The sequence below is a fragment of the Arthrobacter sp. 01N444 genome, from assembly GCF_056399305.1.
Genome location: NZ_JBFTRB010000009.1, coordinates 1 through 112,487 on the forward strand (window position 1 = coordinate 1; position 112,487 = coordinate 112,487).

At 67.0% G+C, this 112,487-nt stretch carries 102 protein-coding genes and 2 pseudogenes (1 of these 104 running past the window's edge); 54 read left to right on the forward strand and 50 right to left on the reverse strand.

What is annotated here, in order from left to right:
• The 7 genes and pseudogenes from AC1DKN_RS11925 to AC1DKN_RS11955 form a co-directional block, all read right to left on the reverse strand.
• A pseudogene (locus tag AC1DKN_RS11925) lies at window positions 1–140 on the reverse strand (bifunctional D-altronate/D-mannonate dehydratase); the annotation flags it as partial.
• 89 nt (window positions 141–229) lie between these two features.
• The gene (locus tag AC1DKN_RS11930) at window positions 230–1,261 is read right to left on the reverse strand and encodes a sugar kinase (protein WP_476871357.1); all 1,032 of its coding nucleotides are present in this window, start codon (window positions 1,259–1,261) and stop codon (window positions 230–232) included.
• Entirely contained in the window at window positions 1,261–1,932 is a 672-nt protein-coding gene (locus AC1DKN_RS11935; RefSeq protein WP_476851730.1) for a bifunctional 4-hydroxy-2-oxoglutarate aldolase/2-dehydro-3-deoxy-phosphogluconate aldolase, read from the reverse strand. Before AC1DKN_RS11935 ends, AC1DKN_RS11930 begins: the two co-directional genes overlap by 1 nt.
• 77 nt (window positions 1,933–2,009) lie before the next feature.
• The gene (gene dgoD / locus AC1DKN_RS11940) at window positions 2,010–3,158 is read right to left on the reverse strand and encodes a galactonate dehydratase (RefSeq protein WP_056430100.1); all 1,149 of its coding nucleotides are present in this window, start codon (window positions 3,156–3,158) and stop codon (window positions 2,010–2,012) included.
• A 7-nt stretch (window positions 3,159–3,165) separates the two neighbouring features.
• A complete protein-coding gene (locus AC1DKN_RS11945) occupies window positions 3,166–4,068 on the reverse strand; it encodes a carbohydrate ABC transporter permease (RefSeq protein WP_476871358.1) in 903 nt (300 codons plus the stop codon).
• Window positions 4,065–5,033, reverse strand: coding sequence for a carbohydrate ABC transporter permease (locus tag AC1DKN_RS11950; RefSeq protein WP_476871359.1), 969 nt, complete (start codon window positions 5,031–5,033; stop codon window positions 4,065–4,067). Before AC1DKN_RS11950 ends, AC1DKN_RS11945 begins: the two co-directional genes overlap by 4 nt.
• Before the next feature lie 133 nt (window positions 5,034–5,166).
• On the reverse strand, window positions 5,167–6,462 hold the full coding sequence (locus AC1DKN_RS11955) for an ABC transporter substrate-binding protein (RefSeq protein WP_223913573.1): 1,296 nt from the start codon (window positions 6,460–6,462) through the stop codon (window positions 5,167–5,169).
• Window positions 6,463–6,602: 140 nt separating this feature from the next.
• Between AC1DKN_RS11955 and AC1DKN_RS11960 the strand changes: the two genes are divergently transcribed.
• Complete coding sequence (locus AC1DKN_RS11960; protein WP_476871360.1) at window positions 6,603–7,367, forward strand: FadR/GntR family transcriptional regulator; 765 nt, start codon at window positions 6,603–6,605, stop codon at window positions 7,365–7,367.
• A gap of 84 nt (window positions 7,368–7,451) precedes the next feature.
• Here the strand turns inward: AC1DKN_RS11960 and AC1DKN_RS11965 are convergent, their stop codons facing one another.
• Window positions 7,452–8,483 (reverse strand): aldo/keto reductase, encoded by a 1,032-nt coding sequence (locus AC1DKN_RS11965; RefSeq protein ID WP_476871361.1) that lies wholly within the window; start codon window positions 8,481–8,483, stop codon window positions 7,452–7,454.
• Between the two features lie 19 nt (window positions 8,484–8,502).
• Window positions 8,503–9,375, reverse strand: a complete 873-nt coding sequence (locus AC1DKN_RS11970; protein WP_476871362.1) for an NAD-dependent epimerase/dehydratase family protein — start codon at window positions 9,373–9,375, stop codon at window positions 8,503–8,505.
• Window positions 9,376–9,549: 174 nt separating this feature from the next.
• Here AC1DKN_RS11970 and AC1DKN_RS11975 point away from each other — a divergent pair, with 174 nt between their 5' ends.
• On the forward strand, window positions 9,550–10,020 hold the full coding sequence (locus AC1DKN_RS11975) for a universal stress protein (RefSeq protein ID WP_223913569.1): 471 nt from the start codon (window positions 9,550–9,552) through the stop codon (window positions 10,018–10,020).
• Between the two features lie 10 nt (window positions 10,021–10,030).
• Window positions 10,031–10,717, forward strand: coding sequence for an SRPBCC family protein (locus AC1DKN_RS11980; RefSeq protein WP_476851736.1), 687 nt, complete (start codon window positions 10,031–10,033; stop codon window positions 10,715–10,717).
• A 63-nt stretch (window positions 10,718–10,780) separates the two neighbouring features.
• Here AC1DKN_RS11980 and AC1DKN_RS11985 read toward each other — a convergent pair whose 3' ends face one another.
• On the reverse strand, window positions 10,781–12,145 hold the full coding sequence (locus AC1DKN_RS11985; RefSeq protein WP_476857980.1) for a phosphoribosyltransferase family protein: 1,365 nt from the start codon (window positions 12,143–12,145) through the stop codon (window positions 10,781–10,783).
• 118 nt (window positions 12,146–12,263) lie between these two features.
• Complete coding sequence (gene mgtA, locus AC1DKN_RS11990) at window positions 12,264–14,999, reverse strand: magnesium-translocating P-type ATPase (protein ID WP_476871363.1); 2,736 nt, start codon at window positions 14,997–14,999, stop codon at window positions 12,264–12,266.
• A 243-nt stretch (window positions 15,000–15,242) separates the two neighbouring features.
• Between mgtA and AC1DKN_RS11995 the strand changes: the two genes are divergently transcribed.
• On the forward strand, window positions 15,243–15,977 hold the full coding sequence (locus AC1DKN_RS11995) for a GAF and ANTAR domain-containing protein (RefSeq protein WP_476851739.1): 735 nt from the start codon (window positions 15,243–15,245) through the stop codon (window positions 15,975–15,977).
• 25 nt (window positions 15,978–16,002) lie between these two features.
• Here AC1DKN_RS11995 and AC1DKN_RS12000 read toward each other — a convergent pair whose 3' ends face one another.
• The 4 genes from AC1DKN_RS12000 to AC1DKN_RS12015 form a co-directional block, all read right to left on the reverse strand.
• Window positions 16,003–16,797 carry an alpha/beta fold hydrolase gene (locus AC1DKN_RS12000; RefSeq protein ID WP_476871364.1) on the reverse strand — a complete coding sequence of 265 codons (795 nt, stop codon included), beginning with the start codon at window positions 16,795–16,797 and terminating at the stop codon, window positions 16,003–16,005.
• Window positions 16,798–16,967: 170 nt separating this feature from the next.
• On the reverse strand, window positions 16,968–17,177 hold the full coding sequence (locus AC1DKN_RS12005; RefSeq protein ID WP_028276113.1) for a hypothetical protein: 210 nt from the start codon (window positions 17,175–17,177) through the stop codon (window positions 16,968–16,970).
• A 95-nt stretch (window positions 17,178–17,272) separates the two neighbouring features.
• Window positions 17,273–17,686 carry a VOC family protein gene (locus tag AC1DKN_RS12010; protein ID WP_476871365.1) on the reverse strand — a complete coding sequence of 138 codons (414 nt, stop codon included), beginning with the start codon at window positions 17,684–17,686 and terminating at the stop codon, window positions 17,273–17,275.
• A gap of 205 nt (window positions 17,687–17,891) precedes the next feature.
• Window positions 17,892–18,458, reverse strand: a complete 567-nt coding sequence (locus AC1DKN_RS12015; protein ID WP_476871366.1) for a type 1 glutamine amidotransferase domain-containing protein — start codon at window positions 18,456–18,458, stop codon at window positions 17,892–17,894.
• A gap of 175 nt (window positions 18,459–18,633) precedes the next feature.
• Here AC1DKN_RS12015 and AC1DKN_RS12020 point away from each other — a divergent pair, with 175 nt between their 5' ends.
• From AC1DKN_RS12020 to AC1DKN_RS12030, 3 genes are all read left to right on the forward strand, one after another.
• The gene (locus tag AC1DKN_RS12020; protein ID WP_476871367.1) at window positions 18,634–20,505 is read left to right on the forward strand and encodes a Na+/H+ antiporter; all 1,872 of its coding nucleotides are present in this window, start codon (window positions 18,634–18,636) and stop codon (window positions 20,503–20,505) included.
• A gap of 149 nt (window positions 20,506–20,654) precedes the next feature.
• On the forward strand, window positions 20,655–20,900 hold the full coding sequence (locus AC1DKN_RS12025) for a DUF2630 family protein (protein ID WP_223913561.1): 246 nt from the start codon (window positions 20,655–20,657) through the stop codon (window positions 20,898–20,900).
• Between the two features lie 37 nt (window positions 20,901–20,937).
• Entirely contained in the window at window positions 20,938–21,942 is a 1,005-nt protein-coding gene (locus AC1DKN_RS12030; RefSeq protein WP_476871368.1) for a CapA family protein, read from the forward strand.
• A gap of 33 nt (window positions 21,943–21,975) precedes the next feature.
• Here AC1DKN_RS12030 and AC1DKN_RS12035 read toward each other — a convergent pair whose 3' ends face one another.
• Window positions 21,976–23,052, reverse strand: a complete 1,077-nt coding sequence (locus AC1DKN_RS12035; RefSeq protein WP_476871369.1) for an LLM class flavin-dependent oxidoreductase — start codon at window positions 23,050–23,052, stop codon at window positions 21,976–21,978.
• A 255-nt stretch (window positions 23,053–23,307) separates the two neighbouring features.
• Here AC1DKN_RS12035 and AC1DKN_RS12040 point away from each other — a divergent pair, with 255 nt between their 5' ends.
• Both AC1DKN_RS12040 and AC1DKN_RS12045 read left to right on the forward strand, forming a co-directional pair.
• The gene (locus tag AC1DKN_RS12040; protein WP_476871370.1) at window positions 23,308–24,675 is read left to right on the forward strand and encodes an ammonium transporter; all 1,368 of its coding nucleotides are present in this window, start codon (window positions 23,308–23,310) and stop codon (window positions 24,673–24,675) included.
• A 119-nt stretch (window positions 24,676–24,794) separates the two neighbouring features.
• Window positions 24,795–26,240: a S8 family peptidase gene (locus tag AC1DKN_RS12045; protein ID WP_476871371.1), complete on the forward strand. Its 1,446-nt coding sequence runs from the start codon at window positions 24,795–24,797 to the stop codon at window positions 26,238–26,240.
• 101 nt (window positions 26,241–26,341) lie between these two features.
• Here AC1DKN_RS12045 and AC1DKN_RS12050 read toward each other — a convergent pair whose 3' ends face one another.
• Together AC1DKN_RS12050 and AC1DKN_RS12055 are read right to left on the reverse strand one after the other, a co-directional pair.
• Complete coding sequence (locus tag AC1DKN_RS12050; RefSeq protein WP_476851746.1) at window positions 26,342–27,022, reverse strand: response regulator; 681 nt, start codon at window positions 27,020–27,022, stop codon at window positions 26,342–26,344.
• Window positions 27,015–28,355 carry a sensor histidine kinase gene (locus AC1DKN_RS12055; protein WP_476871372.1) on the reverse strand — a complete coding sequence of 447 codons (1,341 nt, stop codon included), beginning with the start codon at window positions 28,353–28,355 and terminating at the stop codon, window positions 27,015–27,017. Before AC1DKN_RS12055 ends, AC1DKN_RS12050 begins: the two co-directional genes overlap by 8 nt.
• A gap of 122 nt (window positions 28,356–28,477) precedes the next feature.
• Between AC1DKN_RS12055 and AC1DKN_RS12060 the strand changes: the two genes are divergently transcribed.
• From AC1DKN_RS12060 to AC1DKN_RS12070, 3 genes are all read left to right on the forward strand, one after another.
• Window positions 28,478–29,839, forward strand: coding sequence for an LssY C-terminal domain-containing protein (locus AC1DKN_RS12060; RefSeq protein ID WP_476871373.1), 1,362 nt, complete (start codon window positions 28,478–28,480; stop codon window positions 29,837–29,839).
• A gap of 97 nt (window positions 29,840–29,936) precedes the next feature.
• Window positions 29,937–30,086 carry a hypothetical protein gene (locus AC1DKN_RS12065; protein WP_164468554.1) on the forward strand — a complete coding sequence of 50 codons (150 nt, stop codon included), beginning with the start codon at window positions 29,937–29,939 and terminating at the stop codon, window positions 30,084–30,086.
• A gap of 188 nt (window positions 30,087–30,274) precedes the next feature.
• Window positions 30,275–30,916, forward strand: coding sequence for an NADPH-dependent F420 reductase (locus tag AC1DKN_RS12070; protein WP_476871374.1), 642 nt, complete (start codon window positions 30,275–30,277; stop codon window positions 30,914–30,916).
• Window positions 30,917–31,179: 263 nt separating this feature from the next.
• Here the strand turns inward: AC1DKN_RS12070 and AC1DKN_RS12075 are convergent, their stop codons facing one another.
• The 3 genes from AC1DKN_RS12075 to AC1DKN_RS12085 form a co-directional block, all read right to left on the reverse strand.
• Window positions 31,180–31,941 (reverse strand): DUF4386 family protein, encoded by a 762-nt coding sequence (locus AC1DKN_RS12075; RefSeq protein WP_476871375.1) that lies wholly within the window; start codon window positions 31,939–31,941, stop codon window positions 31,180–31,182.
• 161 nt (window positions 31,942–32,102) lie between these two features.
• Window positions 32,103–33,014 carry an SDR family oxidoreductase gene (locus AC1DKN_RS12080; protein WP_476859912.1) on the reverse strand — a complete coding sequence of 304 codons (912 nt, stop codon included), beginning with the start codon at window positions 33,012–33,014 and terminating at the stop codon, window positions 32,103–32,105.
• 97 nt (window positions 33,015–33,111) lie between these two features.
• Window positions 33,112–33,732 (reverse strand): DnaJ family domain-containing protein, encoded by a 621-nt coding sequence (locus AC1DKN_RS12085; RefSeq protein ID WP_476871376.1) that lies wholly within the window; start codon window positions 33,730–33,732, stop codon window positions 33,112–33,114.
• 245 nt (window positions 33,733–33,977) lie between these two features.
• Here AC1DKN_RS12085 and AC1DKN_RS12090 point away from each other — a divergent pair, with 245 nt between their 5' ends.
• Together AC1DKN_RS12090 and AC1DKN_RS12095 are read left to right on the forward strand one after the other, a co-directional pair.
• Window positions 33,978–34,211 carry a hypothetical protein gene (locus tag AC1DKN_RS12090; protein ID WP_028276090.1) on the forward strand — a complete coding sequence of 78 codons (234 nt, stop codon included), beginning with the start codon at window positions 33,978–33,980 and terminating at the stop codon, window positions 34,209–34,211.
• Window positions 34,212–34,342: 131 nt separating this feature from the next.
• On the forward strand, window positions 34,343–36,382 hold the full coding sequence (locus tag AC1DKN_RS12095; RefSeq protein WP_476871377.1) for a glycosyltransferase family 2 protein: 2,040 nt from the start codon (window positions 34,343–34,345) through the stop codon (window positions 36,380–36,382).
• A 27-nt stretch (window positions 36,383–36,409) separates the two neighbouring features.
• Here AC1DKN_RS12095 and AC1DKN_RS12100 read toward each other — a convergent pair whose 3' ends face one another.
• A complete protein-coding gene (locus AC1DKN_RS12100) occupies window positions 36,410–37,330 on the reverse strand; it encodes an MBL fold metallo-hydrolase (protein ID WP_476871378.1) in 921 nt (306 codons plus the stop codon).
• Window positions 37,331–37,658: 328 nt separating this feature from the next.
• On the opposite strand from AC1DKN_RS12100, the gene AC1DKN_RS12105 reads away from it, so the two are divergent.
• The 4 genes from AC1DKN_RS12105 to AC1DKN_RS12120 all read left to right on the forward strand — a co-directional run bounded on the left by AC1DKN_RS12105 (window position 37,659) and on the right by AC1DKN_RS12120 (window position 43,808).
• Window positions 37,659–39,257: a PucR family transcriptional regulator gene (locus AC1DKN_RS12105; RefSeq protein ID WP_476871379.1), complete on the forward strand. Its 1,599-nt coding sequence runs from the start codon at window positions 37,659–37,661 to the stop codon at window positions 39,255–39,257.
• The gene (locus tag AC1DKN_RS12110; RefSeq protein ID WP_476871380.1) at window positions 39,254–40,198 is read left to right on the forward strand and encodes a glutaminase; all 945 of its coding nucleotides are present in this window, start codon (window positions 39,254–39,256) and stop codon (window positions 40,196–40,198) included. The genes AC1DKN_RS12105 and AC1DKN_RS12110 overlap by 4 nt, the downstream gene beginning before the upstream one ends.
• 74 nt (window positions 40,199–40,272) lie before the next feature.
• The gene (locus AC1DKN_RS12115) at window positions 40,273–41,787 is read left to right on the forward strand and encodes an amino acid permease (RefSeq protein WP_476851757.1); all 1,515 of its coding nucleotides are present in this window, start codon (window positions 40,273–40,275) and stop codon (window positions 41,785–41,787) included.
• A gap of 293 nt (window positions 41,788–42,080) precedes the next feature.
• Window positions 42,081–43,808, forward strand: a complete 1,728-nt coding sequence (locus AC1DKN_RS12120) for a thiamine pyrophosphate-dependent enzyme (RefSeq protein ID WP_476871381.1) — start codon at window positions 42,081–42,083, stop codon at window positions 43,806–43,808.
• A gap of 125 nt (window positions 43,809–43,933) precedes the next feature.
• Here AC1DKN_RS12120 and AC1DKN_RS12125 read toward each other — a convergent pair whose 3' ends face one another.
• Both AC1DKN_RS12125 and AC1DKN_RS12130 read right to left on the reverse strand, forming a co-directional pair.
• The gene (locus AC1DKN_RS12125; RefSeq protein WP_476871382.1) at window positions 43,934–44,473 is read right to left on the reverse strand and encodes a DinB family protein; all 540 of its coding nucleotides are present in this window, start codon (window positions 44,471–44,473) and stop codon (window positions 43,934–43,936) included.
• Window positions 44,470–45,288: a DUF2306 domain-containing protein gene (locus tag AC1DKN_RS12130; protein ID WP_476871383.1), complete on the reverse strand. Its 819-nt coding sequence runs from the start codon at window positions 45,286–45,288 to the stop codon at window positions 44,470–44,472. The genes AC1DKN_RS12125 and AC1DKN_RS12130 overlap by 4 nt, the downstream gene beginning before the upstream one ends.
• 146 nt (window positions 45,289–45,434) lie before the next feature.
• On the opposite strand from AC1DKN_RS12130, the gene AC1DKN_RS12135 reads away from it, so the two are divergent.
• Complete coding sequence (locus tag AC1DKN_RS12135; protein WP_476871384.1) at window positions 45,435–46,187, forward strand: TetR/AcrR family transcriptional regulator; 753 nt, start codon at window positions 45,435–45,437, stop codon at window positions 46,185–46,187.
• 7 nt (window positions 46,188–46,194) lie between these two features.
• Here AC1DKN_RS12135 and AC1DKN_RS12140 read toward each other — a convergent pair whose 3' ends face one another.
• From AC1DKN_RS12140 to AC1DKN_RS12150, 3 genes are all read right to left on the reverse strand, one after another.
• On the reverse strand, window positions 46,195–46,983 hold the full coding sequence (locus AC1DKN_RS12140; protein ID WP_476871385.1) for an alpha/beta fold hydrolase: 789 nt from the start codon (window positions 46,981–46,983) through the stop codon (window positions 46,195–46,197).
• Between the two features lie 89 nt (window positions 46,984–47,072).
• Window positions 47,073–47,570: an SRPBCC family protein gene (locus AC1DKN_RS12145; protein ID WP_230009669.1), complete on the reverse strand. Its 498-nt coding sequence runs from the start codon at window positions 47,568–47,570 to the stop codon at window positions 47,073–47,075.
• An 18-nt stretch (window positions 47,571–47,588) separates the two neighbouring features.
• Window positions 47,589–48,008: an ArsR/SmtB family transcription factor gene (locus tag AC1DKN_RS12150; RefSeq protein ID WP_476871386.1), complete on the reverse strand. Its 420-nt coding sequence runs from the start codon at window positions 48,006–48,008 to the stop codon at window positions 47,589–47,591.
• A 123-nt stretch (window positions 48,009–48,131) separates the two neighbouring features.
• Between AC1DKN_RS12150 and AC1DKN_RS12155 the strand changes: the two genes are divergently transcribed.
• The 6 genes from AC1DKN_RS12155 (at window position 48,132) to AC1DKN_RS12180 (ending at window position 54,940) form a co-directional block, all read left to right on the forward strand.
• Complete coding sequence (locus tag AC1DKN_RS12155) at window positions 48,132–49,145, forward strand: medium chain dehydrogenase/reductase family protein (RefSeq protein WP_476858123.1); 1,014 nt, start codon at window positions 48,132–48,134, stop codon at window positions 49,143–49,145.
• A gap of 114 nt (window positions 49,146–49,259) precedes the next feature.
• On the forward strand, window positions 49,260–49,832 hold the full coding sequence (locus tag AC1DKN_RS12160; RefSeq protein WP_476871387.1) for an MOSC domain-containing protein: 573 nt from the start codon (window positions 49,260–49,262) through the stop codon (window positions 49,830–49,832).
• A 151-nt stretch (window positions 49,833–49,983) separates the two neighbouring features.
• Window positions 49,984–50,916 (forward strand): LysR family transcriptional regulator, encoded by a 933-nt coding sequence (locus AC1DKN_RS12165; protein ID WP_476871388.1) that lies wholly within the window; start codon window positions 49,984–49,986, stop codon window positions 50,914–50,916.
• Between the two features lie 116 nt (window positions 50,917–51,032).
• Window positions 51,033–52,130: a tartrate dehydrogenase gene (locus AC1DKN_RS12170; protein ID WP_230009632.1), complete on the forward strand. Its 1,098-nt coding sequence runs from the start codon at window positions 51,033–51,035 to the stop codon at window positions 52,128–52,130.
• A 184-nt stretch (window positions 52,131–52,314) separates the two neighbouring features.
• The gene (gene dctA, locus AC1DKN_RS12175) at window positions 52,315–53,778 is read left to right on the forward strand and encodes a C4-dicarboxylate transporter DctA (protein WP_476871389.1); all 1,464 of its coding nucleotides are present in this window, start codon (window positions 52,315–52,317) and stop codon (window positions 53,776–53,778) included.
• A 1-nt stretch (window position 53,779) separates the two neighbouring features.
• Window positions 53,780–54,940 carry a glycerate kinase gene (locus tag AC1DKN_RS12180; RefSeq protein WP_476871390.1) on the forward strand — a complete coding sequence of 387 codons (1,161 nt, stop codon included), beginning with the start codon at window positions 53,780–53,782 and terminating at the stop codon, window positions 54,938–54,940.
• 34 nt (window positions 54,941–54,974) lie between these two features.
• Here AC1DKN_RS12180 and AC1DKN_RS12185 read toward each other — a convergent pair whose 3' ends face one another.
• From AC1DKN_RS12185 to AC1DKN_RS12205, 5 genes are all read right to left on the reverse strand, one after another.
• A complete protein-coding gene (locus tag AC1DKN_RS12185; protein WP_476871391.1) occupies window positions 54,975–55,421 on the reverse strand; it encodes an SRPBCC domain-containing protein in 447 nt (148 codons plus the stop codon).
• 85 nt (window positions 55,422–55,506) lie between these two features.
• Entirely contained in the window at window positions 55,507–56,556 is a 1,050-nt protein-coding gene (locus tag AC1DKN_RS12190; protein ID WP_476871392.1) for a sulfate/molybdate ABC transporter ATP-binding protein, read from the reverse strand.
• Entirely contained in the window at window positions 56,553–57,374 is an 822-nt protein-coding gene (locus AC1DKN_RS12195) for an ABC transporter permease (protein ID WP_476871393.1), read from the reverse strand. Before AC1DKN_RS12195 ends, AC1DKN_RS12190 begins: the two co-directional genes overlap by 4 nt.
• A gap of 5 nt (window positions 57,375–57,379) precedes the next feature.
• Entirely contained in the window at window positions 57,380–58,198 is an 819-nt protein-coding gene (modA, locus tag AC1DKN_RS12200) for a molybdate ABC transporter substrate-binding protein (protein ID WP_476871394.1), read from the reverse strand.
• Window positions 58,195–58,605, reverse strand: a complete 411-nt coding sequence (locus AC1DKN_RS12205; protein WP_223913528.1) for a TOBE domain-containing protein — start codon at window positions 58,603–58,605, stop codon at window positions 58,195–58,197. The genes modA and AC1DKN_RS12205 overlap by 4 nt, the downstream gene beginning before the upstream one ends.
• 263 nt (window positions 58,606–58,868) lie before the next feature.
• On the opposite strand from AC1DKN_RS12205, the gene AC1DKN_RS12210 reads away from it, so the two are divergent.
• On the forward strand, window positions 58,869–59,450 hold the full coding sequence (locus AC1DKN_RS12210; RefSeq protein ID WP_476871395.1) for a hypothetical protein: 582 nt from the start codon (window positions 58,869–58,871) through the stop codon (window positions 59,448–59,450).
• Between the two features lie 141 nt (window positions 59,451–59,591).
• Here the strand turns inward: AC1DKN_RS12210 and AC1DKN_RS12215 are convergent, their stop codons facing one another.
• The 5 genes from AC1DKN_RS12215 to AC1DKN_RS12235 form a co-directional block, all read right to left on the reverse strand.
• Window positions 59,592–60,713: an NAD(P)/FAD-dependent oxidoreductase gene (locus AC1DKN_RS12215; protein ID WP_476871396.1), complete on the reverse strand. Its 1,122-nt coding sequence runs from the start codon at window positions 60,711–60,713 to the stop codon at window positions 59,592–59,594.
• Window positions 60,714–60,781: 68 nt separating this feature from the next.
• On the reverse strand, window positions 60,782–61,837 hold the full coding sequence (locus AC1DKN_RS12220) for a Gfo/Idh/MocA family protein (protein ID WP_476871397.1): 1,056 nt from the start codon (window positions 61,835–61,837) through the stop codon (window positions 60,782–60,784).
• Complete coding sequence (locus AC1DKN_RS12225) at window positions 61,837–62,643, reverse strand: amino acid ABC transporter ATP-binding protein (protein ID WP_290370353.1); 807 nt, start codon at window positions 62,641–62,643, stop codon at window positions 61,837–61,839. The genes AC1DKN_RS12220 and AC1DKN_RS12225 overlap by 1 nt, the downstream gene beginning before the upstream one ends.
• On the reverse strand, window positions 62,640–63,428 hold the full coding sequence (locus tag AC1DKN_RS12230; RefSeq protein ID WP_018775513.1) for an amino acid ABC transporter permease: 789 nt from the start codon (window positions 63,426–63,428) through the stop codon (window positions 62,640–62,642). The genes AC1DKN_RS12225 and AC1DKN_RS12230 overlap by 4 nt, the downstream gene beginning before the upstream one ends.
• Before the next feature lie 142 nt (window positions 63,429–63,570).
• Window positions 63,571–64,416, reverse strand: a complete 846-nt coding sequence (locus AC1DKN_RS12235; RefSeq protein WP_223913949.1) for an ABC transporter substrate-binding protein — start codon at window positions 64,414–64,416, stop codon at window positions 63,571–63,573.
• A gap of 205 nt (window positions 64,417–64,621) precedes the next feature.
• Here AC1DKN_RS12235 and AC1DKN_RS12240 point away from each other — a divergent pair, with 205 nt between their 5' ends.
• From AC1DKN_RS12240 to AC1DKN_RS12250, 3 genes are all read left to right on the forward strand, one after another.
• Window positions 64,622–65,704 (forward strand): LacI family DNA-binding transcriptional regulator, encoded by a 1,083-nt coding sequence (locus AC1DKN_RS12240; RefSeq protein WP_476859935.1) that lies wholly within the window; start codon window positions 64,622–64,624, stop codon window positions 65,702–65,704.
• Between the two features lie 206 nt (window positions 65,705–65,910).
• Window positions 65,911–67,206 (forward strand): cation:proton antiporter, encoded by a 1,296-nt coding sequence (locus AC1DKN_RS12245; RefSeq protein WP_230008941.1) that lies wholly within the window; start codon window positions 65,911–65,913, stop codon window positions 67,204–67,206.
• A gap of 365 nt (window positions 67,207–67,571) precedes the next feature.
• Entirely contained in the window at window positions 67,572–67,751 is a 180-nt protein-coding gene (locus tag AC1DKN_RS12250) for a hypothetical protein (protein ID WP_018775517.1), read from the forward strand.
• A gap of 83 nt (window positions 67,752–67,834) precedes the next feature.
• On the opposite strand, the gene AC1DKN_RS12255 is transcribed toward AC1DKN_RS12250, so the two are convergent.
• Complete coding sequence (locus AC1DKN_RS12255; protein WP_476871398.1) at window positions 67,835–68,467, reverse strand: diguanylate cyclase domain-containing protein; 633 nt, start codon at window positions 68,465–68,467, stop codon at window positions 67,835–67,837.
• 387 nt (window positions 68,468–68,854) lie between these two features.
• On the opposite strand from AC1DKN_RS12255, the gene AC1DKN_RS12260 reads away from it, so the two are divergent.
• Both AC1DKN_RS12260 and AC1DKN_RS12265 read left to right on the forward strand, forming a co-directional pair.
• Window positions 68,855–70,114, forward strand: coding sequence for an NYN domain-containing protein (locus AC1DKN_RS12260; RefSeq protein WP_476871399.1), 1,260 nt, complete (start codon window positions 68,855–68,857; stop codon window positions 70,112–70,114).
• Between the two features lie 103 nt (window positions 70,115–70,217).
• Window positions 70,218–70,610 (forward strand): VOC family protein, encoded by a 393-nt coding sequence (locus tag AC1DKN_RS12265; protein ID WP_476871400.1) that lies wholly within the window; start codon window positions 70,218–70,220, stop codon window positions 70,608–70,610.
• A 153-nt stretch (window positions 70,611–70,763) separates the two neighbouring features.
• Here the strand turns inward: AC1DKN_RS12265 and AC1DKN_RS12270 are convergent, their stop codons facing one another.
• Window positions 70,764–71,939 (reverse strand): zinc-dependent alcohol dehydrogenase, encoded by a 1,176-nt coding sequence (locus AC1DKN_RS12270; protein WP_230010888.1) that lies wholly within the window; start codon window positions 71,937–71,939, stop codon window positions 70,764–70,766.
• Between the two features lie 1,055 nt (window positions 71,940–72,994).
• Between AC1DKN_RS12270 and AC1DKN_RS12275 the strand changes: the two genes are divergently transcribed.
• Entirely contained in the window at window positions 72,995–75,205 is a 2,211-nt protein-coding gene (locus tag AC1DKN_RS12275; protein WP_476871401.1) for a hypothetical protein, read from the forward strand.
• A gap of 128 nt (window positions 75,206–75,333) precedes the next feature.
• Entirely contained in the window at window positions 75,334–75,810 is a 477-nt protein-coding gene (locus AC1DKN_RS12280) for a hypothetical protein (protein WP_476871402.1), read from the forward strand.
• Window positions 75,811–75,878: 68 nt separating this feature from the next.
• Here the strand turns inward: AC1DKN_RS12280 and AC1DKN_RS12285 are convergent, their stop codons facing one another.
• The 3 genes from AC1DKN_RS12285 to AC1DKN_RS12295 all read right to left on the reverse strand — a co-directional run bounded on the left by AC1DKN_RS12285 (window position 75,879) and on the right by AC1DKN_RS12295 (window position 78,769).
• Window positions 75,879–76,883, reverse strand: a complete 1,005-nt coding sequence (locus AC1DKN_RS12285; protein ID WP_476871403.1) for a PDR/VanB family oxidoreductase — start codon at window positions 76,881–76,883, stop codon at window positions 75,879–75,881.
• Window positions 76,884–76,918: 35 nt separating this feature from the next.
• Window positions 76,919–78,016: an aromatic ring-hydroxylating oxygenase subunit alpha gene (locus AC1DKN_RS12290; protein ID WP_028277775.1), complete on the reverse strand. Its 1,098-nt coding sequence runs from the start codon at window positions 78,014–78,016 to the stop codon at window positions 76,919–76,921.
• A 171-nt stretch (window positions 78,017–78,187) separates the two neighbouring features.
• Window positions 78,188–78,769: a PadR family transcriptional regulator gene (locus AC1DKN_RS12295; protein ID WP_476849676.1), complete on the reverse strand. Its 582-nt coding sequence runs from the start codon at window positions 78,767–78,769 to the stop codon at window positions 78,188–78,190.
• A 267-nt stretch (window positions 78,770–79,036) separates the two neighbouring features.
• Between AC1DKN_RS12295 and AC1DKN_RS12300 the strand changes: the two genes are divergently transcribed.
• Window positions 79,037–80,380 (forward strand): MFS transporter, encoded by a 1,344-nt coding sequence (locus tag AC1DKN_RS12300; RefSeq protein WP_476871404.1) that lies wholly within the window; start codon window positions 79,037–79,039, stop codon window positions 80,378–80,380.
• Between the two features lie 329 nt (window positions 80,381–80,709).
• Here AC1DKN_RS12300 and AC1DKN_RS12305 read toward each other — a convergent pair whose 3' ends face one another.
• The gene (locus tag AC1DKN_RS12305; protein ID WP_476871405.1) at window positions 80,710–81,192 is read right to left on the reverse strand and encodes a hypothetical protein; all 483 of its coding nucleotides are present in this window, start codon (window positions 81,190–81,192) and stop codon (window positions 80,710–80,712) included.
• A gap of 178 nt (window positions 81,193–81,370) precedes the next feature.
• Window positions 81,371–82,150 carry an SDR family NAD(P)-dependent oxidoreductase gene (locus AC1DKN_RS12310; protein WP_476871406.1) on the reverse strand — a complete coding sequence of 260 codons (780 nt, stop codon included), beginning with the start codon at window positions 82,148–82,150 and terminating at the stop codon, window positions 81,371–81,373.
• An 83-nt stretch (window positions 82,151–82,233) separates the two neighbouring features.
• Here AC1DKN_RS12310 and AC1DKN_RS12315 point away from each other — a divergent pair, with 83 nt between their 5' ends.
• A complete protein-coding gene (locus tag AC1DKN_RS12315; RefSeq protein ID WP_476871407.1) occupies window positions 82,234–82,848 on the forward strand; it encodes a TetR family transcriptional regulator in 615 nt (204 codons plus the stop codon).
• 102 nt (window positions 82,849–82,950) lie between these two features.
• Complete coding sequence (locus AC1DKN_RS12320; protein ID WP_476871408.1) at window positions 82,951–83,619, forward strand: alpha/beta fold hydrolase; 669 nt, start codon at window positions 82,951–82,953, stop codon at window positions 83,617–83,619.
• 16 nt (window positions 83,620–83,635) lie between these two features.
• On the opposite strand, the gene AC1DKN_RS12325 is transcribed toward AC1DKN_RS12320, so the two are convergent.
• Genes AC1DKN_RS12325 through AC1DKN_RS12335 form a run of 3 tightly spaced genes read right to left on the reverse strand, consistent with a single transcriptional unit; the run spans window position 83,636 to window position 87,167 of the window.
• Window positions 83,636–85,390 (reverse strand): cytochrome b/b6 domain-containing protein, encoded by a 1,755-nt coding sequence (locus tag AC1DKN_RS12325; protein ID WP_476871409.1) that lies wholly within the window; start codon window positions 85,388–85,390, stop codon window positions 83,636–83,638.
• 2 nt (window positions 85,391–85,392) lie between these two features.
• Complete coding sequence (locus AC1DKN_RS12330; RefSeq protein WP_476857586.1) at window positions 85,393–86,379, reverse strand: electron transfer flavoprotein subunit alpha/FixB family protein; 987 nt, start codon at window positions 86,377–86,379, stop codon at window positions 85,393–85,395.
• A gap of 11 nt (window positions 86,380–86,390) precedes the next feature.
• Window positions 86,391–87,167: an electron transfer flavoprotein subunit beta/FixA family protein gene (locus tag AC1DKN_RS12335; protein ID WP_476871410.1), complete on the reverse strand. Its 777-nt coding sequence runs from the start codon at window positions 87,165–87,167 to the stop codon at window positions 86,391–86,393.
• 226 nt (window positions 87,168–87,393) lie between these two features.
• On the opposite strand from AC1DKN_RS12335, the gene AC1DKN_RS12340 reads away from it, so the two are divergent.
• The 10 genes from AC1DKN_RS12340 to AC1DKN_RS12385 all read left to right on the forward strand — a co-directional run bounded on the left by AC1DKN_RS12340 (window position 87,394) and on the right by AC1DKN_RS12385 (window position 97,962).
• A complete protein-coding gene (locus AC1DKN_RS12340) occupies window positions 87,394–88,416 on the forward strand; it encodes a LacI family DNA-binding transcriptional regulator (RefSeq protein WP_476857588.1) in 1,023 nt (340 codons plus the stop codon).
• A gap of 143 nt (window positions 88,417–88,559) precedes the next feature.
• A complete protein-coding gene (locus tag AC1DKN_RS12345; RefSeq protein ID WP_476871411.1) occupies window positions 88,560–89,855 on the forward strand; it encodes a sugar ABC transporter substrate-binding protein in 1,296 nt (431 codons plus the stop codon).
• An 83-nt stretch (window positions 89,856–89,938) separates the two neighbouring features.
• Window positions 89,939–90,898: a carbohydrate ABC transporter permease gene (locus AC1DKN_RS12350; RefSeq protein ID WP_476849686.1), complete on the forward strand. Its 960-nt coding sequence runs from the start codon at window positions 89,939–89,941 to the stop codon at window positions 90,896–90,898.
• A 1-nt stretch (window position 90,899) separates the two neighbouring features.
• Window positions 90,900–91,787, forward strand: a complete 888-nt coding sequence (locus AC1DKN_RS12355; RefSeq protein WP_439954127.1) for a carbohydrate ABC transporter permease — start codon at window positions 90,900–90,902, stop codon at window positions 91,785–91,787.
• A gap of 36 nt (window positions 91,788–91,823) precedes the next feature.
• Complete coding sequence (locus AC1DKN_RS12360) at window positions 91,824–93,371, forward strand: glycoside hydrolase family 32 protein (RefSeq protein ID WP_476871412.1); 1,548 nt, start codon at window positions 91,824–91,826, stop codon at window positions 93,369–93,371.
• A gap of 173 nt (window positions 93,372–93,544) precedes the next feature.
• Window positions 93,545–94,552 carry a DUF6454 family protein gene (locus AC1DKN_RS12365; protein WP_476871413.1) on the forward strand — a complete coding sequence of 336 codons (1,008 nt, stop codon included), beginning with the start codon at window positions 93,545–93,547 and terminating at the stop codon, window positions 94,550–94,552.
• An 81-nt stretch (window positions 94,553–94,633) separates the two neighbouring features.
• On the forward strand, window positions 94,634–96,343 hold the full coding sequence (locus AC1DKN_RS12370) for a phospholipase C (RefSeq protein WP_476871414.1): 1,710 nt from the start codon (window positions 94,634–94,636) through the stop codon (window positions 96,341–96,343).
• A 206-nt stretch (window positions 96,344–96,549) separates the two neighbouring features.
• The gene (locus AC1DKN_RS12375; protein WP_476871415.1) at window positions 96,550–96,963 is read left to right on the forward strand and encodes a hypothetical protein; all 414 of its coding nucleotides are present in this window, start codon (window positions 96,550–96,552) and stop codon (window positions 96,961–96,963) included.
• Between the two features lies 1 nt (window position 96,964).
• Window positions 96,965–97,360, forward strand: coding sequence for a PEP-utilizing enzyme (locus tag AC1DKN_RS12380; protein ID WP_476849691.1), 396 nt, complete (start codon window positions 96,965–96,967; stop codon window positions 97,358–97,360).
• Entirely contained in the window at window positions 97,357–97,962 is a 606-nt protein-coding gene (locus AC1DKN_RS12385; RefSeq protein WP_476871416.1) for a hypothetical protein, read from the forward strand. The genes AC1DKN_RS12380 and AC1DKN_RS12385 overlap by 4 nt, the downstream gene beginning before the upstream one ends.
• 40 nt (window positions 97,963–98,002) lie before the next feature.
• On the opposite strand, the gene AC1DKN_RS12390 is transcribed toward AC1DKN_RS12385, so the two are convergent.
• Window positions 98,003–99,460, reverse strand: a complete 1,458-nt coding sequence (locus tag AC1DKN_RS12390) for an MFS transporter (protein ID WP_476871417.1) — start codon at window positions 99,458–99,460, stop codon at window positions 98,003–98,005.
• Between the two features lie 293 nt (window positions 99,461–99,753).
• On the opposite strand from AC1DKN_RS12390, the gene AC1DKN_RS12395 reads away from it, so the two are divergent.
• The 4 genes and pseudogenes from AC1DKN_RS12395 to AC1DKN_RS12410 all read left to right on the forward strand — a co-directional run bounded on the left by AC1DKN_RS12395 (window position 99,754) and on the right by AC1DKN_RS12410 (window position 105,446).
• Window positions 99,754–101,514 (forward strand): zinc ribbon domain-containing protein, encoded by a 1,761-nt coding sequence (locus tag AC1DKN_RS12395; RefSeq protein ID WP_476871418.1) that lies wholly within the window; start codon window positions 99,754–99,756, stop codon window positions 101,512–101,514.
• A 3-nt stretch (window positions 101,515–101,517) separates the two neighbouring features.
• Window positions 101,518–103,170, forward strand: a complete 1,653-nt coding sequence (locus tag AC1DKN_RS12400; protein WP_476871419.1) for a serine/threonine-protein kinase — start codon at window positions 101,518–101,520, stop codon at window positions 103,168–103,170.
• Window positions 103,171–103,181: 11 nt separating this feature from the next.
• Window positions 103,182–103,388: pseudogene (locus AC1DKN_RS12405) on the forward strand (FHA domain-containing protein); the annotation flags it as partial.
• 147 nt (window positions 103,389–103,535) lie between these two features.
• Complete coding sequence (locus AC1DKN_RS12410) at window positions 103,536–105,446, forward strand: ATP-binding cassette domain-containing protein (RefSeq protein ID WP_476871452.1); 1,911 nt, start codon at window positions 103,536–103,538, stop codon at window positions 105,444–105,446.
• A gap of 69 nt (window positions 105,447–105,515) precedes the next feature.
• On the opposite strand, the gene AC1DKN_RS12415 is transcribed toward AC1DKN_RS12410, so the two are convergent.
• Both AC1DKN_RS12415 and AC1DKN_RS12420 read right to left on the reverse strand, forming a co-directional pair.
• Window positions 105,516–107,519: a vWA domain-containing protein gene (locus tag AC1DKN_RS12415; RefSeq protein ID WP_476871420.1), complete on the reverse strand. Its 2,004-nt coding sequence runs from the start codon at window positions 107,517–107,519 to the stop codon at window positions 105,516–105,518.
• Window positions 107,520–107,544: 25 nt separating this feature from the next.
• On the reverse strand, window positions 107,545–108,933 hold the full coding sequence (locus AC1DKN_RS12420; protein WP_476849697.1) for a sigma 54-interacting transcriptional regulator: 1,389 nt from the start codon (window positions 108,931–108,933) through the stop codon (window positions 107,545–107,547).
• Between the two features lie 148 nt (window positions 108,934–109,081).
• Here AC1DKN_RS12420 and AC1DKN_RS12425 point away from each other — a divergent pair, with 148 nt between their 5' ends.
• The 4 genes from AC1DKN_RS12425 to AC1DKN_RS12440 form a co-directional block, all read left to right on the forward strand.
• Window positions 109,082–109,756, forward strand: coding sequence for an MSMEG_4193 family putative phosphomutase (locus tag AC1DKN_RS12425; RefSeq protein WP_476849698.1), 675 nt, complete (start codon window positions 109,082–109,084; stop codon window positions 109,754–109,756).
• 43 nt (window positions 109,757–109,799) lie between these two features.
• Window positions 109,800–110,501 carry an SCO1664 family protein gene (locus AC1DKN_RS12430; RefSeq protein ID WP_476871421.1) on the forward strand — a complete coding sequence of 234 codons (702 nt, stop codon included), beginning with the start codon at window positions 109,800–109,802 and terminating at the stop codon, window positions 110,499–110,501.
• A gap of 151 nt (window positions 110,502–110,652) precedes the next feature.
• Window positions 110,653–112,143: a MocR-like pyridoxine biosynthesis transcription factor PdxR gene (pdxR, locus tag AC1DKN_RS12435; protein ID WP_476857603.1), complete on the forward strand. Its 1,491-nt coding sequence runs from the start codon at window positions 110,653–110,655 to the stop codon at window positions 112,141–112,143.
• A 66-nt stretch (window positions 112,144–112,209) separates the two neighbouring features.
• On the forward strand, window positions 112,210–112,487 hold the 5' end (the start) of the coding sequence (locus AC1DKN_RS12440) for a sugar phosphate isomerase/epimerase family protein (protein ID WP_476857604.1). 853 nt of this gene lie beyond the right edge of the window; 278 of the gene's 1,131 nt are visible here — the first part of the coding sequence; it begins with the start codon at window positions 112,210–112,212; its stop codon lies beyond the right edge, outside the window.

A 112,487-nucleotide genomic window follows, 5' to 3' on the forward strand; every position in this document is an offset into this window, starting at 1 on the left:
AAATAGGCGGCCACGGCGAGCTCGCGCCCGTTCAGGGTCGCGTCCCCGATCCCGGTCACGCCGTCCTCGGTGGTGATCCGCAGGGTCACGAAGTTCCGGGAGGGGCTGGTGACGAACACTTCAGCGGCAATGATTTTCACAACAGGTCCAGGCTTTCTTGGTCGGTGAATGTCGGGCGCGCCGGATAGCCGCCAGTGTGGTTCAGCACGGGTGGTTCAGCACGGGGGGCTTAGCGCTGGGTGGTTCCGCCCGGCGTGGTCGCGAGCAGTGCCAGCTCCGCACGGCCGGGCAGGCCTTCCCAGTCCCCCTCGGTGCTGACGGCGAAGGCTCCCGCCAGGGCGCCGCGCTGCAGGCGGCCGGCGACGTCGGCGCCGTCGAGCAGGGCGGACAGGTAGCCGGCGGTGAAGGCATCCCCGGCGCCCACGGTATCGATGCTGGTCACAGGCACGGCGGGCACTTCCCACCGCCCGTCGGCGGTGTGGACACCGGCGCCGGCGGCGCCGCGCTTGACCACGACTTCGCGGACGCCGCGCTCCAGCAGTTCGGCGGCCATGGCTGTTTCGGCGGTATCTGCATCTGTATCGGCATCGCCGGGGTGCGGTGATCCCTCCGGGCCAGCTCCCACCGGGTCAGCGACCAGCCCGAGCTCATCGTCGGAGGCGATCACGATGCTGGCGTGCCGGGCGAGCGGCGAGAGCGCGGCGCGGGCCTCCTCCCGGGTCCAGAGCTTGCTGCGGTAATTGACGTCGAGGGAGACCTCCATGCCTTCGGCGGCGGCGCGCTCGGCCGCGTACTCCACGGCCTTGCGGGCGTCGGGGCTGAGGGCGGCGGTGATGCCGGTCAGATGCAGGATCCGGGCCCCGGCCGCCAGGGCACGGTCCAGGTCCTCCCGGCCGAGGGTGGACCCGGCGGATCCGGCGCGGTAGTAGAAGGCCCGGGTGACATCCGCGGTGCGCTGTTCAAGGAACATCACCCCGGTGTTCCTTGCCGCGTCAATCCGGTGCCGCAGCCCGATCCCCTCGGCGCGCAGCTGCCGCAGAATGTACTCCCCGTGCGGGTCAGCGCCGACAACCCCGGCCCAGGTGACGCTGTGCCCGAGCCGGGCGACCCCGACGGCCACGTTCGATTCGGCCCCGGCCACGTGCATGCCGAGGCTGCCGCCGGCGGACAACGGGCCGGTGGACCGCAGCGAGACCATGGACTCGCCAAACGTCAGCAGGTCGACGCCCTCCCCAGCCAAAGCCGGGCCGACGGCGGCCATCACCGCAGGCTCTCCGCGCGGGGGCGGCCGAACCCGGCGGCCAGGGTCACGAAACCGCGGGCCCGCTCCCGCATCGGGGCGAGGTCGCCGCCGGAGCCGGCATCGCCGAACAGCGGTCCGCCGAGCCCCACGGCAATGGCGCCGGCTTCCCAGTAGCCCTCGGCTTCATCCAGCCCGACGCCGCCGACGGCGATGAACGGGATCCCGGGGAACGGGTCGCGGAGCGCCTTGAGGTAGCCCGGACCGCCGATGGAAGCGGGGAAGAGCTTGACGGCCGTGGCGCCGCGGTTCATGGCTTCGTGGGCTTCGCTGGGTGTCAGCGCACCGGCGAGCACAGGCAGTGCCAGCCGGGCCGACTCGGCAATCGACTCTGCCAGCGACGGGGTCACCATGAACTGGCCGCCCGCCTCGGCGACGCGGGCAACGTCCCGGGCCGTCAGCACCGTTCCGGCACCGACGAAGCAGCCCGCGGGGGCGGCCGCGCGGACTTCCCGGATGGCTTCAAGGGCCCGCGGCGTGGTGAGCGCTATTTCGACATACCGGAAGCCCTCCTCCATCGCCGCGAGGGCTGCCTTCGCGGCGGCCGCGCCGTCCGTGCCGCGCACAATGGCCACCAGCCGGCTTTCCTGGATCCCGGCCAGCAGCAGTTCGGGCGTCAGGGTGTTCTCCATGTCAGGCTTCTCCTTCGGGGCAAATACGTCAGGGCAAATACGCCGGGGCAACAGGTCCGGTCCCAGCGTTCCGGCGTTCACCACTCGGCGAAGGCGCCGTCGGGGTGCCGCCAGACGGGACCGCGCCAGGCATGCCCGCGCTTGTCCGCGGCCCGGACCACGGCCTCGTCAATCTCGATGCCCAGGCCCGGGCCGGTGAGCCGTTCGATGTGTCCGTCCACGAACTTCAGCGGGGACTTGTCCACCACGTAGTCCAGGACTTCGGCGCCCTGGTTGTAGTGGATGCCGATGCTTTGCTCCTGGATCAGGAAGTTGGGCGTCGCGAAGCCCACCTGCAGGCAGGCGGCGAGCGCCAGCGGGCCCAGCGGGCAGTGCGGGGCGAGCTGGACCTCGTAGATTTCGGCGAGCGAGGCGATTTTGCGGACCTCGGTGATGCCGCCGGCGTGGGAGAGGTCCGGTTGGGCCACGGCGATGCCGGCCTGCAGCGCGGGCAGGAATTCCTGCCGGCTGTAGAGCCGCTCACCGGTGGAGACCGGCGTCGTCGTGGAGGACGTGAACTCGCGCAGCAGGTGCGTGTTTTCCGGGACCACCGGCTCTTCGAGGAAGAAGGGCCGGTACGGTTCCAGCAGCGGCGCCACCCGGCGGGCGTTGGCGAGGCTGAAGCGGCCGTGGAAGTCCACGGCGACGTCGCGGTGGTCGCCGAGGACCTCGCGGGCGGCGGCGACGCGGCGGACGACGCCGTCGAGCTCGGCCACGGAGGCGATGGGGCTCATCCGGCCGCTGGCGTTCATCTTGACCGCCGTCAGCCCGACCTCCAGCTGCGCGCTGATCTGGTCCGCCACCTCATTGGGCTCATCCCCGCCCACCCAGCCGTACATCCGGATCCGGTCCCGGACGTGGCCGCCGAGCAGCTGGTGCACGGGCGTGTTGAAGTGCTTGCCGGCGATGTCCCAGAGGGCCTGGTCCAGGCCGGACACGGCGCTGGCCAGGATGGGCCCGCCGCGGTAGAAGGACCCTTTGGTCATGACCTGCCAGTGGTCCTCGATCCGGAGCGCGTCGTTGCCGATGAGCAGCTCGGAGAGCTGGTCGACGGCGGTGCGCACGGTTTCGCTGCGGCCTTCGCAGCTCGCCTCGCCCCAGCCGACGATCCCGCTGTCCGTCTCGATCCGGACGAAGAGCCAGCGCGGAGCGACGAGGAACGTTTCAATCCTGCTGATGAGTGTCATCTGTTGCCTAGCCCTTGGTCGCGCCGGCGGTCATGCCGGAGACGATGTACTTCTGCGTGAAGAGCGCAATGATCATGATCGGAATGGTGACCACCGTGGCGGCCGCCATGAGTCCGCCCCAGTCGATACTGGCGTAGGAGACGAAGTCGAAGATCGCGACCGGCAGGGTCTTGGTCTTGGAGCCGGAGAGCACCAGGGCGAACATGAAGTTGTTCCACGAGAAGATGAAGGACAGGATGCCGGCGGTGGCCATGCCGGCGACGGAGAGCGGCAGGGTGATGCGGCGGAAGGCGCCGATCGGGGTGAGGCCGTCCACCTGGGCCGACTCCTCCAGCTCCAGCGGCAGGGAATCGAAGTAGCTCATCATGATGTACACGATCAGCGGCAGCGCGACGAACATGTGGCTGAGGATCAGCACCTCGAAGCCGCCCACCATCTTCAGGTTGGAGAAGACGTAGTACCAGGGCACCAGCAGGGAGACGCCGGGGATGACGCGGGCCATCAGGACCACAAGGGCCGAGCGGTGCATCGTGAACCGGCTCATGGCGTAGGCGGCGGGCACGCCCAGGACCAGCGACAGGGCAGTGGAGACGAAGGCCACCCAGAAGCTGTTGAAGATGAAGACGAAGTAGTTGTTCCGCTGCAGCACATTGGCGTAGTTCTCGAACGTCGGGGTGAACAGGAACGACCTGCCGGTGTCGTAGATGTCCACGTTGGTCTTGAGGGAGGCCAGCAGCATCCAGAACAGCGGGGCGATCAGGAACAGCACCACCGCCACCAGTGCCGCCACGCGGAACACTTTGTACGCGCGGGTGCCCAGCGGCTTCCGGGGGCGCGGCGCCGGTGTGGGCCGGGCGGGGTCTGCGGTCCGGGGTTCGGTGTTTTCTGTGTTTTCTGTCAGTACGGTCATTTGCTTACCGCTTTCTTGCGCATGGTCAGCAGCCACATGGAGCCGATGATGATCATGAAGAACAGGATCAGCACCGCGGAGGAGAGCCCGTACTGGTTGTAGTCGAAGCTCAGCCCGTAGGCGTAGACGTTGAGCGTTTCCACCTCGTGGAAGGACCCGCCGCCCTTGCCCTTGGTGGCGTAGAGGATGTCGAAGGTCTTCAGGGCGTCGATGCCCCGGAGCAGGATGGCGACGATCACGGTCGGCATCATGAGGGGCAGCGTGATGAAGAAAAAGCGCTGGAAGGCGTTGGCGCCGTCCATCCGGGCCGCCTCGTCGGGTTCCTCGGAGAGCGAGGTCAGTCCGGCCAGGAGGATCAGGACCACCATGGGGGTCCACTGCCACACGTCCATGAAGATGGTGGTGCCGAGCGCCGTGTCCTGGCCGGAGAGCCAGGGCTGGGCGGGAATCCCGACCATGCCGAGCAGCTGGTTGACGAAGCCGATGTTGGGATCGAAGATCAGCCGCCACATCATGCCGACGGCCACGGGAGTGGCTACGAGCGGGAGCAGGATGGCCACGCGGACCCATTTTTCGCCGCGGAACGGGCGCCACAGCAGCAGCGCAATGCACATGCCGAGGACCACTTCGCAGACAAGGGCAACGCCGGTGAAGCTCAGCGTGCGGCCGACGGCGGGCCAGAAGCGTTCGACGTCGGAGAGGACCGTGAGGTAGTTCTGCACGCCGACAAAATCGGAGGCCGCCCGGACCGAGCCCTGCGAATCGGTCAGGCTCAGGTACAGGGTCCAGCCGAGGGGGAAAACGATCAGGACGCCGACGAAGATCATGGCGGGGACGGCGAAGAGCCATTTGCGGTGCCGGTTGGCCCAGCCGGAGAAGTTCTCGCGTGCACCGGGGGTGCGGGCGCCCTTGCGGCCGGACGGCGGCTGGGTCTGGGCGCTGCGGGGAGTGGTCAATACAGACATGGTTCACCTAAGGAGTTGGGGGTGAAGTGAAAAGCTGGCCGCGGCGGGACGGCATCGGACCGCCGTCCCGCCGGGCTGTTTGGTGCTCAGGCGCAGTGCTCAGGCGCGAAGCCTGGCTGGCGCGCCGGGGGCGCTACTTCTTTTCGCTGTCCAGGAACTTCTGGAAGGCGTCGTGCGCCGTGTCGGCTGCGGCGGACGAGTCAGAGCCGGTGATAGTGGCGACGATCGGGCCGCCCACGATTTCGCGGGCCTTGCCTACGGTGACAACCTCGGGACGGTCGTGCCCGACGCCGTTCTTGGCGCTGGCGGAGATGGCCTCGGCGAGGTCCTTCGGGTAGGTGGAGGTGCCGGCCTGGTCCGCCCAGACCGAGGCGCGGGGTCCGGGGACTCCGGCCTTCTGTGCCTCGAGGGTGCGTTCCTTACTGGTGGCCCACTGGATGAACTTCCAGGCGTTGTCCTGGTTGCTGGATGCCTGGTTGATGGCGAGGCCCCAGGACGGGATGTTGTACGGCTTGGAGCCGGCGGGGCCGGCGGGCAGTGCGGCGAAGCCGACGGTGTCGGCGACCTTGGACTTGGCCGGGTCGGTGGCGTTCTTGTAGAGCGAGTCGGCCTCCGTGTAGAAGGCGGCCTTGCCCTGGGTGAAGATCGCCATTGCCTCGGGCCAGCTCATGTCGGTGCTGACGTTGGCGGGGCCGTAGTTCTTGATCAGGCCGCCGTAGAACGCGTAGGCCTTCTTCGCAGCGTCGGAGTTGACGGCGGACTTGCCGCTGGCGTCGGTGAAGTCGCCGCCGAAGCTGTACAGGAAGCTGGAGAACTGGGTGACGGCGGCGGACTTGCCGGTGCGGGCCACGAAGCCGGCCGTGCCCGGGGAGGAAGCCTTGATGGCCTTGGCCGCGGCTTCGAGCTCGTCCATGGTCTTGGGAACCTCCAGGCCGGCGGCCTTCAGCAGGTCCTTGCGGTAGTAGAGGACTTCGCGCTCGGTGATGATCGGGACGCCGACCACCTTGCCGTCAGCGGTGGTGGCCTTGACCGGGCCCTCCTGGTAGTCCTTCCAGTCCCACGCGGCGTCCGAGGAGACCTTGGACGTCAGGTCCGCGAGGTAGCCGTTCTTCGCGAACGCCTTTCCTTCCTGGAGCGGGCGGTACATCATGACGTCGATCTCGTCGCTGCCGGCGTTGAGCTTGACGTTGTACTGGTCCGAGAGCTGGTCTTCGCCCAGCTGGGTCAGTTCGACCTTGAGCCCGCTGGACTTCTCGAATTCCGGAATGGCTGCCTTGATGCCCTCGGTCCAGACGTGGTTGGCGAGGGTGACCCGTACGGTGCCGGAGGTCTTGGCGTCGGCGCTGCCGCTGGCCCCGCCGCAGGCAGTCAGGCCCAGGGAAAGGACGGCGGCGACGGCCGCGTACTTCGCAATTGAACGTCGCTTCATTACGACTTCCTTTGGTTTTCAGGGCTGGGCGTCTCTGTCCAGCCGGCTGCAAATGCATCTTTACATCTGCTCTGGAAGTGATCTTAGGTAAATAAAGCAGATTTATACAAGACCTTGGGGGCTCCCAGTATGATTTATTTATGAAAACTCCAAAGGCGGAGCCAACAGCAGACCTGCACGCCGTGCTGCTCCAGAACCTGGGGCTTGCCATCGCCGAAGGGACGCTGGCACCGCACTCGATCCTGCGCCTGGACGAGATTGAGGCCCGGCACAACGTCTCCCGGTCCGTGGTGCGGGAAGCCACCCGCGTGCTGTCCTCCAAGGGGATGCTGGAGTCGCGGCGGCGGCTGGGGACGGTGGTGCAGCCGGAGGAATCGTGGAATGCGTACGACCCGCAGGTAATCCGCTGGCGGCTGGCCTCGTCAAAGCGGCTGGCGCAGCTGCAGGCCCTGAACGAGCTCCGCGGGGCAATCGAACCGGCGGCCGCCCGCCTCGCCGCCGGGAGGGCTTCCTGGGATGCCGGGAGCGACCTCGTCTCGCTGGCCGCTCGGCTGTGGGCATCCGGCCAGCGCGGAGACCGGGACGAGTTCCTGCGGCTCGACATCGAATTCCACGCGTCAGTACTCCGGGCCTCCGGCAACGCCATGTTCGCCCAGCTGCATAACCTGGTCACCGAGGTCCTGACCGGGCGCACCCAGCACGGCCTCATGCCGCACTTGCCACACCACGAGGCCCTGCAGCTGCACGTCGATGTGGCCAGCGCCATTCAGCGCGGCGAGGCGGACGCCGCGCACGCCGGCATGAGAAGGATCGTGGAGCAGTCCACGGAGGAAATGGGCGACATCTGGTCCAGCTATCATGCCGGCGGCCCCGCCTCCCCGGAAGGGCAGCACTCCCCCGAATGACAGCGCGGGGTCACCTCCGGCCCATCGCCACCCCCCGGACCGGCGCTACGTGACCCCGCGTTGCCTTGTTAGCCCGTTGCCTTGTTAGCGGCCGCCCTCGAGCTTCCGGCTGCGCTGTTCCTGGGCCATCGGCCCGTACGGATAGACTCCGACGCGCGGCCGGCTGGCCTCGGTCAGCCGCTCCGTCTCCCCCGCGGTGAGCCGCAGATCCGCGGCCGCGAGATTGTCCGCCAGCTGCGCGGTGGTGCGGGCGCCCAGGATCACCGAGGTGACCGCCGGCCGGTCCGCCAGCCAGGCCAGCGCCACCTGGGAAGGGCTCACGCCGTGGCGCCCGGCGGTCTGCTCCACCTCGGCAATCACGTCCCAGGTGCGCGGATCGGCGTTGCGGGCCGCCCAGGCCTCCATCCCCCGTTTCGGGTTTTCGCCCAGACGGGTGGCCCCGGCCGGCGGCTGGTCGCGCTTGTACTTGCCGGACAGCCACCCGCCGCCCAGAGGGGACCATGGCAGCAGCCCGATCCCGGCGTCGAGTGCGGCCGGCACAATTTCCGACTCGATCTCACGGACCAGCAGGCTGTACTGCGGCTGCAGCGTCACCGGGGCACTCCAGCCATGTGCCTTCGCCACATGGACCGCTTTGGTCAACTGCCAGCCCAGGAAGTTGGAGAAGCCGTAGTAGGCGATTTTGCCGCTGGTTACGGCGTCGTGCAGGAACCGGAGGGTCTCCTCGAGGGGCGTAACAGGGTCCCACGCGTGCAGCTGGTAGAGATCGATCTGTTCTACGCCGAGCCGGCGCAGCGAGTCATCGAGTGCCCGGACAAGGTGCCGGCGGGAGGTTCCGACGTCGTTGGGGGCCTGGCCCATCGGGAAGCGGCCCTTCGTGGCCACCACCGCCCGGTCCCGGACCTCGGCCCGGTCCGCCAGCCACCGGCCGATGATTTCCTCCGACACCCCCGAGCTGTAGACGTCGGCGGTGTCGATGAAGTTGCCACCGGCCGCGAAGTAGTCATCCAGGATCGCGCGGGATTGCTCCTCGGTGGCCTCGGCGCCAAAAGTCATGGTGCCCAGCGCATAGTTGGAGACGACGGCGCCGCTGTTGCCCAGGGTGCGGTATTGCATGGAGCTCCTCAAGTTGGGGTCAGTCTTCCGTGGGGGTGGTGCGCAGCGGGTGGTAGTTCCGCCAGGTGTGCTCCGGCGCGTAGCCCAGTAGCCGTTTGGCCTTGTCGATCGAGAGCATGGTCTCGTGCTCGGCCAGGTCCTTGACTACTTTGACGTTCGGGAACACCTCGGCGGCCAGGCTGGCGCTGGAGCGGCTCATCACCGTGTCCTCGTTGGCGATGATGAACGCCTCGAACCCGGGCTTGCCGTGCTCCAGGGCTCGGGCCACGGCCTGGGCGCCGTCCCGGCCGTCAATGTAGCCCCAGAGATTCCACTTGCGCGCCCGCGCGTCGTGGTCGAAGGAGGGGAATTCCTCGTAGTCCTCCGGGTCCATCACATTGGAGAACCGCAGGCCGGTGATGCTCAGGGCCGGGTCCCAGCGGGTCAGCTGGATGGCCATCTGCTCCTCAAGGTGTTTGACCAGGGAGTACGTGCTTTCCGGCCGGGCGGGGTAGTCCTCGTCCACCGGGATGTAGGGAGGGTCGACGTCGAAAGGCAGCCCCAGCACCGTCTCACTGGACGCGTAGACGATTTTCTTGATCCCGGCCCGCCGGGCAGCCTGGAACACGTTGTAGGTGGACTGCATGTTGTTCTCGAAGGTGGCGGCATCCGGGGCATGTCCCGGTGCGGGAATCGCGGCCAGGTGCACCACGGCGTCAAAGCCGGCATGGCGGTCCTCCAGGCCGAGGAACACGTCCACCACCTGGCCGTAGTTGCGCAGGTCCACCTCCGTGAAGCCCGGGCCGCGCGCACCGGTGCGGTCCAGATTGGTCACCTCGTGCCCGTCATCGCTGAGCCGCCGCACGACGTTTCGGCCCAGCTTTCCACTTCCTCCGGTAACAGCAACTTTCATCAGGAACTCCTCGGGTGGCAGGCTCGGCTGACCGTCATGGTCAGGCCGGGGGGCCGGCACCTGCTCCGGTGCCGGCGGTCACCGTTCCACCCTAAGCGGAGGCGGCCACGGTGCCCAGCCCCGCGTGACTTTCGGCCCTAGGCAGTCCCGGGGGCAGGGGCAAGGCTGGGGACCATGAACGGTGATCAGCGCATTGTCGTGGGTGTGGACGGTTCCGAGTTTTCGACGACGGCGCTCCGCCTCGCCGGGCGCATGTCCACCGCTCTGAACATCCCGTTGGAAGTCATCACATGCCTGGGAACTTCCGATTTCTTCCTGGCCTCCCACCTGCCCGAGGACAGAACGCCCACCCTCGATGAGCTGGAGGAGACCGCCGAACGCCTCGTGGACCAGGCACTGGAGCGGGCCTTCGGCGAATCGCGTCCGGAAGGACTTACCCGCTCGGTCAAGTTCGGGGCGCCCGCCAAGGTCCTCGTCGAGGAAAGCCAGCACGCCGAAATGCTCGTGGTGGGCCGGCGCGGCAAGGGCGGCTTCCTCCATCAGGTCATGGGCTCGGTGAGCGCGGCCGTCGCGGCCCACTCCCACTGCCCGGTGGTGGTGGTTGGGCCGGAATCGGATGACCCCAGGGGCCGGACCAGCGCATGAGGTCCCTCGCGTGAGCGGTCAGCACGTCCCCGGCCGGTTGCGCGGACCGCTCGCGGCGCTGGCTGCGGCATCGGCGGGCGCAGCCTACGTCCTGGCTGTCCGGCCGCGGCTCCTGCGCTGGGGGGCTACCACCCAGGAGGCCGCCGGCCCGCTCGCCGGGGACGAGATCGTGCCCGCCCCGCGCATGCAAAGCACCCGCGCGATCACTATTGCGGCCCCGGTGGCAGAGGTCTGGCCGTGGCTTGTCCAGATGGGCGCCGGGCGGGGCGGTTTCTACTCCTACGACTGGCTCGAACGCGGCGCGGGTCTGGGCATCCGGAGCGCGGACCGGATTCTTCCGGAGCTGCAGCGCCTGAAAGTTGGCGACGTCGTTCCGCTGTCCCCCGACGGCGGCCTTCCGGTCCGGCTCATCCAGTCCGGGGCGGCGCTGGGGCTGGGCGGAACCATCGATCTGCGCACGGGGAGGATGTCGCCGGCAGGGGTCCGTCCCATCGGGCGCCGGCTGGACGTCGGCTGGACGTTCGTGTTGCGACCTGCTGGGCCCCAGGCCACCAGGCTGCTGTCCCGCACCCGGTACGACTTTTCGCCCCTGGCGGAGGGTCTGGCCCTGCGTGCACTGCTGGAACCGGTGCAGTTCCTGATGGAACGGCGGATGCTCCTGGGGATCCGGTCCAGGGCAGAGGGCCGCCGGCGCTAGGGTCCGCGGGATTCGTGGTCCCGGCCCTCCCCGGTTCTGGCCACCTCAGACGCCCGCGGCCCCTCAGACGCCCGCGGCCCGCGCGCCGGCACCGTTCGGGGGAAGCAGGTAGTCGACAAACCAGTCCCGCGCCAGGATGGCCGCCGCCGCGAGCGTGCCCGGCTCTTCAAACAAGTGCGTTGCCCCCTGCACGACGGCGAGCTGGCTGGGACTGCGCATCATCGCCTTCGCCCGGCGGTTCAGTTCCAGGACCTCGTGGTCCAGGCTCCCCACAATCAGGAGCGTGGGCGCCTTGACGGCGGACAACCGCGGGCCGGCGAGGTCGGGGCGGCCGCCGCGGGACACGACAGCCGCGATCCGCGCCGACGGCTCCGACGCCGCCCACAGTGCAGCCCCGGCTCCCGTGCTCGCACCGAAGTACCCCAGAGCGCAGGAGGCCGTGTCCGCCCGGGTGGAAAGCCAGTCCGTTGCCGAGGACAGCCTGCGGGCCAGGAGTTCGATGTCAAAGACGTTGGCGCGGTGGCGCTCCTCCGCCGGCGTCAGCAGGTCCAGCAGCAGCGTGCCGAGACCGGCCTGTTGCAGGACGCCGGCCACGTACCGGTTCCGGGGGCTGTGGCGGCTGCTGCCGCTGCCATGGGCGAACAGCACCACGGCGCTGGCCGGCACCGGAAGGTGCAGCTGGGCCTGGAGCCGCACCGCGCGGGACGGGATTTCCACTTCCTCGTCGACGTCGGCGGCGTTGTCGGCGCGGATCGCCGTCGAGGTCCAGAAGGGCGGCGGTGCGGCCTCGACGCGTTTGGCCGCAAGATCGAGCAGGCGCAGCACCTCGTCGTCGTCAGTCGGCGAGAAGTCCCGGTAGTGGTATCCGACGGCGGTGAACTGGCGCGGCGTCGCCAGGCAGACCACTTCGTCCGGTTCCGTCAGGTCGGCGAGGGTCTCGGCGGGGGCAACCGGAACGGCCAGGATCACGCGGGCCGCACCCTGTTTGCGGGCGACCCGGCAGGCCACGCGGGCGGTGGAGCCGGTGGCGATCCCGTCGTCGACGATCACCGCGATGCGTCCGGTCAGGTCGTGCCGGGTCCGGCCCTTCCGGAACAGGACCACCCGGTTTTCCAGCACGCCGCGTTCGCGTTCTTCAACAGCTTGGAGTTCCGCACCGCTGATCCGCGCATGGGCCAGGACCTCCTCGTCCAGGACTTTGGCGCCGCCTTCACCGATAGCCCCCATGGCGAGCTCGGGCTGGTAGGGAAGCCCAAGTTTCCGCACCACAATCACATCCAGGGGAGCATCCAGGGCTGCGGCGACTTCGAAGGCCACAGGCACGCCGCCGCGCGGCAGGCCCAAGACCACAATGTCCTGGCCACGCAATTCCGCCAGACGCCTGCCGAGCTGCCTGCCGGCGTCGACCCTGTCTTCAAAAATGCTCATGGGCTATGGCTTTCAAGTCGAAGCGTGGGCCATCGGCCATCAGTCGTGTGCTGCTGAAACTGGTGCGCTCCTACGGGTTCCCCTAACCCGAACAGGACCAGGTGGCCGCTGACTCCAACTATCCGCCCGCGCCCGAAACCCTGTGAGGGCCTTTATGCCCGAGTTTGCGTCGGCGGCGCCAGCCCGGGCCACGGTGGACGAGCAGCGGCCTGGCCGCCGGGATGCTGAAGCGGGCGGCCCGGCGGGCGATGCGGTGGGTCTGGCCGCGGTGCCGGAGCGCCGCCGGCTCGCGTGAGACAGGCTGCTGGGCGGCCCGGGAGTAGAACCAGACTTTCGCCATTTCCACCAGCACCAGGTACACCACTGCCATCCCGAGCAGGGCGAGGAAGAACGGCACAGGCAGCGGATCGAAGCCCAGCACGCCGGCCAGGGGCGAGAACGGCAGGTACACCCCGAGGGCCACCACGCCCAGGGAGGCCCCGACCAGGCCCAGCGACGGCCTGCTCCGGAAAAAGGGCACGCGCCGGGTCCTGATGACGAAGATGATCAGCGTCTGCGTCACGATGGACTCGATGAACCAGCCGGCCCGGAATTCGCCCGGAACCGCGTCGAAGACGAAAAGCATGAGGGCGAAGGTCGCGAAGTCGAAGATGGAGCTGATGGGGCCAAACAGGAACATGAAACGCCGGATGAAGCCGATGTCCCAATGCGATGGGGCCACCAGCTGTTCCTTGTCCACCCGGTCGCCCGGAATGGCCAGCTGGCCGGCATCGTAGAGCAGGTTGTTGAGCAGAATCTGGCCCGGCAGCATGGGCAGGAAACTCAACACCACGGAGGCCGTGGCCGCGCTGAACATGTTGCCGAAGTTGCTGGACGTGCCCATGAGAACGTACTTGATGGTGTTGGCGAAGATCCGCCGGCCTTCCATGACGCCCTCGGCCAACACCCCCAGGTCCTTGTCGAGCAGCACGACGTCGGCAGCGTCCTTGGCGACGTCGGTGGCGCTGTCGACCGAGATGCCGATGTCCGCGGCATGCAGTGCGAGGGCGTCGTTGACGCCGTCGCCCATGAACCCGACGGCGCCGCCGCTTAGCCGCAGCAGCCGGATGATCCGCGCCTTCTGTTCCGGCGACACGCGGGCGAAGATGCTCGCCTCCCGTGCGGCGGCGGCCAGCTCCGGATCGGACATGGCCTCCACGGCGGCGCCGCTGAGCGTCCCGCCGGAGAGCACGCCGAGTTCGTCACAGACCTTTTCGGCGACCCTGGCGTTGTCGCCGGTGGCGATCTTGACCGTAATGCCGAGCGCCTCGAGCTGGTCAAGGGAGGCCCGTGCATTGGCTTTGGGCCGGTCCAGGAAGATGAGGAAACCGGCAAGGACCAGATCCTTCTCGTCGGGCGGCGTCAGGTCCTCCAGGCCGCCAGCGGGTCGCGTTCCGACAGCCACCACCCGGGATCCGGCGTCGAACTGCTTGTCCAGCACCGCCTGCACGTCCGCCGGCGTGCCCACGCAGAGGGCCAGGACGTCTTCCGGCGAGCCCTTTGTGATGATGCGGGCAGGTCCGTTCGCTTCGCGCACCAGCACGCTGGTCCGGCGGCGCTGGTGGTCGAAGTCTATGACGTCCAGGCGTTCGTAGCGCTCCGGCCGGAAGCCCGCCGCGTCGGGTGATTCCCAGAGGGCTGCATCCAAGGGGTTCAGGCCAACCGTAGAGAGCCTCGCCTCGGCGTATTCGGCCTCTGTCGCCAGCAGTCCGAGCGTGAGCAGCTCAGCGGGCTCGATGCCCGCGCCGACGGGCAGCGCGGCGGTGAAGCTGATCCGGCCCTCGGTCAGCGTCCCGGTCTTGTCCGTGACCAGGATGTCCATGTCGCCCAGGTCCTCGATGCAGACCAGGCGCTTCACCAGGACCTTGCGCCGGGCCAGCTGCCGGGTGCCCGTGGCCAGGCTGGTGCTGACCACCGCGGGCAGCAGCTGCGGAGTGATGCCGACCGCGATCGCCAGGGAGAACAGCAGGGATTCGATCACGGGCCGGTGCAGCAGCAGGTTCGCGACGAAGATGAGCGAGCTCAGCCCGATGGCCACCTGCAGCAGCAGGAAGGAGAACCGTTTGAGGCCCAGCTGGAACTCGGTCTGCGGCTGCCGTTCGCCCAGGCCCAGTGCAATCCGGCCGAATTCCGCCCGGCCTCCGGTGGCGACCACCACTGCCGTGCAGCTGCCGGACTGGAGCACGGTCCCCATGAAGACGCAGCTGGTCAGGTCCGCCAGCGGGGCATCCTGCGGCACGGGCGCAGGATCCTTGGCGACCGGCAGCGATTCCCCGGTCAGGATGCTTTCATCACACAGGAGGTCCTTGGCCGTCAGCACCCGCATGTCCGCCGGAATGATCGCGCCGATCCCCAGGTGGACGACGTCGCCGGGCACCAGCGCGGTGACCTCGATTTCGCCCGGACTTCCGTCGCGGACGACGACGGCGCGGTGCGTGACGCGGGAATGCAAGGCCTCCGCAGCGCGTTCGGCCCGGTATTCGTTGCTGAACCCCAGCCCGACGCTGACCAGCAGGATCACGCCGATGACGATCGCGTTCGTGGCGTCCCCGAGAAACAGTGAAAGCCCGGCGGTGATGAGCAGGAGGAGCAGGATGGGGCTGGCCAGCTGCCGGCCGAGCACCGACCACCCGCTGGCCATGTGTGTCCGCACCGCATTCGGCCCCATTTGGGTCAGGCGCCTGCCCGCTTCGGCACCCGTCAGTCCGTTCCCGCCCGAGCCCAGCTCGGCCAACACGGCGGCAACGGGCCGGCCCGCGGCGCGGGCGATCGCCAGCGGGGCGGAGGGTAAGTCCTTGACGTCCAGCTCTGGCATACGGAATCCGTTCGCGACATTTCGCCTAAGGCACAGCTTATGCCCGGGACGAACGGTTCAGGAGCCGTCGGGGCCGGAGCCCGTGTGGAACCTGCGTTTCCCGGATGTATATACTCTCCCGGTACGGTTTTGCAGCGAGCCGTTGGATTGTTCTTCGATCCGGCCGCTGCCGTATCCGCCCCTTGCCGCGGCGGGAAGCACAGCCGGGTCGTCTTGACCTGAGTGAAACGGCACAACAGATAAGTGGTCAGCGAGTCAACCGCAAATTCAATAAACCAGCAGCTGCATGAACTGGTGCTCAGCAGCTCCGACGTCGAGGACTTCCTCGGGGAGCTGGCCCGCGTATCCGCGCGCAGCCTGTCCGAGCCCGGGGACGAGATCCTGTGCGGCATCACGCTCCTGCGGGAAAAGAAGGCGGCCACCGTCGCGAGCAGCAGCCCCGCCGCGCAGGCCATGGACGAAATCCAGTACACCTTCGGTGACGGCCCTTGCATGACGGCTTCCCGGGAACAGGTAACCGTCCACGTTGGGGACCTTGAACTCGATGGCCGTTGGCCGCAGTACGCCGCGGCGGTGCGGGGGCACGGCTTCCGGTCGATCCTGGCGCTGCCGTTCCTGCTGGAAGGCGAGACCCGGGCCGCCCTGAACCTCTATTCGCACCGGCCGGGCCGGTTCGATCACCGCGCCACGGAGCTGGCCCGTGACTTCGTCCACCAGACGTCCATGGCGCTGCGCCTCGCCGTCCGGTTCGCGCACAGCAGCGATACAGCCGCCAACCTCAAGGCCACTCTGGAGACGCGGACCGTGATCGACGTCGCCGTCGGCATCATCATGGCGCAGAACCGCTGCAGCCAGGACGAGGCGTTCGAGCTGCTGAAGTCGGCCTCGAGCGCCCGGAACATCAAGCTCCACGCCGTCGCGGCCGGCGTGGTCGAGTCACTCGGGCAGGGCCCCACCCGGACCCACTTCGACGTCTAACCCCGGCCCCGAGCAGCCAGTGCGGTCAGGCCGGGCTTCCGGGCAGCGGCTCGCCCGCCGCCGCGCCAAGGCCCGTGAACGCCAGAATGCCGTCCCGCACTTCGAGGGCCCGGTTGTGCTGGACGACATGCCCGGTTCCCTGCACTTCCAGCAGCCGCCCGCGGCTGGCGAGCCCGGCCAGCCGGCGGCACCAGTCTGCATCCGCGATGGGGTCATTGGCGCCGCGCACCACGAGGACCGGTGCGCTGACGCCGGCGATCTTCTGTTCCATCGGGTACTCCATCATGACCTGCAGGGTCTTGAAGTACCAGGACGGGCCGCAACGCAGGTAGTCGGTGAAAACCAAGGCGTTCGAGGAGGGACTCTCGTAGAACAGGCAGTCACGGCCCAGCGCCAGGCCCATCTGTGCCACGGTGCCGTGTCTGGGGTCCACCACGGGACCCATCAGCACCACATTCGAGATCTGTTCCGGCTGCTGAAGGGCCGCCTCGAGAGCCATCTGTGTTCCCATTGAGTGCCCCACCAGCACTATTTCCGCAACGCCAAGCTGTTCCATGGCGCCGAGGATGTAACGGGCGTGGTCGGCAATGGACAGCTGGTACGCGGGCTTGGGGGTGGCACCGAATCCCGGCAGGTCGATGGAGTAGGTCTCCCTCGACCCGGCCAGGAGCCGGTGCAGCCGGCGCAAGTAGCGGTGTGACGCGCCGATTCCGTGGATGAGCACGACGGCGGGCGCGGACCCGCCGGCCATTTCGCGCGAGGCGAAGACGTGGCCGGCGTGGCCCGCGGCTGAAATCTCCAGGCGGACCGGACCGGTCATGCTGTAAACGACCGCGGCGGGGAGCACGGGTACAGGAGGGACCGCGTGGCAGCTGCCGGGGTCATGAAGGGCTCGTTTCGTCGCCGGGTGGTCAGCCCATTCTAGTAAGCCTGCTGGCTAGAACCCTGACGCCGTGCGGGGCGGCCGGCCCTTCAGGATGATCGGGCGGATCAGTTGTCCCGTTTGTCCCGCTCCTCGAACTCCTCATCGAGGTCATAGTGCCGGAATTCCGTCTCCGGATTCGGCTCGCCCTCCACCACGTACTCATAGTCCAATTGGCGCTCGACTTGGCTGTCGAGGACCTGAAGATCCTTGTCCGGCAACTTGCTGAGATCCTCCGGGAAGTCATCTTCCGGGCTGAGGTGCAGCTTCTCGGTCATTGCATGGCTCCCTTGGCCAGGGGATGGACTCGCGCTTGCACTGTCCTGGCTGCATTCAGGATAGCCCTTACTGCCGGCGCGGCCGAGGGCCCGTTTTAGGCGGGCTCGGAGCCTACGTTTACCAGCCAGTCCACACCAAACCGGTCCTTGCACATGCCGAAGACGTCGCCCCAGGGTGCCTTCTCCAGCGGCATGGCGACTGTGCCGCCATCGGCCAGCTTGTCGAAGTAGCCGCGGAGCTCAGCTTCGTTGGCTCCGCTCAGGGACACGGAAAAGTTGTTGCCCGCGGTGTAGTCCATGCTGTTGGGCGTGTCCGCGCCCATCAGCACCATGCCGGCGTCCGTCCTGAGCTGGGCATGCATGATTTTCTCCTGCTCCGCCGGGTCTTCGCTGGCGTGGTATTCGGCGAAGGTACTCATGGTCAGTTCCCCGCCGAACACCGACTGGTAGAAGGTCATGGCGTCTTTCGCGTTGTTGCGGAAGCCGAGGTAGGGATTGAGCGTAGTCATGTCCGAAACTCCTTGCTGTTGGGGGCGCCGGCCGGGCGGCAACGACGACGTTGCACGGTACAGGGCATATCCTGCCGCAAAACCAACAGCGTGGGTAGATGTCCGGCCGCGGAACCGGGCAGCCGGCGACTAAGCAGGTGAACGGCCGGCCGAATGCGTCCGACGGCGGCCGGTGCCGCCGTCGGACGCTGCGGCGGGATTGCGGCTACGGCGTCTGGCCTGCGTGCTCGCCTTCGGCGATTTCCTCAAGGAGTTTGGCGTTGAAGGCCGGAAGGTCACGCGGGCTGCGGCTGGTCACCAGGCCCTGGTCCACCACGACCTCCTCGTCAGTCCAGATCGCGCCGGCATTCCTCAGGTCCGTCTGCAGCGTGTGGTAGGAAGTCAGGTTCCTGCCGCTGACCACGCCGGCGTCGATGAGCAGCCACGGCCCGTGGCAGATGGCGGCGACGGGCTTGTGCTGCTCGAAGAAGGCACGCGTGAACGCCTGGGCCTCCTTGTCGACCCTGAGGTGATCGGCGTTGACCACGCCGCCGGGGATGACCAGGGCGTGGAAATCGGCGGCGTCGGCCCGCCCCACGGCGAGGTCGACGGCGAACCGCTGTCCCTTTTCGGTGCCGTCATAGCCCTGCAGCTCTCCGCTCTTCGGCGAGACCAGGGTTGGCACACCGCCGGCTTCCTTGACGGCATCCCACGGGCTGGTCAGCTCCACTTGCTCCACACCGTCCGTCAGCAGGAACGCGACTTTCTTGCCGGAAAGATTGTGCTCTGACATGTGTCCTCCTCGTGCCGGGCGCGGGCCGGGCAATATTCGTTCAGTGCCGGCGCCACGCGCAGTGTCCCACTTGGTTTGCAGTGTTAACTCTAGAAAGCCGCCAAGTCGTAAGCAAGCTGATGATGCATTGCAGGGATCCCGCCGGCACCGGACGGGAAGCTGAGAGAATGGGCCCATGGAAGTCGCTTTCGGGCTGCTGGCCCTCGTCGCCATCGTCTGTGCCTGCAGCGCACTGGGCCAAAGGATCAACATCTCCGTCCCACTGCTGCTGGTGCTGGCCGGCGTGGTGTGCTCGTTCCTGCCGTTCGTTCCGACCATCGAGCTGAACCCCGAAATCGTTCTGGTCGGGCTGTTGCCGCCGCTGCTCTATGCGGCGGCGCTGCAGTCCTCGCTGTTCGATTTCCGTTCCAACCGCCGCTCCATCGGCCTGTTGTCGGTCGGCTACGTCATTTTCGGCACCGTCAGCGTCGGGCTGGTGGTCGCCTGGCTGTTTCCCGAGATCCCGCTGGCGGCCGCCATGGCCCTGGGCGCCGTCGTCGCGCCCCCTGACGCCGTGGCGGCGACGGCGATTGCGCGAAAGGTGGGCATGCCCCGCCGGGTTGTCACCATCCTGGAGGGCGAATCGCTGGTCAACGACGCCACGGCGCTGGTCTGCCTGCGTGCTGCCATCGCCGCGATCGCCGGAGTTGTCTCCGCCGCGGAGATTGCCGGCGGCTTCGTCCTGGCGGTTGGCGGAGGCGTGGCGGTGGGCGTTGCCGCGGCCTTCGTGCTCACAGCGCTCCGCAAGCGGATCCGCAACGTGGCCATCAACACTTCCACTTCCCTGATCGCCCCGCTTGTCGCCTACCTCCCGGCGGAAGCGATCCACGCCTCCGGCGTCCTGGCCGTCGTCGTCACCGGGCTGATCATGGGGACCAAGGCGCCGTCCATGCCAAACGGGGCGGCCCGGCTGAGCCAGCGCAGCAATTGGCACACGGTCCAGTTCCTGCTGGAGAACTCCGTTTTCCTGCTGATCGGGCTGCAGGTCCGGACCATCATCGAGGGCGTCCGGGATGACTCGCTGGGGCCGGAACGGATCTGGTTCGGCTGTGCCGCCGTGCTGCTGGCCGTGCTGGTCCTGCGCCCCGTCTGGGTCTTCCCCGCAACGTACCTGCCGCGGCTCATTCCCGCGGTCCGGCGCAAGGATCCCGCGCCGCCCTGGCAATTTCCGGCGATCGTCTCCTGGGCCGGCATGCGCGGCGTGGTGACGCTTGCCGCCGTCCTGGTCCTGCCGGCGGAGCTGGAGCACCGCTCGGTCCTGATCCTGATGGCCCTCGTGGTGGTGGCCGGCACGCTGACCCTGCAGGGTTTCACGCTCCCGGCCCTGGTCCGGTTGCTGCACGTGAAGGGACCGGACCCGCGCGAGGACGCGCTCAACGAGGCCTCGCTGATGCAGATGGCGACGGCGGCGGGCGTGCAGCGGCTCCAGGAACTGCGTTCGGACGCCGATCCCCCCGAAGTCGTGGCGATGCTCAAACGGCGCACCCAGGAGCGCGGGCTGGCCGCATGGGAGCGGCTGGGCCGGCCGTCCGCCGAAGCCGCCACCCCCAGCCAGCGGTACGCCCAACTCCGGCTGGCGATGCTGGACGCCGAGCGCACCAAGGTCCTCGAGCTGCGGCGCGGCGGCGGATACGCGCACGAGGTCCTGGTCAACGTCCTTGACCGCCTCGACGTCGAAGAGTCCATGCTGGACGCCGCACTGGAGGAACCGGACGCGGACGGCAGCGGCGGCGAGGGAATCGCCCGGCCCCGCGGCGTTTGTCCGCACCTGGAGGCCGCCCCCGATCCCACCGTCCCGTCTGGTCCCTTCTGCGAGGCGTGCGAACGGGAGGGGACGACGACGGTGCATCTGCGGATGTGCCTGCAGTGCGGCAACGTGGCCTGCTGCGATTCCTCGCCGGGAACCCACGCGTACAAACACTTCCAGCTCAGCGGCCACCCCGTCATGCGCAGCGTCGAGCCCGGCGAGGACTGGCGCTGGTGCTACCCGGACGAACTTCTTGGCTAGGCCGCAGGCGCCGGCCAGTGCCGTCCGGCGTCGGTCCCGGGCGCCCCTGTTCACCGCACCATCCCCTCCGTAGGCTGGAAGGGGACCTGCTGGAAGTGGACCCTGCGAAGAGAAGGCTGCCTGCCGCCGTCGGACGAAAAGAGGACACCATGGACAATCAAGACATCCTGGAGCGCATCAAGGCCCTGGTGGAGGAGGAACACGGCCTCCGCGAAGGCTCAACCCAGTCTGGCGGGACCGGAGGCCCGGACATCCTCCGGCTGCAGCAGGTGGAAGAACAACTGGATCAGTGCTGGGACCTGCTCCGCCAGCGGCGCGCGAAAAAAGACTATGGCGAGAACCCCGACGAGGCGGAAGTGCGGCCGGTCAGCGAGGTCGAAGGCTACCAAAGCTAGCCCCCGGGCCCTGACCTGACAGGCAGGCAGGCAGTCCATGCTGATCGCGCTGCTGGGAGACGTCATGCTGGGCCGGCTGGTGAACCGGCACCTGGCAGCGGCCAGGCCTGCCTATCCGTGGGGCGACACGCTGGCGGTCCTGGAGCAGGCGGACGTCCGCGTCGCCAACCTCGAGTGTGTCCTGGCGGCCGGCGGCGAGCCCGAACCCGGCAAGATCTTCCATTTCCGCTCGGACCCGAAGAATGTGGCCAGCCTCCTCGCGGCCGGGATCGACGTCGTCTCGCTGGCCAACAACCACGTCCTGGATTTCGGCCAGGACGCGTTCGGGGAGATGCTGCCGGCGCTGGACGGCTGCGGCATCCTCCATGCCGGGGCCGGCCCCGACCTGGAGGCCGCCCGCCGCCCGGCCGTGTGGCGCGTGGGCGCCGTCGCCGTCGGATTCATTGCCTTCACGGACAACGAGCCCGGCTGGGAGGCGGGCACCGCGGCTCCCGGGGTCTACTACGTCCCGGTGGAGGATGTCCCCATCGATGACGCCGGCCGGCGCGGCGGGACACGATTGGACGGACTCTTGGAACTGGTCGCCAGGACCAAGGCCCGCGTCCAGGTCCTCATCGTGTCAGCCCATTGGGGCGGCAACTGGGGCTACGACGTCCCGGCCGGGCACCAGGACCTTGCCCGGAACCTCATCGAGGCCGGGGCCGACGTCGTGTTCGGCCACTCGCCGCACATATTTCGCGGCGTCGGCATCCACCGGAACCGTCCCATCATCTACAGTGCCGGGGACTTCATTGACGACTACGCTGTGGACCCGGTCGAGCGCAATGACCAGTCTTTCGTGTTCATGCTCGACACCGACGCCGGCGCGCCCCGAACGCTTCGGCTGCATCCGACCACCATCGACGGATTCCAGGCGCGCCTGGCCCGCGGATCGGCACCCGATATTGCCGCCCGGATGCAGCGGCTGAGCGGTCAGCTGGGCACGCTGGGCTACTGGAACGCCTCCGGCCGCTGCCTTGAGATTCCGCTGGACCAAAACTGAATCGCTGTAGTGGGCCAGCCGGCGGGCTGATTGTCAGACTGGTTGCTTGCCGGTCCGGCTGCTCACCAGGGCGGCCGAGACCTCCCTGTTGACGGCGGGCATGATCTCCGTGGCCAGCAGTTCAATCGACCGGGCCGTCTCGGCAAAGGGTAGGCCGCCCAGTCCGATCTGGGCCAGGTATCGCGAGTTCCCCAGAGTCTGGTGGATCTCCAGGAGCTTCTCGGTGATCTGCTGCGGGCTCCCCACCAGCAACCCGCCGCCGGGCTCGGTCCAGGAATCGAAGGTGGATCGGGGGAAGTGGTCTACGGGTCGCGGCATGTTTTGTTCGAAGTAGGCCCGGTAGTAGGGGTAGAACGTGTCGCGCGCCTGCTGTGACGTCGGCGCCGCGTAGAAGTGACCGCCGGCCCCCACCGGCAGCGCGCCGGCATCGTGGCCGGCCTCGGCAGCGCTCTCGCGGTAGAGCTCAACAAGGCGGCGGAAGCGGGCCGGCCCTGACAGCAGGGCGATGAAAAGAGGAAGCCCGAGCCTGCCCGCCCGGGAAAAACTGGCCGGGGTGCCACCGACGCCCACCCAGACTGGCAGCTTCGCCTGCACCGGGCGCGGGGCGATGTCCATGTCCGGGATGCTCTGAGTCAGTCTTCCGGCCCACTGCACTGTGGAGTTGTCCCGGGCGTTGTCCCGCAGTTCCAGCAGCAGGCGCAGCTTCTCATCAAACAGGGCGTCGTAGTCGTCGAGCTTGTGGCCGAACAATGGATACGACTCCACGAACGCGCCGCGGCCCGCAATGATCTCGGCCCGGCCGTCGGAGATCAGGTCCAGAGTGGCGAACTGTTCAAAGAGCCGCACGGGGTCCTGGGTGGAGAGCACAGTCACGGCCGTGCCCAGCCGGAGATTGGATGTTTCCCGGGCGATCGCGGCGAGGACGACTTCCGGGGTCGAGAGGGCAAAGTCGCGCCGATGATGCTCCCCCAACCCCAGGAACCCGAGGCCCGCCTGATCGGCCAGCTTGGCGAGTTCGATGATCTCTTTTAGCCGCTGCTGCGGGGACAGCGCGATGCCGGTGCTGCTATCGCGGGTGAGCTCGCCGAAAGTGAAGATACCAAAGTCCATATTTATTGAACATTCAATCATTTGAATTCATTCCTGGCCCCACCCGGCAGCATCAAAACCGGCGGGCATATGAGGCCGCGTTTACATTCCTGAAACATGCCGGTCACGCGAACTTCACGCCGTCGCGATTCCCGTAACGTGCCCGCAACTTTTCGCCTCACTGCCGGAAACATGGCTCCGCGAGGATTAAATCCGGATCGGGGGGCCGGCGGCGACGTGTCCCGGTACGAAAGACTGACGAGAAGGGACCCGCCGGTGGAGCTCACTGCTGGAAGCGTCTGGATGATTGTGTCGGCAGCGATGGTTCTGCTGATGACCCCGGCCCTGGGCCTGTTTTACGGCGGGATGACCCGGGCCAAGGCCTCGCTCAACATGATGATGATGAGCTTCGTCTCGGTGGGGATCGTGGGCGTGGTGTGGGTCCTCTGGGGCTACTCGATGAGCACCGGGCAAGGTGTCCTCGGCGTGTTCGGCAACCCGTTCGCGAGCTTCGGCCTGAGCAGCCTCATCGGTTCGCCGGACCTGATCAAGGCCGGCTACAGCGCCACTTTTGCCATCCTCACCGTGGCCCTCATCAGCGGCGCCATCGCGGACCGCGCGAAGTTCACCTCCTGGGCCCTCTTCGTCCCCATCTGGATCACCCTCGTGTACTGCCCCCTGGCCTTCATGGTCTGGGGCGGAGGCCTCATGAGTGCCGGCGGCGCGGTAAGTGCCGTCTTCGGCCAGGTCATCGACTTCGCCGGCGGCACCGTAGTGGAAATCGCGTCCGGAACCGCGGCGCTGGTCCTGGTCCTGATCCTGGGCAACCGGCACGGCTTCGGCAAGGACCCCGGCCACCGCCCCCACAACATCCCCTTCATTATGCTCGGCGCGGGCATCCTGTGGTTCGGCTGGTTCGGCTTCAACGCCGGCGCCGCCACCACAGTGGAGCAGGCCGGCCTGATCTGGGTGAACACCCTGGCCGCCCCTGCCGCAGCCATGATCAGCTGGCTGGTGACGGAGAAGGTCCGCCACGGCCACCACACCTCCTTGGGCGCGGCGTCCGGCGCCGTCGCCGGCCTGGTGGCGATCACGCCGTCGTGCGCCAACATCAGCCCGCTCGCCGCTCTGGGCCTTGGCTTCGTGGCCGGTGCGGCCTGCGCTGTGTTCGTGGATCTGAAATTCAAGTTTGGCTTCGATGACTCGCTCGACGTCGTCGGCGTCCACCTCGGCGGCGGCCTGATCGGCACGCTCGCCCTCGGTTTCATTGCGCTCCCGGTGGACGGTGCCGGCGGCGGGCTGTTCTACGGCGGCGGGCTCCGCCAGGTCATCGCCCAGGCCGTGGCCGTCCTCATCACAGTGGCCGCGTCCGGCCTCGGGACCGCGGTGATCGGACTCGCCATCCACAAGACGCTGGGTTTCCGGGTCAGCCGCGAGGACGAACTCGCCGGAGTCGACCGGTCCGAACACGCCGAGACCGCGTATGCCTTTGCCGAGCTCGGTTTCAGCCGGTTCAACCCGTTCGGCCACCACACCGGTGCGGCCCACGCCGCGACGCCTGCCCACGCCGCGACGTCGGCCCACGCGGCCGGCCGGGCACCGGAAAATGCCTCCGCACGCGCAAAGGAAGACAGCCTCGTCTGAGCCGGCCGCTGGGGCCGGCTCAAGTTTTTCCAAAGGGCCCGGGTGTAAGACGCGGTCGGAGGCTTAAGATATGGGCGGGGGGCACTCGAATTAGCGAACTCGCTTAATGGGAGGCCACGATGTTCAGCCAAGCCAGCCGCAAGGCATCAAAACCGAAGCTAACATCGGTGGCGCGGACCCCGCGCAGACACCGGCGCAGCTCCCTTCCCAGACCGGACACATTTTGGTTCGGGCGCGGGCTGGCCTCGCTGGCGGCATTTGCCCTGGCGGCGGGCGGCGGCCTGGTGGCGGCAGCTCCTTCGAACGCCGCCAACCCGGCACAAAACTACATCGTGGTGCTCAAGGACGGCGTCGTGGACGCCGGAGCGGCGGCGGCCGCCCAGCAAAGCGCCTACGGATTCACGGCATCGAAGGTCTACCGCAACGCTGTGAACGGCTACTCTGCCACCCTGACGGCGGCCCAGGCGCAACGCGTCAAGGCCGACCCCAACGTCGACTTCGTCACGGCAGGCCGGACCTTCCAGCAACCGCGGGATCTTGGAACCGCGGCCACCCAGGAGACGCCGTTTTGGCGCAAGCGGATCGCCGGAACCAGCTCAGACGTCCGGAAGGCCCTCGACCGGGGGCCAAGCCGGATCAACGTCAACGTAGCGGTGATCGACAGCGGCATCGATGCGACCCACCCGGACCTGAACGTCAAGGGCGGCGTCGACTGCCAGTCCGGCTCGCCCGTCGATGTGACCCCCGTTGACGTCCTGGGGCACGGAACATTCGTCGCGGGCGTGATCGGCGCCCGGAACAACCGCCTGGGCGTCATCGGGACCGCCCCGGGCACTCCGCTGTGGTCTGTCCGGGTGGTTGACGACAACGGCCTGATCTCCGAGCAAAGCCTGATCTGCGCGATTGACTGGGTGACCTCGACGCGCAAGGACCATGACGACAGCAACGACATCGCCGTGGCCAACATCAGCATCGCCGGCGGCGCCGCGGACACGCCCAACTGCGGCAAGGGCACGGACCCAATGCACTACGCCATCTGCCGCTCGGTCCGGGCCGGTGTCACCTATGCCGTCGCGGCCGGCAACGCCGGTGAGGACTTCGCCAACACAGTGCCGGCCACGTACGACCAAGTACTGACCGCCACCGCCATGGGCGATTTCGACGGAAAGTCCGGCGGGGATGCCGCCCCGATCTGCGGCCCTGACGACTTTTCGAAGTACGGGCAAAAGGATGACCAGCCTGCATTCTTCTCCAACTTCGCCACCACGAGTGACGACAAGGCCCACACGGTCGCCGGACCCGGTGTGTGCATGCTCTCCACCTGGCCCGGAGGCTACAACGTAAGCAACGGCACCAGCTTCGCCAGCCCGGCCGTGGCAGGGTCCGTGGCCCTCTGTATCAGCCAGAAGGCCTGCACGGGCTCAGCCGAGCACGTCATGGAGCAGTACCTGGACCTGACAAAGTCGTACTCGAAGCGGCACCACGACTACGGCTTCGGCGGCGATCCCATCCACCCAATCGGGGGACAGTACTACGGATACCTGACCCAGACGGTGAGCTTCTGACGCTGCGGCGGTGAGGAATCCGGCGGCGCAAGTCGCCGTGCCAGCGGCCCTCGGCGAGTCTCAGCCGGGGGCCCAGCCGCGTCTCAGCCCAACAGCTGGTTTCAGCCCAGCAGCCGGCGCTCATAGGCGAAGGCCACCAGTTGGAGCCGGGTCCCGAGGCCCAGCTTGCCCAGCACGCTCCTGAGGTGCGTCTTGACCGTCGCCTCGGACACGAACAGGCTTCCGGCGATCTCACCGTTGGCCAGCCCCTTGGCCGCGAGCAGGAAGACGTCCCGTTCCCGGACAGACAGCACCTCCAGCGCGGACAGGTCCGGTCCCCCGGCCGGCACGGTCCGGGCGGCATGCTGGAACAAATCCTGCACTGATCCCGGCGCAATCACGGAGTACCCGGAGTACACCGTCCGGATCGCGGCGAGCAGGAACTCCGGTTCGGCGCTCTTGAGCAGGTAGCCGCTGGCCCCGGCGTGCACGGCGTCAACCACAGCCTGGTCCCGGTTGAAGGTGGTCAGGGCGATGATCTTCGGCGCGCCGGTGCCTGCGGCCTCCGCCTGCCGCACGATCCGCCGTGTGGCGCCGACGCCGTCAAGGACCGGCATGCGCAGGTCCATTAGCATCACGTCGGGGCACCGTTCGACGGCGAATGCCGCCGCCTGCGCGCCGTCGCCGGCTTCCCAGGCCATCGCCATGTCCGGCTGGCTCTCCACCAGCATCCGGATTCCCGCACGGAACAGGGCCTGGTCATCGACAATCGCCACGGTAATGGCCGCCCCGGCATCAGCCACGGTCGCCGGCTTCGGCCAGCGGCATTCCCGGGCGCGCTGCAGGGCTTCCCGCGGGAACCAGGTCCGGCTCCGCGCTGGCTGCGGCAGCATCGGCGTCGGCCGTCCTTGTGCCGTAGGGGATAAAGACTGTCACCCGGTACTGCTCGCCATCCGGGCCGGACGTCATCCAGCCTCCTGCGAGGTGGGCGCGTTCCCGCATCCCGGCGAGGCCGCGGCCCACCCGCGTTTCGGCGGCGGGGTCCGGGCTGTCCCTGCCTGTGGTCTCCGGGATCCCGGACGCTGCATGCAGGGTCAGCCCCGGGCCGCTCCAGTCCAGGTGCAGCCGCACCGCGGTGCCGCGGCCGCCGTGTTTCAGTGCGTTGGTCAGGCATTCCTGGATGATCCGGAACACGGCGAGCTGCTGCCCGGCGGAGAGCTCGGCGGGCGTGCCGGACTCGCTTTGTTCGATCTCGAGGCTGCCCTGCATGCGCGCCACTAGGGGCCCGACGTCGCTGAGCCGGGGCTGGGGCGTGACCATGCCGTCGTCGTGCACCCCCTCGATGACGCGCTGCGCGTCCACCAGGGCGCTCCGGGCCGACGTCGCGATGTTCTCCAGGGCGTTTAGCACTGCCCTCGGCTGGTCCTTGCTCAGGTAGCGGGTGCCATCCGCCTGCGCCGCGATCACGGCGAGTGAGTGGGCCAGGACGTCGTGCAGGTCCCGGCCGATCCGGGTCCGTTCCTGCTCCACGATCAGGTCCACCTCGGCTTCCCTGAGGCTGGTCTGGGCGATGGTCCTGGCCTGGAACAGGCTGCCGCGTTCCTGGTACATCGCCAGCAGAAGTCCGACGGCGGCGCAGGCTGCCGCGATCACCAGCAGCAGCGAAAAGAGTTGCCAGCCGTAGGCTTGAAAGGTCCACCGGTCGCCCATGTACAGCGGAAGGAACCAGCCGACGCCGTTGCCGTAGCGCCAGGACAGCATCAGGAAGGCCATGGCGCCGGCGAACACCACGTTGGCGGCCGCCGCGATGAAGCGTGTCCTTCGCCGGGCCGTCCATTGGATGAAAGCCAGGGACACGAACGCCCCGAGGTAGATGGCCCAGTGGTTGGCGTGCATCGCGGGAATGGCGTACCCCAGTTGGCCCGCGAGCAGCCCTGCCGTGAATCCAAGCGACGCGTAGGGCTTCCAGGCGGCGCAGGCAATCGCTGCCGTCATGAGGATCAGCGGCCACGTCCCCTCCCAGGTGTGGAGGCCGGGGCCCATCCGCCCGGCCTCGGCCACGCACCACAACGTGAAGAAGAGAACGGCCGCCGCGGGGGCGCCCCAATGCCGCAAAACTTTCAGTAGTGGTTCCATGCTGTCACCCTATCCACGGCGGCTGTCACAGGCAGGTCACATCCGGCCGCGCTCCACCTTGGGGCCAGAAGATTCATCTTTCGAGCCAGCCCTCCGTCGATAGCGGGCGTAGTATGGCGGCCATGACCAAGGCAGCGGTTGAGGTCACAGCTCCCGCCGAAGCGGTGCCGTACTCCGTGCTGGACAGCGTGTTCTTCGTGGTGGGCGGCGTTGCGGCTGTGTGGCTGACCGCGCTGCTGGTGCAGTTGAGCTTCGAATGGGGCTGGGCGCAGGTCTGGTTCCTCTTCATCTTCTGGGCCCTGCTCGCCTATCTGGTGCTTCCCCGTCTGCACCGGATCCTGACCCGGCTCTACGTTCCGGACTACTTCATCGGCCGGGCGCGCACCAGCGACGGGCTGCTGGGCGATCCCGTGAACATCGCCCTGCTTGGATCGGAACCGCAGATCCATGGCGTGATGCGGTCCGCGGGCTGGACGAGGGCCGATGACGTGACCCTGGCCAGCAGCCGGCGGATCGTCTCCTCCACCCTCCTGCGCCGCAGCTATCTCGAGGCCCCGGTCAGTCCGCTGTTCCTGTTCGGCCGCCAGCAGGATTTTGCCTACCAGCAGGAAGTCGACGGCACCCCGGGCAAACGGCACCACGTCCGCTTCTGGCGGTGCCCGCCCGGCTGGCTGCTGCCGGGCGGGCTGGCCGTCGACTGGTTGGCGGCCGGCACGTATGACCGCAGCGTCGGGCTGTCCCTGTTTACCCTGCAGATCACCCACAAGATCGATGAGAACACCGACGCCGAACGCGACCATGTGGTCGGCGCCATTACCGGGGCCGATCCCGCGGCCGGGCTCAGGGTGATCCGTGATTTTTCCACCGGCTATCACGCGCGCAACGGCGGGGGCGACACCATCACCACCGACGGCAATCTCCCCATCGTCGATCTCAGGCAGACCGTCGCGGAGCCGACCGCTGCGGGCTCGCTTGGGAGCGACACGCCCCCGGGCGAGGGCCGCGCCAGGCGTCCTTCGACCACGATTGTCGGGGCGATCTTCGTCGGTGCCCGCGCGGCGGCGGCCGCGCTGCTGGCCCTGTCCCTGGTGCTCTTCAAGGACGCGCACGTCGGCTCACTGGTGCAGCCCGTAGCCGGCCCGGCGGTCACGGAGGCCCAGGCGGAATTGGCCGTCAGCGCCGCAACGGTGGTTGTCCTGCTCTTTGCCGTGGCCGAGATCCTGCTGGCGTGGTTCGTGTTCCTCGGCCGAAACTGGGCCCGGACGGTGGCCATGGCACTGAGCACGGCCGCCATCTGCTTCCAGGCCGTCGATGTTTTCCACGGCGGCCCGGACATCACCCTGAAGTCCAATCTCCCCGGCCTGACCCTGGACATCCTGTTGCTTCTGGCGCTCTCCAGCAAGCGGTCCCGCGACTATGCCCTGCGCCCCCGCAAGGTAATCAACCGGGATTCCAGCCGTCCCGGCGGCCGGACGCCCGTCTGAATCCGCAGGATCAACGGGCCCTTGACAGCCCTCTCGCAGCGGGAGCTAGATGTTCAAATAGCCAGCAATCCACCGCAGGAGCAGCTAAGGAGCGGACATGAGCGACGACTCACAGGCGCCGGAGCGCCACCACAGCGAGACCCCGGCCGAAGGTGATGCAACGGCTGAACCCTTCGACGACCGCGCCCATTCCCAGGACGCGGCAGAAGGCCCGGACACCGACGACGAACCGGGCCCCACGGCCTAGCCTCCCTAGGCGCCAGCCTCTCTACGATCGAATTCGCCGGAACCCTGCGGGCTCGCCGGAACTTTCCGGCGAGCGGGGAGGCTTCCGGCGATTTGGACTCGCCTGCCCCGACCGGTGTCCTGTCGGTCCCCGGCGCACACAGTCCTTAACAGGCGAAATATCTTCGCTTGCCCGGCTGTTGCTCCGGCATGACAACTATCGGAATCATCGGTGCAGGACACATTGGCAGCCAGATCGCCCGCAAGGCCGTGGAGGTCGGCTACGACGTCGTGATCAGCAACTCGCGCGGGCCGGAAACCCTGACGGAGCTCGTCGCGGAACTGGGGCCCAGGGCCCGGGCCGCAACGCCGGCCGAGGCGGCCGCAGCCGGCGACTTCGCCGTCGTCACCGTGCCGCTCAGGAGCCTCCCGGACGTCCCCGTGGAACCGCTGGCCGGCAAGATCGTCCTCGACACCAACAACTACTACTGGGAACGCGACGGGCATATCCCGGCCCTGGATGCCGGCGAGGCCACCACGTCCGGCCTGTTGCAGGAGCACCTTCCCCAGTCGAAGGTGGCCAAAGCCTTCAACCACATCATGTACTCCCAGATCACCACGGACGGGACGCCGGCCGGCACCCCGAACCGCCGGGCCCTGGCCACGGCGAGCGATTTCCCGGAGGCGGCCGAGCTGGTGACCAGGCTCTACGACGAATTCGGCTTCGACACCGTCAACATGGGCCCGCTCGCCGAAAGCTGGCGCACGGAACGGGACCGCCCGGCCTACGTGATCCGGCAGAACGCGGCCGAGCTCACAGAGAACCTGGCCAAGGCTCCGCGCACCATCTGACCCGTCCTGCCCCGGGCGCGCGAATTCGCCGGAAGCCTGCGAGGTCGCCGGACTTTTCCGGCGGGCTCGCAGCCTTCCGGCGAATCCGGGCGGCAGCGCGCGGCTACGCCACCGCAGGACCCGGGAAGCCCTGAAGGGGGACGACTCCCGGATGGTCATTCCCCTATGCGCTTTGCTGGGCTCCGGACCCTGCGTCCCGGAACTCTGACGGACGCGACGACGACGGCGGCCGAACCTCCCGCCGTCGGGGTCCGCTGGCCGCGTCACCTGTCGCGGGCGGGCGCGTCCTTCCCGAACCATGCACTGACCAGCAGCCACACGGACCACACGAGGATGAGGACAATCCCAGCGAGTGTAGGAATGGAGTTGGCCGGAGAGAAGCCTTCGGCGCCGACGATCCAGCCCTGCGCGAGGTAGGCGAGCCCGGACAGCGCCATAAGGTAGCCGATCAGCCGGGAGACGCGGCGCGCCCCGACAACCACGACACCGGTCAGGACCAGGGCCACGCCCAGCACAAAGCTCTGGTAACTGCGCATGCCCCACTCCAGCCAACGGATACCCTCGGCCGTCGCAAACCGCGCAGCTTTCTCCGGCTCCGGAGCCGCAACCCAGGCGTCCACTGCGTGCTTGAGGGCAACGCCGTCGACGGCTTGGAGCGCGGCGTAAACTGCCAGCGCGGCGACCGCAGCGACAGCACCGAAGCAGGCCGTCCAGGCCATGGCCCCGTCCGGTGCTTTCAAGACCACCAGCAGGACCAGCAGCCCGGAGATGAGAAGCGCCATGCCGGCGAACTGGCCGAGGTGGACCGCCGTCCAAATACCGCTGCGGGCGTACTCCGCGAACGTCGCCGGGTGGTCATTTGCGCTGGCCGTATCGGCATGGAGCAACCCGGCGACCACGGACAGCGCGAAGCCGGCAAACGCCAGGGTGGCGGCCAGGCGAAGCGGTGCACGGTCTGATGCCGGGCGCCCAGACCCGGCCGAAGCCGCCGGCCGCGGATTATGATCAGTGCCGTATTTCTTCATGGCATCGCCCGTTTCGTGCCGACGCGCGGGTGCGCGAAGTGCGCGCCTAAGCGCAGGCTACGCCGATTGCGTCCCCGGAGCCACGGGCCTTTGACCGGCATGTGGCGGCGGCACGTGTGACCCGGCGGGACCGCCCGTTAATCTGGACACCGCCGCACCCACTAGGACTGCGCTCGTCCGTGGCCCAACCGCGCAGCGAAGCGCGCGACCGCGTCTTCCGGAGTTGGCGCGGGGCCGAAGAGTTCTGCCTGGCGGCTGGTGTTGGCCACGTAGCGGCCGGTTTCGAACCACGCCGCCATGGCTCCCATGTCGCTCATGCGCGAGCCGGACTTTCCCGAAATCTTGCCTATCCTGAGGAGCAGTCCGGTGGGAAGGGAGAGCACCCTAATTTTCTTGTTCGCCAGCCGCGACGCCAGTTCAGCGCCTTCCCGCATGCTGATGGGGCGCGTCCAGCCGATTTCGATGCGTTCGCCGTCGGCGATGTCGGCGTCGACGGCTTCGGCGAGGTAGGTTGCGAGGTCGCTGGTCAGAACGAACGTCAGGGGGACGCTCTTTGAGCCGAGCCAGATGATGCGGCCCTTCTCGAACGGGTCACCGCCGAGCCGGGCAATCTGGTCGAAAAATGCTCCGGGGCGCAGCGCGACGAACGGGACGTTGAGTTCTTCGAGCTTGTCCTCGGCGAGCTTCTTGTGCCAGAAATGCGGCACACCGGGTGTCTGGTCACTCGTGAGGATGCTGGTGAGCACGAAGCGCGGCACCCCGGTTTTGCTGGCGGCGATGGCGAGATTGGCGTTGCCACGCGTGTCGATCTCGTGGGCGTTCTTGTTCTTCCCGGTGTACCCGGCCGCCGTCGTGATCACAGCGGCGGCGCCGGTCATCGCGGCGACGAGCGAATCGAGGTCGAGCATGTCGCCGCGGGCTATCTCGACGCCCTTGGCCTCGAGTTTGCCCGCGTCCGAGCTCGGGCGGACAAGCGCCCGCACCTTCTTGCCCCGGTCAAGAAGCCGGTCGACGACCTGCCCACCGAGCGATCCCGTTGCACCGACCACCAGCACGGGTTCCTGTTCAGACATTGTTATCTCCTAAATGTTATCTCTGCGGCAGTTGCGAAGGGCCGGCCCCCGGGTAATGAGCCGAAGGAGTTCGACGGCGCCCGTAGCCTGTGAGCGTTTAGTTCGGCGGCGCCTGGCCCGCCCCGCTCCACAGCCGCCGCCACCAGGGCCGCTTCGGCTCCGGCTCCGGAGGGGCGATGGCGGCCGCGGCAGCCCGGCGACCCCGCCAGCGGTCCAGTTCGGCGTCGACGTCCCGCGTTTTGGTGATCACGGGCGGCCCGCCCTGGAGCTGCCGCCGGGCATCGATGACCCGGGCATTGAAGTCCTCCACGATCTCGCGGACCTGCTTTTCGCTGAACTGGGCATCGAGCCGCGCGTCGAGCTCGGCGTCCTCGGTGCGGAGCAGGATCGCCTTCGGGCCCAGACCGGAGATGTTCTCCCGCTGGATCAGGCCCTTGACCCACCAGTCGGGGTCGTACGCCTCGCCCAGCCCGGGAATGGGTTTGCCGGCGTACTTGAGGTTGTCGAACTTGCCCTGCGCCATGGCATCCCGGATCAGGTACTCGGCCTTGGCGGCGTCGTCGATCTTGGCGCGCTTTTGCCGGAGTTCCTCCTCGGCGGCGTTGAGCTCGTCGTTCTCCTGCGCCGTGCTGCCCGAGGCCCGCACGGCCCGGAGTTCCGCGGCACGCTCCACCCGGCGCCGGAAAGCGCTGTTGGAACCACTGACCCCGCTGCTCATCAGTCACCACCGTCCTCGCCTGTCGGAATCGCGGATCTGCCTTCCAGTATGAGGAACAGCGGGGCGGCGGCAAAAGGTCCGCGCGGCGGCGAACCGCGACGATGGCAACCCGCCCCCTCGCCGAGACGGGATCCTTACACTCCCGTAACCCGGCGTTAACCCACCCGTGCGAAGCTGGGGACTTCGGATAAAACTAAGCATCCTTCCCATCTTTTCTGCACAGCAGATCCCGAGGAGTTGCAGCCGTGAACAGCCAAAACCAGAGCGCGTCCGGAAGCCCCCTACAAACCAGCCGCGAGGAAGCGCCAGAGGATCAGAGCAGCACGCACGTCACGCATGTCCGCGAAGACGTGGCCATGGCGGGCCGGTGCGCCAACGTCCACCTGCCCACCGGGCGCACGTGCACGTTGCCCAAGCGCCACCCCGGCTCGTGCAATTTCGTCGGGCCCGAGGACGCGGAGCACGTTGCAAAGCAATAGATCAAAGCAGTAGGACGAAGCGCACGCCCTCCGCAGTTTTGCGCAAGGATTCCGGCGGCTCCGGTCACTGGTGCCATGCCGCGGCTACGCTGATCGGACATTGAGCACCGGATCTAGCTGAGGGAGATCACGTGCCTCGAGAGAACCTGCGTGAAGATCTGCGGCAGCGCGCCGAGAACGTATCGGCTCAAGGGCTGTCCGCCGGAACCACATCCGCCGCGCCGCGGCCCGTACCACTGGACGCCACAGCCCTGACCCGGGCCGGCATTGCCGGCTGGGCCGCCCGGCTCGGACCTCCCGGAGCGGAAGCACCCCGGTCCCGGAGGCTGGCCCATGTGGGCGGTATCGCGGCCATCGCCGCCCTGGTCCTCTACGTGACGTGGCGCGTCCTGTTCACGATGCCGTCGGGGGAATGGAACCTGGCCATCGCCTGGATCCTGGTTACCTTCGAGGCCTTGCCGCTGGCCGGCCTCATCCTGAAGGCGTGGTCCGTGTGGAACATTGACAGCCATCCGCCGGCGCCCGTGACGGAGGCCCCGAACGGCATGCGGGTGGCGGTGCTGATCCCCACGTACAACGAGCCCATCGAGGTTCTGACGCCCACGGTCGCGGCGGCCTGCGAGCTGGCCCCGGCGCATGAGACGTGGGTCCTCGACGACGGCGACCGGCCTTGGGTCAAAGAAATGTGCGTCGCCTACGGCGCCCGGTATGTCCGACGGGCCGTCCACGACCACGCCAAGGCCGGCAACATGAACCACGCCTTGGGCCTGATGGCCTCGGAGAAGGCCGCCGGCGGCCCCGGCATCGACATCATCGCCGTCCTGGACTGCGACCACGTCCCGCTGCCCACGTTCCTCAGCGCCACCCTGGGCTGGTTCGAAGACCCCGGGATCGCACTGATCCAGGGTCCGCAGTCGTTCTACAACGGCGGCGCGTTCGACGACGACGGCATCACGGGTGAGCAGGGCACCTTCTTCAACGTCCTCATGGCGTCCCGCAACGTACCCGGCGCCGGACCCTTCTGGTGCGGGTCGACGTCGTTGTTGCGTCTGAGCGCCCTGCAGGAGGTGGGCGGCGTGGCGACCGAGACCATCACCGAGGACATGCACACCACGCTCAAACTCATCCGGCGCGGCTGGCGGACCGTCTACCACCACCAGACGCTCGCCGTCGGGCTCGCGCCGGCGACGCCGGACCAGTACTTGCTGCAGCGCCGGCGCTGGGGCATGGGTGCCATGCAGATCCTCGTCCACGAGAAGCTGTGGGCGGCGAAGGGGTGGCTGTCGTGGCGGAATTACCACGAGTACCTCAACGGCACGCTGTGGTGGCTGGAGGGCATCGCCACGCTGGTGGCCTTCCTGATTCCGGTGGTGATCATGCTGTCCGGGGCGCAGACCTCCACTGCCGGGCCGCTGCTTTTCACCGGGGTCTTCCTGGTCATGTTCACCGTGCGCCTGTGGGGGTCCAAGCAGCTGATGCGCAACGAAATCCACTGGCCCACGGCCTTCGCCCTGCGGATTTTCCGCGTCCCGGTCGGCCTGGCGTGCCTCTGGTGGCTCATGTCCCGGAACATCCTGGAGTTCCAGGTGACGCCCAAGGGCGCCGCCGACCTCCGGCTCCGGGGCCGGACGCCGCGCATCCTGATCGTGATGGTTGTCCTGATCACCGCGGTGATTCTGTATGCGGCGGCCGGGTTGGCCGGGCTGGTGCCCTGGCGCACGACGCCCGGTTCCACGGTGGCGTCCGGTGCCTGGCTGGTGCTCGCCGGCGCGGTCCTGGTGCTCGGGACGCGCAGGATCCGGGCCGCCGAATTCGCCACATCCCGCCGCAACGCCTACCGGATGGAGGTGTCCTCGCCGGTCGAGGCCGAGGGCACCAGCGGAGAGCTGCTGGACATTTCGGTCGGCGGCGCCGCAGTCCGCTTCCCGCACGGCACGCTGCCGGCTTCGGGGTCCGTCATGCTCCGGTTGCCGGAGGCCGCGCCGGTCCGGCTGCAGGTCATCCGCACCACCGGGCAACCCGACGGCACCGAGATCGCGTCCCTGCGGGCGGCCGACGACGACTGGGCCACCTACCGTGCGCTCTCGTTGTGGATCTTCCACACGCCCGCAGGGGCGCTGCCCGATTTCCCGCCCGGCGTCCCGGCCGCGGCGTCGCTGCGGGGGCGCTGAGGGCTGGAGGCCGGTGGTCCCGCCCGCTCATTCCCCCTCGAGGCAGAGGATGAACCCGGGAAACACATGCCGGCCGGGGCGTCCGCCCACCTCGTCGATGGCCCGGCGGATCTGCCGGAGCTGCTCGACGGTCATCTGCAGCGGTGGTTCGTCGGGCTGGTAGGTGGTGAAGATCGGATAGTCGACGCCGGGCTGCTGCGACATTTCGATGTGGCAGCCCAGGACATGGGTGACGGGGTGGGTGGCGCAGAACCCGATCAGCCGGTCGATGGTGCTCACAAACGCTGGCCAGTCCTGGATGTAGAGCCGGCCGGGATAGACCGTGTCACCGGTGAGCAGGAACCCGGTGTGGGGATCGTAGAACGTCACGGCCGCGTTGTGGTGCCCCGGGCTGGGCCAGCATGCCAGGACGCGCCCGCCGAGGTCCACCTGCGCCGGCTGAACGGCGTCGCCGCCGGCGTCCGGGTCGCCGGCGTCCAGGGCACCCGCGGCAGTGAATCCGAAAAATTCCCAGGCATTGTCCCGGGCCGCGTCCACCAGAACGGTGTCGGGACGGCCCGCGAACTGGGCATCGCCCGCGACATGATCGCCATGCGGGTGGGTGTGGAGGACAAGGAGACCGTAGCCGTCGCGGGGATGGGCGGCAAGCCAGGCCTCCACAAGTCCGTCGACAACGCGGCGCAGCGGGAAGAAGTCCGCGGATGCGGTCGCGCCGGTATCGATGAGGACGGCCCGCGCGTTGCCGAACAGCAGGAACATGAACGGCGCCTCGTAGTTGACCGCCATGTTCTGGCGCAGGATGAACGTGTGCCCGTCGTAGGCGTGGACCTGGATGTCCGGGTCCGTATTGTGCTTCGCCGATTCCGAGCCGTGGATCCAGGCCGCCTCCAGGTCTCCCGACCGGGCGCGGCCTGCGGTGAAGTCGATCAGGTCCGGGGGCGTCTCCATGGGTTCTCCTAGGGGCGTCAGCGCCAGTGGCGGCGGGTGCGGCGGACGTCGGGTTCCGCAATGACGCACCAACACTCCATGATGACCGGTCCCCCTCCGGTCCTCAATCCCCGTCGGTCGCTCCGTAGATGCCCTTTTGACGAGTGATTACGGCACCTACGGAGCAATCGATGGGGCCCCGCAGCTCCGCAGACCTCGCCTTGGTCCACAGACCTAAAACGGGCCGCGTAATTTAGGAGCTTTTCCATACTTTCGGCGATGTCTGCTGGATAGGCTGAGGTGTCCGGACAAAGCCGTCCGGGCGGGTGCCGATCTCAGAAAGAAGCCCATGGCCGCAGCTACAGTGGACGACATCCTCGCGGATCTTCCGCTGGGTTTCGCCAGCCTGATGCTTCGGCCGTCCCGCACGGATGCTGCGATCGAACGCTTTCTGATCGTCGACGCTGACGACGAGACCGCCGACGGCGCGACTGCGTTCGTCCTGCTGATCGGCGTTCGCGGACGCTCCGCGTTGCCCGCAGTGCGGCGCCTCTTGAAACGCCCGCCCCTGGTCCTGGCCGTCAAGGGCAGCCCCGACGAACTGGCGGAAGCCGAAGAGCTGCTACGCGCCGCCGGAACCGGGCTGCTGCTGGTGGACCCGGCGGCAGACTGGGACCGATTGCTGTCCATCGCTAAGGACCGAATCCAGCCGCCCAGCTACCAGCGCGAAGTGCTGACCCTGCTCGAAGAAGACCTCTTCGCCATCGCCCAGACCACGGCCCGCCTGACCTCCAGCCACGTGGTGATCGAGGACGCCGCCAACAAGGTCCTGGCTTACTCCACGGTCACCAACGCCATTGACGAACTGCGAAAGGCCTCGATTCTGGCCCGGCGCGGCCCGCGCAAATACGAACTCCTCCTCAAGGACCTCGGCGCCTACCGCGAGCTGCACCGGACGCGCCTGCCGGTCCGGGTTCCCGCCCGGCCCCAGGACGGCCTGCGGGAGCGCGTCGCCATCAGCCTGTTCGCCGGCGACCGCATCATGGGCTACATCTGGCTCCAGGAAACCGGCGGCGGCTTCGGCGACGACGTCGACTATGTGCTCACCGGCTCGGCCGCGCGGGCCTCCGCCGAGCTGATCCGGTACCGCAACCAGCAATCCGTGCACATGCGCGAGGACCGGATCGTGCGCCTCCTTTCGGGTCCCGCCGAGGCTGCGGCGAGCGCGCACAGCGAGAAAATCCCTCCGGACCGCCCCGCGGCCCTGATCCTGATTGGCCTCTCGGCGTCCGAAGCCCAGGAGAACGACGCCGCACTCAAACACGGCGAGCTGGCCAACCTCGCTTCAATCCATGCAGCCGCCTACAAGCCCTCAGCCATCGTGGGACAGTTTCACGGCGACACCGCCGTGATCCTTCCCGGGCTGCAGTCCGCCAACGCCGGGGCCGGTCTGCGGAGTCTGGCCGAGGCAATCGTCAAGGACGCCAACAAGCACCTCGGCATCAGCCCCTTTGCCGCCGTCGGCCCCGCTGTTCCCGATCTGCTATCAATCCATTCCGTGACCGGAATATGCGAAGCGCTGCTGGGCTGCATGCGCCGCTCGGGCGAAGTTTCGGTTGCCACGGTGGACGACTTCGAAGCCGAGATCCTCTTCCACGACGCCGTGGAGAACTTTACGACGGCGGCCTTTCGGCACCGCAGCCTCTGGGCCCTGCTCCGCGACGACGCGGAACTGGCCGTAACCCTGCGTGCCTTCTTCGACGCGTCACTCGACGTGGCCGAGTGCGCGAAGCGGATGCAGCTGCATAAGAACACCGTCTACTACCGGATCGGCAAGGTCAGCCGGGTCACCGGCCTGGACTTCGGCAATCCCCGCCATGCACTGGTCGCGCTGCTGCATGTTCAGGAGTGGTCCGGCACGCAGAAGGAGCATGTGGGCAAGAAATGATGACAACACTTGATTCGCCGCCGCTTGCCTTATTACTGGATGACATTGTCCGCGGCCACCGGCCCCGGACGGAAGCGGGGTCAGTCCCCGCAAACATTCCCCACCTGCAGTCCCCGCCGTTCGACCGTTTCGGCATCGCGGTTGCCACGACGTCCGGGGAACTATTCAGTTCCGGCGACGCCGATCTTCCGTTCTCAATCCAGAGCATCTCCAAGGTCTTCACCCTGGCGATGGCGCTCAGCGCCGATAACTCCGGCTCGTTGTGGTCCAGGGTCCTTCGCGAGCCTTCAGGGACGCCCTTCAACTCTTTGGTCCAGCTTGAAGTCGAGCACGGGATCCCACGGAACCCCTTCATCAACTCGGGCGCCCTGGTGGTCACCGACCATCTGATGGAAAGAACTCCCGACGCCGCCGCCCAGGTCCTGCGTTTCCTCACCGGCCAGGTGGGACACCAGAATGGAAGACAGGGCCCTTTCATCGACGAGATCGCCGCAAAGAGTGAACTCTCCAGCAGCAGCCGCAACCTGGCCCTCGCCCACTTCCTGAAGGAATTCGGCAACCTGCGGCAGCCCGCAGAGGCAGTGGTCGAGAACTACGTCAGGCAGTGCTCAATCATGATGACCTGCGCGGAGGTGGCCAAGGCGGGTCTATTCCTCGCGCAGGATGGTCGTGGAGTACAAGGCGCGGTGATCTCCAGGAGCGAGGCTAAGCGCATCGGTTCCATCATGCTGACCTGCGGCATGTATGACGCAGCCGGCGAGTTCGCCTACCGCGTGGGACTTCCCGGGAAAAGCGGTGTAGGCGGCGGCATCCTGGCGATTGTCCCCGGCCAGTGCGCCATCTGCGTCTGGAGCCCGCGGCTGGATTCCAAAGGAAATTCCCTGGCAGGCACGGCGGCTCTCGCTGACCTGTCCGACCGGACCGGGTGGTCGATTTTCTGATCTGACGCCCGGCTGTCCCCACAATCTCCCTCCAGAACCCCATTTAGATCTCTGACAGATCGAAAGGAACACCCATGCCCAACAACCCCAATGACGAGGTTGGCTTGTACCAGGCCGATGGCGGCCACGCCCACGCTTCGGATGCCCTGATCCACGCGGAGGACTCGGGCTATCACAAGAGCCTGAAGCCCCGGCAGATCCAGATGATCGCGATCGGCGGGGCCATCGGGACAGGCCTGTTCCTGGGTGCCGGCGGCCGGCTCAACGCGGCAGGCCCGTCACTGGTCATCGCCTACGCAGTCTGCGGCTTCTTCGCGTTCCTGATCCTGCGCGCCCTGGGTGAACTGGTGCTGCACCGGCCCTCGTCAGGATCGTTCGTGTCCTACGCCCGCGAATTCTACGGAGAGAAAGCCGCGTTCATCTCCGGCTGGTTCTATTGGATCAACTGGGCCACCACCACCATCGTGGACATCACCGCCGCGGCCCTTTACATGAACTTCTTCGGCAAATACATCCCCTGGATGGGGGCCGTACCGCAGTGGGCGTGGGCGCTGATCGCCCTCGTCGTGGTCCTTTGCCTCAACCTCGTCTCCGTCAAGGTGTTCGGCGAGCTCGAGTTCTGGTTCGCCCTGATCAAGGTCGCGGCCCTGGTCGCATTCCTGTTGGTCGGCACCTACTTCGTCATGTTCGGCACGCCCGTGGAAGGCCAGGAAGTCGGATTCAGCCTCATCACCGACAATGGCGGCCTCTTCCCCAACGGCCTGCTGCCCATGATCATCCTTATGCAGGGCGTGCTGTTCGCCTACGCCTCGATCGAACTGATCGGTACCGCCGCCGGCGAAACCGAAAACCCCGAAAAAATCATGCCCAAGGCCATCAACTCCGTGGTCTTCCGGATCGCCGTCTTCTACGTCGGCTCGGTCATTCTGCTCGCCCTGCTGCTGCCCTACACCTCGTATGAAAAAGGCGTCAGCCCGTTTGTGACGTTCTTCGGATCCATCGGTATCCAGGGCGTGGACGTCATCATGAACCTCGTGGTCCTCACGGCCGCCCTGTCCTCGCTGAACGCCGGTCTCTACTCCACCGGCCGCATCCTGCGTTCCATGTCAGTGGCCGGATCGGCCCCGAAGTTCGCCCAGCGGATGAACAAGGCCGGTGTCCCCTACGGCGGCATCGCTATCACCGCCGGCGTCTCCCTCCTCGGGGTCCCGCTGAACTACCTGGTCCCCGGCCAGGCTTTCGAGATCGTCCTGAACGTCGCCGCCGTAGGCATCGTCGTCACTTGGGCCACCATTGTGCTCTGCCAGATCCAGCTCAAACGGTGGGCAGACAAAGGCTGGCTTGAGCGCCCCAGTTTCCGGATGTTCGGCGCCCCCTACACCGGTTACCTCTCCCTGGTATTCCTGCTCGGCGTCCTCGTCATGGTCTTCATCGATTCCCCGCTCACATTGCTGGTGACCCTGGTGGCCTGCGCGCTGATGGTAGGCGGCTGGTACGCCTGCCGGAAACAAATCCACGACATCGCCGAAACCCGCGACGGCTTCACGGGCGCCGCGCCTGTGCTGGCCAACCGGACCCCAATCCGCTAATCGAACGTCCCAGTGCCGACCAATCCCGCAACCCGGCACCCAACGCGAAAGCCTTCATGAAGCCACGAAACCCGCTGAGTCCCGGCCGCCCTAGCGCTCTGCAGGAGCGCCACCCGCCAGACGCGCACAAAGGCAAGCCGCCGGCGTCGACCGACAGTTGCGAGGACGGCTGCTTCTTCTGCACCGGACCGGAAACAGACTAGCCACCGTTCCGCTGGATTCAGTGGACATGCCATGCCCGCCAACCCAACCCAAGAAGACAAGTAGTGATGAAAACCGAGTCTGCATCCACAATGACCGCAACCGACACGCACCCAGTTGAAGGCGACACCATCAAACCCCTGCAGACGGCCCCAGGGGCTGTCCTGGATAACCGCAACGGCGCCAGCACCCTCAAGTCCGCCGGACACGTGATTGTTGATTCGCTCGCGGCGCACGGGGTGGAACGCACCTTTGTTGTCCCGGGGGAAAGCTTCCTGGACGTCCTCGACGGGCTGCACGGCTCTGAGATCGAGACCGTGGTCTGCCGGCACGAGGGCGGCGCCGCCTACATGGCCGAGGCCGACGGCAAGATGAACCAGCGCCCCGGCGTCGCCATGGTCACCCGCGGCCCCGGGGCAGCGAACGCCCATGTGGGCCTGCACACCGCGTGGCAGGACTCCACCCCGATGCTGCTCTTCGTCGGACTGATTCCGTTCGCGCACCGGGACCGCGAGGCGTTCCAGGAGTTCGACATCAAGGCGTGGTTCGACACCGGCGCCAAACGCGTGATGGTCCTCGACCACCCCGAGCGGGCCTCCGAAATTGTCGCGGAGGCAATGTTCGCGGCCATGAGCGGCCGTCCCGGGCCCGTGGTGGTGGGCCTGCCGGAGGACATCATCCGGGTCCCCATTGATCCGGCCCTGCACCCGGCCATCCCGGTTGCCGCGGGCGGCATGAGCAGCACCGATGCCGGTGCGCTGGCTGAGGCGCTGGCACAGTCGAAGAAGCCGCTCTTTGTCACCGGCGGGAACGACTGGACCCAGGAAGCCGCCTCGGAACTAACCCGCTGGCTCGAAAAGCACCACATCCCGGCCGCGGCGGAGTGGCGTACACAGGGGACCGTCTCCTTTGATTCGCCCAGCTACGTGGGGCCGATCGGCTACGGCCGGCCCCGCCCCACCTATGACCTCCTGGAGGAAACCGATCTGCTCGTTTTCGTCGGGACGGTCCCGGGGGACGTGATCACGGACGGTTTCGTCTGCCGGCAGGACTGGAACAAGAACAACTTCCTCGTCAGCATCGATCCCTCGCTGCGCGGCCGCTCCGGTCCGGTCTCCCGCCAGATCCTGGCCAAGCCGGACGCCTTCGTCCGGGACTTGGTCAACATCGACCTGCCCGTCAGGCAGGAGTGGAAGGCCTGGACGGCCCGGATGCGCGCCGAGCAGTGCTCTTTCGCCAGCCTGCCGCCGTCGGTCCCCGGAGCCGGTCCCGCGAAGATGGACACCCTGATGGCCAACCTCGTCCCGCTGCTGCCGCAGGACGCCCTGGTGACATTCGGGGCGGGCGAGCACACCAACTGGGCGCACCGGTACTTCCCCACCCGGCGCTACGCCTCGATGATCAGTGCCCGGAACGGTTCCATGGGGTACTCGGTGCCCTCGGCCATCGCCGCCTCACTGGCCAGCCCGGAGCGCCGGGTGGTCACCATCGCCGGCGACGGGGAATTCCTGATGAACGGCCAGGAGCTCGCCACGGCCGCCCAGTACGGAGCCACGCCGCTGATCATCGTGATGGACAACCAGGAGTACGGCACCATCCGCACCCATCAGGAACGCCACTACCCGTCCCGGGTGTCGGGCACGCAGCTGAAGAACCCCGACTTCGGCATGATGGCCCGGGCGTTCGGCGGTTTCGGCATCACCGTCACCGAGGATAAGGATGTGCCGGCCGCCCTCGAGGCGGCGCTGGCCGCCATCGACCGGGACGGTGTGTTCGCCCTGGTCCACCTCATCGTCGAACAGCGGGTCAAGGCCTACTAAATCCACCCTGCCTAACCTGGTTGCGCTATCAGTCCTGGTCGTCATTCGGCGTCCATAACCGCCAAGACTGATAGCGCAACGGGTGGTTGGAGGGGTGCCTCGAGGCTACTCCCCCGTTTCTCCGCCTATTCCCCCGTCTCGCCGTCTAGGGCCTCGCGGAGGAGATCGGCATGGCCGTTGTGCCGGGCATACTCCTCGATCATGTGGCACAGGATCCAGCGCAGGCTCGGTGCCGAACCGTCCGGCCACGGGCGACGGGCTAATTGGTCCAGGCCACCGGCGGCCAGGGCCTCCGTGACGCTGGCCCGGGACCGGTCCACGGCGTCCTGCCACAAGGTGCGCAGCTGGTCCGGGGTGTCCCCGGCGGCGGAATGCCACTCCCAGTCCGGGTCGGCCTTCCAATCCACGGCGGCAAACGGGGCCTCCCGGTCCCGGGCGTGCAGGGAACGGGAGAACCATTCGCTCTCCACATAGGCCATGTGCTTCAGGAGCCCACCCAGTGTCATCGATGAGGCAGCGGTAGTAGCCACAAAGCCGGCCGCGTCCAGCCCGGCGCATTTCCACGCCAGCGTGGCCCGCTGGTAGTCCAGGAAACCCAGGAGGGTCGCGGTTTCATCGGCGGCAAGGGGAGGCTCCGGGCGGCCTTGATCGTCCACAATTGTCATGCGCGTGAGTCTAGCCGCCCGGCGTCCACGTCGCCGGAAACCGTCCGCTTCGCCGGAAAAGTACGGCGAGCCGGCACGCTTCCGGCGACTTCGACGACGGCGGCAGCAGACACGGGGACGACGGCGGCAGGCACGGGGAGGACGGCAGGGACCCGCACGGTCCGCCTGGCGCGCCGGTGGATGACGTACTCGGCCACCGCAAGGTTGATCACCCAGGCTGCCCCCAGGAGCACAGCCCGGGTCGGCTCGTCGGGCGGGCCCACCAGCAGCATCCACGGCAGCCCCGTCAGCGCCTGCGTTCCCGCGGCAACGCCGATCGCGTAGCCGCGCGTCATCCACGCGCCGTGCCGCACAAAATCCCGGCGCACAACCGCCACGACTCCCAGGACAATGCTCGCCGCCATGGCCGAGCCGAAGACCAGCCGCAGTACCAACAGCGCCGGTCCGTCCCCGGGCGGCAGCGGATAGAAGACGGCCATCCACAGGCCGGACAGGGCGGCCAGCAGGCCCGCCGGCGCGAGGATGCGGCCGGCGATGCGGTGCCAGCCCCGGCGGCCCCGCAGCGCGGGGAGGAACTGGAACGCACCGAGCAGGCTGTAGGTGGTGACACTGAGGATGTGGGTCACCACGGGCACGGGTGAGGCGAAGAACCGGGCGTTCTGGGCGGTGACGGCGGCACCGCCGGTCAGTTCCGTCAGCCGCGCCGCACCGGCGATCACCGGGATGAGGCTGAGAAGGATCAATCCGGCTGGCACTGGCCACTGGGGGCGGCGGCGGACTCGGGGGACGGGGGCGCTGCTGGCGTGTGTTGTCACGGCGTGGTCCTTGGCTGGGATGGCTGGCGGCGGCGGTACATGAGACGCGAGGTGTACGGCGAGGTGTACGGCGTACACCTGATGCGGCCACGTTAGGTGTACGGCGTACACTTGTCAATAGGGAACCGTTAGGGAAGGGTGGCCGGATGACCCAGCAAGCGGAGCGAACGCGCCGGATTCCGTTGAGTCGGGACCGCGTCCTGGCTGCCGCCGTCGTGCTGGCCGATCATGTGGGGATCGAGGCGCTGAGCATGCGCCGGCTGGCGCAGGAACTCGGCGTCGTGCCGATGGCGCTTTACAAGCACGTGGCCAACAAGGAGGAACTCCTTGATGGCATGGTGGACGCCCTTGTCAGCGAGATCGATCCTCCCGTCCGCGATGCCGGCTGGAAGGACGCCGTGCGCCTGAGGGTGCTCTCGGCGCGGGGGGCGCTGCTGCGGCATCCGTGGGCCCGGCAAGTGCTGGAATCGCGCACGAATAAAACTCCAGCGGTCCTTGGCTACATGGACTCGTTCATCGGCATGTTCCTGGCCGGAGGCTTCTCCGTGGACCTGACCCATCACGTCATGCACGCCCTCGGCAGCCGCATGTGGGGGTTTACCCAGGAGCTGTTCGACGACTCCGCCGGCGGGAACGCCGCAGGGCTGGCCACCCTTCCGCCGGAGGCGCAGGCGGCCATGTTCCAGGAGATGGCCGAGCGGTATCCGAACATCCTGAAGGTCGCCACCGCCTCCGCGCACCAGGACTCCGTGGTGGGCCAGGGGTGCGATGACCAGTTCGAGTTCGAGTTCGCCCTCGATCTGCTCCTGGACGGCTTCGAGCGGCTGCACCGGCAGCACTGGACCTCCAGTCCGGCACAGACCAGCCCGGCGCAGACCTCGACGCCGGCGAGGCCCTGACCGGCCCCTACTCCTCCAGGAACCGCAGCAGGTACGGGAGAGTGGTCCGCATGGCCCGCAGGTCACCACCGCTCGCGGCCAGCTCGCCCAAATAATCGCCGTGGGTACCCGGCACGATCATCAGGCGCGCGCCGGGAATGACCCGTGACATCCGCACGGCGTGGTCAGCGCTGACGACGTCGCGGTCTGCGCTCAGCACCAGGGTGCGGGCCGTGATGCGGCGCAGGTCCTCGTCCGACCAGCCGGGGAAGCTCAGGATCCGCTGGCGGTCCAGTTCGAACATCCGCTCGAGGTGTCCGGGGTCCGGGTTCAGCCGGCGGTCCGCGTCCTGGTACACCTCCGGCATGTCATCGAGGGTTGCCTTTTCCATCCCCTCCCAGAATTCATCGCCCACAGCGTCGCGGCTGGCGAAGGTGGAGGCGGCAATCAGGCACCGCACCATGGACGGATGCCTCATGGCCAGCGCGAGCGCGGTGTGGCCCCCGGCGCTGAACCCGAGCACGTCCACGGAGTCCACGTTGAGCGCATCGAGCACGGCCTTGATGTCCCCTGCCGATCCTTCGGCGGTGAGCGGCCGGGCGGTAGCCGCGGTCCGGCCGTGGCCTTCCTCTTCGACGGCGATCACCTGCAGGCTCTCGGCCAGCAGCGCGGGGATGAGGCCGGCGAAATTGGTCTCGATGCTCGAGCCTCCGCCGGGAATCAGCAACAGCGGGGGCTCGCCGACCCGCGGGTGGCCATGGACCTCGTAGTACATGCGGAGGTCGCCGTTCGCCGCGTAACCGTGGGTGAATGTCACACGGCATGTTACCGCCGCTAATACCGGGCTGAACAGGGCCTTGCGGACGACGGCGGGAGATTCCCGCCGTCGTCGTGTTGCGTTGCAGGTCAGGCGTTGACGGACTCGGCGATGATCGCGTCGACCTGGCCCAGCGCCTCCCTCATGCCTTCTTCCATGCCCATGGCGACGATCTTCTCCATCTGCTCCTCCGCCTCGAAGGTGGACAGGATGGTCATTCGGGTGCGGTCGCCGATTGGCTCCAATGTCACAACTCCGTGGATCGTTCCCATATCGGCCACGGGGTCGCCGTTGTCGTCCGCGAAGCCATCATCGAACTCCAGCCGGTGCGGAGCGTTGATGGTCACGAACCGCCACCAGCCGCGGGCCTTCTCCCCCTCGGGTCCCGTCATGTAGTAGCTGGCCTCGCCGCCCGGGACGAACTCGTGCTTCTCGAAGGTGGCCGGCCACGTGGGCGGCCCCCACCAGCGCTCGAGCTGGCGCGGGTCTTCCCAGATTTGCCAGACGCGTCCCACTCCGGCATCGAACTCGGCGACCACGGTGAGGCTCAGCGCCTCAAGATTCTTGACTGAACTGACAACCGTCATGACGAACTCTCCTATCCTTCAGTTTCCTTCAGCTTGGCCTTGCGATTTCTTGATTGGTCTGGCGCCTGCCTGCGTCTCGTCAGATTCCGGGGCGGCCCCTTCGGCAAGCAGGTCCGCAATCCGGTCGGCGCGCTGGCGCCAAATGACCTCGTAGTCGTCCAGCAGGCGGCGGGCCCGCTGCAGGCCGTCATGGTTGGCCCGCACGATCTGCTCCCTTCCCCGCTTCTCCTTCGAGACAAGGGAAGCGCGTTCCAGCACCGCCACATGCTTCTGGACGGCCGCGAAACTCATGGCGTAGAGGGCGGCGAGCCCGGAGACCGAGTACTCGCCCACTGTCACCCGGCGCACGATGTCCCTGCGGGTCGCGTCGGCGAACGCGTGGAAAAGGCGGTCGAGTTCGTCGTCGTTGAGCTGGGTTCTGAGCTGATCTACAACCATTTGGTTGTAGAATAGTCCGACCGCTCGGGGGTGTCAATGGGCCACGAAACGACGCCGGTGGAGACAAGGACCGGGCGGCAAGAGGCCGGTGTGCGGAGCGTGTGCCGAGCGTAGAGTGAGCCCATGAAGCGTGTGGTGATCGACCGCTTCGGCGGCCCCGAGGTCCTGCAGGTGGTGGAGGTCGACGATCCACGGCCCGGCCCGGGCGAAGTCCGCGTCAGGGTCCTGGCTTCGGGGGTCTCTTTCACCGATGCCCAGCTGCGCGCCGGCACCTACCTCGGCGGACCGAAGCCGCCTTTCACGCCCGGCTATGAGCTCGTCGGCATCGTTGATGAGCTCGGGCCCGGTTGCTCGCGGGTACGGGTCGGGGACCGCATCGGCGCGCTGACGGTGTGGGGCGCCAACGCCGAGCGCGTCTGTGTGCCAGAGGCATACGCGGTGGATGTGCCTGAGGACCTCGACCCGGCCGAGGTCGTAAGCCTCGTCTTCCCCTACATGACCGCTTACCAGCTGCTGCACCGGACGGCCCAGGCGAAGCCCGGGGAGAGTGTTCTGGTTCACGGCGCGGCAGGCAGGGTAGGGGCCGCCATCCTCGAGCTCGGAGCATTGGCCCGCCTCCGCCTCTACGGGACCGCCGCCGGCCGGGACCGCGCCGCAGTGGAGCGGCTGGGCGCGGTGGCTATCGACTATCAGAACGAGGATTTCCTGGCCCGGGTGCGCGGGCTCACCGGCGACGGCGTAGACATTGCCCTCGACGGGATCGGTGGGCCACTGTCTCTGCGCTCCTTCCGCGCGCTGCGGCCCGGCGGTCGGCTCGTTGTGTTTGGCCGCTACGCCACCATCGCGCAGGGGCGCAAGAACTGGCCCGGAGTGATCGCCTGGTACGCGGCAACGGGGAGCGTCGCCCTCTGGGGCTGGCTGTCACCCCGTCGAAAAGTGTTGTCCTACCGGATCCAGAAGCTGCGCATCCACCACCAGGACTGGTTCAGGGCAGACTTCTTCGCGCTGCTCGAGTTGCTTCGCCGCGGCGAGATTCACCCGGTGGTGGCCGAGCGCCTGCCGCTTTCCGACGTTCGCCGCGCCCATGAGCTGCTGGGGAGCACCGCGTCGAAAGGGAAGATCGTGCTCGTACCCTGATGAGGCCCCGCCGAGTTCGCGGGAAGCTTGCGAGATCGCCGCAAGGTTACGGCGTGTCCGCACGTTTCCGGCGACTTGGCGCGCCGGCGCCACGAGGGAGGATAGTTTTAGGGCATGACGGCAAGCTACAGGTACGACGTCGAGATTCTGCACCTCCTTGTCTCGCCGGCACACGCCTACTTCGGCCGCGCCCGCGATGGTGCGGCGCAGGTCCCCACGACGGACGCGGACCAAGTGGAGCTGGTGGCCGGCAAGGGCATCGTCGGCGACCGGTTCTTCGGCAAGGCCGCGCACATGGACGCCGCCGTCACCCTCCTCTCGATCGAGGCCCTCGAGGCGATGGCCAAGGAACTGGCAGCCGGCCCCTTTGACCCGCTCCTGACCCGGCGCAATGTGGTCCTCCGGGGCGCCCACCTCGCTCCCCTGCTCGGCGAAGAGTTCGCGCTCGAGTCGAGGGGCAACGTGGTCCGGCTCCGGGCCGGACGGCCAGCCCACCCCTGCGCCTGGATGGACCGGATGCTTGCCCCCGGCGCGCACGCCGCCATGCGCGGCCGGGGAGGCGTGCGCTGCCAGCCGCTTTCGACCGGCCTCCTGAGCCGCGGCCCGGCCGTGCTGGTCAGCCCCGTCCCGCTCGACCCCGGGCAGGCCGGCGTCCCCACACTGCTGCGCCCCTCCCGGCTGCCGTAGCGCGGCGGACGACGGCGAGCGGCGATCATGTTCTTTGCCGCGGAGGTGGAACAAATGCTCATCCGAATCGTCGGCAGGAAATAGGCTCGGACTCATCGATCAGGCGGCCGCACGGCAACCGTCAAGCGCAAAAACCGGTGAAGGAGCCAGGGTGGACACCCGAAAGCTGAAGTATTTTCTGGCTGTTGTTGACCACGACGGGTTCAGCCGGGCCGCGGAGCACCTGCTCATCGCCCAGCCATCGCTCTCGCAGACCATCGCCGCCCTCGAGAAGGAGCTGGGCGTGCCGCTCTTCCACCGGATCGGGCGGCGGGCGGTGCTCACCGAGGCGGGCAAGGAGCTGATCGGGCCGGCCCGGCTCGTGATGCGCAACCTCGATGCTGCGCAGTCCGCGGTGCAGTCGGTGCGTGGGTTGCGCAGCGGACGGCTGGACATTGTCACGATGCCCTCACCCGGGATCGAGCCCCTGTCCTCGATGATCGCCGCCTTCACCCGGGCGCATCCCCTGGTCAGGCTCAATGTCAGCGCCGCCTTCACCCCGGAGGACGTCATCGAGTCTGTCCGAAGCGGCAGCACGGAGATCGGGCTGGCAGGCTCCCCCACGCCCATCAAGGTTCCCGGCGTTGAGGTGCTGGAGCTCGATCGCCAGCCGCTGATCCTTCTCGTCAATCCCCAGTCCGATACGTTTGGCGCCGCAACAACGATCCAACGCGAGGAGCTGGCCGGCCACCGCCTGGTCGCGAGCCAGCGCGGTTCGCTGATGCGCTGGCTTGTGGACGACGCACTGGCGCGGGGGATCGACGCCGAAATCGTCGTCGAGGTCGCCCACCGGACCTCGATCCTGCCGTTGGTCCTGGCCGGGGTCGGCCACGCCGTGATGCCGTCGTCGTGGGCGCCCCTGGCCCACAAATCGGGGCTGCGGACGCTGCTGATCGAACCCGTGTCCTACCTGGATGTTGCCGTTCTCAGCCGGAGGGACGACCTGACCCCCGCAGCCCGGTCCTTCCTGGCGGTGGCGCGGCTGCACGCGGCCCCGCAACCGCAAGGAGGGACAGAAACGCCTCCCCCGGCGCATCATCAATAGGCTGAACCTATCTAGCGGATCGGATCTTGGTCTTGGACGGCATGTGGTGCCGGCCCGTCTACTTGAAGAGGAAGGCAGTGTGACGCTGCTAACACACTCAACGAGGAGGTAGGCACATGAGCGCCACCCAGACATTCAGCATCGCTTCAATCCCCGCAGACGGAGTCGGCAAAGAGGTCGTCTCCGCCGGACGCCGGGTCCTGGACGCCCTGGCGCAGAATTCCGGCGGCAAGTTCGCCTTCGAATGGACCGAGTTCCCATGGGGCTGCGAGTACTACGCCAAGACCGGCCAGATGATGGACCCCGACGGGCTGGACACCCTCAAGGACTTCGACGCCATCTACTTCGGCGCTGTCGGCTGGGAAAACGTCCCGGACCACATCAGCCTCTGGGGCCTGCGCCTGAATATCACGCAGAACTTTGACCAGTGGGCGAACATCCGTCCGGTGAAGTTCCTCCCGGGCGTCCAGTCCCCGCTGCGCAAGGCCGACACCACCGAGCTCGACTGGATTGTGGTCCGCGAAAACAGCGAAGGCGAGTACGCCGGCCTCGGCGGGCGCAACCTCAGCGGCCGCGGCCCGGGCAACGAGGTCGCCCTGCAGACCGCACTGTTCACCGAGAAGGGCTGCGAGCGCATCATGCGCTTCGCGTTCGATCTGGCCCGGACCCGCACGGTGAAGAAGGTCTCCTCCGTCACCAAGTCCAACGCCCAGCAGTACGGCATGGTCCTCTGGGACGAAACCTTCCAGCGTGTTGCCCTGGACTACCCCGATGTCGCCACCGAGAGCGTCCTGGTCGACGCGATGAGCGCCAAGTTCATCCTCCACCCGGAAGACCTCTCCGTGGTCGTCGCCTCCAACCTGAACGCCGACATCCTCTCCGACCTCGGCTCGGCCCTGGCCGGCAGCCTCGGCCTGGCGGCCAGCGCAAACCTGAACCCGGAGCGCCGCTTCCCGTCCATGTTCGAGCCGGTGCACGGCTCGGCCCCGGACATCGCGGGCAAGGGCATCAGCAACCCGATCGGCGCGATCGCCAGCGCAGCCCTGATGCTGGACCACTTCGGCCTGCACGAGGAAGCCCGCCGCGTCGAGGCCGCCATCGAAGAGGCAACCGGCGCCGGCCACCTGACCCGCGACGTCGGTGGCGACGCCACCACCGCGGACGTCACCGACGCCATCATCGAGGCCCTGGCCCGCACCCTGGCGGCCGTCTAACGCTTCCGTCTGCCGCTGCGGCGCACTGAAACGGACGACGGCACTGAAACGGACGACGCCGGCCGCGCGGCCGGCGTCGAACGCTACACACTGCACGGGGCGGCTGCGCCGAACTGGCACCCGCCCCGTGCAAACCCCCACACTTAAAGCATCTCCAGAGACATTCCACAATGAGGTAGGAATCATGGGACACATCACCACCGCGGGCACGGAAATCCCGGCCCCCAAGAAACGCTGGTACAGGCAGCTGTACTTCTGGGTATTGACCGGCATCGTCCTCGGCATTCTGGTGGGCTGGCTGGCCCCGGCCGCGGGCATCGCCATGGAACCGATCGGCACCACCTTCGTCAACGCCATGAGAATGCTGATCGGCCCGATCGTGTTCCTGACCATCGTCGGCGGCATCGCCAGCGTCGCGGATCTGAAGAAGGTCGGCATGACCGGGCTGAAGGCCTTGACGTATTTCCAGATCGGCACGATCTTTGCCCTGCTCTTTGGCCTGGTCGCCATCAACGTCTTCCGCCTCGGCGACGGCGTCAACGCAGACGCCAGCGCGATCAAGACGACGGACTCCGCGGCCAAACTCATCGACGCCGGCGCCCACCAGGAATGGTGGCAGTTCCTGACCCACATCATCCCCACCAGCGTTGTCGCGCCCTTCGTGGAAGGCGACATCCTCCAGATCATCTTCATCGCCGTGATCTTCGGCGTCGCGCTGAACGCCATGGGCAAGGTCGGGGCGCCCGTCCTGGACGGTGTCCAGCGCCTCACCGGGGTCATGTTCAAAATCCTGGGCTTCATCATGAAGGCCGCCCCGCTGGGCGCGTTCGGCGCGATGGCCTTCGCCGTCGGCAAGTACGGCGTCTCTTCCCTCTCCAGCATGGGCGGGCTGATCGCCCTCTTCTACGCCACCTCGATCCTCTTCGTCGTCGTGGTCCTCGGCTCCGTCATGGCTTTCCTGAAGCTGAACATCTTCAAGATGATCCGCCACCTCAAAGAGGAGTACCTGCTTATTCTGGGCACCTCCACTGCCGAACCGGCCCTCCCGGGCCTGATGCGCAAGCTCGAGCACGCCGGTGTGAAGAAGGAAACGGTCGGGCTCGTGGTCCCCACGGGCTACAGCTTCAACCTCGACGGCGCCGCCATCTACCTTTCGCTGGCCGCCGTCTACATCGCCCAGGCAACCAACACGAACCTGACCATCGGCCAGCAACTGGGCCTCATCGCGGTCATGCTGCTCACCTCCAAGGGCGCGGCAGGCGTCGCCGGCGGCGGCTTCATCGCCCTGACCGCCACCCTGTCCACGCTCGGCACCATCCCTGCCGCCGGCATCATGCTTATCTTCGGCATCGACAAGTTCATGTCCGAGTGCCGGGCCCTGGTGAACTTCACCGGTAATGCCGTCGCCACCTTGTTCATCGCCTGGTGGGACCGCACCCTGGACGCGGACCGCGTCCGCCGCGTCTTCAACGGCGAAACTGTTGAGCCGCTGCCCAGCGAGGACCCGGTCCTCCCGGACGGCTACGGCGACATCGACGATGACCTGATCGAATACGGCCACCACACGCACCCGGAGCGCACAGAAGCCGCCGATGCCGATTCGACGGCCAAGGACACCCGCCGCCCTGCCTACTCAGAAACCATCTGACATGTTCAACACCACCGCCCCGAAAACCGTGCGGACCCTCATCGCACCGGACAAGTTCAAAGGCAGCCTCACGGCCGGCGAGGTGGCCGACGCCCTGGCCGCAGGGCTCCGCGCCGGAGCCGGCTCCACCGGCGGGGCCGGAGCGGTCCACTGCGAGCTGCTTCCCCTGGCCGACGGCGGGGACGGCAGTGTGGACGCCGCCGTCGCCGCCGGCTTCACCCGGCACCGCCACACTGTCACCGGGCCCACCGGCCGGCCCGTCCCGGCCGGCATCGCGTTCGACGGCACCACCGCCGTCGTCGAGGTCGCCAACACCTGCGGCCTGGCGCACCTGCCGGCGGGCCAGCTGGAACCCTTGGCGGCCTCCAGCCGGGGCTTTGGGGAAGCGATCCTGTTCGCCCTCAGTCTCAACCCGGCCAGGATCGTCCTGGCGCTGGGCGGAAGTGCCAGCACCGACGGCGGCATGGGAATGCTCACCGCCCTGGGCTACGGCTTCCACGACGCCCGCGGCCGGCAGCTCCACGGCAGCGGAGAGTCACTGGCGCAGATCCACACCATCCGCCGGACCAGGTTCCCCGAACTGGACAGCACGGAACTCGTGGTCGCCAGCGACGTCCACAATCCACTGCTCGGGCCCGGCGGCGCGCCGGCGGTCTTCGGACCCCAAAAGGGCGCCGGACCGCAGGACGTTGCGGCACTGGAGCACGGGCTGGCGCACCTCGTCGCCACGATGACGGACGCCGGATTTGAGGACGCCGCCGAACTGGCGCAGCGCGAGGGCGCCGGAAGCGCCGGCGGGATCGGCTTCGCCTGCCTGCTGCTGGGCGCCAAGCAGGTCTCGGGCGCCGACTACTTCCTGGACCTGCTCGATTTCAACAACCGCAGGGACAGTTGCGACATCGTCATCACCGGCGAAGGCAGCATCGACGAACAGACCCTCGCCGGCAAGCTTCCCGCCGCCGTCGCCCGGAGGTCCGGAACCCGCCCGATCATCGCGGTGGCCGGCCGTTCACTCCTCCCCCGGGAAAGATGGTCCGAACTGGCGCTCACCCGGGTCTACACCCTGGCCGAGTACACCGACCAGGACTCCGCCAAAGACCCCGGACTTTCCGCCGCCCTGCTGCAGAGGATCGGGAGGGACATCGCGGCAAGCCTGCTGTAGGCAGCAGCGGAATCTGGCCCCGCGGTCTTACTGCCTAATCCGGCCCTGACTCTTCCCGCTCCGCGATTCCTTTCACGCTCTTCACCAGGCTGTCCCACATGTCCTTGGAGTGGTCGGCGTCCTCGGCACTGGCGTTGTTGTCCTGGGCGAGCGTCAGTTGCGTGGCACCGGCCTGGTCCTCGAGCGTCCAGGTCAGCGTGTGGTAGTTCTCCGGCGCATCCGCCTGGCCGCTCAACGGGCTGAAGTGCGTGACAACAAGCCGCCGTCCGGGTTCAAACTCGAGGATGCTGCCCCTGTCCTCGTACTCCTTGCCGTCCCAGGTGCCCCGCCACAGGATGGGTCCGCCTACCGTCCAGTCGGTCACGAGTTCGGTGCCGAACATGAACTCCTTGGCGGCATCGGGATCGGTGATCACGGACCATACGCGGCTCGCGGGCGCCCCGATGGTGATGGTCGAGGTCGCCACATACATTCCAGGCATAGCCTTCCTTTCCTCGCGGAGTCGCTCGGCGCCGGCAGCGCCCGGCACCGAGACTACTCCGCCGGGCGGAACGTGCGGAAGCTCCCTAGGCCGGGTAGATCGCGATGGCGGCGGCCTTGATGACGAAGTAGACGCTCATTCCGGGGATGAGGCCGAGGTCGGCTGACGCGGCCGGGGTGATGTCGGCGGAGAGCCGACCGGCACGGACACGGATCTGATCGCCGTGGGGCTCCAGGTCCGTGATGATCACTTGGAATGAGTTTCGCGGACTGCCGTGCTCTTCGGTGAGGAACACCGATACCGCCGACGGCGGAAAGACCGCTACTCCGTCCTGCCCGGGCTCGATGGTCTCGTCCCGGTGGCCCGCGACGACCATGCCCTGGGCGGTGGTCACCCCGGCGTCGCTGACAGTCCCCGCCACCAGGTTCAGCCCGGCCAGCCCGGCGGCGAACCGGCTGCGCGGTTTTTCCAGGACTTCGCGGGTGGGGCCCTGTTCGGTGATCCGGCCGTCCTCGAGGACGATCACCCGGTCGGCCAGCATGAGGGCGTCGAGGATGTCGTGGGTGATGATGATGGCCCGGCGGCCGGCGAGGACGCGCTTGAGGAGCCGGCGGAGCAGCGGGGCGGCATGGATGTCGAGCGCGGCCATGGGCTCGTCCAGGAGCAGCAGGTCGGGGTCGGCGGCGAGGGCGCGGGCCACGGCCACCCGCTGGGCCTGTCCGCCGGAGAGCTGTCCGGGGCGCCGCGAGGCGAGGGAGCCGGCGTCGACTTCGCTGAGCCAGTGCATGGCCGTTTCGCGGGCAGCGGCGCTGGAGGCGCCGGCGCTGCGTGGCCCGAACGCGACGTTGTCCAGTGCGCTGAGGTGCGGAAACAGGAGGGCTTCCTGGGCCAGCAGCGCCGTGCCCCGGGTGTGCGGGGCACGCCAGATGCTGGTGTCCGCGCTCAGGTCGAAGAGGACTTTTTCGCCGATCGTGGCTTTGCCGGCATCGGGGCGCAGCAGGCCCGAGATGATCGAGAGGAGCGTAGATTTACCGGCCCCGTTGGGCCCGAGGATGGCGATTGTCTCGGCCGGTCCGAGGCTGAAGGAGACCTCGAAGCCCCGTGCGGCAAGGGTTGCGTCCAGCTGAAAGGTCACCGGAATGCTCCTTCCGGTGCCACGCCAAGGCGCGGGCGCCGGTAGGAGAGCCCGACGACGGCCACCGCCACGGCGACCAGCAGGAGGGAGAGCGCGACGGCGGCGTCGGCGTCGGTTTCGCGCTGCAGATAGATCTCCAGCGGCAGGGTGCGGGTGACGCCCTGCAGGCTGCCGGCGAAGGTCAGGGTGGCACCGAATTCGCCCAGGCTGCGGGCGAAGGACAGAACGGCGCCGGAGGCCAGGCCGGGGAGCACCAGCGGGATGGTCACCCGGCGCAGCACCGTGCCCGGGCGCGCCCCGAGGGTCGCGGCGACCGCCTCGTACTTGTTGCCGGCGGTGCGCAGGGCGCCTTCGAGGCTGACCACCAGGAACGGCAGGGCAACGTACGTCTGGGCGAGGACGACCGCGGTGGTGGAGAAGGCGATCTGGATTCCGGCCAGTTCCAGGCTTTTGCCCAGCAGTCCCTGGCGGCCGAAGGTGTAGAGCAGGGCGATGCCTCCCACCACGGGGGGCAGGACCAGCGGCAGCAGGACGAAGGCCCGGAGCAGGCGCTGGCCCGGGAACGGGCTTCGGGCCAGGATGAGTGCGAGCGGCACGCCGAGGACGATGCAGGAGGCGGTGCTCGCCGCGGAGGTACGCAGGCTCAGGCCGAGCGCGGTGAGTGAGGATTCGGAGGTGATCAGCGGGATGAACTGGGACCAGTTGACCTTGGCGACCATTGCAACCAGCGGCAGCAGGACGAAGAGTGCCCCTGCTGCCGCGATGGCGTAAATCCATGCCGGGATGCCTGTGTACCCGGTGCCGCTGCGCCTGTGCATGCCGTTTACGGGGTGCCGAATCCGGCGTCGCTCAGCACCGTCTTGCCCTCGCCGCCGGTGACCGCGGCGATGAAGGCAGCGGCGAGCTCCTTGTTCTTGCTCGTGCCGACCGTGGCGATCGGGTAGGTGTTTACGGCCTGGTCCGACTCGGCGAAGGGGATGCCTTTGACCTTGTCTCCGGCGTTCCTGACATCCGTGACATAGACCAGCCCGGCGTCGGCCTCACCCGAGGTGACCTTGCCCAGGACATCCGTGACGGACGATTCCTCGCTGACCGGCGCCAGGGTGGTGCCGGTGGCTTTTTCGACGGTCTCGGCAGCGGCGCCGCAGGGAACCTGCGGTGCGCAGACCACCACCTTCACGCCCGGTTTGGCGAGGTCGGCGAAGGAGCTGATCGATGCCGGGTTGGACGGCGGAACCGCGATCTCCAGGACGTTCGTGGCGAAGTTGGCCGGGGCGCCGTCGATCAGTTCCGCATCGGTCAGCTTGGTCATGTTCTTAGTGTCGGCGGAGGCAAAGACGTCGGCCGGGGCGCCCTGGGTGATCTGCGTGACCAGGTCCGAGGAGCCGGCAAAGTTCAAAGTGATTTTGGTGTCGGGGTTCTTCGCCTCGAAGTCGCTGGCCAGCTTGGTGAAGGTCGATTTCAGCGAGGCCGCGGCGTACACGGTGATCGCTCCGGACAGCGTGGGGGTCTCACTGGCCCCGGCGCTGGAGTTGGAGCCGGTTCCGGCTGCCCCGGGTGTGCCGCCGGCACAGCCGGCCAGGCCCGCGGCCAGGGCGCCGGCCGCCAGCAGTGCGGGGACGTGCTTGCGGGCGGTCCTCATATGAGGCTCTTTCCGTGGGGCGTTTCGATGATGACGGTGGTGGCTTTGACCACGGCGGTCGCCACGGATCCAAGTTCCAGGCCCAGTTCCCGGACGGCTTCGCTGCTCATCAGGGACACGACGCGGAAGGGCCCGCACTGCAGCTCAACCTGTGCCATGACTTTGTCAGCGGTGATGCCCGTGACCAGGCCGACGAACCGGTTGCGGGCGGAGCGGCCTATCTTGGTGGGGTCATCGGGAAGCTGTGCCTGGTCGCGGGCCAGGTGGGCAAGTTCCAGGCCGTCCACGGCCAGCCGGCCGGAGTCATCCTTGACCGGGGTCAGTATCCCATTCTCGGTCCAGCGCCGGACGGTGTCGTCACTGACCCCGAGAAATCGTGCTGCTTCGGAAATGCGGATTTTCGGCATACCTCCATAATCACCTATTTGCGGCAATTATGGGGAAACTGATCCGCAAATCAGTAAAGAATCCTCGTTTGGGGTCATCCGAGGCGCAGCCGGGTCCGGCCCCCGGGATCCTCGAACTCAAGGCGCATTTCAGGCCGGCCGGTGGCGCCGCCGCCGGGCGCCGCCCGCTGGCTGGTCACCAGGAGCGACGGCGGGTCGATTTTCCCGCCGCCCGGGACGATAATCGGAGGTGACCGGACAGCTTCTGCCGAGAGGAGCCGGCCGTGGCCCCCACCACCCTGCTGGCAGGATTCAGATCTGCGATCGCCGCCCTCACGCTGGGGGTGCTGCTGACCGGAACCGGCTGCTCCTCCGACAACCCCGCGGAAACCACGAAGATCACGCCGGCGACCAACGGGATCAACACCGTGGTCGGTCCGATGAAGCTGGCGGACATGCTCATCCTCTCCCACGGAGCGGACCAGCCCGGACGGATCATGGGCACGGTTTTCAACACGTCCGCCAAAGACGCGGTTGTCACCATCTCCGGCGCTTCCGGATCGACGGTATCGATTCCGGTCAAGGCCAACGGCGAAACGTCTTTGGTCCAGCCTCCGGCCATGATGCTGGACCCCACCACGGGATCCCCCGGGTCCCTGGTCACGGTCCGGGTGAGCGAGGACTCCACAGGTAAGTCGGCCGAGCTGCAGCTTCCGGTCCTCGACTCCACGCTGCCCGAATACCAGTCGTACATGCCCGCGACGCCCGGATCCGGGACTGCCTCCGGCAGCCCGTCACCCACGCTGCCCGGGAACATCACCGCCCCATCCGGGACCGGGTCCCCCAGCCCCTCCCCCAGCCCGTAGCCCGAAGCCCGGCCCCAAGCGCCCGACAACCATGGATCTGGCCCCAAAGGCGGCCCCGCCGGCGCAGGAGCAGGACGGGGCTTAGGCAGGCAGGGCCGGTGAACGCCGTCCCTGCCTGCCTGGCAGTCTCGGTGGCTCTGGCTAGGAGAAGCGTCCCGGCCGGAAGGTGGCCAGCATCGGGTGCTTCGTGCCGGTCATGATCTCGCCCGCGAGAAGTTCTCCTGCGATGAGGCCCAGCGTGGCCCCCGAGTGTGTGAAGGCCACGAAGCAGCCGGGCACCTGGCCGAGTTCGCCGAGGACCGGTTCGCCGTCGCCCGGGATGGGCTTGTAGCCGATCTTCCAGGAGGCCGGTTTGAGGTCGGGGTTGCCGCCGATGAGCTTGGATGCTTCATCGGCGAGTTCCTGGACCACGTCATCGGGGATGCTGAAGGAGCCGTCGGCGTGTTCGGCGATGTGCCCTTCATACCAGTCGTGGTCCAGGGCAAGGGTGTTTCCGGGGTTGGGCCGGACGGCGGCCCGGGGGGTGTTCAGCACGGCCTTCAGCTCGTGCTCGACGGGTTTGGTCAGCACCAGCATGGAGACCGGGGATCCGTTGGGGATCTTGACGCCGAGGGAGGCGACGACGGCGGGAGTTGCGGCACCGCATGCCACGAGGACAGCGTCTGACTCGTGGGTTTCGCCTGCGGCCGTCTCGATGCCGGTGGCCCGGCCGCCGTCGACCGTCACGGACACTTTGCCGGCGTTGAGTACGAGTTCACCGCCCAGGGCGTGGAACTCCTCCATCAGGAAGTCCACCAGATCGGGCAGGCTGACCCAGCCCTCACCGGGGTTGAAGATGGCGTTCTCCGGAACGGCATCCGGTTCGATGCCGGGGGTGGCCGAGGAAACCTGTGCGGGTGTCAGAAGCTTCGAGTCATAGCCGATGGATTTCTCGTAGTAGTGGCGGGCTTCCGTGGCGGCTTCCTGGCCGGCGGGATTCCACATGAGGCCACCGCCGAACTGCAGCCAGTCCCGGCCGGGGTCCGCGGCGAAGAGCGTGCGGTAGCGGTCCACGCCGGCGACCCGGAGCTGGTGGTACGGTGTGGACCGTTCTCCGGCGGAGTTCAGCCAGGAGAGCGAGCGGCCGGTGGCCTCGCTGGCGAGGCCGTGTTCGGTCAGGAGGATGACGGAGGCGCCGTCGCGGAGCAGGTGGACGGCCGTGGAGACGCCGAGGATGCCACCGCCGATGATGGCGATGCGCTTGGTTGAGGGCGTGGAGGACATGGGTCTGCCTTTCCTAAAGTAGAGGTATCTGGGGTGTCCGTGAGGGGCACTGGGAGCCGGTGTGCGGGCTATGCGAAGGCGCGGATATTTTGGATGACGCTCAGGACGTCGAGGGACTCTTCGGGGTCGACCGGAAGTGGGCCCTTGCCACGGAGGGCAGTCGCGAGCTCTGCATAGAACAGCGGATAGGCGCCGGGTTCAGATGCGACTGGCCGCAGGTCTCCGTCGATACCCACGGTCCCCCAATGGGTTTGGGGTTCGACGCCGTAGCCCGGGTCCGTGGGTATCGTTCCGGCCGCGAGGGCCGGTTCCTGGCCGTCCAGGCCCCACTTCGTGTAGCCGGACTGGGAGCCCAGGACGTGGAAGCGTGGGCCGACCTGCGCCGTCATGCCGTTCATCCACAACCGTGAGCGGACCCCGGATTCGTGGAGCAGGGACACGAAGGCCTCGGTGTCGGCACCGGCCGGATCCGGGCCGCGGTTCGCCGTTTCGCCGTAGCTTTCGGTCACCGGGCCAAAGAGCTGGACGGCCTGGTCGATCAGGTGGGCACCGAGGTCGTTGAGGATGCCGCCGCCATCGGGCACGGCGGCGGTGTCCCCCCAGTTTCCGAAGCCCTCCGGCCGCCACCATTCGAAGCGCGACTCGAAGCTGCGGACCTCGCCCAGCGCTCCTTCCCCGATAAGCTTCTGAAGCGTCAGGAAATCGGCGTCCCAGCGCCGGTTCTGAAATACCGTGAGCTGCACGCCGGCGTCGGCCGCTCGGGAGATGAGCTCCTGCCCCTGGCCCGGTGTGGTGACGAACGGTTTGTCCACCACCACGTGGAGGCCATGGGCGATGGCCGTTGCGGCGAGGTCGAAGTGGGTCAGCGGTGGCGTTCCGAGGACCACCAGATCGAGGTCACCGGACAGCGCAAACAGGTCCTCCGGCGTCGGGACGATCCGGGTGTCCGGGTAGAGCCTTGCCGCCTCCGAGGCGCGGTCCTGATCCGCCGTGACGATCACGTCCAGCGAGTAGTTGGCATCCGCCGCGATCAGCGGTGCGTGGAAGACTTTGCCCGAGATGCCGAACCCCACGACGGCGGTGCGGATGGGTGCTGCCGCGGTGTTTCCCTTCAGGGTCTCCATCAGAGCACTTCCGAGAGGAATCGCTGGAGGCGTTCGCTTTGCGGGTTGTCGAAGAGGTCGGCGGGCGTGCCGGACTCGACGACCTCGCCTTCGTCCATGAAGACAACCTGGTCGGCGACTTTGCGGGCAAAACCCATCTCGTGCGTGACCACCAGCATGGTCATGCCGCGGCGGCCCAGGCCTGCCATGAGGTTCAGCACGCCCTTGACCAGTTCCGGGTCCAGGGCGCTGGTGGCCTCGTCGAAGAGCATGACTTCCGGTTCCATGGCCAGGGCTCGGGCAATCGCGACGCGCTGCTGCTGTCCGCCGGAGAGGTCGCGGGGGCGGTGGTCGGCGCGTTCGGCAAGACCGACCTCGGCTAGGCGGCGCCGGGCGCGTTCCCTGGCTTCGGCCTTGGGCATGCCCTTGACGCTCCAGAGGGCCAGCGCCACGTTCTCGAGGGCGGTGTGGTCCGGGAAGAGGTTGAAGTGCTGGAACACCATGCCGATGCGGCTGCGCAGGAGGTCCGGTTTGACCTGCAGAGCGCTCTCGCCGGCCAGGAGCACGTCCCCGCTCTTGGGTTCGTGAAGCCGGTTGACGCCGCGCAGGAGAGTGGATTTGCCGGAGCCGGAGGGCCCGATGATGCAGGTGGTGGTGCCCGGGGCGACGTTGAGGCTGACATTGCGGAGCACCTCGACGTCGCCGTAGGCCATGGTCAGGTTCTGCAGTTCCAGGCTGGAGCCGTGGAACGTCTCGATGTCCGGGACTGATTCTTTGGCATTGCTGGCGGTGTTGGTGCTGCTTGCGGTGTTGCTGGCGAGGCTCATGTGTTGCTCCCGGTGGTCAGCGGTGAAGCCGCGGCAAGTTCTTTGACTTCCTTGAGACCGCTGCTGGGTGCGGCGGGGCGGCGTCGGCCGGTGCGGAAGCGGTTATCGAAGTAATTGACCAGATGGGTCAGCGGAACCGTGATCAGCAGGTAGAAGATGCCGGCCATGACCAGGGGCGAGAGGTTGCCGGAAAGCACGGCGGCGTCCTGGCCCACGCGGAAGAGCTCGCGTTCCGTGACCAGCAGGCCCAGGAAATAAACCAGCGAGGAGTCCTTGACGATCGCGATGAACTGGTTCACCAGCGCTGGCAGGACCCGGCGGACTCCTTGCGGAACCACCACCAGGGCCATGGACTTCGCGTAGCTCATGCCCAGCGCGCGGCAGGCCTCACCCTGGCCTTTGTCCACGCTCTGGATACCGGCGCGGAAGATCTCCCCGATGTAGGCGCTGGCGATCAGGCTCAGGGCGATGATCCCCAGGGGGTAGGGCGAGGGACCGAAGATCGATTGGCTGAAGCGGGCGAAACCCTGGCCGATCAGCAGGATGGTCAGGATGGCGGGGAGTCCGCGGAAGAGGTCCGTGTAAATCCGGGCCGGAACCCGAAGCCACCGCGAGGGAGATATCCCCATCACGGCGACGACCATGCCGAGGGCAACGCCTATGATGGTCGCCGCAACGGAGATGATGAGGGTATTGAGGAGACCGACTCCCAGAAGCTGGGGCAGGACCTCGGCCATTGCGCCGAAGTCGAAGAAGGTGCGGGTGATGGTGCTTAACCAGTCCATGGTTGCTCTCAGACGTAGATAGCTTGTGGAACCCGGCGGGCCGCGCAGTGCGGCCCGCCCGGTCAGGTGGCAGCCGGGCTATGTGCCGACGTGCCGATGGTTCGGTGCCTGTTGGTTGCCGGCCGCTTACTTGCTGGGCCGTTTACTTGCTCGGCGCAGGCGTTGCCGTCTGCTCAGCTTTCGGCAGGTACTGCTCGGGCATCGGGGAGCCCGGGAACCACTTCTGGTAGAGCTTCTTCCAGGTGCCGTCCTCCATGGCTGCGGCAAGGCCCTTATTGAGGGCGTCCTTGAAAGCGGTCTTGCCCTTGGCCACGGCGAAGCCGGCGGGAGCGTCGAAGGACGGGATGTCCGCGGCGCTGATCAGCCCGTACTGCGTTTCATAGGCCTTGGCGGCCTCGTAGTCCAGGAAGTGTGCATCAACGGATCCACTGTTGACGGCGGCGATCGCGGTGTTGTTGTCCGGGAAGCGCACCAGGCTCGCGGAGGTGAAGTTCTTGACCGCGTAAGCCTCCTGCAGCGTTCCCTGCACGACGCCGAGACGCTTTCCGCCGAGGCCGTCGGCGCCGGTGATGCCCGAGGTTTTCGTGGTGATGACGGTCAAGTAGCCGGCCAGGTAGCCATCGGAGAAGTCGACGGTTTGCTTGCGCTTGTCAGTGATGCCGATCGCCGCAACGCCGGCGTCGAACTGGCCGTTGGAGACGGCCGCGAGCAGCCCGGAGAAGTCCTGTCCGGTGAAGACGACCTTGTCCACTCCGGCGCGGTGGGCGACGTCTTTGAAGAGCTCGACGTCGAAGCCGGTGAAGTTACCCTGGGCGTCGGCAAAGGTATAGGGCTTCGAATCACCCAGGCTGGCAACGCGGATGGTGCCGGCTTCAATCAGGCCGTAGGGGTTGTCCGCCGGCGAGGACGAGGCGGATGAGCTGCCTCCGCAGCCGGAGAGTGCCAGGACCGCGGCAACAGCAGCGGCGATGAGCGCCCCGGGGCGCATTTTGTTTCCTGTGTTCACAGCGTTTCCAATCGTGGGGGTGAGCAGCGGGGCAGGCAGGCAGTGGGCCCCGTGGAGTGGCACTTTATCGATGGAAGTCTTGCTGAGTCCGGTCTCAGTCCCTAGGATTGAGACCGGACTCACATCGATTGCTAGAAATGTAATCGAAGCCACATCAGGCGTCAAGGGTCCGCTACGAAAGGCCGTAATGAATAGTGATGCTTCCCGGCGCCGCGATGTCACTGTCGCCGACGTCGCCAAAGCAGCCCAGGTTTCCAAGGCCCAGGCCGCCCGCGCCCTGGGCAACTACGGGGCCGTGAGCGACGACGTGCGTGAGCGGGTGCTGGCTGCCGCCGAGGAACTGGAGTACCGGCCCAACGAGCTCGCCCGCAGCATGAACACCGGGAAATCGCACACCATCGGGGTGGTGGTCGGCGACATCGAAAACCCCCATTTCGGCCTGGCCACGCGGGGCATTACGGATACCGCCAAGCGGAGTGGATTCAATGTCATCCTGATCAATACGGACGAGGATACCGAGGCGGAAATCGACGCCGTCAGGGTGCTCCTCGACAAGCGCGTTGACGGCCTGATCGTGGCACCCGCGTCTTCCGTGGAAACGCAACATTTACGGCGCGTTTACGAATCCGGCCGTCCGCTGGTCCTTTTGGACCGCAAGGCGCCAGGGCTCGACGTCGACACCGTGGCGGTGGACATGGAGGACATCTCCCATGAATCCACCAGCTATTTGCTCAAGTCCGGCCACCGGAGGATCGCCTTCGTCTCCACGCTGAAAACAGCCGGGCCGTACCACGACGGCATGCAGCTGGACTCGTCCCAGATCTCGGACCGGCGCGACGGCATGAAACGCGCATTCGAGGAGGCGGGGCTGGACCTGCCCGTCGATCTGATCCGCCTCAACGCCGGCGACGACGAGTCCATCAAGAAGATCACCCGCGAGCTGGTGCAGCGCCCTGACCCGGCGACGGCGATCATCGCCTCCGACGGGCTGATCGGCCTCAGCGTGGTGGAAGCGATCCACGAGCTCGGCCTCTCCATTCCGGGTGATGTCTCCTTCCTCATGTATGACGACTTCGCCTGGACGCGCCTGACCACGCCCCCGCTCACGGTTATCGCCCAGCCTGTCTACGACATGGGCGTAGCAGCCGCGTCAGCCCTGATCCGGCAGATCGAAGGCCGCAAGGCACCGGCGGCCGCACCGACATTCACGGCCGCACTGATCCGCCGCGGCTCGGTCGCGGCCCCGCGGGCGGCCCGCGAGCACACTTAGTCCGCTTGCGGGCGCCATTGGGCGCCTCGACCCAAAGGACAGGGCTTAGTTCTCTGGCGCGGTCCCGGGCCGGCGGATTCACTGAACTGCAGGGGAACGTTTGGTGCAATCGGCGGAGGGAGCGTGATCCCTGTGGGCGGACCCATCCGGCTGCTGGAATCGGGCCGCCCTCACGCTGCGCCCACGGAAACGGGCGCCGATCCGCCATGGAGCTGACGGTCATTGTCCTCATCACCGCCCTCCTGTTCGCGTGGGCGCTGGTGTCGGCGCGGCTGCAGCAGGCGGACCTGACCGCTCCTATTGTGTTCACCGCTGTCGGCGCAGCCCTGGCCTGGTCCGGGCTGGTTAGTGGCCCGTCGCCCTTGGCGAGTATCACCCCGGTTGTCGAGGTCACACTGGTGTGGGTGCTCTTCTCCGACGCCGCCCGCTTGCCGCTCCAGCAATTGCGCCAAGACGTGAGCCGCTACGTGCGGCTGCTGGGAGTCGGTCTGCCGCTGACGATTGTGTTCGGGTGGGCCCTGGCCGCTTGGTTCTTTCCCCAGTTCGGGTTCTGGCTGGCCCTCCTCGTCGGTGCTGCGCTTGCCCCTACCGACGCCGCACTCGGAATACCCGTGGTGACGAATCCGGCGGTGCCGTCGCGGATCCGCCAGCTGATCACGGTCGAAAGCGGCCTCAACGACGGCATCGCCACCCCGGTCGTCATGCTCGCCATCGCCGGCGCGGCCGCCGCAGCAGGCCTGGAGAGCGCCGAAGGCCCAGGCAGCGCGGCCATGGAGCTGCTCATCGGCGCCGGTGTCGGCGCAGCGGCCGGCGCCGCGGGAGGGTGGCTGCTCCAGCTGGCCCGCCGGCGCGGGACCGCAACCGAGGATTTCGCCGGCATCGGCGTCCTGGCCCTGAGCCTGCTCTCCTACAGCGCCGCACTCGCGGTGGGCGGCAACGGCTTCGTCGCCGCGTTCTGCGCCGGGCTGGCGTTCGGCACCTGCGCCGGGGAACGGGGGCCGGCCGAACTGGCTTTCGTTGAGCAGATGAGCGGCCTGGTGTCCCTGCTCGTGTGGCTGGCCTTCGGAGCCATCACCGTGCCGATCATGCTGGAGCACTCCCTCCCCCTGACCATCGCGTATGCCGTGCTCAGCCTCACGGTGGTGCGGATGCTGCCGGTGGCGCTGGCCTCAATTGGCGCCGGCCTCGACCGGAAAACCGTCCTGTTCGTGGGCTGGTTCGGCCCGCGCGGACTGGCGTCGCTCGTGTTCGCGCTGCTGGCGCTGGAAGCCCTTGGACCATTGTCCGATCAGGCTGTGGCCGTCATTGCCGCCACCGTACTGCTCAGCGTCCTGGCCCACGGCTTCAGCGCCGCACCGTTGGCTGCCCGCTACGGACGGGCCGCTGCCGCAGCGGGACCGGAGCCCGGCGGACCGGTGCCGGTCTCTCCGGCCCCCGCCCGGGGGCTGAGCCGCATGCACATCCACCCTCCGCATTTTCGGTCGAAGCGGTCCCGACCCTAGACCGCACTGAACCGTCTGCGCTGGACTCGGGTGCCGTCGTCGCCGTCCACGTTCCGGCACAGCGGCTGTGATGAGTCTCACGCGCAAATTTCGCCATCTGGCTTGAGCCTCCCGCGCGGCGCTGTGCACTATGGAAAGGCAAGGCGGGGACTGCGACGTTCCTGCCGGTGCAGCCTGACGAATTTCTGCGACGTTCCGCGTCCGCAGTAAACGCCGGGCACCCATCCTGGTGGACGCAATGAGGCCAAACCGGTGAGCTCGCAGAGCTGCCCACGGTCTCAGGCGTTCCTGGTTTGGCCCCTACGGCGGCTCCGCATCGGTGCGGCAGCCGGACATCCGGATTCATGAAATGGAAGCACTGAACAATGACGTTTGAAACTGCCAACTCTGTAACCCACAAGCTCTGGGACCGCTCCACCATGCACCACGAGCTGGACGCGCTGGTCCACGAGCTCTCCGAGCGCCACAACACAGCCAAGAGCAACATCGCGGTCCACGCCAGCGGCCCGAACACCTTCACCCTCAGCCTGAACCACGGCGCCTAAAGCCCGGGTTCCAGGCAGCAAAGCCAAACGACGACGGCGGGAGCCACATCCCGCCGTCGTCGTTTGACCTTAAAGCCCGCGGATCAACCGGCGCCCACGGCCCCGCGCATTTCCGTCTTGACCCGGTACATGTCCTGATCTGCGGCCAGCAGCAGGGCCGTGGCCAGTTCTTTGTGCGCGGCCGGATCCGCGTCCGCCGGAACAGCCGTTTTCGCCTGGCCAACGGACATGCCCAGCCGGAGCTCGCTCCCCCCGATGGTGACGGCGCCGGCCAGGCAGCTCCGGACGCGCTCTGCAACCGCCTCGAGCTCCGCCGCGTGCTCCAGCCGAGGGATCAGGACAACGAACTCGTCCCCGCTGTAGCGCGTGACGGTGACCGCGCCGCGCACGGCCTGGGAGAGCATCAGCGCCACGTGTTCCAGGACCTGGTCGCCGGCCGCGTGGCCCAGGGTGTCGTTGACCAGCTTGAACTTGTTGACGTCGTAAAACAGCACGCCGACGCGGTTCCGCTGTTCGCCGGCGCTGGCCAGGGCCCCCAGCAGGTTTTCCTCGAGGTGCCGCCGGTTCGGCAGGCCGGTCAGCGGGTCATGCAGCGCCCGATGGTGGGCTTCCCGCAGGAGCGCGGCGCGGTCCGCCTCGGCATCCTCGAGTTGCCGGTGAGCGCTGGCCAGTTCGCGCTCATACCGCCGCCGCTCGGGGGCCGCGAAAAAGATCATCAAATCCCTCGGTTCTGCCCCGTCCACGGTCCGGGTGACGGACAGCAGGACGGGCCTGCGCTGCCCGTCCTGTCCCAACAGCTCGATCGAGAGTTCGGCGAGGTGCCCGTCGCGTTCCAGCTTCGGCCCGGCGTGCGTCCGCTACATCAGCCTGTCCCCGGGTGGGCCGCGGGCCTGGACATGCGTCTTCGCAGGTCACGCGGGGTTTCTGGCGGGGATGCTTACAGCCGAAAACTGGCCGTAGCAAGCTGTTCCTGCGCGCGCGGCCGATCCCGGATACACGTATGGACCTCCTGTTCCCGCCGTGAGGTCCGGCACACGGCGGCAACTGGGCAACCAAGCGGGCACCCCTGGCACGCGCCGCCCTCCTGCTGGCACACTGAGCCGATGAGTGATCCCCTCCCCCAGTCCCGGCGGCCTGGCATCCGTGCCGCGATGTTCGTGGACTTCGACAACGTCTATACCGGCCTGATGGCCTTGGACCCCGCGGCCGCGAAGAGATTCGCCGAGGACCCCAAGCACTGGACGGAGGCGCTGGCCGCCGGCGGCGCGGGCGAAGAATCCCGGCGCTTCCTGATCCGCAACTGCTACCTCAATCCGGTGATCTACTCCAAGTACCGGCCGTACTGGACCCGCGCGGGCTTCCGCGTGATCGACTGCCCCTCCCTGACCCAGCGGGGCAAGTCCAGCACCGACATCAACCTGGTGCTGGACGCAATGGATGCCCTGGCCGGCGCGGCACATATTGAGGAGTTCTTCGTCGCGTCTGCCGACGCCGACTTCACGTCGCTGGTCCAGCGGTTCCGGGCGGCCGACCGCATGACCACCGTCATCGCTGCCGGCGCCGTGGCGTTCGCATACCGGGAGATGGCGGACAGCGTGGTGGAGTCCCACGACTTCGTGGCAATCCTCAACGGGACCGCGGCCGGCATCCCCCGCATGGTCCCGTCCGCCGGACTTGGCACCCCGCTCCGCACCGCCCAGGGCACGCCCGGGTCCGCGACGTCGGCCGCCGACGAGGTCCGGGCCCTGGTGCAGGCCGCGCCGGGTCCGGTCACGGGAGCGGTCGCGGCGCACCGGGCCCTGACCGCGGACCCGTCGCTGAAGACCGATTGGGGCGGGCACGGCAAGTTCGGGGCCTGGATCGCCCAGATCGGCCAGGGCGTCCAATACTCGTCCACGCCGTCGCCCGGCTGGGTGTGGGACGCGAAGCGGTTCTCCCCGGAGCCCTCCTCGCTGGCCTCGGACGCCCGGCCCGCGATCGAGGAGCAGGTCACCCGGGTCACGGACGTTCCGGCGCTGTCGGCAGAACAGTTCAGACAGGTCTTCCTGTCCCTGGCGGCGAAGCTGCGCGACCACTCGGGCAACCGCAGCGAATTGGCACGGTCCGTCCGGGACGACTGCGTGGCAGCCGGGCAGCCGGTGTCCCGCTCGGCCGTCAACTTCGTGATCCAGGGCGTGGTGTACGCCGGCGGCTCCCTCGCAGCGGAGATGTCAGCGCCGGAAGTCGCTGCCGCGTGGACCAGAAACGTGGAAGAGCTGTGCCGGCTGGCCCTCATGGAGTTCGACGACGCCGAAAAGCTCGCGCTCAGGCGCTGGGCCGGCGGCGGGCTGCTGGAGTCCGGCGCCGGCGGCTCCCGGGCGTAGCGAACCTCCCGCCGTCGTGGGCTTGCGCTGGGTGCCAAACCGATCAACAGTGTGATCTATCGACATCGAGTACTAACCAAACGAATTCGGAAAGGAGCTGGAAATGCCCAACGACCTTACGGAGCTGGTCAGCGTCCGGTACATGGTGGCCGACGTCGATGCCGCGGTCGACTTCTATACAACGCATCTCGGATTCACCGTCAGGACGAGCGCCGCGCCGGCGTTCGCAGACGTCACCCGCGGCCAGTTGCGGCTCCTCCTGAGCGGGCCGGCCAGCTCGGCAGGCCGTCCCATGCCGGACGGCACGGTGCCCGTCCCGGGAGGCTGGAACCGCATTCACCTCATCGTGGGCGATATCGCGGCCGAAGTGGAGCGGTTGCGCGCCACGGGCGTCTCGTTCCGGAACGACATTGTCAAGGGCCCGGGCGGACAGCAGATCCTGCTGGAGGACCCGTCCGGGAACGTTGTCGAGTTGTTCCAGCCCGCCGGCGAATAGCGGCCGTTTAACACGCAAGCGGACGACGGCGGGATTTCTTTTCACCGAGGTCGCCTAGCTGGGCTCCCGTTCCTGTCTAATGGGGAGCCCAGCTGCGCTTGGGTCCGGCTGACGGAAGACCTGAGGAGATCTCCCGGAGCGGGGACATCTTCGCTACGGCTTCAGGACCACCTTGATGCAGCCGTCTTCCTTTTTCTGGAAGATCTCGTAGGCGGCCGCGGCACCGTCGAGGTCGACCTCGTGAGTCTTCAGGTCCATGACGCCGAGCGGGTCTGCGGAATCTTCCACGAGCGGGAGCAGCTCGTCCGTCCACCGGCGGACGTTGCACTGGCCCATCCGGAGTTGGATCTGCTTGTCGAACATGCTCAGCAGGGGCATGGGGCTCGCTGTACCCCCGTACACCCCGCTTAGCGAAACGGTGCCTCCCCGGCGCACGGAGTCGATCGCTGCATGGAGAACCGTCATGCGGTCTACACCCGCAGTCTCCATGGCCTTCTTTGCCAAGGCATCCGGCAAGAGCCCCACCGCATTCTGCGCAAAGGCGCCGACGGGCGAATTGTGCGCTTCCATGCCGACGGCGTCGACGACCGCGTCGGGGCCCCTTCCATCCGTCATATCGCGAAGCTGGTCGCTGACGTCCTTTGTGAAATCGATCGTTTCCACCCCGTGCCGCTCGGCCATGCGGCGGCGTTCCGGAACCGGCTCGATGGCGATGACGCGCTGACCCAGGTGTCGACCGACGCGGCTGGCGAACTGCCCCACCGGGCCGAGACCAAATACCGCCAGGGTGCCGCCGGCGGGGACGTCGGCGTATTTCACTCCCTGCCAGGCGGTGGGAAGAATATCGGAGAGATAGAGGTACCGCTCATCAGGCAGTTCGTGCCCGACCTTTATCGGCCCGTAGTCGGCGTGGGGCACGCGCAGGTATTCCGCCTGCCCACCGGGGACCGAACCGTAGAGCTCGGAGAACCCGAACAGGCTCGCCCCGCTGTTGTGGGCATGGACCTGGGTGGTTTCACACTGGGACTGCAGCCCCTGTTTGCACATCCAGCAATGGCCGCAGGAGATGTTGAAGGGGATGACCACCCTGTCGCCCGGCTTGAGGTTCCTGACCTCGGAGCCGACCTCCTCAACGACGCCCATGGGTTCGTGCCCCAGGATGTCGCCGGCCTTCATATAGGGGCCAAGGACCTCGTACAGGTGGAGGTCCGAGCCGCATATGGCCGATGAGGTGATCCTGACGATGGCGTCCGTCCCCTTCTCAATGACCGGATCCGGAACCATCTCCACGCTGACCGACCGCTTTCCCTGCCAGGTAAGTGCCCTCATATTCGCTCCTTCAGTCGCAACCAAATTAGTAAGTCTACTGATCAATAAGATCATTCCTTGTTCGCGCCCGGATGGGAAGGAGCGTCGGGCTGAGTCCTACGAGGACGGCGACTTAGATGGTCGGACCGGCTGGCGATGAGCTCGTTCGAAGGGCGGGTGCCCGCGGCTGAGGGCAGGGTGCGGTCACGGCCTGGCATCCGCCCTGGCCGCCCGCCCCAAATAGCCGCCCGGCGGCTCAGCGGCACCTTCGCACAAAGCGGACGACGGCGGGACTCCCGGCCGTCGTCCGTTGCGTTTGGTCTCGTTTACCTACAATGCCGGCGCTCGAGTGGTTGTGACGATTTCGGCTGCGTCCGTGCTCGCTATTATGCGAGCACCGCCGCCACTGCCACCGCCACCGCCGCCGCCGCCCTCGTTAGTCAGAACATCGTTAATTGCGTCCCAAGCGCGACCGGTGAGGTCCTTAGCCGCGTCCCATATACCCGACAGACTGAACGCAGCTGCGTCAAACCCAGGGCTCGCTGTCCTTGAGACCACGAGATCTGGCGTCTTGCGTTCTGCATCGCATTCGGCTGTTAACAGTGCTGCCCGACCGTGCACCATTGCACGAATTCGATCGCTCTGGCCGGACGCTAGAGGTTCAGATGTAAAAACACCGGGCGCGTCTGCAACCGGCTTAAAGGAATTGCTAATCATTTTCTCTCCGTTGATCCCCAGATTCGGAGCTGTCTAACAGACGCGGAAGCACGAGCTTCGGCGTAAGTGATATTCCGCAGCAGCCTAAAATTTGGCGCGGGAATAATCGGCACACATACATATTTTCGGCAGGTCAGAACTTTGAGTTATCCCCCCATCATTGACTTTCACTCGTCATGGTCCTCGCAGGAGACGCGAAAGTCAACGGGCTGTTTACACGTGATTCCGCGCGGAAGTTTTAACCAAAGCAACTCGCGAGGCAAAGCACCGGAACCAGGCCGCCGCTCCCCCGAAAATCAATCGGCTATCGATCTTCGGGGCGATGTTCAAGGGAGGTTTGTGGTGGTTATGATTCGGTCATGCCGAACCCGCGATTGTCTCTCGCCCTAGAACGGATTGGCCCTGGAGACTGGGAGATATTCGAATCGTTCGCGTCGGAGTTCTTAGCCGTCGAATATCCGACCCTGCGGACGATGGCAGCTCCGAACGGAGACAAGGGTAGAGACGCCGAAATATTCACGATTGATGGGGTGCCAAAAGTTGCATTTCAGTACTCTGTCACGGCAGGTTGGAAGTCGAAAATTGCGAGCACGCTGGACACCCTCAAGAAGAATTTTCCTTCGGTCAGCACCATGATCTACCTGACTAACCAGGTGATTGGTCCGGCTGCCGATGAACTCAGGGAAGAGTCTCGACGTGATCGGAATATAACCGTAGACATCCGGGACCGGTCGTGGTTTGTGGACCGCGAGAAGTCCTATCCGCAACGACGAGTGGCCAGTGAAGAGCTGGCTCAGCGATTTGTGGATCCGCTCCTGTCCAAACGAGGGGTCCTCGAAAGAATATCGACCTTGACCGCCGATGAGAGCAAGGTCGCGGTGCTGCACTTGGCTCTCGACGGCGAAGATCAGGCAACCGATCAGAGTCTTACCAAGAGCTGCTTCGAGTCATTGGTCTTGGCGGCGCTTCACGATTCGAACACATACAACAGGCTCAGCCTTAGCGAAATCAAAGATGGCGTCGCCCTCCGCATGCCCGTGGGGAAGCGAGGGCAGGTCGATGCTCTGACCCTGAGCGCATTGAACCGCCTGTCTCGGAAGGGCCCCATCAAGCAACACAAATCAGCGTCCGGGGCCGAGGACACGTACCATCTCAGTTTTGAGGAGGCCAAGAGGATAAATGATCAGACGGCCAAGTTCCTTCTTGATGAAGCTGCCCTCGATGCGAAACTCATTGCGGCGGTTCGAGCCGTCGAAGCACCGAAGGCACTGAGCGAAGCACAGTTGACCGAGATTTCTCGGGAACTGCGAACAGTCTTGGAAGAAACACTCCTGGAACGAGGTGAGTCTTTTGCCGAAGCCGTGGAAACAGGAGCACCGTTCCAACTCAGCCCTGTAGCCATAGCGGACCGAATCACAGCAAATGGTGGCATCCGTGAGCTCAGTTCTGATGCCGCGGCCGCGGCCATAATGCACCTACTGGAACAGCCTTCGCCGCAAACACAGTCGCATCTTCGGCGACTAGCCGACGCATACACGCTTTTCGCGTTCCTGAAACAAACCCCGGACGTCCAGAAAGTCGTGCTCAACGTCTTCAGTGAAGGCGACATATGGATGGACACCACCGCGATCCTGCCCCTTATCGGAGAGAGCCTGGTAGACGATCCGGAAGAGCGCCACTTTACGATTCTGATGCGCGCAGCGGTCGACGCAGGGTTGCTCCTATATGTAACGGACGGAGTCGTTGAAGAAGTTGAAAGACACCTCAACCTGGCGGTTGCTTATGGTCACAACAGAACGTCGACTTGGTCAGGAAGAGTGCCCTTTCTTTATTCGGCCTTCGTGCTCTCGGGCCGACCGGAGACCGAATTCCTGGACTGGCAACGGAACATCTGTGGACGAGAACAGCCGTTGCAGGACGTCAGCGACTACCTTGCCGACGAATTCTCTATCGAGACCAAGAGTCTTCTTGAGCACTCGAATGCCGCATCGACCGAACTCCGGGGTGCAGTTCAGGAACTATGGAATGAGACTCACGAGAGAAGGCGTCAACGAGGTGACTACGGAGCCGAGCAAGGGACGCGGTCTCGCTTGGTTGCCCACGACGTCGAAAACTCAGTCGGCGTCATCGAGTATCGGCGGACGATTGGACCATCACCCATGGGCTACCTTGCATGGTGGCTGACGTTCGACAGAACAGCCATGAAGATGAAGGACCACCTCCGGGAGCGCCTTGGCCCGCAAGCGCCTGCGTCGCCGGTGTTGAGCCCGGATTTCCTCACTCAATTGCTTCGGTTGGGCCCGCTCCGCACCGCCATCGAACAGGATCTGAGAGTGCAGCTACCCCTGCTCACGGACATGAGCGTCAATCACTACGCTCCGCAGGCTCTGCTCGATTTAGCCAGGGAAACGCGAGAAAAGTCGTCGAGCCAGAATGAACGGGTAGTGCGTCGCGAAGTCCGCGACGCGGTGAACCGCGCAAGGCAGCAGATGGGGCCCGCGGCGGTCGGCGGCGTTCGAGCCATGGAGGATCGAATTTCAGCTTCCATCAGACGACAGTCACCCGGATGAATCCCGCCGGCGGACGCACATAACCGGCAGTCGGACGGCAGCCAGGACTGCTGATAGCGGAATGGTTTCGCTCCGATCTGGGCTGCCGCAGCCGCACGCTCACTGCTGTCGCATGGAAGTATTCACCTATGACTATCGATAATGATGCTGCCAACCTCCCCGCGCAATTGGACTCTCACGGCACAGACGACTCGATCGAAGTCAGCCGTGGCTGGGACCACATCGGGGCCATCGTTGTCGATGCGACCCTGCAGCGACGACAGAACTACCACGCGACCGTCAGGCCGCGCATTGTCGCTTTGGTCGGGGCATGGCCTGATGCCGCCACGACCAGTGGATTCCGGCGGCGCCTCGATACCGGGACGCTTTCCGAAGTTATCAGCTGGCCTTCCCCTGGCCGTCTCGCCCAGGTAGAGGACATGACGCGCGTGTTCGAGAGCCAGGGCATCGAGACTGTAGTCGAACTCCGAGGAGCACTTGGTGACGACGCCAGCAGAGCCGTTCTCCGGGAGGCTCTTGGGGCCGTGCGGCATGTCAGTCCCAAAACGCTCGATTACATTGACACCCTGAGCGGAGTGTCCACGGGCGGGGCCGTCGAAGTGTAGAAAGCGGGGAGTGATCCAGGTTCGCCAGCGGACTCCAGGTCCACCCCGAGCGGCGGAGTTGTGGGCACTCAAACGTCGATTGTGACGATGGCACAGGAGGCTGCCGAGTCTGCACGGGCGCCGGATTTTAAGCTGACGGCCCGGGAGACGCAGCAGCACATCTTGGCTGCGGAATGCTGCTGGCGTTCGCTGTAGAAGACATCGCGGTGGTCGATGGAGCCCCGCAGGCCGAGCAAACGCACTTCACACAGTCCGCATTCGCCCTTGCGGCAGTCGAACATCATGTCGACGCCGGCGTCCTCGAGCGCTTCCAGCATGGACTTTCCGGCGGGGACGGTTGCCTCGACGCCCAGGCGAGGCACGCGCACCACGAACTCCTCGGGGTCGAACCAGCCGCTGTTGCCAAAGGTCTCGTAGCGGAGGTTTGTCACGTTGAGCGCCCGGGCATCCCAGCCCCGTTTGACGGCGTCCATGAGCCGGATGGGGCCGCACATGTACAACTCAGTGTCCGGCTCAATCGTGGCCAGCAGCTCATCTACGTTGAGTGCTGTGCCTTCATCGTCCACGTGGACTCGCAGCGCGTCGCCATGCAGCTGCTCCAATTGCGCCAGGTAGGCCATGGCGGGGCGGCTGCGGCCGGCGTACACGAAGGTGTAGTCGGCCTTGATGTTTCGGAGCACCCGGGCCATGTTGATCATGGCGGTGATGCCGATCCCGCCGGCCAGCAGGACGTAGCGCGGAGCGCCGATCCGCAGAGGGAAATTCTGCAGCGGCTGCGTGATCTCCACCCGGTCGCCTTGCTCTAGGGCCTGCATGAAGTGGGAGCCGCCCCGGGATTGAGGGGCCCTGAAGACGCTGATCGCCACACGTCGGCCGTCCCCGCTCGAATCGACGATGGAGTAGGAGCGCCTGTGCTGCTCGCCGTTGATCGAGACCATCACGTCAATGTGCGAGCCCGGCTCGGCTTTCATGGGCCTGGACTGTTCCAGGACCAGGCGCCGGGTCTTTGCGGTAATGTCCTCCGCCTCGACCACAGTGCCGATCTGCCAGACTTCGATGTTCGTTGCAGCCATGTCTTCTTCTAACTTCCTGGGATCGGGCGATCGGGTCAGGCGGTGGGGATCAGTCGGCCTTCGGCGGCGAGTTGTCGCTCTATCAGCCGTCGCACCCACATGCCGCCCGCGTCGATGTTGAGGTTGTAGAACTCGTAGTCCGGGTTGGCGTCGATAGCATTCTGCTGGGCCGCCAGCATTTCTTCGTCCTCGCCGAACACGCCGTGTACGCCGTTGCGCAGCTGGGTGGTGATCAGCTGGCTTTCCAGCCGGTAGTTGCGCATGAAGGCCCAGAAGTAGTGGCATGTTTTGGCGCTTTCCGGCGAAATCGTGTTCATCACGAAGCCGTTGACGCCCTGGCTGCGGTCGCCTTCGGGGGCGCCAGTGCCCGCCTTGGCTACTCCGACGTCGATGTTGATGGTCGAGGGCGACTGGAAGGTGATGATCTGCCAGCGGTCAACCCGCCCTTCGAAACCCGGGAACTTGTCCCGCATGTTTTTGAGCCAGAACGGCGGAGCCTCGATGTCGAGCATCCAGCGCGATACCGTGACGGTGTTGTCGTCATGGGTCACGACGAAATCGGACTCACTCAGCTCGTCCTGGCCGATCGAGGAAGAGTGGACGAATTCCTCATGGGTGAGGTCCATCAGGTTGTCCAGAACGAGCTGGTAGTTGCACGGCGCCAAAATGGTCTCGCCATCACCGGCCCAATCATCCGAGCTCATTTGGTGCATGTCCGGGATAAGGGCCGGATCCGCGAGGGTGGCATCCCCCAGCCACACCCACACATAGCGGTAGCGCTCGATCACGGGGAAAGACGGTACGGTGGCGCTGGGATTAATGGTTTCCTGGGCGGGCATGGAGACACAGCGGCCGGCGGAGTTGTAGATAATGCCGTGGTACGGGCACTGGATTTGGTCCTTGCCGAGGGTCTTGCCCATGGACAGCGGGGCTAGGCGGTGCCAGCAGGCGTCCGCCAGCGCCACTGCCTTGCCATCCTCGGTGCGGTACAGGGCGAGCGGGCGGTCCGCAATCCGGCGCGACATCGGCTTGCGGGTTACCTCGTGGTCCCACGCGGCGACATACCAGGCGTTAAGCGGATAACCAAGCACTTTGTTCGTTGTAGAGCTCATGGACTGCATCAGCGCGGTCATGATCGATCCTTCCCCTCACGGTATACCTATGCTCATAGGTAGTGGCTTGGATCACAGCATAACTATGTTGATAGGTAGTGGCAAGGCCCCCCAGCTGCCCCCATAAGCGAACCGCAGAAGGGGACGGCAAAAGGCCCGGACACCCGGGCGGGCGTCCGGGCCTTTCGGCACTCAAGACTCGAGCTTGTCTATCAGTTCCAGGCCGCGCCTGGCCCACTCGATCTCCGCTTTGGCGCGTTCGATCATGCCTTCATAGGTGAAGATTTTGTAGCCGGCAATCTTGGCCCGGTCCTCCTCAGGCGCGGCCTCGAGGCGGCGCGCAAGCGTGGGGTTGCTCCGGTCTTCCAAGGCGGCAACCATGTCCTGCCATTGCTGCGCGCGGGAGGAGTGATAGGCAATATGGGCGCGCATCTGCGCTCGCGCGGCTTCGGGGTCGGCCCACTCAAGGTAGGCCGCCTTAAGATGGATCGGGTCACGCTCCCGGGCGTAGTCCAGGGTGGTATTCATCCATGCCCGGAAAGCCTCGACTCCTTCCGGAGTGATGTGATAGCGCTTCTTTTTGCCTTTCTTGCCCCAGGGCTCTTCCACTCCGCTCAGCAGGCCATCCTTTTCCATTCGCCGGAGTTCGGGATAGATCTGCGAGTCCGGTGCGTGCCAGACGTAGCCGACGGATTGTTCAAAGTGCTTGAAAACGTCATAGCCCGTGAGGGGCTGAGACGTCAGCAGCGCAAGCAGGGCATAACGCAAACTCACCCGTAACCGATCCTCTCCGTCAGGGCGCCCTGCTGCCGATGCCTTGCGGCAGGGCCGGGCGCCGCCTCCATTAAACCCCTTGTCAACTAACTACGTTCATAGTTATGCTGTGTCCCGCGCCACATTTACCTATCAGTATAGATAGTTTCCCGGCTGCCAGCCTTCAACGACGAGGGCCGGCCTCCGCCTCCAGAAGAGCCACCAGATCTTCTGCACCTCAGTTTCAGCATCTGCCCGGACCGTCCGTGGCCTCTAGAAAGTAGTCCCATGCAACTTCAAGAACGCATCGACGCGTCCCGTATGTCTCTGTATCAATGGCTGATCGTGGGCCTGTGCATCGTCCTCAACGCCCTCGATGGCTTCGATGTGCTGGCCATGGCCTTCACCGCCAACAGCGTGACCCGGGACTTCGGCCTTAGCGGCGCCGAACTGGGTATCCTGCTAAGCGCCGGACTGGTCGGGATGGCCATCGGCTCGCTGGGCCTCGCGCCCTTTGCCGATGTCATCGGGCGCCGGCCCATGGTCCTGATTTCGGTCGGTCTCGCAACTGCCGGGATGCTGCTGGCCTCCGTAGCGCACTCTGCCGTGGAACTCGGGATTTGGCGCGTGGTCACGGGCCTCGGTATCGGCGGGATACTCGCCTGCACAAATGTCATCGCCAGCGAGTACTCGTCCAAGCGCTGGCGCGGTCTGGCCATCAGCATCTACACCGCGGGATATGGCATCGGGGCAACGCTCGGCGGCGCAGCGGCGGTGACTCTGCAGGCCAGCTTCGGCTGGCGTTCTGTGTTTCTATTCGGCGGCATCTGCACTGCCGCCGTCTTCGTACTGCTCGCTGTCCTTCTGCCCGAGTCTGTGGACTTCCTCGCTAACCGGCGTCCCCGCAATGTCTTGGACCGCCTGAACAGGATCGCGCGCAAGATCGGACAGCCCGCCGTCACCGAACTGCCCGCAGTGGCGGCCAAGAATGATCGCAGGAACAAGGTCTCCGAACTGTTCACAGCCGGCAACCGCCGCTCCACCTGGCTCGTCTGGCTTGCCTTCTTTGCCACCATGTTCGGTTTCTACTTCGTGAACAGCTGGACCCCGCGGCTCCTCGTCACGGCCGGCATGACCGAAAGCCAGGGAGTCGTCGGCGGGCTGATGCTGACCTTAGGCGGCACCTTCGGGTCGTTGCTCTATGGACTGCTGACCATCCGCTGGAACAGCCGGAAGGTGATGGTCATTTTCGCCGTCCTGTCGGCGGCCACCATGGTGATGTTCATTTCCACCGCGGGTATCCTCGTCCTCGCCTTCGTCGCGGGCGGCGTTGTCGGCATGCTCATCAACGGCTGCATCGCGGGCATGTACACAATTACCCCGGCGCTGTATGGCGCTTCCGTCCGGAGCACCGGCGTGGGCTGGGCCATCGGGATAGGCCGCGTTGGTGCCATCGTCGCTCCGCTCATCACGGGAGCCCTGCTCGACGCGCACTGGACAGCGTCCATGCTGTACATGGGCGTCGGCGTCGTAGTCCTGGTGGCAGGCGGCGCAGTTGCGGCAATGCGGCCATCCCAGCAAGATGACGGCGCCCTAATCGACGGAGAGAAGGAACTAGCTCTGCCTGCATAATCCAGGGTCAACGAGCGAGGCTCAGGCGGCCGTAGGCGATGTTGTTCCGGATGCTCCCGCCGAATCAGACGGCAGCACAACGCTATGCGCCTCAACGCCGACGAAACCAGACCCACACAGTGCGGACGACGGCGGGACTTCCCGCCGTCGTCCGCTCCTCCCTGCTGAACCCACAGCACATGACTCTGCGGCCCGCCATCCCTTGAACGCGTCGACGGTCTTGTAGCTAACCCGGTGGGGGGAGAGCGCCATAGGTATTTGCCAGCGCATGAGGATTGACGGGCCTGTCCGCGTCGGACGCGGATGGCTCCCAGGTGTCGTAGGGTCCCTCAGGTCTGGTCCTCTGTGGAGACGGCGCGCAGGTCGGGGTCCACGCCCCTGGTTCGCTGCGCATCCACCGACGGCACCGGCTCGTTATCCGCACGGTGAAAATAGAGCCAGGCCGCGACTCCCGCGCTCACCGCGACGGCCGCCACTCCGGCAATCACCCAGGCCTTCCCGGACGCCGTCCGCCGCGACTTAGCCCGCGCGGGTGCCGTGACAACACTCGGTGCAACCCGTTTCAGGCCCTCTTGAACACGGGGAGCCAGAGTTTCCACTCCACCGGCGAGGTCGTCAGCGAGCCGCCGTAGTCCGGTCTGGATCCTCGGAGACGCAGATTCAATCCCGGCATCGAGCCCGGCCACCACTCTTTTCAATGCCGCCTCGACTCCGGGAGTGGCCCACTCCCTCCCCTCGGTGAGCTGAGAGATGAGATTCTCTGAAAGATGGCGGATCTGGTCGGCCTGGTTCTTGGGTGCTGCCGTGCGCATGAGTGCCTCCTCGATGTGGTGGATGCCCATAGCCTACGGCGGTCGGCACCGTAGAAACAGGCCCTTCCGGCCGCAGCCAATACGAACGCCCGGGTTCCTCGGTGCGCTCCCCTCCTACAGGAACGCGGACGACGGCGGGACTTCCCGCCGTCGTCCGTATGTGTTTGATGCCGCTCCCCTACAGCGCGGACCAGCCGCCGTCGGAGGCGAGGATGGCGCCGTTGATGTTGGTGCCGTCGTCGCTTAGCAGGAACGTGATGGACGCGGCGAGCTGCGCGGCGGTGGCGGGCGTCGGGACGGTGGCCTGCATCAGCGGGCCGAGGCGTTCGGCCGCGAGCTGGGATCCCCAGGTGGCCACGATGTTGGTGATGGTGGGGCCGGGGGCCACGGCGTTGAAGCGCAGGCCCTTCGGCCCGTACATCACGGCCGAGTTCTTGGTCAGGCCGACGACGGCGTGCTTGGACGCGGTGTAGGCGGCGCCGGCGGCGGACCCGCGCAGGCCGGCCTCGGAGGCGACGTTGACCACGGAGCCGGTGCCTGCGTCCAGCATCAGCGGCACCACCGCGCGGGTGAGGCGCATGAGGGCGGTGACGTTGATCCGGAAGACGCGGTCCCAGAGCTCGTCGTCCACCTCGTGGATCGGGGCGAAGTTGTCCATGATCCCGGCAACGTTCGCCAGCGCGTCGATGCGTCCGCCGGCGGCAGCGACGACGGCGGCCACGGTCTCCTCGGTGGAGATGTCGCCGGCCACCGGGACCAGGTCCAGGCCGGCGTTCTCGGCCACGAGGTCATCCAGGCGTTCCTTGCTGATGTCGGCGGCGATGACGCGGCCGCCTTCCCTGGCGATCCGCAGGGCGGTGGCCTGGCCGATGCCGGAGGCGGCACCGGTGACGATGACGGTCTTGCCGGCGAACCGGCCGGTGGTGGTGGCTTCCTGCCATGAAGCTTCGTTGCCCATGATGTCCTTCCAGACGTTGCTGACGGTGATGCCGCCCAGCTTATGACACTCCGTGTCATTATGTATGGGTGAATACTGGTGGGATGCCTTCGGATGCTGTGACCACCGCTGTCCCGCGCTCCGCCGGGCGGCCGGTGACGATTGATCCCGACGCAGTGGCCGCCATCGCGCTGCGCCTGTTCGCCGAGCGCGGCTACGAGCAGACCTCCATGGAGGACATCGCCCGCGCGGCGGGAATCGGGCGCAAGAGCCTGTACCGGTACTTCTCCAGCAAGGCCGAGCTCGTCTGGGGCGGCATGGAACCGGTGGTCGAGGCCTCGGGCCTGGTACTGGATTCGGCCCGCGTTGAAGGTCCCGACGGCGACATCCTGGCGGGGCTGCGCTACGCGGCGGTCGCCGGCGTTGCTGTCCTGCCCGACCTGGCGGTCACGCGCGGCCGGCTGCGGCTGATCGCCGAGCACCCCGAGCTGGCCAGCCGGAGCTACGAGTCCCTGGCGCCGCAGCGCGAGCGGACCAGGGCCTACCTGGTGTCAGCGGGCGTCTCTGGGGACGTCGCGGGGTATCTGTGTGCCGCGTTGATCGGCGCGACGTTCGAGGCCTGGATGCAGTGGGCCGCCGGGACGGACCCGGACCCGGTGCCGTATCTGGTGGCAGCGGTGGGGGTATTGCGGGTGCCGGAGTCGACGCGGGCGGGGTGACAATGGGGAGATGAGATCCGCATCGAACCGAAGACGGCCGAACGGCCGCCGCCTGCCGGTCCGGACCCGGGGTCCCGCCGTCGTGGTTTGGCTGGTGCTGCGGTGAGCAGATTCGTCCTGATCCCCGGAGCGGGCGGCGCGGCCTGGTACTGGAGCCGCATCGTTCCGCTGCTGCAGGGGGCCGGCCACGAAGCCGTCGCTGTCGATCTGCCCGGCGACGATGATAGCGCCGGGCTGCCCGAGTACGCGCGCCTGGTGCTCGAAGCCGTCGGTGGACGCCAGGACGTGGTGCTCGTTGCGCAGTCGCTGGGTGGCTTCTCCGCCCCGCTCGTGTGCGAAAAAGCCCCCGTCGCCGGGCTTGTCCTCGTGAATGCGATGATCCCCTTACCGGGCGAGACCCCCGGCGCATGGTGGGGAAACACCGGCTGGGCTGCGGCGCAGCAAAGCGCGGCCCAGGCCCACGGGTACAGTGCCGAGTTCGACACGGACACCTATTTCCTGCACGACGTTCCGCCGAAAGTGGCCGCGGAAGGCGAACCGCATCAACGCCCTGAAGCAGAGGCGGTGTTCGAATCGGTCTGCACGTTCACGGCCTGGCCCGGGATCCCGACCCGCGTCCTGACCGGAGAGGGAGACCGCTTCTTTCCGCTGGACTTCCAACAGCGGCTCGCCCGCGAACGCCTCGGCATAGAGCCCGACGTCCTGCCCGGCGGCCATCTCCTCGCCCTGGCAAATCCCGACGGTGTGGCCGATTACCTGCTGCGCCGCTGAACGTGGGAATTCCGGCCTAGCGGCTGCTCACCTGGCCGAACAGTTTCGCGATGGGCGCGAGCACCAGCGGGCGGGCGGCGTACCATCCGGCCGCCGTGATGGCGATGGCGGCCGCGAAGAGCCAGAACCCGACCCAGTTCACCACGTCGGTGCCGCCGAACATGTGGTTCAGGTTGCGCAGCGCACCGGTCGCGAACACGAGGAACACGTGGACGAGAATGAACAGCACGAAAAACAGCATGGTCGGGAAGTGCACCGCGCGCGCAACCTCTAACGGGTAGACCTTGTTCAGCGTTTTCGCGTTCTTCGGCCAGAACTCGCTCATGCGCGCACCCGTGATCGCAGCGACGGGGGCTGCGATGAAGACCACGACGAAGTACATGATCTGTTGCAGGCTGTTGTAGTTCACCCAGCCGGTCTCAACGGGCCAGTCGAGTGTCATGTACTGCAGGAGCGCGGAGAGCGCGTTCGGGACGGCCTCCCAACTGCTCGGCACGATCCTCATCCAGCGGCCCGAGGCAAACAGCAGCACCACAAAGATGAGCCCGTTGGCCAGCCACAAAATGTCGAGCGACTGGTGCAGCCACAGGTTGATGCTGATCTTCTTGCCACCGCGCTTCGGCGTCCAGTACGCCGGCGGCTTCTGCTGCGTGCGTACCTGATAGCCGGAGCGAATGATGAGCACCATCAGGAAGATGTTCAGGAAGTGCGCCCACTGTGCCCACCACGGGAAGCCGGGCTCCACCGTATCGGGCAGGTCATAAGCGCCGGGGTATCTCTCAAGGAACTCGGGCACGCCCGGCAGCGTCGTCACGCCGCGTGCGGCGAGCACAAGAATCGCTGCGGCGGCCACTCCGCCGATGCCGAAGAGCACGACGAGCTTGATCCACTGGCCCAGGGTACGTGAGCCGTAGAGCCTTGCCTCGGCCTTGGGCTTCACGGGCTTTTCGACGGCGGCGGGCCGTGCCGCGGGCGCCGGGGCGGCGGCCGCGGGTGCGGGTGCGGGTGCGGGTGCGGGTGCGGGTGCGGGTGCACTCGACGCCGAGGGCTCCGTCTCGACGTCGGCCTTCACCACGCTGGCAGCCGGGGCAGGGACAGCGTCGGCAACGCGTTCGGGATGTGTCTGCACCGCAGGGGCGGCAGCGACCGCCGGAGCAAGCCCAGCCGGCGGCCACGGCTCGCCACCGGGAACACGGGGAAGCCCGCGACGCAGCGAGGCGGTTCCGGTCGTCCGTGTGGCAGGCGCGGCTGCCGGAGCAGCTGCAGGCGCCGCCGCCGCCGGCATTGCTGCTTTCTCAGAAGCACCAGCCACGGCAGCATCTGCGGCCACATCTACGGCAGATGCCGCCGTGGCGCCGATGGCCGGAGCCCCGGACAGAGCCGCCACCGGTACCGGAGCTTCTCCCGCTGGCGGCCAAGGTTCACCGCCCGGCACGCGCGGCAGGCCGCGGCGAAGCTGCCGCGCCACCGCGGCGCCTGGAATCACCGCCGGGACCGGCGCGGACAGCGCCGCACCCGGCGCCGTTTCCTGGACAGCAGCCGGGGCGGAGGGCGCGGCGGCAGCGGGGGCGGAGGGCGCGGCGGCAGCGGCCGATTCCACCCCGGAAACTGACGTCGACAGATCGGCCGCTTCTGCCGCTTCTGCCCCTTCTGCCGCTTCTGCCGCTTCTGCCGTGGCAATGTGTGCGGGCGCCTGGCCCGCTGGAGGCCAGGGTTCGCCACCTTCGACGCGCGGCAGGCCCCGCCGGATGGACCGAGACAGAGTTGCCATCGCTACTTCTTCCGGGCCTCAAGTGCGCTAATGAGCTGGGGAACAACCTTGAAGACGTCGCCGACCACACCGTAGTCCGCGACCTCGAAGATCGGCGCGTCCCCGTCCTTGTTGATGGCGACGATCATCTTCGCGGTCTGCATGCCGGCCCGGTGCTGGATCGCGCCGGAAATGCCCAGCGCGACATACAGCTGTGGTGACACGGAAACCCCGGTCTGGCCGACCTGATGCGACGTCGGGACGTAGCCGGCATCCACCGCGGCGCGCGACGCACCAACGGCGGCACCGAGGGTATCGGCGAGCTGTCCAACGAGTGCGAACTGTTCTTCCGAGCCGAGGCCGCGGCCACCGGCGACAACCTTCGCGGCACCACGCAGCTCCGGCCGCGAAGTGGCAGCAGGCGCCTCCTCGAAGGAGTCGATCCGCGCGGCCGGTTTCGCGGAGCTTGTCACGGCCAAGGTCTCGGACTCTTGCGGCTGAGCCGCCGCCCGCGCCTCGATGGAGCCCTGGCGGACCGTAATCACCGGTGCCCCAAACGTGGACGTCGACGTCACGTTGTAGGCGCCGCCGTAGACGGAGTGCTGTGCCACGACGCCCTCGTCATCACGGGACACACCGACCGCATCGGCGGAAATCGCCGCACGCGAACGGGCAGCGTAACGTCCGGCGAGGTCGCGCCCGTTCAGGGAATGCGAAATCAGGATGGCGTCCGGCTGCACCTGCTCCACGGCGGCTGCAAGCGCGTCAACGCCCGGCACCCCAAGCGCGGAAGGATCCGGGGTCTCCGCGATGAGTGCGCGGGCGGCACCAAGGGCCGCGGCCTCCTCGGCGGCGGCGGCGCTCCCGGCGCCGGGTGAGGCAAGTACCAATGCAATCGGAGTGCCAACGGCAGCGGCGGCACCGAAGAGCCCGGCCGCGGCCTTCTCGAGTTCACCGGATGCCCGGGCTTCTACGACGACGAGGATTGCGTCACGAGGGAATTCAGTCATGTCGTTGATCCTTAGGCCAGTCGGTTTTCGATCAGGAACTCAGCGAGCTTCTCGCCGGCATCACCCTCGTCGATGATCTTCACGCCCGCCGCGCGCGGGGGCCTCTCCGCAACGGTCAGCATGATCGAACGCGCCGCCTCCGGATTGTCGGCCGTGACCCTGAGGTCCGCGAGGGTCAGGACCTCAAGGGGCTTCTTCTTCGCGGCCATAATGCCCTTGAAGTTCGGGAAGCGCGCCTCGGGAAGTGCCTCGGTAATGGAGATCACCGCGGGCAGGTTGGCTGAGACCTTCTGCACGCCGGAGTCAACGGCCCTGGAGCCCGACACCGCACCGTCGCTGATCTCGACGGAGCTGAGGCCGGTGGCATGCGGCACGTCAAGCAATTCTGCAAGCATCGCGGGAATCATGCCGCCGGATCCGTCAGTGGAGACGTTGCCGGTGATCACCAGGTCAAATCCCATGCGGCGGATCGCTGCGGCGAGGGTTTCAGCGGTAAGTCCAAGATCCGCACCCCGGAGCGCCTCGTCAGAGACGTGGGTGGCGCTTCCCGCGCCCATCGCAAGCCCCTTGCGGATGGTTGCCGTCGCACCTTCGGGGGCGAGGGAAAGAATCGCGACCTCAGTGCCCTCGTTCGCATCGGCGTGCATCAGTGCCAGCTCCAGGGCCCGCTCACCGATCTCATCAATGACTGCCTCGCTGACTCCTCGATCGGCGAGGCCGGTTTCAAGGTTCAGTTTTCGGTCCCCGTACGTGTCGGGGACCTCCTTTACTAGGACGATAATCTTCATCGATGGCTCTTCCTGTGGCGGCTTGTCCCTGGAGAGGAGACACTGTCGAACCCATCGAGTCTACGAAACTAGTGCCCTTTCCGGCTGACAGAGCCCGTGTCGTGACGTGAAGTGCCTCGCCATGGGACCGGGATCAAGGTAAAGCCGGACGTCCCGTTGACAACTGCAAAACGTTTTGTGTAACGTGTCTCACACCAGATACAAAACGTTTTGCAAAGGGAAGTCAATGACGACAAGAGTGGGAATACGCGACGTGGCCAAGGCCGCCGGGGTCTCCGTCACCACGGTGTCGCATGCCCTGAACGACGCCACGAGCTTCCGGGTGAAGGCAGCGACGCAGCAACTCGTCCGGGACGTGGCCAGGGATCTTGGGTACGCCCCGAACAAGATGGCCAGCGGACTGCGCAACCAGCGCTCCCAGATCCTTGGCCTGGTCAGCGACGAAATCACCACCACCCCCTTTGCCGGGGCCATGATCCGCGGGGCGCAGGACGCCGCCTACGACCGCGGCTACGTGGTGATGGTGGTCAATTCGGGCCTGGACAGCGAGCTGGAAAACCGTGAAATCAATATGCTGCGGCAGCACCAGGTGGACGGCGTGGTCTACGCCAGGATGTACCACCAAAGCGTGCAGGTCCCCGCGGAACTGGAGGGACTTCCCACCGTGCTGCTGGATTCCATCACTGACGACAAGTCCATTTCCTCGGTTATCCCCGACGAGGTGGGCGCCGCCGAGACGGCCGTTGAAGCAATCATCCAGGCGGGCCACACCCGGATCGGGATGATCAACAACATCGACGACATCCCCGCCACTCACGGCCGCAGGGAGGGCTTCCTCAACGCTCTCCGGCGGCACGGCCTGCAGCACGACCCCCGCCACCTCGTGATCGGCCAGCCCGAAACCACGGGAGGCCGCGAGGCCGCCCTGGGCCTGCTCGGTCAGCCCGACCGCCCCACAGCCCTGTTCTGCTTCAGTGACAGGGTTGCAATGGGCGCCTACCAGGCGGCCACCGCATTGGGGCTGCGCATTCCGGAGGACGTGTCCATTGTGGGAATCGACAATCTCGAAATCATCGCGGACGCCCTTTGGCCGGGGCTCACCACCGTCGCCCTTCCCCACTACGAAATGGGCAGTTGGGCGGTCCACCGAATCCTGGACGACATCGAAAATCCCGGCACACCCGCAGTCCAGACGCAACTGGACTGCCCCCTGATTGAGCGGGGGTCGCTCGGGCCGCCGCCAAGTTAGCCGATTGCCGGCATCACCACACCGTTCCACTGCTCCGCCGCCCGGGGACCGCAATAAGAAGGGACGCAGCCGTTGCACCGGCCGCGTCCCGAAGGACCCGGGGCAATCTCCCACGCCCAAATTCAGCAGAAAGATTGACCATCATGAACAAGCGATTCACCCGGATCCTCGCCACCAGTGTAGCTGCGGCGGCACTTGTCGGCTCCCTGGGCGCCTGCGGCAAGGGCAGCGCCTCTGCCCCGTCCGCCGGCTCCAATGAGATCACCATGTGGACCCACAACGCGGGCAACGCCGAAGAACTCAAGGCGGTTGAAAACATCGTCGATTCCTACAACAAGAGCGCCGGTGCCAAGGCCAAGATCAAGGTCCAGGCGTTCCCGCAGGACTCCTACAACGACTCCGTGGTCTCGGCCGCGGCCGCCGGAAAGCTCCCCTGCATTGTTGACATCGATGGCCCCAATGTTCCCAACTGGGCCTGGGCGAAGTACCTGACACCCCTGAAACTCGACGCGGATGTTTCCAAGAACCTGCCGAGCACGGTGGCCAAATGGGAGGGCGAGACCTACGCCGTTGGCACCTATGACGTCGCACTGGCGATGCTCGCACGCGCCTCTGACCTCAAGGCAGCCGGTATCCGCGTCGCCACGGTCGAAAAGCCGTGGACCAAGGACGAGTTCCAGGACGCGCTGACCAAGCTCAAGGCGCTGGGCAAGTGGGAATACCCGCTGGACATGGGTACCGCCGGAACCGGCGAATGGCTGCCCTACGCCTACTCCCCGTTCCTGCAGTCCTTCGGTGGGGACCTGATCAACCGCGACGGGTTCCAGTCGGCAGACGGCGTCCTCAATGGCGACAAGGCCATCGAGTGGGCCCAGTGGTTCCGCGGCCTTGCCGACCAGGGCTTCATGGCGAAGAAGAGCGGCAAGGACTCCACCCAGGACTTCCTCAACAACAAGAGCGGCCTTCTCTACACCGGCTCCTGGGCCGCGGACAAGGCACGCGCAGCGGTAGGTAAGGACCTCGTGGTCATGCCGTCCGTGGACCTCGGGACCGGCCCCAAGATCGGCGGCGCCTCCTGGCAGTGGGGCGTGACCAGCGGCTGCAACAACTCCGCGGCAGCCATGGACTACCTGTCCTACTCGCTGAAGCCGGAAAACCTGGCCGCGGTGGCGAAGGCAACGGGCACCATCCCGGCCACCGACGAGGCCGCTGCCCTGATCCCCGCGTTCGCCAAAGGCGGCACAAACCGGATCTTCATGGAACTTTCCCGCAACTACGCGGTGATGCGCCCCGAAACCCCGGCCTATCCCTTCATCGCCACCGAATACGGCAAGGCTGTCCAGGACATCCTGGCCGGCGCCGACCCCAAGACGGCGCTGGACAAGTCGGTCAAGGCCATCGACGCCAACATCAAGTCCAACGGCGGCTACAAGAACTAGCCGGCTGCCAAACGGTACTTTCGACGGCGGTGCGCAACCGCCGTCGAAAGTACCTCAGGCCCTGACTGTCGACGGAGAAAACCATGACAACCACCCAACTCCCCTCCCCCGGCCGCCGTCTGGCGGACCCGGCCCCGGCCGCACCGCCCAGCAAACCGCGTCGCCGGCCGCGCCACCTTCGCGAACAGATCAGCGGGTGGGGCATGATCGCCCCGGCCGCGGTCCTCCTGCTCGCCTTCGTCTTTCTCCCGGCGATCCTGGGCTTCGGCCTGGCATTCACGAACGCCAGGCTTGTTTCCCCGCGGCCCGTCGAGTTTGTCGGCACGGACAACTTCGCGCGGCTCTTCGCGGATCCCGTGTTCTGGCGCTCACTGCTGAACGTCAGCTACTTCGCCGTCGTGGTGGTGCCCGTCCAGTCCGGACTCGCCCTGGCGATGGCCCTCCTGATCAACAAGAAGTTCCGCGGCGTGAACTTCTTCCGCACCATCTACTTCCTTCCCGTGGTGACGTCCATGGTGGTGGTGTCCCTGCTGTGGATGTTCATGTACCGCAAGGACGGCCTGATCAATGAGTTGCTGTCGGCGGCCAGTTTCGGCCTCATCAACGGCCCGGACTGGCTCAACGATCCCGCCACCGCCATGCCGGCCATCATTGCCCTGTCCATCTGGCAGGCCGCAGGCTTCCACATGATCATCTGGCTCGCAGGCCTGCAAAGCATTTCCGGGGAACTCTACGAGGCCGCCCAACTCGACGGGGCCAGCCGCTGGCACCAGTTCCGCTTCGTGACCTGGCCCGGCCTCACCCACACCCGCACCCTGGTCCTGGTGACCATCACCATCCAGGCGCTCGGGCTCTTCGACCAGGTCAGCGTCATGACCCAGGGCGGGCCCCTCGATTCCACCACCACCATCATCTACGAGGCGGTGCGCTCCGGCTTCAAGCAGCAGGAGACCTCCTACGCCTCGGCCATCTCGCTCGTGTTCTTCGTGCTCGTCCTGCTGATCTCCGCAGTGCAGCGCTACCTGACCCGAGAGAAGGACTGACGTGAAACAGACACTCATTTCCAAGGGTCTCGGCAATGCCGCGACCACGGCGGTCCGCCTCCTGTTCGCCGCCGTCGCCGCCTTCCCCATCGTGTTCATGATGGTGTCCTCGCTCAAGCCGGACCAGCAGATCTTCGGCGACATGTCCTCGGTGGCGGCGTTCCTGCCGGTCGGCAACATTTCGCTGGACAACTACGCGGCCGTGTTCGACCGGGTGCCGGCCGCCCGCTTCCTGATGAACTCCATCGGCATTTCCGCGGTCACGGTGGTGCTAGGCATCTTCATCAACAGCCTATGCGCGTTTGCCCTGTCCCGGATGGAGGTCCGCGGCAAGCGCGTGGTGTTCACCGCGATCCTCGCCACCCTCATCGTGCCCTTCCAGACGCTGGCGCTGCCGCTGGTGTGGTGGGTCAACCAGCTGCCGTACTTTGAGCTCAACGGGTTCAGCCTCGAGATCTCGAAGGGCTGGCTGGACACCTACCAGGTCCAGATCATCCCGTTCATCGCCAACGCGTTCTCCATCTACCTGTTCCACCAGTACTTCGAGTCCATCCCGAAGGAACTGGACGAGGCTGCCCGGATCGACGGCGCGGGCTGGTTCACCATCTACCGCAAGGTGGTGATGCCGCTCGCGGGACCGGCGACCGCCACCGTGGCCATCCTGACCTTCCTGCCCGCCTGGAACTCCTACCTGTGGCCGCTCATGGTGGTCCAGTCCGAGGAACTCCGCCCGGTGATGATCGGCATCCAGTACTTCTTCCAGCTCAACGTCTCCTGGGGCGAGGTGATGGCTTACGCGTCCCTCATCACCATTCCCGTGGTGGTCCTTTTCATCGCGTTCCAGCGATCATTCATCAACAGCATCGCCTCCAGCGGCGTCAAGGGCTGACCAGCCTCCTCACGCGAAAGCCTGCAAAGAACCCTCATGAAAACACTCACAGAACTCGACTGCCAGTACCGGCCAAAGTGGCACTACTCAGCGGAGCGCAACTGGCTCAACGACCCCAACGGGCTGGTCTACGCCAACGGCATCTACCACCTCTTCTACCAGCACAACCCGCACGGCGAGGAGTGGGGCAACATGTCCTGGGGCCACGCCACCTCCACAGACCTGCAGCACTGGGACGAACAACCCGTGGCCATCGCATGCGATGAGCAGGAGGCCATCTTTTCCGGCTCCGCGGTGGTCGATGTCCACAACACCAGCGGCTTCGGCGTCGGAGGCGTGCCCCCGCTCGTGGCCATCTACACCAGCGCGTATTCGCCCGCGTCGCCGCTCGCCGGGCGCCAGGCACAGTCCCTCGCCTACAGCACGGACGACGGCGCCACCTGGACCAAGTACGCCGGGAACCCGGTACTGGACCGCGCCTCCGCGGACTTCCGTGACCCCAAAGTCTTTTGGCACGACGGCGCCGCCGGCAGCTACTGGGTGATGGTCGCCGTCGAGGCGGTCCACCACGAGGTGGTCCTCTACAAGTCGGCGGACCTGCTGACCTGGGAGTACCTGAGCACCTTCGGCCCGGCAAACGCCACGGCAGGGGTGTGGGAATGCCCGGACCTGTTCGAACTGCCGGTGGACGGCGACGCCTCCAACACCCGGTGGGTCCTGGTGGTCAACCTGAGCCCCGGCGGCATCGCCGGCGGCTCGGGCGGCCAGTACTTCATCGGAACCTTCGACGGCGTGACGTTCCGTTCCGAAACCACCGTCACCGACGGCATGCAGGCCGACGACAGCCGGATGGCCGACTACGGGTGGCTCGACTGGGGCCGGGACTACTACGCGGCCGTGTCGTTCAGCAACGTCCCGGACGGACGGCGGCTCATGATCGGCTGGATGAACAACTGGCAGTACGCCGCCTCAACGCCCTCGGACGGCTGGCGCAGCGCGATGTCCCTCGTCCGCGAGGTCAGGCTGGTGTCCCGCGGCCGGCGCCCGGTGCTGGTGCAGGAGGCGGTGGACCCGTTCCACACCCACGGTACCGAGGTGTTCGCCCTGGACCGGCAGCCGTTGGCGGACGGGGTGACCTGGCTTCCGGCCGAGGCCTGCGGTGATGTGCTGCGCATCGATGCGGACTTCGAGCCCGGCGCCGCCGGCAGGGTGGGTCTGGTGCTCCGGGCCGGCGGCGCAACGGACGGGGAATCCGGCTCCAGGTCCGGGCCCGGAGCCGGAGCCGGAGCGCGCACTGTCCTGGCCTACGACTGCCGCACGGCGGAGCTCAGCCTGGACCGGACCGAATCCGGCAACGTGGGCTTCCACGAGTCGTTCCCGTCGGTGGAGCGCGTTGCCGTGTCCTTGGAGGACGGCCGGCTAAGGCTCCGGGTCTTCCTGGACCGCTGCTCGGTCGAGGTCTTCGCGCAGGACGGCCTGGCCACCATCACCGATCTGGTCTTTCCCGCGAACTCCGGCACCGCCGTCGGACTGCTGGCCGAAGGCGACGGCGGCACCCTGGCGGGTCTCGCCGTCGTCGCCTGAGCGGCTGAAAGGGCCCAAAGCCAGCGACGGCGGGGGGAGATCCGTGTCGAAACGAAGCCGGTCCGCCGGACCGCTGCCGGCCATCTGCCGTTCACCTGCCCGTATCGGGGATTAATTACCGGGAAGTAACGTTGCGATCTCTTGTTGAGATCCAACCTTTGAGAGGCTCCCGAATGAGCACGACTCACACCCGAGGCATCCTCACGGCCGCCGCAGCAATCGTCCTGGCCGCGTCCGCAATCAGCATCACCGCGGCCGCCCAGGCCGCAGACAATCCCACCGGCGCCGGCAACCACGGTGACAGGAACACGGCCCTGGCCGACGCCTTCAACGGCGTTGACCGGAACACGAACTGGCAGCAGACGTCGAAGCTGAAGCTGAATTTCCCGACGTACCACACGGAGGGAATCGCCTACAGCCAGGACCACATCTTCCTCTCGGCCGTTCAGATCATCGAACCGACCGTGAAGTTCCCGACCCCGCAAAACGGCTTCGACCGCACCCCCGGCAAGGGCGTCGGCCACCTGTTCGTCATGGACAAGTCCGGCGCCCTGCAAAAGGACATCGTCCTGGGAGAGGGCGACATGTACCACCCCGGCGGCATCGACTTCGACGGCACCAACGTCTGGATCCCCGTGGCCCAGTACCGGCCGGACAGCAGCGCCATCATCTACCGAGTCGACGCGACCACCCTGGAAGTGCACAAGCAGTTCGAGGTGAAGGACCACTTCGGCGGCATCGTGATGGACAAGCAGACCGGCCACCTGGTCGGCAACACCTGGGGCTCGCGCCGCTTCGCCGAATGGGATCTGCAGGGCAAGCAGCTCTCGACCTGGCAGAACCCGAACTACTTCATCGACTACCAGGACTGCCAGTACGTGGCCAACTCCCGGATGCTCTGCAGCGGGATCACCAACCTCCCGCAGACCCCGGCGGCCGGCGGCACCGGCGCCACCTACGAACTCGGCGGCATGGCGATGATCGACCTCAAATCCCGCAGCGTAATCCGCGATGTCCCCTTCCAGCAGTGGTCCACCGCAGGCCATGTGGCCACGCGCAACCCGTTCAAAATGACGGCCGACGGCGGGCACCTCACCATGAAGGTGGCCCCCGACAACGGCGAGGAAGGCAACGGCACCGAAATCCTCACCTACGAGGCCACGGTCACGCCGGCCAAGTAACGCAGGCCGGTCACCCACGCAGCATACGAATGCCTGCCATCAGCCGCCGGCATCCCTGAACACCAACGATTGGCTACCCCCATGCCTCATCCAGCACAACGATTCACCCGGAAGCGGGTCGCCGCCACGGGCGCGGCAGCCCTGGCCGCCTCGGCACTGACAGCCGGAATGTTCGGTATCGGCGCAGGTCCGGCCTCCGCCGGTGAAAACCACAACGGTACCGCGACGCCAATCAAGCACGTGGTGGTGATCTTCCAGGAGAACGTTTCCTTCGACCACTACTTCGCCACCTACCCCAAGGCCGCCAATCTCCCGGGTGAAACCCAGCAGGGCACCGGCACCGCGACGGCCTCCTTCACCGCCGCCAAAAACACCCCCAAGGACATCAGCACTGTGGCCACCGCCGGCCTTCTGGCACCGAACAACCCCAACTCGGCGCAGCCTGCCCGGCTCTCGCCGGCGCAGGCCGTCACCTGCGACCAGGACCACGGATACACCGCCGAGCAGAAGGCATACAACGGCGGGGCGATGGACAAGTTCGTCGAGTTCACCAGCCGCGACGCCTGCGGCACCCACCAGTACGGCCGCCCCGGCCTCACCATGGACTACTACGACGGCAACACCGTCACCGGCATCTGGAACTACGCCCAGAACTACGCCATGAGCGACAACCACTTCAGCACTGTCTTCGGACCCTCCACACCCGGGGCGCTGAATCTGGTATCCGGCCAGACCCACGGGGCCACCGAATACACCGCCGCAGGACAACCTGTGGCCACCCCGGCGGCCGGCAGCAGTGCCGTCAGCCTGCCGGATGCGAACGGCGTCGGCACCGTCATCAACGACCCGGACCCGGTCCACGACGACTGCTCGAACAGCAGCCACGCCAAAACCGGCAACCTGGCCGGCATGAGCGGCAGGAACATCGGCGACCTGCTCAACGCCAAGGGCACGTCCTGGGGCTGGTTCCAGGGCGGTTTCACGCCGACCACCGCCGCGACCGCGGACTCCCCGGCGTCGTGCCTGTCCAGCCACACGAACGCCGCCGGCGCCAGCGTGGTTGACTACTCCCCTCACCACCAGCCGTTCCAGTACTACGCCTCCACCGCCAACCCGCACCACCTGGCACCGGCGTCCGACGCGGAAATCGGCCACAACGGACAGGCGAACCACCAGTACGACCTCACCGCGTTCAACAAGGTGGTCAACACCGACAACATGCCCGCCGTGTCGTTTCTGAAAGCGGGAATGTTCCAGGACGGCCACGCCGCCTACTCTGACCCGATCGACGAGCAGAACTTCATCACCAGTACCGTGAACCAGATCCAGAAATCCCGGAACTGGGACAACACTGCCGTGGTGCTTGCCTACGACGACTCGGACGGCTGGTACGACCACGTCGCCGCCAAGGCAAAGAACTCCTCCAACACCGCCGACGACGACGCCTGGTGCCAGCACGCCGCAGCCAGCGGCGTCCCGATGGCCGGCGGCTACGCTGACCGCTGCGGCCCCGGCCCGCGCCAGCCGCTGGTAGTCATTTCCCCCTACGCGAAGAAGAACTTTGTGGACCACACCCAGACCGACCAGGCCTCGATCCTGCGCTTCATCGAGGACAACTGGCACACCGGCCGGATCGGCGACGCCTCCGCCGACGCCACCGCCGGGTCGGTGAACGCCATGTTCAACTTCGGCAGACAGCGCAACGACCAGGTCCTGCTCAACGAACAGACCGGCGCCGTCGCCTCCACCGAACACGGCAACAACAACTCCCACAACAACTCCGGAAAGTAAACACCTGCAACAGCCCGGTCATGGACCGCCGGCAAAACACCCCCTTGGAACGCCACCCGGCCAACAGCCGGGTGGCGTTCCTGTCCGCGCCGCCTCAACGACTCGTCCTCCCCCCGAAGCATCAACAGTTTGTTGACAACAGGATGTTGATGCCAGAAGCTGGTGGTGTCGAGGGGTGCCGAGCCGACGGGAAAATGGAGTCTGGAATGAACGAGACCGACGGGACCCGTCCGGGCGGCGACGCTGCGGAGGCTCAGCGCCAAGGCCAGGCCACGCGGATGTTGCTGGACCGGGGCGCCGCCGAACTCCCGCCCCGGCCCTGGCTCGGTGAGCGGCAGCCCCCTTCGGCGAGTGACCTGATCCAGCACGTTTTGTGGCGGGCCAACGGGACCGGCCGCGGGGAGGCCGTGGATGGGCTGGATGTGCGGGCCGCCCTCACCCTTGTGTCAGCCGCGCGGGCAGAGATGGATGGCCTGGAAACGGCACTCCTGTTCCTGGCGCGGGCCGAGGGGCTGACCTGGCCCCAGATTGCCCAGAGCCTTGGTCTCCGCTCGGCGCAGGCCGCGCAGCAGAGACTGGATCGGCTGTCCGGCAGGCCCGAGACGGGTTTGGTGGGCTGACGTGGAATTCACTCCTCAGGCCAGTGCCGGAAGGGAAGGCCGCGATCCCGCCGGCGCGGTTCTCACCGGCATCGGCGCCAGCCCGGGCACCGCCTGCGGGACGGCCCGGACAGTTCACAGCGTCGACGAATTCTCCGCGGTGGCCCCCGGCGACGTTTTGGTCTGCCGCACCACTGACCCCGCCTGGACGCCACTGTTCGGGATCGCCGCTGCCGTCATCACAGAAACGGGCGGGATGCTCTCGCACGCCGCCATCGTGGCCCGCGAACAGGGCATCCCCGCCGTTCTGGGGGTAACCGGCGCGCTGACCCGCATCACGGACGGAACGACGCTCGTGGTCGACGGAACCCACGGAACCGTCCACGCGAAACCAGCAGGTCCCGGAGCGGGTCCATGAGCCCGCAGCAGCCATCCATGCTGCTCACCCTCCACGCCCTGAGGCTGCTCGGCTTCGCTGACACTGAGTCAGTTGCCGCCCGGTTTGGCCAGGATCCGCACGACGTCGAACGGCTCCTCATTGACGCCGGCGCGAACGGGTGGGCGTCGCGCTCCTCATTCGGCGGAAACCGGGGCTGGTCCCTGACCGTGGCCGGCAGGACTGAAAACGAACGGCTCCTTGCCGAGGAGCTGGACAGCGTGGGCGGCCAGGCAGCAGTCACCGCCGTGCACGCGAAGTTTGCACCCCTGAACGCAGGAGTCGTGGCCGCCTGCAGCAAACTCCAACTCCGCTGGCTCGCCGAGGGAAGTCAGTCCAACGATGGGATCGACGAGCCGACACAGCAAACCTTCACCCAGGCGTTGGCGTCCTTCAGCGATCTGGAAGTCCGCCTGACCGCTGTGTTGCCGCGGTTCAGCGGATACGCGGAACGCCTCGAGCTGGCAGTGGAAAACGCAGCCACGGAGCCGGCGTGGCTCACCGCCACAGACCGCGACTCCTTCCACCGCATCTGGTTCGAATTACACGAAGATCTCATCGCCACCCTCGGCATCCGGCGATGAACGCCCCAGCAAGACCCCAAAAGTGACAGCGGAACCGCGGTCATCCACTGCTGGATGACCCGCGCGCGGCGGCTTGGACCTGGTTGACGGGTTTGGTGGCGGGCATGCCGAGCACGGCGATGACGGTGAGGACGGCGGCGATCATGACGGCCAGGAACACGGCGGATGAGGCCGCCACGATGGTGTGGGGATCCGTGTCGCCGTGCGGGGTGCCGGCGTAGACAGCGTTCGCTATCGCGCCGAAGACGGCGACGCCGATGGAGCTGCCGATCGACCGGGCGAAAAGGTTGGTGCCAGTGACCACGCCACGCTCGTTCCATTCGACGCTCGTCTGGGCGGCGATCAGGGTCGGGGTCGCGACCAGCCCGAGTCCGAGCCCGACGATGAAGCAGCTGACGGCGACGAGCGCAACGTTGGGAACGGAGGCGGTGACGGCCAGGACCGCCGTGCCGATGACGGTGACCGTGATGCCGATCAGGGCAGTGTTCCGGAACCCGATGCGCAGATACAGGCGCCCCGATTGGGACGCACTGATGGGCCAGCCGATGGTCAGCGCCGCCAGGGCGAGCCCGGCCACGATCGGGGAGGTCGAGAGGGCTCCCACGAGGAACGTCGGAACGTACGAAGTGATGCCCAGCATGACCGCTCCGACACCGAAGGCAACCATCGCCGTCGTCGCCAGCAGCCGCCGGGATACCACCCACGGCGGCAGGACCGGCTCCGCCGCCCTCCGTTCGACGAAGAGGAACGCGACGAACAAGAGGGCACCGCCGGCGAACACTGCGTCGCTGATGGCGGAGTCCCAGGCCCAGGCCTGGCCGCCCTCGAGGGCCCCGAGAATGAGGAGGGTGAGCGAGACCGTGAGCAGCCCCGCGCCGAGATAGTCGACCCGGTGCTTTACGGGCTCGATGTTCTCGTGGAAGGACCGGACCAGCATCCAGCCGGCCACCAGGCACAGCGGGATGTTCACGAGGAAAATGCCGCGCCAGATCCCGAGCGAGGCAAACACTCCCCCGAGCGTCGGGCCCACCACCGAGGAGACAGCCCACACGCTCGCCAGGTAGCCCTGCACCTTTGCCCGCTCGGCGAGGGTGTAGATATCGCCGGCGATGGTGATGGCCATCGGCTGGACCGCGCCGGCGCCCAGGCCCTGCACTACGCGGAACGCGATGAGGACCGGCATGCTCCAGGCGACTCCGCACAGGATCGAGCCGAGCAGGAACAGGCCGATTCCGATCAGCATGATCGGCTTGCGGCCGATGGTGTCCGAGAGCTTCGCGTAGACCGGGACGGACACGGCCTGCGCCAGCAGATAGGCGGAGAACAGCCACGGGAACGACGTGAACCCGCCTATGTCGTGCACGATCGCGGGCACGGCTGTCGCCACCACGGTCGCGTCGATCGCCACCAGGCCGGTGGAGAGCATCAGGGCGATGAGGACGGGTCCGCGTTTGGAGCGGAAACCGACTCCCTCGGCAGGCATGGTGGTCACGTGCATCACTCCCATCGGCGCCCGAAGCGCGGTGCGTGAACCGGTTACGGCCCCGACAACATAACTTCCCCGTTCGACAAATTAGTCCCGGTCCAGGATCTTGCAGCCCGGGCAGACGGGAGATTGACCGGCTTGTCCCTTCAAATGGCGTTCCACCGCGGCTTCCTGATCTGTGAACTATTCCGAAGAACTCCGATGACACAAATGATCAGAAGGCTTAGCATTATGGCGGGGGACGGGCTGATCAAACCCACAGGCGTATCCGCGTGACGGTCTCATATTCGACCAGAGGATCCGCCATGAACCAAAAGCGAATTGCCGCCACCGTCTTCTGTTCCCGCCTCACGTCTCGCGACACGGGCATGGCCGTCGTCATGTATCTGTTCATGGCAAAGCTTTGGATGATGCACAGGCGCATTTCCGGCTTCCTGGTCTTTCTCGTCGGCGTCGCCGCTGCACTGACGCTGACATCGGCGGCCAGTCCTATGCCTACTCCATCTGCCACATTGAAGAGCGATGCCGAGGGGTCCAAGGCTGCTCTCGTGCGAATCGACCTCCTTGCCATCGCGGAGATCGCCCATATTGACCACAGCACAGGCGAGGTAGTGATCTCCCGTGGCCGGTCCACAGTGCCGCTCGGTTCCGCTACCGGCGTGGTCGTTTCAGCAGACGGGATTGTGGCGACCACTTGGGAGAATCTTGCCGTCGACGAGGGCGCTGTGGCCGCATACAGCGCGAACGAGCTCTTCGCCAAAGTGATCGGAGTGCCGATCGTTGGAAACGGCGGGAATCCGCTGCGGCGAGGCTCGACGCCTGATCGATACTGGGCGGCGCACCTGCAGCACTGCTACGACCAGGTGGAGCACTGTATCGTCTTTCGCGTCCCCCAGTACCGAGTGCACACTTACACGGCGGAGCCTGCGACCGTCCTGGCCGAGCTGCTCAACCACCCGACCGGGCCCAAGGACATCGCGTTGCTCAGGATCAGTGGCGGCGGTGGCGCGCCGACAGCCACGCTGGCCGCGCCGGCCGCAGCACCAGGTGCGAATCCCGTACTGGTCGGCTTCACCGAGGATCCGAGCCCTAAGGCGGGACCGGCGCAGTTTCCGGTGGCGGTGGACACCGCCGCGGGCCGAATCCGCTCTAGTCAGGACCTTGCCGGGCCACTCGACGCCGGCGTGTCCGGCGGCCCCGTGCTGGACGGGGCAACCGGCCAGGTCCTCGGCCTGATGGGGCCCCGCCAGCCAGACGGCCAGGGCACTCTGGTGCCGGCCGCGTCCATTCAAGCAGCGATGGCCGCGGCGGGCGTTGAGGCCTCCCCATCGAAGTTCGATGCCGTATTCCGGCGGGGCATCGATCACCTCTCATCGGGCATGGGCGGATCGGCCGAGAGCGCACTCGAAGAGTCCTTGACCTACTTCGATTCCGCCTTGGCGACAAGTTATCTTGAGCAGGCCCGAAAAATGAGTAGCGAGCACCCGATGGGAGACCAGGCGACCGCCGCCGCAGACGCTGGCAAGGACGGCCCCCTGCAGGCTGCCCTCCTGCCCGGCTTCGCCGGATTCCTGCTCCTGGCCGGAATCCTGGCCGTCCTGGTCCTGCGTCGCGGCAGGGCGTCAGCCGCTCGGGGCGTCGGCGGGGCCCCGCCTCGCCCCGTAGACCGTTCAAGCTCAAAGGGTGCCGAAGGGAGGCCTGTTGCCCCTCTGAAACCCCAAACCGGCGAGAGCCAGACCGCAATGACCCGGGCTGCGCGGGCTGATGAAGATCAGGTCCTGCGGCAGCAGGCCGGACACGGCGGGACGGGCCCCGTGCGGACCGAAGCAGCCGGGCACAAGAGTTCTCCTCCGTCGCAATCTCCGGCATCTGGCGGGCGAGGTCAGCCGGCTTCGGGGGCGACCGGGGACGTAAATACGGGCCCAGATGGTGGCGAAACCCGCACGGCCGGACCGCTGGCACCCCGCGCCGCGGAGAGACAGGGCAGGACGTTTTGTTCCCAGTGCGGCAGATCAGTGCGCCCCGGAGCGCGGTTCTGCTCCAGCTGCGGTTACCCGGTCGGGTGAACCGTGGAGCCCGTTCAGGATTACCTCTATCCCGGGGCAGAATTCGCGGGTTATCAGATCCAGTCCCTGGTCGCCCGCGGCGGCATGGGAGTCGTGTACCGGGCGCTGGACGTGCAGCTCGGCCGACCCGTCGCACTCAAGCTCCTGGCCCCGGAACTTGCAGCCAACGAGAAGTTCCGCCAGCGGTTTGTCCGTGAGTCCCGGCTCGCCGCCTCGGTGGACCACCCCAACATCTTGCCGATCTACGCTGCCGGGGAATGGTCGGGACTGCTCTACATCGCCATGCGCTTTGTGCACGGCACTGATCTCAAGGCAGAACTTGACGCACGCGGCCCTCTCCCGCTGACCGAGGCCTTGGGCATTCTTTCCCACACGGCCGCGGCCCTGGACGCCGCGCACGGCGCGGGCCTTGTCCACCGGGACGTCAAGCCCGGCAACATACTGCTCTCTGACGACCCGGCAAACGGCCATCGGCTCGTCTACCTCACGGACTTCGGTCTCACAAAGCGCACCACCTCCGCCACGGGCGTGACGACGGCCGGTCATTTCCTCGGCACCTTGGACTACGTCGCACCCGAGCAGATCCGCGGCGGGACCATCGATAGTCGGGCCGATGTGTACGCGCTGGCGTGCGTGGCCTACACGCTGTTCGCAGGCCACCCGCCGTTCGACCATGACGACGACTCGGCCCAACTGTGGGCACACATGACCGAGGAGCCGCCGCGCCTCACCTTGGAACGGCCGGAGGTCCCTCCTGCAATGGAGGCTGCCATCGTCAAAGGCATGGCGAAACAACCCGAGGACCGGCCTCCAACATGCGGCGCGCTCGTTACCATGATGTCCGGCGGCCCGCCTGGCAAGGTTGTTCCAGCGCAGCCCCGAGGCGCGGGGAAACACGCGGTCCCGCCCCGCGCCACTAAACCCGGCAAGGACAACGTCGGCGGCGCCCCGGTGGAAGCAGGGACCCTCGCCCGCGCGGGCGGGAATGCCCACTTGGGCGGACGATCCACCGGGTCCCGGGGTAGGCGCGCTGATCGGCGGCCGGGCCGGGCCGCGCGGCTGGCTGTGCTAGGCGGGGCGCTCCTCCTCCTCCTAATCCTCGCCATCCTCGCCGGCGCGCTGCTCCCGCCGATGCTGTCTGGAGAAAAGTACGTAACCTTTCGCGCGGATGGCGTCCCGTACACCCTCGATGTCCCGCAGAGCTGGACCGCCCGAACTCACGAAGCGGGCGACAGCACCGTCAGTGTGCTCTCGGACGCGGACCTGACCGCGCTTTTCGCCGACGAGCCGGACGCTCCGGCTGCGGCGGCCCGAACGGCCAGTGACCCGGAGAAAGTCGCCGGACTCGCCATCTACCACCGGCCCGCCGGGCTGACCAATCAATCCCCGACCGCCCGCGTCCGCACGGCGGAAGCGCTCCTGCCGGGCCGGGACGCACATCTGGTGGACCGCGGGCCAGCTACCGTCGGGGAGGTTAAGGGGCAGGCCATGGAGGGGACGATTCCCCTCTCATCCGCCGTCACGCTGCAGGTCCGGGTCTTCGTCGTTGAGACCGATCCGGTCCAACTCCTGGTCTTTTTCGCCCCCTCGTCGCTGTTCGAGCAGCGCACGGAAACTTTCGATCACGTCGTCGGTTCTCTACGCCGGACGAAGTAAGGAAGGTCGCCATGCCGGACCAATTGCCACCCCCGGACGGAACTGCGCTTTACGTGCGCGCAAATGGCCGCGAGTGGAGCTTTCCGCCGCAGCAGACAGTTCAGGTTGGTCGGGATGCTGGCGCCGATGTTTCTATCGATGACGATCGTGTCAGCCGCGAACACGTCCGGCTTTGGCACAGCGAGGGCAGATGGTGGGCGGCAGATCAGGCAAGCCGCAACGGCACCTGGGACATGGAGTCGGACCGGGTGCTGGACGGCCCGGTGCCGCTACTCACCGGCGGGCTTCGGCTCCGTCTTGGCGCTATGGACGGACCCGAGGTGCTCCTCAGGCCCCACCCGCCCGGACAGCCGGTGAGGCCACGCGTGCTCACTCTCGGGCGGTCGCACTCGTGCGACGTTGTGGTGGATGACCCCCTCGCGTCCCGGAGTCACGCCGTGGTCGAGGTCGGCGAAGCCGCCGTCCTGCGCGACGCCGGCAGCTTCAATGGAACATTCCTCAACGGAGAACGCGTCCACGGTGACGCCCTGCTCTCAATCGGTGACCTCATCGGTATCGGATCGAGCACTTTACTCTGGGACGGCGCCACCGCGGCCATGCCGCCACCGCAACGTCCCGCGTTCAGCGCCCGGCACCTGGAGGTCACCACCAAGACCGGCGCCCACCTGATGGACGATGTGTCCATCACCGTCCCGGCCGGGACGCTCGTGGCGGTCATAGGGCCTTCCGGCGCTGGCAAATCCACCCTCCTGGGCGCCCTTACCGGGCTGCGCCCGGCCACTCGCGGGCACGTCAGCTGGAACGGGCGGGACCTCTACGCCGAGTACGCCCAGCTCCGGTTCCTGGTGGGCTTGGTTCCCCAGGAGGACATCCTCCACCGGCAACTCACCGTCCGCCGCGCGCTCCATTTCGCAGCTCAATTGCGACTGCCCCCAGACACTAGCTCCGCAGAGCGCGACGAACGGGTCAATCAAGTCGTCGCCGAGGTCGATCTGACCAACCAAATCGACCAGCGCATCGATTCCCTCTCCGGGGGGCAACGAAAGCGGACCTCGATCGCCCTCGAGCTGCTCACAGCGCCCCAGCTGCTCTTTTTGGACGAGCCTACCTCCGGGCTCGACCCCGGCCTGGACAAGCAGGTCATGGGCAGCCTGCGCTCACTCGCCGACGCCGGCCGCGTCGTGCTGGTAGTCACCCACAGCGTCCTCGCCCTGGACGAATGCGACCGTGTGCTGGTCCTCGCCCGCGGCGGACGCGTGGCGTTCTTCGGACCACCGGCGGAAGTACTCCCATTCTTCGGTGTGGACAACTACCCTGCGGCGTTTGCGGCACTCGAGGACCCGACGTGGGTGGGCAAATACGCCCAATCGCCTGCTCGTGACGCGTACATAGGAAGGACCGCTTCAGCCAACGTGCCCGTACCTGTGGGCGACGCGCCCCCTCCGCCCCGCGCGGCCCCGCTGCGCCAGTTGTGGACGCTGATGCGGCGCAACGCCGCCGTCGTCGCCGCAGACCGCCTCTTCGTGGTCCTCCTTGTCGGCATGCCGATGCTGCTCGCCCTGATGGCGCACGCCTTCCCCGGCGAAGCCGGGCTGTCCATGCGGGAGGCCGGGGGGGGTCTGTATCAGGTCCAACAGCGGCTCATTGTCCTCGTGGTCGGAGCAGCGCTCATGGGAACAGCCCTCACGGTGCGCGAACTGGTCGCGGAACGGCCCATCTACCGGCGGGAACAGGCCGTTGGCCTCTCCCCTACGGCTTACCTGCTCGGCAAGTTTGTGGTGCTTGGCGCCTTGGTCGCAATCCAGTGCATCCTGTTCACCGTGATGGCTCTCCTCGGTCTGCCGGGACCGGACGATGCCTTGGTACTCGGCAATGGGCACCTGGAGATTGCGGTGGCTGTGGCAGCGGTTGGCGTCGCCATGACCGCCGCCGCGCTGGTGATCTCGGCTGCCGCGACATCGACTGAACAAACCATGCCTGCGCTCGTCGCCTTGGTGATGGCTCAATTGGTCCTTTGCGGTGGGCTGTTTGCTATCCAAGGCCGCGCCGGACTTGAGGAGGTGTCGTGGCTGCTCCCTGCACGTTTTGGCTACGCGGCTGCGGCGGCCACTGTCGGGCTCCAGAAACCGCCAGCACCCGAAGTGGACACGCTCTACGACCCGACAGCCGGACAATGGCTCACAGACACCGGGTTCCTCGGAATTCAGGCCGTCGCGTTCCTCGCACTGGCCTATTGGGCGTTGCACCATTCTGTCAACCGAAAACCTTGGCGGTGAGATCGAACTGCGGTCAAACCCCGACGGCGTGGCCAATTACCCCGCCAGTGGTGGAGAGTCGCCGCGGATCTATTGGGCCCAGTCGGCGTCGTCGTAGGGGCGTCCGCGGAAGTGGGCGCGGAGGTATTCGCCCACCACGGCAGCGCCCAGGTCTCTGGCCTCGGGCGCCACCACGCGGCCGTCGATGCGGCGGGCCATCCGCTGGACGAAACGTTCCAGGGAAGGGTCGTCGCCGAGCCGGAAGAACGTGGCCTGCGTGCCGGCGCGGGCCAGGCGGTCCAGTTCGGCGACCGTGACGCGGATGGTCTCCGGGTCCGGCGGCCAGCAGAACCACGACTCGCCGTCGGCCAGCAGGTGCGCGGTGGGTTCGCCGTCGGTCACCACGAGGAGGACGGGCTGCATCGACGGGTGCTGACGAAAGAACCGGCCGGCCAGCAGCAGGCCGTGGTGCAGGTTGGTTCCCTGCTCCCGCAGGGCCGGCAGGGCCGTGAGCTCGCCAATGTCCATGGTCTGCGCGTAGCGGCCGAACGTGATCAGCTGCAGCCGGTCGCCGCGGAACCGGGTTGAGACGAGGTGGTGCAGGGCGAGGGCGGTGCGTTTCATGGGCACCCAGCGTCCCTCGGCGGCCATCGAGAAGGACACGTCCGCAAGCAGGACGACGGCGGCCTGCGTGCGCGCCTCCGTCTCCGTGACTTCGATGTCGCCCACGGCGAGGCGCAGTCCGCGGCCCGGGTCACCGCCGTCGGCGATCGTGCGGCGGATCGCGTTGGTGATGGTGCGGGTGACGTCCCACGGTTCGGCGTCGCCGAACTCCCATTGGCGGCTGGAGCCGGTCTGCTCCCCGGCCGCCCCGGCAACCCGCGTGTCCCGGCGGCCCTGCCGGCCGGAGAGCTGCTTGGCGGTGTCCCGCAACAGCGACCTGCCGAGCCGCCGCATGGCCTGCGGGGACAGCCGGAGATCGCCGTCAGCGCCGCGCTGGAGGAAACCGCCGTCCTGCATGGCCCGTTCGATCTCCGCGAGGGTGCGGGCCGTCACGGCAGCATTCTGTCCGAGCTGGCGGGCGAGGGCGTCCAGGTCCAGGTCATCGAGGCGTGACCCGCTGTAGGCCTGGGAGAGCTGTTCGGCCAGCTCGTCCAGTTCGGCGATGTCCTGGAGCACGCCGGTGCCGTCGCCGAGTCCGAGTCCTTCCTCGCCCTCGAAGCGTTCGGAGCCGGACCAGTCCTCGCCGGGGCGCAAAGCCTGCAGGTTGGAATCGAGTTGGCCCAGCTGTGCCATAAGCTCGGGCGAGCCGAACGCCTGGGCGGAGAGCCGCATCAGCTCCTCGCGCTGCTCGGCGGACATGGATTGCAGGAGCCGCTGGGCGGCGGCCGCGCGCTGGGCGAGCGCGTCCACCAGCTCCTCGACCGACTGCGGGTTCTCCGGGAAGAACTGGCCGTGCTTGGCCATGAATTCCTGGAAGTCCGCGTCGGTGTCCTCACCGCGGCGGTGTTTGCCGAGGAGCCCGTTGAGGTCCTGCAGCATCTCGGCCACGGCCGCGCGGTCCTCCTCGGTGGCGCCCTCGAGGGCCTCCTTCATGCCGGCGAACCGCTGGTCCAGGAGTTCGCGGCCGAGCAGGTCCTTGATCCGCTCGTAGGCCTCCCGCGCGGTGCTCGACTGCCAGTCATAGGAGGCGAGCTCGTTGACCGCCGCCGCCGTGGAGCGCGGCAGGTTCTGCAGTTGCATCTCCCGGAAGGCGCGGTCGGTGTCGTCCATCATCGCGTCGCGGGCGAGCTGCTTGCGTTCCTCCAGCACCGCAGTCTCAAGCAGCTTCTGGACTTCGCTGAGGGTGCCGTCCAGGTTGTGCCGGCCCAGCAGTTCACTGCGCCGCTGCTGGACGCGGCCGGCGAGCTCGTCGAGGCCTTCCCGGTTCCGGCCGCCGCGGCGCAGGAACTCCCGGAGGGCGTGCCGGGGCGAGTAGCCGGCCATGACGTCCTCGGCGACGGCGTCCAGCGCCTCCGCCAGGTCCACCGGCGGGGCGAGCGGATCCGGTCCTCCCGTGTACCGGCCGTACCTGGACCGGTTGTGAGCGGTCATGAGGCCTCCTTAGCCGTAAAGCTGCCTACCCGTAGATCGTCTCCTCGTCGTCGGACTCCTTGGAGATCCGCCGGGCGAGGTAGAGCCCTTCCAGTGCAAGTTCGACGGCGGCGGCGCGCTGCCCGTCGTTTTCCGCGCCCAGGCGCTCACTGATGTCGTCGTAGAGGCTGGATCCGTTGAGGGACGGCAGGTTGTGGAGGAACTCCCGCGCAGTGACCAGTTCACCGGTGGTGACCGTGGCGTGGCCGTCGAGCGCGGCCACGAGCGGGCCCATGTCCAGGCCGTGGAAGTGGGCCCGCACGGCTTCCGCGGTGGCCATGCGCAGGAGGTGGTCCAGGACGTCCTGTTCCCGGCCTTCCTCGCCGGATTCGAACTCGATCTTCCCGGCGAGGACGTCCACGGCGGCGTCCAGGTCGATGATCCGGGCGACGGCCTCGTCTTCGCCGCGCACGCTGGCCCGGCGCAGGGCCGCCGCGGCAACGGTTTCGGCGCCGGCGATGGCGAACCGCGCGGAAACCCCGGAGGTCTGGTTGACCGCCGGCGACTGCCGCAGCGCCCGGGTGTAGCGGGCCAGGATCTCGAGGATGACGGGCGGGACGCCGGCCACCAGCTGCCCCTCCTGCCGGATGACGGCGACCTCGTCGTCGAGCTCGATCGGGTAGTGGGTGCGGATCTCGGCGCCGAAGCGGTCCCGCAGGGGCGTGATGATCCGGCCGCGGTTCGTGTAGTCCTCCGGGTTGGCGGACGCGACCACCAGCACGTCCAGCGGCAGCCGCAGCACGTAGCCGCGGATCTGGATGTCGCGTTCCTCCATCACGTTGAGCATCGAGACCTGGATCCGCTCGGCCAGGTCGGGCAGCTCGTTGATGGCGATGATTCCGCGGTTGGAGCGCGGGACCAGGCCGTAGTGGATGGTTTCCGGGTCCCCGAGACGGCGTCCCTCGGCCACCCGCATCGGGTCGACGTCGCCGATCAGGTCCGCGACGGAGGTGTCCGGCGTCGCGAGTTTTTCGACGTACCGTTCCGAGCGGTGCCGCCACGCCACCCGAAGCCGGTCCCCCTCGGTGAGGGCCTGGGCGCGGGAGTGCTCCGTGATGGGTTCGTACGGGTGTTCGTTCAGTTCCGAGTCCTCGATCACCGGCGACCACTCGTCCAGCAGCCCGGCCAGGGTGCGCAGGAGCCGCGTCTTGCCCTGGCCCCGTTCGCCCAGCAGGACGACGTCATGCCCGGCGAGCAGGGCCCGCTCGAGCTGGGGCAGGACGGTCCGGCTGAACCCGAACATCCCGGGCCAGGGATCCCGGCCGGCGGCGAGCGCGGCGAGCAGGTTGTCGCGGATTTCGCGGCGCAGGTCCTTGTGGACGTGGCCGGAGGCACGCAGTTCACCAACAGTGAAGATATCGGGGCGATCACTCACTCCTCCACCGTAGACCTCTATCGTGCGGGGAATCGAGGGATTCTTGCAGATTCCTGCGCATTGGGGCGGGGTGCAAGAGAGCCGCCCGGGGTCCCCGGTCCGAGCCTGCGAGGGACGGGGCAGGCGGTGAGCGTTAGGCTGATTCTTGATGACTGCATCAACCGCGCCGAAACCATCTGCCGGGCCCTCACCCGAGCAGCAGGGCACGCTCCTGCTTCTCGTGCGCCACGGGGAGACGCCGACGACGGGCAGGTTGCTGCCGGGGCGGGCACCGGGGCTGCATCTGTCCGACCGGGGCCGGGACCAGGCTGACCGGGTCGCGGAACGGCTCGCGGGACTTCGGGTCGACGGCATCTACTCCTCGCCGCTGGAGCGCACCCGCGAGACGGCGGAGCCGGCGGCGTCCCGCACCGGATTGGGCGTAAAGCAAGATGCCGGCCTGCTCGAATGCGACTTCGGCGAGTGGACGGGCGCCTCGCTGGCCGAACTGGCGCGCTTGCGGGCGTGGCAGACAGTCCAGCACAGCCCATCGACCTTCCGTTTCCCGAAGGGCGAGAGCTTCACGGAAATGCAGGCGCGGATTGTTGGAGCGCTTGAGGTGCTGCGCACAGCCCACCCCGGCGGCGTCGTCGTGTGCTTCTCCCACGCCGACCCCATCAAGGCCGCCGTCGCCCACGCCCTGGGCACGCCCCTGGACCTCTTCCAGCGGATCGTCATCAGCCCTGGCTCGGTGTCCGCCATCTCCTATGTGGACGGCCAGGGACCCGCCGTGCTCATGGTGAATTCGACGTCGGAACCCCTCAGCGGGCTGAGGACGCCGTGAATTCGGGACAGACTGTGGGACCGCCAGTGATACGGTACAGCCGGTGTCCGGCCGGGAGCTGACCCTGCTCGCCGAGGGCCGCGTCGAGCTGCTCGGACGCATCCCGCGCAGCAGCAACGAGACGTTCCTCGCCCAGGTCTCCTGCGGGGACGACGCAGCCTATGCGGTCTACAAGCCCGAGGCCGGCGAACGGCCGTTGTCCGATTTCGAGCCCGGACTGTACCGGCGAGAACGCGCCGCCTACCTGCTCAGCGAGTCCCTGGAGTGGGGCCTCGTGCCGCCGACCGTGATCCGCGAGGAAGCTCCGCTGGGGGTCGGGTCGCTGCAGTGGTTCATCGAGTGCGACTTCCGCGAGCACTACTTCACGCTGTTCGAGGACGCCCCAGAGACGCACCGCGACCTGGCGCGGATTGCCCTGTTCGACTACGTCGCCAACAACACCGACCGCAAGAGCGGGCACGTGCTGCGCGGCGACGACGGACGGGTCTGGGGCATCGACCACGGACTGTGCTTCTCCGCCGCTTTCAAACTCCGCACCGTGATCTGGGACTTCGCCGGCGAACCTATCCCCGATGCCCTGCTCGAGGACATCGCCCCGCTCGCCGAGGCCGCTCCTCCCGAGGTGGCCGAGCTCCTCGACGACGACGAGGTCACCGCCCTGCAGCGCCGCGTCCAGCGCCTGCTGCACGCCCGGGTCCTGCCGGTTGACCGCACCGGCATGCGCTACCCCTGGCCGCTCGTTTAGGCACCCGCCCGTCCGGGTGGCTCGGATATGCCGCCGGGGACCGCGGCCTGTCCAACGATCCCGCCATCTGGCGCAACGTCCGGACGGACGGCCAGCTAGAATCGGGCCCGTAAAATGGGGCCATGGTGAAATCCGCTCCGCGGTTCGCGGGATGAAGAGCGCTGGTGGCCGACTGCTGGCCGGACTTGAGCTCGACCGCGCAGCGGCTGAGCCTTTGCACCAGCAGCTGTATGCGCAGTTGCGCACCCAGATCCTGACGGGTTCAATGCCGAGCGGAACCCGCTTGCCCTCGACCCGCACACTCGTCACCGAGCTGGGAGTATCGCGGATCACTGTCGTGTCTGCGTTCGAGCAACTCACTGCTGAGGGCTTCCTGCGCTCACGTGCGGGTGACGGCACATACGTCGACACCCTGTGGAGCGATGCCGCCCCGCAGCGGCCGATGTCCCGGCCGCCGCTGTCCGAACGCGGAGCCGCCACCTCTTCGCGGGGCACCGACCTGTTCAGCGAGGCGCCGCACACGTGGGCGCCCGCCGAGACCGAATCGTTCGTTGCCAGCCAGGTTGCGTCCTCGGCTTTCCCCGCGGCGACCTGGAAACGCCTGTTGGGGCGCCATGCCGGGCGCACCGATCCGCTTGCGATCGGGTACAGCGATCCCCACGGCTACCGCCCACTGCGGGAAGCGATCGCGGAATACGTCAACGACGTGAGAGCCCTGGGGTGCACGGCGGACCAGGTGGTCGTCACCTCCGGTGCGCAGCAGGCCTTCAACGTGCTGGCGGTTCTCCTGCTCGACGCCGGCGACCCCGTCGTCGTCGAGGACCCGGGGCACATCTCCGGACGGCTCGCCTTCCAGTCCCAGGGCTGTCCTGTCCGAGGCGTCCCAGTCGACGACGAGGGAGCAGTCCTCCCGGACGACGACGCGGCTCCGGCACGCCTGGCCTGTCTGACCCCCGCGCGGCAGCATCCGCTCGGCATTGCGATGAGCCCGGGGCGAAGGGCGGAGTGGATCGCGTGGGCGCAACGGAACGGGAGCTGGATCGTCGAGGACGACTGCGACAGCGAGCTGCGCTACCGCGGGAAATTCCTCCCCACCCTGTTCGGGCTCGATTTGAGCAGGCAGGTGATCACTGTGGGCTCCTTCAGCAAGGTGCTCGCGCCGTCGATCCGCCTCGGATACTGCGTGCTGCCGGAGGACCTGGTGAAGCCGTTCGCATCCGCATCATCGGTCATTGGGCGCCCGCCCGCGATGGTGCTCCAGATGGCCCTCACGGACTTCCTGTCGGAAGGGCATCTGCACGCCCACCTTCGCCGCACCCGGCGTCTCTACGCGGCACGTCAGGACGCCCTGCTCGAAGCAATCGATCACCAGTTGAGCCACAGGATTGAAGCCGCCCCGGTCGACGCTGGCCTGCACGTCATGGGTTGGCTCCGTGAACCGGTCGACGATATCGAGGTAGCCAGGGGACTGGCCGCGGGCCGGGTGTACACCTACCCCCTCGGCGAGTACCGGCTCACCCGGCAGCTCCCCCCGGCGCTGCTAATCGGGTTCGCCGGCACCGCGGAGGAGCACATGCCGCAGGCTGTCGGCAGGATGGCCGCCGCGTGGGACCGATGGGAGCGCATCGCCGCAGGTTCCTGAATGGACTTAACGACTGTGGCCTTAATGGACCTTTTTTGCGATCCATTACCGGCGTACAAATGATGAGTGACATTCGCCACCACCCCTGACACGCCTCCCGAGGAGCCAACGATGCCCCCTGCCGACGCCCAATTTAAGGCGCTCCTAAGATCCCGCCTCAACCAAGAGGAGATCGACTCCCTGCCCCGCCTGACCGACGAGCTGGCCCGGACCCTGATCGAACGGATCGACCGCGCCCCTCTGTTCGCCCACGCCTACGCCCTCCTTGGCAACCTGACCTACGGCGGGTACGGGCCCGATGACGTGCTCGACTTCGCGCATCGGCACGGCCTGGCCGGCGCCTG

Excerpts from the sequence above, each read along its gene's own strand:
- AC1DKN_RS11930 (WP_476871357.1), bottom strand. The coding sequence starts at position 1,261 with ATGGCCGCCGTCGGCCCGGCTTTGGCTGGGGAGGGCGTCGACCTGCTG.
- AC1DKN_RS11935 (WP_476851730.1), bottom strand. The coding sequence starts at position 1,932 with ATGGAGAACACCCTGACGCCCGAACTGCTGCTGGCCGGGATCCAGGAA.
- dgoD (WP_056430100.1), bottom strand. The coding sequence starts at position 3,158 with ATGACACTCATCAGCAGGATTGAAACGTTCCTCGTCGCTCCGCGCTGG.
- AC1DKN_RS11945 (WP_476871358.1), bottom strand. The coding sequence starts at position 4,068 with ATGACCGTACTGACAGAAAACACAGAAAACACCGAACCCCGGACCGCA.
- AC1DKN_RS11950 (WP_476871359.1), bottom strand. The coding sequence starts at position 5,033 with ATGTCTGTATTGACCACTCCCCGCAGCGCCCAGACCCAGCCGCCGTCC.
- AC1DKN_RS11955 (WP_223913573.1), bottom strand. The coding sequence starts at position 6,462 with ATGAAGCGACGTTCAATTGCGAAGTACGCGGCCGTCGCCGCCGTCCTT.
- AC1DKN_RS11960 (WP_476871360.1), top strand. The coding sequence starts at position 6,603 with ATGAAAACTCCAAAGGCGGAGCCAACAGCAGACCTGCACGCCGTGCTG.
- AC1DKN_RS11965 (WP_476871361.1), bottom strand. The coding sequence starts at position 8,483 with ATGCAATACCGCACCCTGGGCAACAGCGGCGCCGTCGTCTCCAACTAT.
- AC1DKN_RS11970 (WP_476871362.1), bottom strand. The coding sequence starts at position 9,375 with ATGAAAGTTGCTGTTACCGGAGGAAGTGGAAAGCTGGGCCGAAACGTC.
- AC1DKN_RS11975 (WP_223913569.1), top strand. The coding sequence starts at position 9,550 with ATGAACGGTGATCAGCGCATTGTCGTGGGTGTGGACGGTTCCGAGTTT.
- AC1DKN_RS11985 (WP_476857980.1), bottom strand. The coding sequence starts at position 12,145 with ATGAGCATTTTTGAAGACAGGGTCGACGCCGGCAGGCAGCTCGGCAGG.
- mgtA (WP_476871363.1), bottom strand. The coding sequence starts at position 14,999 with ATGCCAGAGCTGGACGTCAAGGACTTACCCTCCGCCCCGCTGGCGATC.
- AC1DKN_RS12000 (WP_476871364.1), bottom strand. The coding sequence starts at position 16,797 with ATGACCGGTCCGGTCCGCCTGGAGATTTCAGCCGCGGGCCACGCCGGC.
- AC1DKN_RS12005 (WP_028276113.1), bottom strand. The coding sequence starts at position 17,177 with ATGACCGAGAAGCTGCACCTCAGCCCGGAAGATGACTTCCCGGAGGAT.
- AC1DKN_RS12010 (WP_476871365.1), bottom strand. The coding sequence starts at position 17,686 with ATGACTACGCTCAATCCCTACCTCGGCTTCCGCAACAACGCGAAAGAC.
- AC1DKN_RS12015 (WP_476871366.1), bottom strand. The coding sequence starts at position 18,458 with ATGTCAGAGCACAATCTTTCCGGCAAGAAAGTCGCGTTCCTGCTGACG.
- AC1DKN_RS12020 (WP_476871367.1), top strand. The coding sequence starts at position 18,634 with ATGGAAGTCGCTTTCGGGCTGCTGGCCCTCGTCGCCATCGTCTGTGCC.
- AC1DKN_RS12025 (WP_223913561.1), top strand. The coding sequence starts at position 20,655 with ATGGACAATCAAGACATCCTGGAGCGCATCAAGGCCCTGGTGGAGGAG.
- AC1DKN_RS12030 (WP_476871368.1), top strand. The coding sequence starts at position 20,938 with ATGCTGATCGCGCTGCTGGGAGACGTCATGCTGGGCCGGCTGGTGAAC.
- AC1DKN_RS12035 (WP_476871369.1), bottom strand. The coding sequence starts at position 23,052 with ATGGACTTTGGTATCTTCACTTTCGGCGAGCTCACCCGCGATAGCAGC.
- AC1DKN_RS12045 (WP_476871371.1), top strand. The coding sequence starts at position 24,795 with ATGTTCAGCCAAGCCAGCCGCAAGGCATCAAAACCGAAGCTAACATCG.
- AC1DKN_RS12055 (WP_476871372.1), bottom strand. The coding sequence starts at position 28,355 with ATGGAACCACTACTGAAAGTTTTGCGGCATTGGGGCGCCCCCGCGGCG.
- AC1DKN_RS12060 (WP_476871373.1), top strand. The coding sequence starts at position 28,478 with ATGACCAAGGCAGCGGTTGAGGTCACAGCTCCCGCCGAAGCGGTGCCG.
- AC1DKN_RS12065 (WP_164468554.1), top strand. The coding sequence starts at position 29,937 with ATGAGCGACGACTCACAGGCGCCGGAGCGCCACCACAGCGAGACCCCG.
- AC1DKN_RS12070 (WP_476871374.1), top strand. The coding sequence starts at position 30,275 with ATGACAACTATCGGAATCATCGGTGCAGGACACATTGGCAGCCAGATC.
- AC1DKN_RS12075 (WP_476871375.1), bottom strand. The coding sequence starts at position 31,941 with ATGAAGAAATACGGCACTGATCATAATCCGCGGCCGGCGGCTTCGGCC.
- AC1DKN_RS12080 (WP_476859912.1), bottom strand. The coding sequence starts at position 33,014 with ATGTCTGAACAGGAACCCGTGCTGGTGGTCGGTGCAACGGGATCGCTC.
- AC1DKN_RS12085 (WP_476871376.1), bottom strand. The coding sequence starts at position 33,732 with ATGAGCAGCGGGGTCAGTGGTTCCAACAGCGCTTTCCGGCGCCGGGTG.
- AC1DKN_RS12100 (WP_476871378.1), bottom strand. The coding sequence starts at position 37,330 with ATGGAGACGCCCCCGGACCTGATCGACTTCACCGCAGGCCGCGCCCGG.
- AC1DKN_RS12105 (WP_476871379.1), top strand. The coding sequence starts at position 37,659 with ATGGCCGCAGCTACAGTGGACGACATCCTCGCGGATCTTCCGCTGGGT.
- AC1DKN_RS12110 (WP_476871380.1), top strand. The coding sequence starts at position 39,254 with ATGATGACAACACTTGATTCGCCGCCGCTTGCCTTATTACTGGATGAC.
- AC1DKN_RS12115 (WP_476851757.1), top strand. The coding sequence starts at position 40,273 with ATGCCCAACAACCCCAATGACGAGGTTGGCTTGTACCAGGCCGATGGC.
- AC1DKN_RS12120 (WP_476871381.1), top strand. The coding sequence starts at position 42,081 with ATGACCGCAACCGACACGCACCCAGTTGAAGGCGACACCATCAAACCC.
- AC1DKN_RS12125 (WP_476871382.1), bottom strand. The coding sequence starts at position 44,473 with ATGACAATTGTGGACGATCAAGGCCGCCCGGAGCCTCCCCTTGCCGCC.
- AC1DKN_RS12135 (WP_476871384.1), top strand. The coding sequence starts at position 45,435 with ATGACCCAGCAAGCGGAGCGAACGCGCCGGATTCCGTTGAGTCGGGAC.
- AC1DKN_RS12145 (WP_230009669.1), bottom strand. The coding sequence starts at position 47,570 with ATGACGGTTGTCAGTTCAGTCAAGAATCTTGAGGCGCTGAGCCTCACC.
- AC1DKN_RS12150 (WP_476871386.1), bottom strand. The coding sequence starts at position 48,008 with ATGGTTGTAGATCAGCTCAGAACCCAGCTCAACGACGACGAACTCGAC.
- AC1DKN_RS12155 (WP_476858123.1), top strand. The coding sequence starts at position 48,132 with ATGAAGCGTGTGGTGATCGACCGCTTCGGCGGCCCCGAGGTCCTGCAG.
- AC1DKN_RS12160 (WP_476871387.1), top strand. The coding sequence starts at position 49,260 with ATGACGGCAAGCTACAGGTACGACGTCGAGATTCTGCACCTCCTTGTC.
- AC1DKN_RS12170 (WP_230009632.1), top strand. The coding sequence starts at position 51,033 with ATGAGCGCCACCCAGACATTCAGCATCGCTTCAATCCCCGCAGACGGA.
- dctA (WP_476871389.1), top strand. The coding sequence starts at position 52,315 with ATGGGACACATCACCACCGCGGGCACGGAAATCCCGGCCCCCAAGAAA.
- AC1DKN_RS12180 (WP_476871390.1), top strand. The coding sequence starts at position 53,780 with ATGTTCAACACCACCGCCCCGAAAACCGTGCGGACCCTCATCGCACCG.
- AC1DKN_RS12185 (WP_476871391.1), bottom strand. The coding sequence starts at position 55,421 with ATGCCTGGAATGTATGTGGCGACCTCGACCATCACCATCGGGGCGCCC.
- AC1DKN_RS12195 (WP_476871393.1), bottom strand. The coding sequence starts at position 57,374 with ATGCACAGGCGCAGCGGCACCGGGTACACAGGCATCCCGGCATGGATT.
- modA (WP_476871394.1), bottom strand. The coding sequence starts at position 58,198 with ATGAGGACCGCCCGCAAGCACGTCCCCGCACTGCTGGCGGCCGGCGCC.
- AC1DKN_RS12205 (WP_223913528.1), bottom strand. The coding sequence starts at position 58,605 with ATGCCGAAAATCCGCATTTCCGAAGCAGCACGATTTCTCGGGGTCAGT.
- AC1DKN_RS12215 (WP_476871396.1), bottom strand. The coding sequence starts at position 60,713 with ATGTCCTCCACGCCCTCAACCAAGCGCATCGCCATCATCGGCGGTGGC.
- AC1DKN_RS12220 (WP_476871397.1), bottom strand. The coding sequence starts at position 61,837 with ATGGAGACCCTGAAGGGAAACACCGCGGCAGCACCCATCCGCACCGCC.
- AC1DKN_RS12225 (WP_290370353.1), bottom strand. The coding sequence starts at position 62,643 with ATGAGCCTCGCCAGCAACACCGCAAGCAGCACCAACACCGCCAGCAAT.
- AC1DKN_RS12230 (WP_018775513.1), bottom strand. The coding sequence starts at position 63,428 with ATGGACTGGTTAAGCACCATCACCCGCACCTTCTTCGACTTCGGCGCA.
- AC1DKN_RS12235 (WP_223913949.1), bottom strand. The coding sequence starts at position 64,416 with ATGCGCCCCGGGGCGCTCATCGCCGCTGCTGTTGCCGCGGTCCTGGCA.
- AC1DKN_RS12240 (WP_476859935.1), top strand. The coding sequence starts at position 64,622 with ATGAATAGTGATGCTTCCCGGCGCCGCGATGTCACTGTCGCCGACGTC.
- AC1DKN_RS12245 (WP_230008941.1), top strand. The coding sequence starts at position 65,911 with ATGGAGCTGACGGTCATTGTCCTCATCACCGCCCTCCTGTTCGCGTGG.
- AC1DKN_RS12250 (WP_018775517.1), top strand. The coding sequence starts at position 67,572 with ATGACGTTTGAAACTGCCAACTCTGTAACCCACAAGCTCTGGGACCGC.
- AC1DKN_RS12255 (WP_476871398.1), bottom strand. The coding sequence starts at position 68,467 with ATGATCTTTTTCGCGGCCCCCGAGCGGCGGCGGTATGAGCGCGAACTG.
- AC1DKN_RS12260 (WP_476871399.1), top strand. The coding sequence starts at position 68,855 with ATGAGTGATCCCCTCCCCCAGTCCCGGCGGCCTGGCATCCGTGCCGCG.
- AC1DKN_RS12265 (WP_476871400.1), top strand. The coding sequence starts at position 70,218 with ATGCCCAACGACCTTACGGAGCTGGTCAGCGTCCGGTACATGGTGGCC.
- AC1DKN_RS12270 (WP_230010888.1), bottom strand. The coding sequence starts at position 71,939 with ATGAGGGCACTTACCTGGCAGGGAAAGCGGTCGGTCAGCGTGGAGATG.
- AC1DKN_RS12275 (WP_476871401.1), top strand. The coding sequence starts at position 72,995 with ATGCCGAACCCGCGATTGTCTCTCGCCCTAGAACGGATTGGCCCTGGA.
- AC1DKN_RS12280 (WP_476871402.1), top strand. The coding sequence starts at position 75,334 with ATGACTATCGATAATGATGCTGCCAACCTCCCCGCGCAATTGGACTCT.
- AC1DKN_RS12285 (WP_476871403.1), bottom strand. The coding sequence starts at position 76,883 with ATGGCTGCAACGAACATCGAAGTCTGGCAGATCGGCACTGTGGTCGAG.
- AC1DKN_RS12290 (WP_028277775.1), bottom strand. The coding sequence starts at position 78,016 with ATGACCGCGCTGATGCAGTCCATGAGCTCTACAACGAACAAAGTGCTT.
- AC1DKN_RS12300 (WP_476871404.1), top strand. The coding sequence starts at position 79,037 with ATGCAACTTCAAGAACGCATCGACGCGTCCCGTATGTCTCTGTATCAA.
- AC1DKN_RS12305 (WP_476871405.1), bottom strand. The coding sequence starts at position 81,192 with ATGCGCACGGCAGCACCCAAGAACCAGGCCGACCAGATCCGCCATCTT.
- AC1DKN_RS12310 (WP_476871406.1), bottom strand. The coding sequence starts at position 82,150 with ATGGGCAACGAAGCTTCATGGCAGGAAGCCACCACCACCGGCCGGTTC.
- AC1DKN_RS12315 (WP_476871407.1), top strand. The coding sequence starts at position 82,234 with ATGCCTTCGGATGCTGTGACCACCGCTGTCCCGCGCTCCGCCGGGCGG.
- AC1DKN_RS12325 (WP_476871409.1), bottom strand. The coding sequence starts at position 85,390 with ATGGCAACTCTGTCTCGGTCCATCCGGCGGGGCCTGCCGCGCGTCGAA.
- AC1DKN_RS12330 (WP_476857586.1), bottom strand. The coding sequence starts at position 86,379 with ATGACTGAATTCCCTCGTGACGCAATCCTCGTCGTCGTAGAAGCCCGG.
- AC1DKN_RS12335 (WP_476871410.1), bottom strand. The coding sequence starts at position 87,167 with ATGAAGATTATCGTCCTAGTAAAGGAGGTCCCCGACACGTACGGGGAC.
- AC1DKN_RS12340 (WP_476857588.1), top strand. The coding sequence starts at position 87,394 with ATGACGACAAGAGTGGGAATACGCGACGTGGCCAAGGCCGCCGGGGTC.
- AC1DKN_RS12345 (WP_476871411.1), top strand. The coding sequence starts at position 88,560 with ATGAACAAGCGATTCACCCGGATCCTCGCCACCAGTGTAGCTGCGGCG.
- AC1DKN_RS12350 (WP_476849686.1), top strand. The coding sequence starts at position 89,939 with ATGACAACCACCCAACTCCCCTCCCCCGGCCGCCGTCTGGCGGACCCG.
- AC1DKN_RS12360 (WP_476871412.1), top strand. The coding sequence starts at position 91,824 with ATGAAAACACTCACAGAACTCGACTGCCAGTACCGGCCAAAGTGGCAC.
- AC1DKN_RS12365 (WP_476871413.1), top strand. The coding sequence starts at position 93,545 with ATGAGCACGACTCACACCCGAGGCATCCTCACGGCCGCCGCAGCAATC.
- AC1DKN_RS12370 (WP_476871414.1), top strand. The coding sequence starts at position 94,634 with ATGCCTCATCCAGCACAACGATTCACCCGGAAGCGGGTCGCCGCCACG.
- AC1DKN_RS12375 (WP_476871415.1), top strand. The coding sequence starts at position 96,550 with ATGAACGAGACCGACGGGACCCGTCCGGGCGGCGACGCTGCGGAGGCT.
- AC1DKN_RS12385 (WP_476871416.1), top strand. The coding sequence starts at position 97,357 with ATGAGCCCGCAGCAGCCATCCATGCTGCTCACCCTCCACGCCCTGAGG.
- AC1DKN_RS12390 (WP_476871417.1), bottom strand. The coding sequence starts at position 99,460 with ATGCACGTGACCACCATGCCTGCCGAGGGAGTCGGTTTCCGCTCCAAA.
- AC1DKN_RS12395 (WP_476871418.1), top strand. The coding sequence starts at position 99,754 with ATGAACCAAAAGCGAATTGCCGCCACCGTCTTCTGTTCCCGCCTCACG.
- AC1DKN_RS12415 (WP_476871420.1), bottom strand. The coding sequence starts at position 107,519 with ATGACCGCTCACAACCGGTCCAGGTACGGCCGGTACACGGGAGGACCG.
- AC1DKN_RS12425 (WP_476849698.1), top strand. The coding sequence starts at position 109,082 with ATGACTGCATCAACCGCGCCGAAACCATCTGCCGGGCCCTCACCCGAG.
- pdxR (WP_476857603.1), top strand. The coding sequence starts at position 110,653 with ATGAAGAGCGCTGGTGGCCGACTGCTGGCCGGACTTGAGCTCGACCGC.